General features: G+C 63.3%; 75 protein-coding genes, 3 other RNA genes, 24 pseudogenes and 1 riboswitch (2 of these 103 only partly in view). Of the genes and pseudogenes, 33 read left to right on the forward strand and 69 right to left on the reverse strand.

All coding sequences use genetic code 11. From position 1 onward, the window contains the following. From PD885_RS17075 to PD885_RS17100, 6 genes are all read right to left on the reverse strand, one after another. Positions 1–454: the start of a glycoside hydrolase family 28 protein gene (locus tag PD885_RS17075; RefSeq protein WP_002804733.1), read on the reverse strand. It extends 944 nt beyond the left edge of the window; 454 of the gene's 1398 nt are visible here — the first part of the coding sequence; it begins with the start codon at positions 452–454; its stop codon lies beyond the left edge, outside the window. A gap of 320 nt (positions 455–774) precedes the next feature. Continuing rightward, complete coding sequence (gene rodA / locus PD885_RS17080) at positions 775–1893, reverse strand: rod shape-determining protein RodA (RefSeq protein ID WP_002804731.1); 1119 nt, start codon at positions 1891–1893, stop codon at positions 775–777. Further along, the gene (gene mrdA, locus PD885_RS17085) at positions 1890–3950 is read right to left on the reverse strand and encodes a penicillin-binding protein 2 (RefSeq protein ID WP_002804730.1); all 2061 of its coding nucleotides are present in this window, start codon (positions 3948–3950) and stop codon (positions 1890–1892) included. The genes rodA and mrdA overlap by 4 nt, the downstream gene beginning before the upstream one ends. 3 nt (positions 3951–3953) lie before the next feature. After that, entirely contained in the window at positions 3954–4439 is a 486-nt protein-coding gene (gene mreD, locus PD885_RS17090) for a rod shape-determining protein MreD (RefSeq protein ID WP_088057011.1), read from the reverse strand. After that, positions 4436–5671, reverse strand: a complete 1236-nt coding sequence (gene mreC / locus PD885_RS17095) for a rod shape-determining protein MreC (protein ID WP_088057012.1) — start codon at positions 5669–5671, stop codon at positions 4436–4438. The genes mreD and mreC overlap by 4 nt, the downstream gene beginning before the upstream one ends. 160 nt (positions 5672–5831) lie before the next feature. Further along, positions 5832–6878, reverse strand: coding sequence for a rod shape-determining protein (locus tag PD885_RS17100; protein WP_002804722.1), 1047 nt, complete (start codon positions 6876–6878; stop codon positions 5832–5834). 283 nt (positions 6879–7161) lie between these two features. On the opposite strand from PD885_RS17100, the gene PD885_RS17105 reads away from it, so the two are divergent. Continuing rightward, positions 7162–8094: a carbohydrate kinase family protein gene (locus PD885_RS17105; protein WP_088057013.1), complete on the forward strand. Its 933-nt coding sequence runs from the start codon at positions 7162–7164 to the stop codon at positions 8092–8094. A gap of 181 nt (positions 8095–8275) precedes the next feature. Here PD885_RS17105 and PD885_RS17110 read toward each other — a convergent pair whose 3' ends face one another. The 5 genes from PD885_RS17110 to ubiE form a co-directional block, all read right to left on the reverse strand. Then, entirely contained in the window at positions 8276–8887 is a 612-nt protein-coding gene (locus PD885_RS17110) for an HAD family hydrolase (RefSeq protein ID WP_231892710.1), read from the reverse strand. A 14-nt stretch (positions 8888–8901) separates the two neighbouring features. Further along, positions 8902–9621, reverse strand: a complete 720-nt coding sequence (locus PD885_RS17115) for a hypothetical protein (protein ID WP_088057014.1) — start codon at positions 9619–9621, stop codon at positions 8902–8904. A gap of 285 nt (positions 9622–9906) precedes the next feature. Then, positions 9907–11841, reverse strand: a complete 1935-nt coding sequence (locus tag PD885_RS17120; protein WP_040762402.1) for a M1 family metallopeptidase — start codon at positions 11839–11841, stop codon at positions 9907–9909. A gap of 74 nt (positions 11842–11915) precedes the next feature. After that, positions 11916–12806: a GGDEF domain-containing protein gene (locus PD885_RS17125; RefSeq protein ID WP_002804716.1), complete on the reverse strand. Its 891-nt coding sequence runs from the start codon at positions 12804–12806 to the stop codon at positions 11916–11918. Between the two features lie 193 nt (positions 12807–12999). Continuing rightward, positions 13000–13761, reverse strand: a complete 762-nt coding sequence (ubiE, locus tag PD885_RS17130) for a bifunctional demethylmenaquinone methyltransferase/2-methoxy-6-polyprenyl-1,4-benzoquinol methylase UbiE (protein ID WP_002804713.1) — start codon at positions 13759–13761, stop codon at positions 13000–13002. Positions 13762–13848: 87 nt separating this feature from the next. On the opposite strand from ubiE, the pseudogene PD885_RS17135 reads away from it, so the two are divergent. The 5 genes and pseudogenes from PD885_RS17135 to PD885_RS22210 all read left to right on the forward strand — a co-directional run bounded on the left by PD885_RS17135 (position 13849) and on the right by PD885_RS22210 (position 17829). Continuing rightward, a pseudogene (locus tag PD885_RS17135) lies at positions 13849–15501 on the forward strand (MFS transporter). Beyond that, positions 15498–16577 (forward strand): annotated as a pseudogene (locus PD885_RS17140) (HlyD family secretion protein). Before PD885_RS17135 ends, PD885_RS17140 begins: the two co-directional pseudogenes overlap by 4 nt. Before the next feature lie 50 nt (positions 16578–16627). Then, positions 16628–16906 (forward strand): annotated as a pseudogene (locus tag PD885_RS17145) (GNAT family protein). Further along, on the forward strand, positions 16903–17358 hold the full coding sequence (locus PD885_RS17150; protein ID WP_002804709.1) for a nucleoside deaminase: 456 nt from the start codon (positions 16903–16905) through the stop codon (positions 17356–17358). Before PD885_RS17145 ends, PD885_RS17150 begins: the two are co-directional and overlap by 4 nt. A gap of 156 nt (positions 17359–17514) precedes the next feature. Further along, positions 17515–17829 carry a hypothetical protein gene (locus tag PD885_RS22210; protein ID WP_002804708.1) on the forward strand — a complete coding sequence of 105 codons (315 nt, stop codon included), beginning with the start codon at positions 17515–17517 and terminating at the stop codon, positions 17827–17829. An 82-nt stretch (positions 17830–17911) separates the two neighbouring features. On the opposite strand, the gene hslU is transcribed toward PD885_RS22210, so the two are convergent. The 8 genes and pseudogenes from hslU to PD885_RS17190 form a co-directional block, all read right to left on the reverse strand. Continuing rightward, positions 17912–19279: an ATP-dependent protease ATPase subunit HslU gene (gene hslU / locus PD885_RS17160; protein ID WP_002804707.1), complete on the reverse strand. Its 1368-nt coding sequence runs from the start codon at positions 19277–19279 to the stop codon at positions 17912–17914. Positions 19280–19390: 111 nt separating this feature from the next. Next, positions 19391–19942, reverse strand: coding sequence for an ATP-dependent protease subunit HslV (gene hslV, locus PD885_RS17165; RefSeq protein ID WP_002804706.1), 552 nt, complete (start codon positions 19940–19942; stop codon positions 19391–19393). Positions 19943–20322: 380 nt separating this feature from the next. Continuing rightward, positions 20323–21240 (reverse strand): tyrosine recombinase XerC, encoded by a 918-nt coding sequence (xerC, locus tag PD885_RS17170; RefSeq protein ID WP_002804705.1) that lies wholly within the window; start codon positions 21238–21240, stop codon positions 20323–20325. 56 nt (positions 21241–21296) lie between these two features. Continuing rightward, positions 21297–21983: a DUF484 family protein gene (locus PD885_RS17175; RefSeq protein ID WP_040762437.1), complete on the reverse strand. Its 687-nt coding sequence runs from the start codon at positions 21981–21983 to the stop codon at positions 21297–21299. Continuing rightward, positions 21983–22834 carry a diaminopimelate epimerase gene (gene dapF / locus PD885_RS17180; protein ID WP_002804702.1) on the reverse strand — a complete coding sequence of 284 codons (852 nt, stop codon included), beginning with the start codon at positions 22832–22834 and terminating at the stop codon, positions 21983–21985. The genes PD885_RS17175 and dapF overlap by 1 nt, the downstream gene beginning before the upstream one ends. Next, positions 22824–23078 carry an LPS translocon maturation chaperone LptM gene (gene lptM / locus PD885_RS17185; RefSeq protein WP_002804699.1) on the reverse strand — a complete coding sequence of 85 codons (255 nt, stop codon included), beginning with the start codon at positions 23076–23078 and terminating at the stop codon, positions 22824–22826. Before lptM ends, dapF begins: the two co-directional genes overlap by 11 nt. 39 nt (positions 23079–23117) lie before the next feature. Further along, positions 23118–23216: pseudogene (locus tag PD885_RS21030) on the reverse strand (YbaN family protein); the annotation flags it as partial. 848 nt (positions 23217–24064) lie between these two features. Beyond that, on the reverse strand, positions 24065–26179 hold the full coding sequence (locus tag PD885_RS17190; protein ID WP_002804696.1) for a S9 family peptidase: 2115 nt from the start codon (positions 26177–26179) through the stop codon (positions 24065–24067). 109 nt (positions 26180–26288) lie between these two features. On the opposite strand from PD885_RS17190, the gene PD885_RS17195 reads away from it, so the two are divergent. Together PD885_RS17195 and PD885_RS22830 are read left to right on the forward strand one after the other, a co-directional pair. Continuing rightward, the gene (locus PD885_RS17195) at positions 26289–27473 is read left to right on the forward strand and encodes a pyridoxal phosphate-dependent aminotransferase (RefSeq protein WP_002804694.1); all 1185 of its coding nucleotides are present in this window, start codon (positions 26289–26291) and stop codon (positions 27471–27473) included. A gap of 81 nt (positions 27474–27554) precedes the next feature. Further along, a pseudogene (locus PD885_RS22830) lies at positions 27555–27826 on the forward strand (transposase); the annotation flags it as partial. A 13-nt stretch (positions 27827–27839) separates the two neighbouring features. On the opposite strand, the gene PD885_RS22215 reads toward PD885_RS22830, so the two are convergent. The 3 genes from PD885_RS22215 to PD885_RS17210 all read right to left on the reverse strand — a co-directional run bounded on the left by PD885_RS22215 (position 27840) and on the right by PD885_RS17210 (position 30886). Continuing rightward, entirely contained in the window at positions 27840–28370 is a 531-nt protein-coding gene (locus PD885_RS22215) for a hypothetical protein (protein ID WP_002804693.1), read from the reverse strand. 42 nt (positions 28371–28412) lie between these two features. Further along, positions 28413–30506: a prolyl oligopeptidase family serine peptidase gene (locus PD885_RS17205; protein WP_002804692.1), complete on the reverse strand. Its 2094-nt coding sequence runs from the start codon at positions 30504–30506 to the stop codon at positions 28413–28415. A 68-nt stretch (positions 30507–30574) separates the two neighbouring features. Beyond that, positions 30575–30886, reverse strand: a complete 312-nt coding sequence (locus PD885_RS17210; protein ID WP_002804691.1) for a hypothetical protein — start codon at positions 30884–30886, stop codon at positions 30575–30577. A gap of 223 nt (positions 30887–31109) precedes the next feature. On the opposite strand from PD885_RS17210, the gene PD885_RS17215 reads away from it, so the two are divergent. Further along, the gene (locus PD885_RS17215; protein WP_002804690.1) at positions 31110–31679 is read left to right on the forward strand and encodes a lipocalin family protein; all 570 of its coding nucleotides are present in this window, start codon (positions 31110–31112) and stop codon (positions 31677–31679) included. A 264-nt stretch (positions 31680–31943) separates the two neighbouring features. On the opposite strand, the gene PD885_RS17220 is transcribed toward PD885_RS17215, so the two are convergent. Continuing rightward, positions 31944–32909, reverse strand: a complete 966-nt coding sequence (locus PD885_RS17220; protein WP_002804689.1) for a helix-turn-helix transcriptional regulator — start codon at positions 32907–32909, stop codon at positions 31944–31946. Positions 32910–33199: 290 nt separating this feature from the next. Here PD885_RS17220 and PD885_RS17225 point away from each other — a divergent pair, with 290 nt between their 5' ends. Beyond that, on the forward strand, positions 33200–34000 hold the full coding sequence (locus PD885_RS17225; RefSeq protein ID WP_002804688.1) for a DUF481 domain-containing protein: 801 nt from the start codon (positions 33200–33202) through the stop codon (positions 33998–34000). 163 nt (positions 34001–34163) lie between these two features. Here PD885_RS17225 and hemC read toward each other — a convergent pair whose 3' ends face one another. The 3 genes and pseudogenes from hemC to PD885_RS17240 all read right to left on the reverse strand — a co-directional run. Then, entirely contained in the window at positions 34164–35078 is a 915-nt protein-coding gene (gene hemC / locus PD885_RS17230; RefSeq protein ID WP_002804686.1) for a hydroxymethylbilane synthase, read from the reverse strand. A 78-nt stretch (positions 35079–35156) separates the two neighbouring features. Further along, positions 35157–35888: a LytR/AlgR family response regulator transcription factor gene (locus PD885_RS17235; protein ID WP_172404516.1), complete on the reverse strand. Its 732-nt coding sequence runs from the start codon at positions 35886–35888 to the stop codon at positions 35157–35159. A gap of 29 nt (positions 35889–35917) precedes the next feature. After that, positions 35918–36115, reverse strand: a pseudogene (locus tag PD885_RS17240) (sensor histidine kinase); the annotation flags it as partial. Here PD885_RS17240 and PD885_RS21605 point away from each other — a divergent pair. Further along, complete coding sequence (locus PD885_RS21605; protein ID WP_040762399.1) at positions 36032–36265, forward strand: hypothetical protein; 234 nt, start codon at positions 36032–36034, stop codon at positions 36263–36265. The pseudogene PD885_RS17240 and the gene PD885_RS21605 overlap by 84 nt on opposite strands. Positions 36266–36310: 45 nt before the next feature. On the opposite strand, the gene PD885_RS17245 is transcribed toward PD885_RS21605, so the two are convergent. The 4 genes and pseudogenes from PD885_RS17245 to PD885_RS17265 all read right to left on the reverse strand — a co-directional run bounded on the left by PD885_RS17245 (position 36311) and on the right by PD885_RS17265 (position 41152). Continuing rightward, complete coding sequence (locus PD885_RS17245; RefSeq protein WP_040762398.1) at positions 36311–36979, reverse strand: alpha/beta hydrolase; 669 nt, start codon at positions 36977–36979, stop codon at positions 36311–36313. Between the two features lie 149 nt (positions 36980–37128). Beyond that, positions 37129–39066, reverse strand: a complete 1938-nt coding sequence (gene mdoH, locus PD885_RS17250) for a glucans biosynthesis glucosyltransferase MdoH (RefSeq protein ID WP_002804681.1) — start codon at positions 39064–39066, stop codon at positions 37129–37131. A 360-nt stretch (positions 39067–39426) separates the two neighbouring features. After that, positions 39427–39638, reverse strand: a pseudogene (locus PD885_RS17260) (hypothetical protein); the annotation flags it as partial. Positions 39639–39664: 26 nt separating this feature from the next. Next, entirely contained in the window at positions 39665–41152 is a 1488-nt protein-coding gene (locus PD885_RS17265; protein ID WP_002804680.1) for a SulP family inorganic anion transporter, read from the reverse strand. A gap of 208 nt (positions 41153–41360) precedes the next feature. On the opposite strand from PD885_RS17265, the gene PD885_RS17270 reads away from it, so the two are divergent. Further along, positions 41361–42767, forward strand: a complete 1407-nt coding sequence (locus PD885_RS17270; protein WP_002804679.1) for a cellulase family glycosylhydrolase — start codon at positions 41361–41363, stop codon at positions 42765–42767. Between the two features lie 361 nt (positions 42768–43128). Further along, a pseudogene (locus PD885_RS17275) lies at positions 43129–43925 on the forward strand (IS5 family transposase). Positions 43926–43943: 18 nt separating this feature from the next. Here the strand turns inward: PD885_RS17275 and PD885_RS17280 are convergent. Continuing rightward, positions 43944–44018: non-coding RNA, sX9 sRNA (locus tag PD885_RS17280), on the reverse strand. Between the two features lie 342 nt (positions 44019–44360). Continuing rightward, positions 44361–47066 carry a PAS domain S-box protein gene (locus PD885_RS17285; protein WP_002804675.1) on the reverse strand — a complete coding sequence of 902 codons (2706 nt, stop codon included), beginning with the start codon at positions 47064–47066 and terminating at the stop codon, positions 44361–44363. A gap of 357 nt (positions 47067–47423) precedes the next feature. On the opposite strand from PD885_RS17285, the gene PD885_RS17290 reads away from it, so the two are divergent. Next, on the forward strand, positions 47424–50315 hold the full coding sequence (locus PD885_RS17290; RefSeq protein WP_002804673.1) for a M16 family metallopeptidase: 2892 nt from the start codon (positions 47424–47426) through the stop codon (positions 50313–50315). Between the two features lie 26 nt (positions 50316–50341). On the opposite strand, the gene PD885_RS17295 is transcribed toward PD885_RS17290, so the two are convergent. Continuing rightward, positions 50342–51412, reverse strand: a complete 1071-nt coding sequence (locus PD885_RS17295) for a hypothetical protein (RefSeq protein ID WP_052032110.1) — start codon at positions 51410–51412, stop codon at positions 50342–50344. A 275-nt stretch (positions 51413–51687) separates the two neighbouring features. Beyond that, positions 51688–52442 (reverse strand): annotated as a pseudogene (locus tag PD885_RS17300) (DNA-formamidopyrimidine glycosylase family protein). 106 nt (positions 52443–52548) lie between these two features. Between PD885_RS17300 and PD885_RS17305 the strand changes: the two are divergent. The 3 genes and pseudogenes from PD885_RS17305 to PD885_RS17320 all read left to right on the forward strand — a co-directional run bounded on the left by PD885_RS17305 (position 52549) and on the right by PD885_RS17320 (position 56400). Beyond that, positions 52549–53298, forward strand: a pseudogene (locus tag PD885_RS17305) (DUF72 domain-containing protein). A 346-nt stretch (positions 53299–53644) separates the two neighbouring features. Then, positions 53645–55318, forward strand: a complete 1674-nt coding sequence (gene treA / locus PD885_RS17315) for an alpha,alpha-trehalase TreA (RefSeq protein WP_002804671.1) — start codon at positions 53645–53647, stop codon at positions 55316–55318. Between the two features lie 386 nt (positions 55319–55704). Continuing rightward, positions 55705–56400 carry an AIM24 family protein gene (locus tag PD885_RS17320; protein WP_088057016.1) on the forward strand — a complete coding sequence of 232 codons (696 nt, stop codon included), beginning with the start codon at positions 55705–55707 and terminating at the stop codon, positions 56398–56400. A 404-nt stretch (positions 56401–56804) separates the two neighbouring features. Here PD885_RS17320 and PD885_RS17330 read toward each other — a convergent pair. After that, positions 56805–56880: non-coding RNA, sX9 sRNA (locus PD885_RS17330), on the reverse strand. A gap of 67 nt (positions 56881–56947) precedes the next feature. Then, positions 56948–57859, reverse strand: coding sequence for a CorA family divalent cation transporter (locus tag PD885_RS17335; RefSeq protein ID WP_002804668.1), 912 nt, complete (start codon positions 57857–57859; stop codon positions 56948–56950). 245 nt (positions 57860–58104) lie between these two features. Here PD885_RS17335 and xopV point away from each other — a divergent pair, with 245 nt between their 5' ends. Beyond that, on the forward strand, positions 58105–59214 hold the full coding sequence (xopV, locus tag PD885_RS22220; protein ID WP_231892709.1) for a XopV/AopV family type III secretion system effector: 1110 nt from the start codon (positions 58105–58107) through the stop codon (positions 59212–59214). A 159-nt stretch (positions 59215–59373) separates the two neighbouring features. On the opposite strand, the gene cycA is transcribed toward xopV, so the two are convergent. Further along, on the reverse strand, positions 59374–60732 hold the full coding sequence (gene cycA, locus PD885_RS17345; protein ID WP_002804666.1) for a D-serine/D-alanine/glycine transporter: 1359 nt from the start codon (positions 60730–60732) through the stop codon (positions 59374–59376). A 619-nt stretch (positions 60733–61351) separates the two neighbouring features. Continuing rightward, on the reverse strand, positions 61352–61567 hold the full coding sequence (locus tag PD885_RS17350; protein WP_040762395.1) for a hypothetical protein: 216 nt from the start codon (positions 61565–61567) through the stop codon (positions 61352–61354). 142 nt (positions 61568–61709) lie between these two features. Here PD885_RS17350 and PD885_RS17355 point away from each other — a divergent pair. After that, positions 61710–61953, forward strand: a pseudogene (locus tag PD885_RS17355) (transporter substrate-binding domain-containing protein); the annotation flags it as partial. 32 nt (positions 61954–61985) lie between these two features. On the opposite strand, the pseudogene PD885_RS17360 reads toward PD885_RS17355, so the two are convergent. After that, positions 61986–62859 (reverse strand): annotated as a pseudogene (locus PD885_RS17360) (DMT family transporter). A 175-nt stretch (positions 62860–63034) separates the two neighbouring features. On the opposite strand from PD885_RS17360, the gene PD885_RS17365 reads away from it, so the two are divergent. From PD885_RS17365 to PD885_RS17375, 3 genes are all read left to right on the forward strand, one after another. Beyond that, positions 63035–63964, forward strand: a complete 930-nt coding sequence (locus PD885_RS17365) for a class I SAM-dependent methyltransferase (protein ID WP_231892708.1) — start codon at positions 63035–63037, stop codon at positions 63962–63964. A 208-nt stretch (positions 63965–64172) separates the two neighbouring features. Further along, entirely contained in the window at positions 64173–65264 is a 1092-nt protein-coding gene (locus tag PD885_RS17370; RefSeq protein WP_002804659.1) for a DUF1615 domain-containing protein, read from the forward strand. A 282-nt stretch (positions 65265–65546) separates the two neighbouring features. After that, positions 65547–67871, forward strand: a complete 2325-nt coding sequence (locus tag PD885_RS17375) for a S9 family peptidase (RefSeq protein WP_002804657.1) — start codon at positions 65547–65549, stop codon at positions 67869–67871. A 19-nt stretch (positions 67872–67890) separates the two neighbouring features. Here the strand turns inward: PD885_RS17375 and PD885_RS21040 are convergent. Both PD885_RS21040 and PD885_RS17380 read right to left on the reverse strand, forming a co-directional pair. After that, positions 67891–68114 (reverse strand): annotated as a pseudogene (locus tag PD885_RS21040) (IS30 family transposase); the annotation flags it as partial. A 41-nt stretch (positions 68115–68155) separates the two neighbouring features. Next, positions 68156–68400, reverse strand: a pseudogene (locus tag PD885_RS17380) (SPFH domain-containing protein); the annotation flags it as partial. A gap of 360 nt (positions 68401–68760) precedes the next feature. On the opposite strand from PD885_RS17380, the gene PD885_RS17385 reads away from it, so the two are divergent. From PD885_RS17385 to PD885_RS17400, 3 genes and pseudogenes are all read left to right on the forward strand, one after another. Then, positions 68761–70347: an SDR family NAD(P)-dependent oxidoreductase gene (locus PD885_RS17385; protein ID WP_002804654.1), complete on the forward strand. Its 1587-nt coding sequence runs from the start codon at positions 68761–68763 to the stop codon at positions 70345–70347. Between the two features lie 521 nt (positions 70348–70868). Beyond that, positions 70869–71140: pseudogene (locus PD885_RS17395) on the forward strand (transposase); the annotation flags it as partial. A gap of 123 nt (positions 71141–71263) precedes the next feature. Next, a protein-coding gene (locus PD885_RS17400; protein ID WP_386270985.1) for an IS5 family transposase occupies positions 71264–72045 on the forward strand; the annotation gives its coding sequence in 2 pieces (ribosomal slippage) (positions 71264–71576 and positions 71576–72045; 783 coding nt in all). Positions 72046–72278: 233 nt separating this feature from the next. On the opposite strand, the gene xopAD is transcribed toward PD885_RS17400, so the two are convergent. The 6 genes from xopAD to PD885_RS17430 form a co-directional block, all read right to left on the reverse strand. Then, positions 72279–78470 carry a XopAD/skwp family type III secretion system effector gene (gene xopAD, locus PD885_RS17405; RefSeq protein WP_386270488.1) on the reverse strand — a complete coding sequence of 2064 codons (6192 nt, stop codon included), beginning with the start codon at positions 78468–78470 and terminating at the stop codon, positions 72279–72281. Positions 78471–79043: 573 nt separating this feature from the next. Then, positions 79044–80084, reverse strand: coding sequence for a zinc-dependent alcohol dehydrogenase family protein (locus PD885_RS17410; RefSeq protein WP_002805026.1), 1041 nt, complete (start codon positions 80082–80084; stop codon positions 79044–79046). 159 nt (positions 80085–80243) lie between these two features. Beyond that, the gene (locus PD885_RS17415) at positions 80244–80981 is read right to left on the reverse strand and encodes an endonuclease/exonuclease/phosphatase family protein (protein WP_002805027.1); all 738 of its coding nucleotides are present in this window, start codon (positions 80979–80981) and stop codon (positions 80244–80246) included. A 49-nt stretch (positions 80982–81030) separates the two neighbouring features. Then, the gene (locus PD885_RS17420; RefSeq protein WP_065975057.1) at positions 81031–81840 is read right to left on the reverse strand and encodes a thiol:disulfide interchange protein DsbA/DsbL; all 810 of its coding nucleotides are present in this window, start codon (positions 81838–81840) and stop codon (positions 81031–81033) included. 90 nt (positions 81841–81930) lie between these two features. Further along, entirely contained in the window at positions 81931–82581 is a 651-nt protein-coding gene (locus PD885_RS17425; protein WP_002805029.1) for a thiol:disulfide interchange protein DsbA/DsbL, read from the reverse strand. A gap of 95 nt (positions 82582–82676) precedes the next feature. After that, a complete protein-coding gene (locus PD885_RS17430) occupies positions 82677–83474 on the reverse strand; it encodes a c-type cytochrome (protein ID WP_002805030.1) in 798 nt (265 codons plus the stop codon). Positions 83475–83617: 143 nt separating this feature from the next. Between PD885_RS17430 and yihA the strand changes: the two genes are divergently transcribed. Together yihA and PD885_RS17440 are read left to right on the forward strand one after the other, a co-directional pair. Beyond that, entirely contained in the window at positions 83618–84241 is a 624-nt protein-coding gene (gene yihA / locus PD885_RS17435; RefSeq protein WP_002805031.1) for a ribosome biogenesis GTP-binding protein YihA/YsxC, read from the forward strand. A gap of 329 nt (positions 84242–84570) precedes the next feature. Next, complete coding sequence (locus PD885_RS17440; protein WP_002805033.1) at positions 84571–85935, forward strand: glutamate--cysteine ligase; 1365 nt, start codon at positions 84571–84573, stop codon at positions 85933–85935. Between the two features lie 319 nt (positions 85936–86254). Here PD885_RS17440 and PD885_RS17445 read toward each other — a convergent pair. Beyond that, positions 86255–87703, reverse strand: a pseudogene (locus tag PD885_RS17445) (ATP-binding protein). Further along, a pseudogene (locus PD885_RS17450) lies at positions 87700–88419 on the reverse strand (response regulator). The pseudogenes PD885_RS17445 and PD885_RS17450 overlap by 4 nt, the downstream one beginning before the upstream one ends. A gap of 137 nt (positions 88420–88556) precedes the next feature. Here PD885_RS17450 and PD885_RS17455 point away from each other — a divergent pair. Beyond that, the gene (locus PD885_RS17455; protein ID WP_002805036.1) at positions 88557–89657 is read left to right on the forward strand and encodes a glycosyltransferase; all 1101 of its coding nucleotides are present in this window, start codon (positions 88557–88559) and stop codon (positions 89655–89657) included. Positions 89658–90037: 380 nt separating this feature from the next. After that, positions 90038–90410: pseudogene (locus tag PD885_RS17460) on the forward strand (hypothetical protein). A 37-nt stretch (positions 90411–90447) separates the two neighbouring features. Here PD885_RS17460 and PD885_RS17465 read toward each other — a convergent pair. The 8 genes and pseudogenes from PD885_RS17465 to PD885_RS17505 all read right to left on the reverse strand — a co-directional run. Continuing rightward, positions 90448–91119, reverse strand: a pseudogene (locus PD885_RS17465) (potassium-transporting ATPase subunit KdpA); the annotation flags it as partial. Between the two features lie 277 nt (positions 91120–91396). After that, complete coding sequence (locus tag PD885_RS17470; protein ID WP_082244225.1) at positions 91397–91489, reverse strand: potassium-transporting ATPase subunit F; 93 nt, start codon at positions 91487–91489, stop codon at positions 91397–91399. A gap of 567 nt (positions 91490–92056) precedes the next feature. Next, positions 92057–93624: pseudogene (locus PD885_RS17475) on the reverse strand (CocE/NonD family hydrolase). 377 nt (positions 93625–94001) lie between these two features. Further along, a complete protein-coding gene (gene thiL / locus PD885_RS17485; RefSeq protein ID WP_002805038.1) occupies positions 94002–94976 on the reverse strand; it encodes a thiamine-phosphate kinase in 975 nt (324 codons plus the stop codon). A gap of 100 nt (positions 94977–95076) precedes the next feature. Further along, positions 95077–95556: a transcription antitermination factor NusB gene (gene nusB, locus PD885_RS17490; protein WP_002805039.1), complete on the reverse strand. Its 480-nt coding sequence runs from the start codon at positions 95554–95556 to the stop codon at positions 95077–95079. After that, complete coding sequence (gene ribH / locus PD885_RS17495; protein ID WP_002805040.1) at positions 95553–96017, reverse strand: 6,7-dimethyl-8-ribityllumazine synthase; 465 nt, start codon at positions 96015–96017, stop codon at positions 95553–95555. Before ribH ends, nusB begins: the two co-directional genes overlap by 4 nt. Before the next feature lie 263 nt (positions 96018–96280). Continuing rightward, on the reverse strand, positions 96281–97420 hold the full coding sequence (ribB, locus tag PD885_RS17500; protein WP_002805042.1) for a 3,4-dihydroxy-2-butanone-4-phosphate synthase: 1140 nt from the start codon (positions 97418–97420) through the stop codon (positions 96281–96283). Next, a complete protein-coding gene (locus PD885_RS17505) occupies positions 97417–98019 on the reverse strand; it encodes a riboflavin synthase (RefSeq protein WP_002805044.1) in 603 nt (200 codons plus the stop codon). Before PD885_RS17505 ends, ribB begins: the two co-directional genes overlap by 4 nt. 160 nt (positions 98020–98179) lie before the next feature. Further along, a riboswitch (FMN riboswitch) is annotated at positions 98180–98361 on the reverse strand. A gap of 208 nt (positions 98362–98569) precedes the next feature. On the opposite strand from PD885_RS17505, the pseudogene PD885_RS17510 reads away from it, so the two are divergent. Further along, positions 98570–99057 (forward strand): annotated as a pseudogene (locus PD885_RS17510) (hypothetical protein); the annotation flags it as partial. 33 nt (positions 99058–99090) lie between these two features. Here the strand turns inward: PD885_RS17510 and PD885_RS17515 are convergent. The 6 genes and pseudogenes from PD885_RS17515 to PD885_RS17540 all read right to left on the reverse strand — a co-directional run bounded on the left by PD885_RS17515 (position 99091) and on the right by PD885_RS17540 (position 104250). After that, positions 99091–100181, reverse strand: a pseudogene (locus tag PD885_RS17515) (IS3 family transposase). Between the two features lie 235 nt (positions 100182–100416). Further along, on the reverse strand, positions 100417–101751 hold the full coding sequence (locus PD885_RS17520; protein ID WP_002804928.1) for a sensor histidine kinase: 1335 nt from the start codon (positions 101749–101751) through the stop codon (positions 100417–100419). Beyond that, on the reverse strand, positions 101744–102421 hold the full coding sequence (locus PD885_RS17525; RefSeq protein ID WP_002804927.1) for a response regulator transcription factor: 678 nt from the start codon (positions 102419–102421) through the stop codon (positions 101744–101746). Before PD885_RS17525 ends, PD885_RS17520 begins: the two co-directional genes overlap by 8 nt. Positions 102422–102446: 25 nt before the next feature. Next, positions 102447–102936 (reverse strand): annotated as a pseudogene (locus PD885_RS17530) (hypothetical protein). A gap of 178 nt (positions 102937–103114) precedes the next feature. Beyond that, positions 103115–104002: a 30S ribosomal protein S6--L-glutamate ligase gene (gene rimK, locus PD885_RS17535; protein ID WP_002804924.1), complete on the reverse strand. Its 888-nt coding sequence runs from the start codon at positions 104000–104002 to the stop codon at positions 103115–103117. 171 nt (positions 104003–104173) lie between these two features. Next, positions 104174–104250, reverse strand: a non-coding RNA gene (locus PD885_RS17540) — sX9 sRNA. A 401-nt stretch (positions 104251–104651) separates the two neighbouring features. On the opposite strand from PD885_RS17540, the gene glgX reads away from it, so the two are divergent. Beyond that, complete coding sequence (gene glgX, locus PD885_RS17545; protein ID WP_002814619.1) at positions 104652–106784, forward strand: glycogen debranching protein GlgX; 2133 nt, start codon at positions 104652–104654, stop codon at positions 106782–106784. A gap of 567 nt (positions 106785–107351) precedes the next feature. On the opposite strand, the gene PD885_RS17550 is transcribed toward glgX, so the two are convergent. The 4 genes and pseudogenes from PD885_RS17550 to PD885_RS21610 all read right to left on the reverse strand — a co-directional run bounded on the left by PD885_RS17550 (position 107352) and on the right by PD885_RS21610 (position 109409). Beyond that, complete coding sequence (locus PD885_RS17550) at positions 107352–107741, reverse strand: H-NS histone family protein (RefSeq protein WP_065975054.1); 390 nt, start codon at positions 107739–107741, stop codon at positions 107352–107354. 89 nt (positions 107742–107830) lie between these two features. Further along, positions 107831–108063 (reverse strand): annotated as a pseudogene (locus PD885_RS17555) (hypothetical protein); the annotation flags it as partial. Positions 108064–108199: 136 nt separating this feature from the next. Further along, positions 108200–109006, reverse strand: coding sequence for an IS5 family transposase (locus tag PD885_RS17560; protein ID WP_002801519.1), 807 nt, complete (start codon positions 109004–109006; stop codon positions 108200–108202). Between the two features lie 232 nt (positions 109007–109238). After that, complete coding sequence (locus PD885_RS21610; protein ID WP_156785382.1) at positions 109239–109409, reverse strand: hypothetical protein; 171 nt, start codon at positions 109407–109409, stop codon at positions 109239–109241. A gap of 302 nt (positions 109410–109711) precedes the next feature. Between PD885_RS21610 and PD885_RS21045 the strand changes: the two genes are divergently transcribed. Then, on the forward strand, positions 109712–109933 hold the full coding sequence (locus PD885_RS21045; protein WP_145954039.1) for a hypothetical protein: 222 nt from the start codon (positions 109712–109714) through the stop codon (positions 109931–109933). An 86-nt stretch (positions 109934–110019) separates the two neighbouring features. Here PD885_RS21045 and PD885_RS17565 read toward each other — a convergent pair whose 3' ends face one another. Together PD885_RS17565 and PD885_RS17570 are read right to left on the reverse strand one after the other, a co-directional pair. Next, positions 110020–110664: a histidine phosphatase family protein gene (locus tag PD885_RS17565; RefSeq protein ID WP_002814614.1), complete on the reverse strand. Its 645-nt coding sequence runs from the start codon at positions 110662–110664 to the stop codon at positions 110020–110022. A 214-nt stretch (positions 110665–110878) separates the two neighbouring features. Next, positions 110879–112960 carry a phosphocholine-specific phospholipase C gene (locus PD885_RS17570; protein WP_002814611.1) on the reverse strand — a complete coding sequence of 694 codons (2082 nt, stop codon included), beginning with the start codon at positions 112958–112960 and terminating at the stop codon, positions 110879–110881. Between the two features lie 193 nt (positions 112961–113153). Here PD885_RS17570 and PD885_RS17575 point away from each other — a divergent pair, with 193 nt between their 5' ends. Then, on the forward strand, positions 113154–115343 hold the 5' portion of the coding sequence (locus PD885_RS17575) for a TonB-dependent receptor (RefSeq protein ID WP_088057019.1). It continues 156 nt past the right edge of the window; only the first 2190 of its 2346 coding nucleotides appear in the window; it begins with the start codon at positions 113154–113156; the stop codon falls past the right edge of the window.

Below are 115343 nucleotides of genomic sequence, written 5' to 3' on the forward strand. Positions count from 1 at the left end.
TCACGCCCGATCTGGCGCCTTTGATGCTGATCAGTGGCAGACATCCACCGCTCTTGGAGCCGGCAGTACCGCAACCGCTGCCGTAATCGGCCGGCTTGCGCGAGCCGTACAAGGTGACACCTTTATCGATGACCAAGGTGACGCCCGTGGGAATCGACAACGGGCCCGTGAGAAAAGCGTTGCCGGAGCCGGCTTTCAGCAGCACGCTGCCGTTCTTTCCCGTGCAGGCGGTGAGCGCGGCCTGGATGGTCTTCGTATCGGGCGGTGCGCTTTCCGATGCAGCGTCGAACAGGCGCCCGCTCGGCGTGTGGCTGGCGCTCACCGACTGGCAGATGGCAGGAATCGCCGGCTCGGAGACAGCGCGCATATCGCCCGACGCAAGCGTGATTGCGCCGGACTGTGCGGCAAATGTAAGACAGACACCGCCGATGGCGGCGGTGGTTAGCAATTTCATGGAAGAGGTCACCTGTAAAGAGAAATAGCCCGCGCCTGCTGAAGCGACGCGACCCGGCTGCGAAACACACTCCGGGGTGGCGGACTCTACCGATCGATACCCATGCGCGCAAAGGGCGAACGAACCGGACGCCGTACGAACGAAGGGCACTGCGCTGGTATGTCGGCATTGCAATGCAGCACGCAGAACGGTGCGTACTCAGCAGGTTGTCAGCCAAGCGACACCGGCGTGTCGCATACCGCATCCAGCGCGTTGTGCGCCTGTTGTTGCGCGCCACATAGCGCAGGTTTGATGCGCTGCCCTATGCGAGCAGCGCGCGCTCAGTACCCATGCACCGGGCGATGCGTCTTGACCGCCATCACCAGGCCCAATCCGGCCAGCAGCGAGACCGCCGAGGTGCCGCCATAACTCATCAGCGGCATCGGCACGCCGACCACCGGCAGCAGGCCGGAAATCATGCCGCCGTTGACCACTACGTAGACGAAGAACGCCAGCCCGGTGGCACCGGCGACCAGGCGCGAATAGGTGTCGCGCGCTTGCGACGCGATCCACAGGCAGCGACCGATCACGATCAGATACAAGGTCAGCACGGTCGCGACGCCGAGCCAGCCGAATTCTTCGCTGAGCACCGAAAATGCAAAATCGGTGGTTTGTTCGGGAATGAAGTTCAGGTGCGACTGCGAGCCCAACCCCCAGCCCTTGCCTTCCAGGCCGCCAGAGCCGATCGCGATCTTGGACTGGATGATGTTCCAACCTGCACCGAGGGCATCGTTCTCGGGGTTGAGGAACATCATGATGCGGTCCTTCTGGTACGGGCGCAGCAGCCAGAACCAGGCCACCGGCGCGGCCGCGGACACGCCGCCCACACCCACCGCCACCCACCACCACGGCAGGCCGGCCAGCAGCAACACGAACACGCCGCTGGCGGCGATCAGCACGCCGGTGCCGAAGTCCGGCTGCAACATGATCAAGGCGGTGGGCACCCCGATGATCGCCCCGACCACCAGCACGGTGGAGATGCGCGGCGGCAACGGCATACGGTGCAGATACCAGGCCGCCATCATCGGCAGGCTGATCTTGAGCAGCTCGGCCGGTTGCAGATAGAACACTTTCAGGTCCAGCCATTGCCGACCGTATTTACCGGTGCCCAGCGCGAACACCGCCAGCAGCGGCAGCATCGACAAGCCATACACCCACGGCGTCCAGGCGCGCAGGCGCAGCATCGACATGCGTGAAATGCCCCACATTGCGACGAAACCGACAATGAAGCGGATGCCCTGCGCCATCACCAAATGATTGCCGTTTGCAGCGCCGCTGGCGCTTTTGAGCACCAACAGGCCGATCACCATCAGCGCAGCCAACGCAAGGCACAGCACCCAGTCCAGGGTACGCGTGAAGCGCGCGGCCATGTCCACCAACCAGCGCAAGATGTCACTCAATGGTCGGTCTCCTGGACCACGTCCGGCACATCCGGCACCACCGGCTGCGCAGGCGTATTGGGGTCCAGCGCCACGGCGGTCTGGCCGATCACCACCTGCAGCTCGTCCAGCGGGGCGGCAGCCGCGTCGCCGGCTCGGCGCGCATCGGTGGCGCCGGCTTCGAACTGGTTGACGCCCACGGCGGTCATGCCGAGTTCGCTATCCAGCGGCTCCAGGCCGGCGGGCATCTTGCCGAGCAGCCAGGCGTCGAAAATCTTGCGCGCGATCGGCGCCGCCGAGCTGGTACCGAAGCCACCGCCCTCCACCGCCACTGCCACCGCGATGACCGGGTTGTCGGCCGGTGCAAAACCGACAAACAGGCCGCGGTGACGCAGATGCATGGGCAGGCTGCGCGGGTCCACCGCCGCCACTCCTTTACGGCTGACCACCTGCGCGGTGCCGGTCTTGCCGGCCATCTGATACGGTGCGCCGGGGGTGATGGCATAAGCGGTGCCGCCTGGGCGCATGGTGTCCATCATGCCTTCGCGCACCACCTGCAAATGCGCCGGATTCGGGCTGATCGGCTTGCCCGGCGGTTGGATCATCGGCTGCCACGGGTGATCGAAGCCGGTGCGCTCTTCCAGCACCAGATGCGGGCGCAGCAGCACGCCGCTGGCGATCCCCGAAATGCCGCGCACCAGCTGCAGTGGGGTGACCTTCCAGTCGCCCTGGCCAATGGCGATATTGACGGTGTCGCCGGGATACCAGTGCTCCTTGCGGGTTGTGTACTTGTAGGCCGGCGACGGCAGGATGCCGCCTATTTCGCCGAGCAAGTCCACCCCGGTGGGTTGACCGAAGCCGTACTCGCCCAGGTAACGGTCGAAGCGCTCGATGCCCATGTCCACCGCCAGGCGGTAGTAATAGGTATTGACCGACTGGGCGATCGACTTGCGCAGATCGGTCCAGCCATGCCCGCCGCGGTGCGAGTCGCCCCAGCCGCGACTGACGCCGGGCAGATAGAACATGCCGGTGGACAACACCCTGTCTTCCGGCCGGCGCAGGCCGCTATCCAGGCCGGCCAGCGCGATCAGCGGCTTGAGCGTGGAGCCCGGCGCCACGCCTCCCAGCACCAGCCGGTTGAACTGCGGCCGCGACGGGTTGTCGTTGAGCATGCGGAAATCGCTCTGCGAGATGCCGTTGACGAACAAATTGGGGTCGTAGCTGGGCAGGCTGACCATGCCCAGGATCTCGCCGGTGCGCGGGTCCATCGCGATCGCCGCACCTTCGTGTTCGCCGAATGCGGCCACCATCGCGCGCTGTAGGTCGGCGTCCACCGACAGGCGCAGGTCGGCACCCGACTGCGGCGCAACCCGGCCGACGGTGCGGATCGCGCGGCCCTGCACATTGGTTTCGACCTGTTCGTAGCCCACCCGCCCGCGCAGATCCTGTTCGTAATAGCGCTCCAGCCCGGATTTGCCCATGTGGGTGAGCGCGGCATTGCCCTCGCCCAGAACCGCCAGGTCTTTTTCGTCGATGCGACTGACGTAGCCGATGATGTGCGCGAACAACGGGCCATACGGGTAACGTCGGGTCAGATACGGTTCCAGCTCAACGCCCGGAAATCGCCAACGCTCCAGCGCGAAGCGCGCCATTTCCTCATCGCTCATGCGCAGCTTGAGCGTCACCGGCAGGAAGCTGCGGCGTGCGCGGCGCTCGCGATTGAAGCGCTCCAGATCCTCTGGCGAAATCGGGATCACCTTGCCCAGCGTGGCCAACATGGCATCCATGTCGGTGACCTTGTCGGGAGTCACATCCAGCCGAAATGCCGGCACGTTTTCGGCCAGCAGCCGGCCGGTGCGGTCATAGATCATGCCGCGCCCCGGCACCACCGGCTTGGGCTTGATGCGGTTGGCTTCCGAGCGCGTGGCATAGATCTGATGGTCGAGCACCTGCAGCTTGAAATACCAGCCAGCCAGGCCGACCAGGCACACCACCACCATCACAAAACCTAGCACCGCACGCCGACGGAACTGCTCGGCCTCCGCATGCGGGTTCTTGGGGTGACGGCGACCGTGCATGGCTTACGTCTTGCTCCGCTTGCCCAGCTGCACCGCGTCCAGCAAGACGAACAACGGCGGCCACAGCGCCATACTCAGCAGCGGCGCCCACCAGTAACTCCACGACAGGGTCGGCTCGCCGACGACCAGATGCACCGCCGAAGATACGATGCGGTCGTTGAGCAGCAGCCCGCCGATCGCCAACGCCTGTTGCGACACCGGGAAAAAGCGCATACGCGCGCGGAAGCGCTGCAGGATGAAGGTCATGATCACCAGCCGCAGCGCCTGCTCGCCGAGCAGCCCGCCGTACAGCAGATCGGCCAGCACGCCGGCCACGAAGGCCATGCCCAGCCCCACCCGATCCGGCTTCTCGATCACCCAATACGCCAGCACCAGGGCCAGCCAGTACGGACGCAGTGGCTGTACCACCATCGGCAACGGCAGCAGGCCCAGCACCAGCGCGATGAGGATGCTCGCCGGCAGGATCCAGGTGTTGCGCGTGCGGGTCATTGGTCCGTCTCCGGTGGGGACGGACGGGATTGGGAGTTGGGGATTTGGGATTCTGCAGGAGCGGTGCTTTGCGGCGGTGCAGTTGCTGCGCCCTGGTTGTTGCGGGGCCGGGAATCAGGAATCGGGAGTCGCGAATTGGCAGCAACAGCACCCTGCGACGATGCGGGTGCTGCGCCTTGTCCTGTCAATCTCGGTGCCGGTATCGACACAGCGCTGTTGCCGGTAACCATTACCGATTTCCCATTCCCGATTCCCGACAGCTTGGCAGGAGCAGCTCCCTGCGTCGGAACGGGGGCCACAGCTTGTCCGGTCGGCGTCGAAGACGGCATCGGTGCAGCGCCGTTACCGTTGCCCATTCCCGCCCCCGCATTCCCGATTCCCGGCACCACGCGCAGCGGTTTGCCGGCGCGCAGCAACAGGACATCGCGGCCGCGATCGAGCTTGGCGGCGGGGGTGAGTTCGCCGACCAAGAAGGCGTGGGTGTCGTCGGGATGCAGTTTGGAGACCTTGCCGACCGGGAAGCCGGCCGGGAAGCGGCCGCCCAGGCCGGAGGTGACGATGTCATCGCCTACCTGCACGCCGGCGCTCAACGGAATGTCGCGCAGTTCGAGCCGGTCGCCGCGGCCGTAGACGATCAAGCGCACGCCGTTGCGCGCCACGCTGACCGGCACGGCGTGGTCGGGGTCGGTCAGCAGCAGCACGGTGGAATGCAGCGGCGTCACTTCAATCACCTGGCCCATCAGGCCACCAGCATCGATCACAGCCTGGCCCAGCATTACGCCATCGCGGCTGCCGGCATTCAGCAGCAGACGTTGCCTGGTGGGATCCAGATCGATATCCAGAATCGGCGCCAGCTGCACGTCCAGGCCTCGGCGCTCGGCCACGTTGAGCAGTTCGCGCAGCTGCGCGTTGTCCAGCGCAGCGGTCTGCAGCCGGGTCAGCCGCGCATTGGCCACCAGCAATTGATTGCGCAGACTTCGGGTTTCTTCGACCAATTGCGCGTGTGTGGCGGCGTTGTCGCGCACCTGCGAACCGATCCGCCCCGGCAGCCCGACCACCGCCCAGATCGGCTGGATCAGCAGATTGGCCTGCATGCGCACCTGGCTCAACCAACCGCCGCGGCTATCCAGCGCGATCAACACGATCGCCAACACCAGATAGACCAGCAGCCGTAGCGTGGAGGTGACTTCGCCCGGACGGGAGGCGACAGGAGGACCGGCGTAGGAGGGCACTTTCAGGGCCGGGACGGGGGAGTGGGAATTGGGGAGTCGGAAAGCGGTTGGCTGCTCTCGGTAGGGCTAGGACTTGCACAAGCGGAACTGCACCGCAACCGGTCAGGGCCGGAGGCAGGGAACCGCCTTGCGAATCCCGCATGCCGATTCCCTAAGCGCCTCACTCTGGCGCGAAGAACTCATTGCCATGCATGTCCACCAGCTCCAGCGCACGTCCACCGCCGCGGGCGACGCAGGTGAGCGGGTCGTCGGCCACCTGCACGTGCAGGCCGGTTTCTTCGGAGATCAGGCGGTCCAGATCACGCAGTAGTGCGCCACCGCCGGTAAGCACGATGCCGCGCTCGGCGACGTCGGCGCACAATTCCGGCGGGGTCTGCTCCAGGGCCAGCTTGACCGCGGAAATGATCCCCGACAGCGGCTCGTGCAGCGCTTCGAGCACTTCGTTGGAGTTGATCTTGATCATCTTCGGCACGCCCTCGGCAAGGTTACGGCCCGAAATTTCCATCTCCTTTACCTCGTCCTGAGGATAGGCGCAACCGATCTGCAACTTGATGCGCTCAGCGGTGGCTTCGCCGATCAACATACCGTGGTTACGACGCACGTAATTGGTGATCGACTCATCGAAACGGTCGCCGCCCACGCGCACCGACTGCGAGTACACGATGCCATTGAGCGAAATGACTGCCACTTCGGTGGTACCGCCGCCGATGTCGATGACCATCGAGCCGCGCGCTTCGGTTACCGGCATTCCGGCACCGATCGCCGCAGCCATCGGTTCTTCGATCAGATACACGTCGCGCGCACCGGCCTCTTCCGCAGACTCCTTGATGGCGCGGCGCTCGACCTGGGTGGAACCGGCCGGCACGCACACCAGTACGCGCGGGCTTGGGCGCAGGAAGCGCGACTTGTGTACCTTCTTGATGAAGTGCTTAAGCATCGCTTCGGTATAGGTGAAGTCGGCGATGACGCCGTCCTTCATCGGGCGGATCGTGGTGATGTGTCCGGGGGTGCGGCCGAGCATCTGCTTGGCCTCCGCACCAACTGCCGCCACCGATCGCGTGCCGCCGATCGCGCGGTCCTGGCGCACCGCAACCACCGATGGCTCGTTCAGCACGATGCCCTGCCCGCGAACGTAGATCAGCGTATTGGCAGTGCCCAAGTCGATGGACAGGTCGTTGGAAAACATGCCGCGGAGTTTCTTGAACATCGAGGGAGCCGTTCCTGAAAGAGTCGCTCGCCCTGTCGCCAATGCAGAAACAACTGGTCGAATAGTGGGCACAAAACGAAGTCCGCTAGCCTAGCAATCCCCCCCGATACGGGCAAGGAAAAATCGGTTATCCCGGCACCGTTTTTACGTGCTGGTCACGCCGGGCATCACACGCGGTTGTGGCCCTGATCGTTCGCAGCCGTTACCCTTTGGCCGCGGCGTTGGCCGTCCCGCCGCCATGCTGGCAACTGGCGGGTATTTCCTTACGCAAGGGCCTGACTCGATGTCCGCACTGATCTGTGGTTCCCTCGCCTACGACACCATCATGGTGTTCCCCGACCAGTTCAAGAATCACATCCTGCCGGACAAGGTGCACATTTTGAATGTGTCGTTCCTGGTACCGCGCATGCGCCGCGAATTTGGCGGCTGCGCCGGCAACATCGCCTATAACCTGCATTTGCTCGGCGGCGCGCCGATCCCGATGGGCACAGTGGGCCAGGATTTCGGCCCATATCGCGAGCACTTCGAGACACTGGGCATCGACCTGTCGCGAGTGAAGATCATCGATGACCTGTTCACCCCACAGGCCTTCATCACCACCGATCACGACAACAACCAGATTACCGCGTTCCATCCAGGCGCGATGATGCGCAGTTACGAAAACCACGTGAAAGATGTGCCGGGCGTGACCCTGGGCCTGATCCGCCCGGACGGGCGCGAAGGCATGATCCAGAACGCGGAAGAGTTCGCTGCTGGCGGGATCCCCTTCATCTTCGATCCCGGCCAGGCGATGCCGTTGTTCAATGGCCCGGAGCTGCGCGAATTCATCGAGCAGGCCGACTACGTGGTGGTCAACGACTACGAGTCCAACCTGTTGCAGGAACGCACCGGCTGGAACGAAAAGGACATCGTCGCGCGCGTGCAGGCCTACATCACCACGCAAGGGCCAAAGGGCGCGCTGCTGCATACGCCGGAGAAGACCTACGACATCCCGCCGGCGCACGAGCGCCGCGTGGTCGACCCCACCGGCTGCGGCGACGCTTTTCGCGCCGGCCTGATCTACGGCATCCAGGGCGGCTACGACTGGCTGACGATCGGGCGCATGGGCAATCTGATGGGCGCCTTGAAGGTGGAGCATCCTGGCACCCAGAATCAACGGTTTGATTTCACCGAGTTCAACGACCAGTTCAAGCAGCAGTTTGGGTATGCGCTTTGAGCACAGCACCAAGAGGCACAGCCGCAGAGACAACGCTGTAATGCGCGTCGCTGCGAGTTTAGAGGCGGGTTGAGACGGCACGGTCCAAGTTCAATTCGCCTCTGCTTAACGTCGATTGTCAGCCTTCCCCCTGTGTTTGATCCCAGGTTTTGAACGCGCTCATCAATGCCGGGGCTGACGCCTAGCCTTTCCACTGCACAAGCAACTGCATGCAATCGTGCAGGCGCCAATCGGCAAAACCAGGCCAGGGGTCGCCTGGGGTGTTGACCAGCACTGTGCAGGCGCCGACGGCGCGGCCGCAGGAAAGGTCGTTGTAGTGGTTGCCGACCATCACCAATGCCGCGCCATCCACCGACCAACGTCGTTCGAAATATTGCAGGCCGTCAGGTGCAGGTTTGGGTGCAGCTTCGTCGCGACCGACGATATTGTCCCAGGCGAACGCATCGTCCAGGCCAATCGCCTGTAACGTGACCTTCGCCAGTTCGCGTGCGTTGCGGGTGAGCATGCCAAGCCGACATCCGGCCGCTTGCAGTGCACGCACCAGCTCCAGCGCGCCTGGCGCAGCACGTGCTGCCTGCGCAAGTGCACGCTCGTGGTCGAGTAACCACGCGTATTTGGGTGCGGCTTGGTCGGCTGGCAGCGATGCCAGGTGATGCAGGATGTCGGCGTCGGGCGGGATCTCCAACGCGTAGCGGATCAATGCAAAGTCGTGCACGGATTCGGTCAGCGTGCCGTCCATGTCGAAGACCCAGTGGCGGTAGTCGGACAACGCCGGACGTAGTGAACTGGCCATTGCGCCATCCATGCCTACTTCCAGCCTGGCATGTACGTGGCATCCAAGCCGCCCACTTCGAACTCTGCCGTGCGCGTGCCGCCTGCTTTCACCGGGAAAGCGATGCTGATGCGCTTGGCGTTACGCACCAACTTCCACAGTGCCTTGTCGTCGTCGATAAACATGGCGATCGCTTCGTCGGTATCTGGGCGATGTGCGGCCATCGCGCGTGGCGCGCCACCATCGGCCGAAACCTGCACCTTGCAGCCGCCATAGCAATTGAAATCGCCAGCCTTGAGCACGAGATAGCTATGGCGCTTCCACTGCGGGTGATCGCGGAATACCAGGCTCATCGGCTTCGGGCCGCTGCCATCCACATCCACACGCTGCTTGGCATCGATCATCGCCGAGCGTTGGGAGCCGCCCTTGGCAGGCACCTGCGAGTACTGCCACAACGCCTGCATGCGACGCAGTTCACGCGCTTGCTCACCCTTGGCCTTGATAGCGGCGTAGCCTGGCTCGACACGCGCGGCCGCAGCGGTGCCTGCGTAGCCCTCCAGCAGTGCGGCACCATGCGCACGTGCCATGTCCCATTGCTCGGCCTTGACTGCTTCGTCGTATTGCTTGGCGAGCGCATCGGCTTGGAGTTCTTTGGTCTGCGCCTGGGCGGTTACCTGCGCCTGAAGTTGCGCGTCGCGATCGGTGCAGGCAGTCAGGGCAACGACGCATAAGGCCGTGCTCAGCAGATACTTCATCGTCGACTCCGGAAGGCATGGAAAACAGGGGCAACGATAACAGCCTGACATTGCAGGCCGCCTGCATGACTGCAGGCGTTCGGAGTGCGGTGCGACGGAGCGTGCGCGAGGATGTCGCTGACGGGGCGTGTCGCGCACAGGGCGCGACCTGAGCCAAGCCCGCGGCGGATACGCGCAATGACGCGGCGCATATCGCAATGCAGCCGTCAAACAAAAAGGGAGCACGCGGCGCCCTTTTTGTTTGAACTCATAGTTTGAATTTACTGCTCAACTTTCCGCAGCAGTTCATTGCTGTGCCGGTGCAGGTGCCGGTGCCTTGGCCTTCGCCAACATTCTGGCCACCGATGCGGTGGTGATCGGGTGGTAGCTGGGCTTGGCCTTTTCGAACGCCTGTTCGGCAAAGGCGATGCCGTCCGGCGTCTTCAACAGTTCGGCATAGATCGGCAGCACCAACTTGCGGCGGCCGACGCGTTCGATGAACTGGCCTGCTGCCGCGCGCGCGGCGGTATAGCCACTACGAATCGCCAGCGGATACCAACGCATCGCGATTTCGCCATTCGGCGTGCCGGTGAAGTGATACGCGTCATCCAGCTGCTTGAGCTGTTCCGGCTTCAAGGTCGCCCCCATACCGTTGATGAACTGCACCCATTCCTGCGTACCCCATGCGCTGGTGACCTGCTTGCTGGGCAGCGTGCCGCTGCCGCTCCAAGCGATGCGGGCGGTGTCAGCGATCGAGAAGTTGCGCGAACGTGCCTTGCTGGCGAATGCCGGGATGCCCGGCTGCGTCAACCATGCATCCACTTCGGCCATTCTCACCATATTGGGATGCTTGGCCAGCAGGTTCTTCTGCAGATAATCGACGAACTGGTCGGTAGTCGCGCTCTGGAAGGCATGATCGTCGAACCAGCCGCGCAGGAACGGGTCGAACACCTCGCGCCCGACGCGCTGCTCCAGGAACTGCAGAAACCAAGCACCCTTGACGTAGGCGACGTGATTCAAGGCTTCTTCGGGGTCGCGCTCGGCCAGTGACTGCAGTGCTAATACCTGGTCGGCCGGCGGCATGTCCTTCACCTCGGCCAGCAAATCGCCCTGGTCGATCTCCCGCTCCATCTCGGCCATCTCCACGCCGTACAGCGCCTCGGTGATGCGGCTCTGCACGTAGGTGGTGAAGCCTTCGTTAAGCCAGATGTCCTTCCAGCTGGCATTGGTCACCAGGTTGCCGGACCAGCTATGCGCCAATTCGTGCGCGACCAATGAAACCAGCGACTTGTCGCCGACGATCACGGTCGGCGTGGCGAAGGTCAGCCGCGGATTTTCCATGCCGCCGAACGGGAACGACGGTGGCAACACCAGCATATCGTAGCGGCCCCAGCGATACGGGCCGTAGAGTTTTTCGGCGGCACCGATCATCTTCTCGGTGTCTTCAAATTCCTTGGCGGCCTTTGCGGCCATGGCCGGCTCGGCCCACACGCCCGAGCGCGCGGAGATCGGCTTGAACACCACATCGCCTGCTGCAATCGCCAGCAGATACGAGGGAATCGGCTCGGGCATCTTGAAGCTGTAATCGCCATCGCGCGCGGCCTTGGGGTCGTTGTCGGCGCTCATCAGCACCATCACATCCGGGCGCGAGGTCACATGCGCGCTATAGGTGAAACGCACGCCAGGGGTGTCCTGCAGCGGCACCCAGCTGCGCGCGTGAATGGCCTGCGACTGGCTGAACATGAAAGGCAGCTGCCTGCCTTCGGTCATCGATGGCTCCAGCCACTGCAGGCCCGAGGCGGTCGGTGCGGCGTGATAGGTGATCACCACCTTGGTCGGCTGGTTGGGCGCCTCGATGGTGAGCTTGCTGCCGAAGGTCTTGTGGGCCGGCGCCAATGCGAACTGCAGCGGCGACAGTGCGCCCTTGCCGTCATCGGCCTGCACCTGCGCAATGCTCAGCTCGCGCGTGTCCAGCACCAGTTGCTTGGCGGCCTTGTCCTTCCACTCCAGCGTGTAAGTCGCGGTGCCGCCGATCTGCTTGGCGTCGAAATCCAACTTCAGATCCAGCGCCAGATCCTTGATGACAACCAACCGCGGCTGCGCGTACGAACTCTCGTCTTGATTGCGGGCGTCTGCATTCACGGGAGCGGTGGCGGTGGACGCCGGCGGCGGGGACTCGTTGGAACAGCTGGCCAGCGCGATGGACATGGCCAGAGACAGCGACAGGAACGACAAGCGCATCGACGGCACCACAGAGGAGGAATTGAGCACTTTAGCGCCCTGCGCCACTGCCTGCCCGTGCCATCGCTGGTTGCTCAGGCTACCGGATGACTGCGCGGCGTATCATGTCCATCGCGCACCAGACGCCGGCCGCCGGAGAACTTGGCGCGATACATCGCCGCATCGGCGCGCCGATACAGCTCGGTCGCATCCAGACCCTGCTCGCAGACCGCGCTGCCGGCGCTCACATGCAACGGCGCTTCATCGGCATCTTCGCGTTCGAGTGTTGACAGCCATTGGTTGAACTTGAGCGTAGCTTCGTCTTCGCTGGCATGGATGCCGATCAAGAATTCGTCCCCGCCCCAGCGTCCGATCCAGTCCTGTGCGCCCAGCCAGCCGTACGCCGATTCCACCAGCCGCACCAGCACACGATCGCCGGCCAGATGCCCGAAGCGGTCGTTGATCGGTTTGAGGTTGTCCATGTCAAGCACGAACAACACGAACGGCCAGCCTTCGCGTTGCGAGGCGGTCATCGATTCGCGCATCGCCTGTTCGCAGCCGCGACGGTTCAAGGCTTCGGTCAGCGGGTCGAACAAAGCATGCTTTTTAAGATCGCGCATGCTCGCATCGATGCCGCGCAAACTGCGATTGATTCTACGCAGCAGACGCCCTAGCTCATCGTCACCATGCTCGGGTAAGGTAGGCAAGCGTTGATCGGCGTAATACGTGTCCAGCGCATCGGCGGCGATGCGCAGCGGCGCCAACAAGCGATATAGCGCTGAAAGCGTCAACGCAGTGCCGACCAAGGTGGCCAGCAACGCAACGATCACCACCAACCACAGCGGGCGCTCGCCCAACTCGCTTTGCAATGCCACCCACGCGATCAACAACAACAGCGGCAGATGGATGCCGGCAAAGGTCACCACCAGTAGCTTAGCGCTGAAGGAGCGAGGAAACACGCGCAAGAGCCCAGCGTACAAGCGCATCCAACTCTCCGGCAAAAGGGCGCCTAGTGTCGCCGACAGTGCGTGGAGCCAAGGCGACAGAAGTCTCAGAAATTCGTTGGTGCGCGCCTGTGCGCATACAGCAACGGCACTGCAAGCGAACACATGCGCAATATGCGCACGAAGTTCGGCGCGCGTTAAACGTACCGAACTCGATCGGGGGCCGCGTATCGGGTCAAATCTTGTAGCCGGAGTGGATCGCCACGATGCCGCCGGTCAGATTCTTGTAATGGCAACGCGCAAATCCGGCATCGCCCATCATGCCCTTGAGCGATTCCTGCGGCGGATGCTTGCGGATGCTTTCGGCCAGGTATTGATAGCTGTCGGCATCGCGCGCGAAAAGCTGGCCCAGCTTCGGCAGGATCTTGAACGAGTGGAAGTCGTAGATCGGCTTGAACCAGTCGGCGGTGACTTCGGAAAATTCCAGCACGCGCGCCTGCCCGCCCACCTTCAACACGCGATACATCTCGCGCAGCGCGGCGTCTTTGTCGGTGACATTGCGCAGGCCGAAGGAAATGGTCACCAGATCGAAGCTCTGATCCGGGAACGGCAGCGACTCGGCGTTGCATTGCACATAATCGAACCCGGACACCAGCCCGCGGTTGGTCAGGCGGTCGCGGCCCACCGACAACATGCCGGCGTTGATATCGCCCAGCACCACCGCGCCCTCGTTGCCCACGCGCGCTCTGAGCAGCACGGCGATGTCGCCGGTGCCGCCGGCCAGGTCCAGCACGCGGTCGCCCGGCTTCACCTGTGCGGTCGCGACGAAATAGCGTTTCCACGCGCGGTGCACGCCCAGACTCATCAGATCGTTCATCAGGTCATAGTTGCGCGCGACCGAGGTGAACACTTCGCCGACCAGCTTCTGCTTGTCCTTGGCAGCGACATCGCGAAAGCCGAAATGGGTGGTACCGGAGGTATAGGGAGATTCGCTCATGGCCGGATTATCGCACTGCTGACGCCACCATGACCGCAACGGGATCACAATCGTTGTCTCAACTGAGACCAGCCCTGCGAGCATTCAGTGCGCGACAAGTACGTCCAGCGCGACTGGCAGGCCACGAGAAGCCAACCCTGCCCGGGTCGGCTTCCACGCCGCTGCACCCCACCCGGCGGCGCATCCAGTATGGGCTGGTGGGCGGGGTGGTGGCGCTGACCGGCGGGCTGAGCAACGCGCTGGTCACCGCCAACCTGACTTATCTGAAAGGCACGCTCGGCGCCTATGCCACCGAAATGGCCTGGCTGCCGGCCGCCTACGTGATGACCAACATGTCGGCCAATCTGCTGCTGGTGAAGTTTCGCCAGTAGTTCGGGCTGCGCCTCTTTACCGAGATCTTTCTGGCGCTGTATGCGGCCATTGCCTTTGCGCATCTGTTCGTGCACAGCCTGAGTTCGGCCATTACGGTGCGTGCCGCGCATGGGCTGGTCGGGGCGGCGCTCGGTTCGCTGGGGCTGTATTACGTGATTCAGGCGTTTCCGACCAGGTACCGGCTCAAGGCGGTGGTCACCGGGCTAGGCCTGACTCAGCTGGCGCTGCCGTTGGCGCGGGTGTTCTCCACCGATTTGCTGGAATTCGGCGAGTGGCAAGGCCTGTATCTGTTCGAGTGTGGCTTGGCAGTGTTCGCGCTGGCCTGCGTGCTGGCGCTCAAGCTGCCGCCGAGTGATCGCTATCGCGTGTTCGAGCCGCTGGATTTTTTCACCTTCAGCCTGTTTGCGGCCGGTTCGGCCGGCTTGGCCGCAGTGCTCTCACTCGGGCGATTGCTGTGGTGGACCAGCGCACCGTGGCTGGGCGTGGTGCTGGCGGCCTCCATCGTGCTGCTGTGCGCAGCGACGTGGATCGAACACAACCGCCGCAACCTGATGATCAACACGCGTTGGCTGGCAAGTGCGGACCTGTTGCGGTTGGGCCTGGCGATCCTGCTGATCCGGCTGGTGCTGTCGGAGCAAAGCACCGGCGCGATTGGCTTCTTCCAGACCTTGGGGCTGGCCAACACGCAACTGCAGACCTTGTTTGCGCTGATGCTGTTGGGCGCGGTGGTCGGCGTGGCCGCCAGTGCCTGGCTGATTAATCCGGCGCGGGTTGCCGAGCATCTGATCATCGCGGTGGCCGCCATCTGCATCGGCTGCTTGATGGACGCCAGTGCCACCAGCCTCACGCGTCCGGAGCAGATGTATGTCAGCCAGTTCCTGCTGGCGTTCGGCAGTACGTTTTTCATCGGCCCGGCGATGGTTGCCGGCATCGGCCGGGTGATTGCGCAGCCGGGCAATCTGATCAGTTTCATCGTGCTGTTCGGCATGGCGCAGAACATGGGCGGCCTGCTCGGCAGCGCCCTGCTCGGTATCGTGCAGGTGGTGCGCGAGAAATACCATTCCAGCCAGTTAGTCGAGCATCTGGTGTTGACCGACCCGCAAGTGGCCGCGCGCGTGCAGGCCTACGCAAGCCTGTATGGCCGCAGCATCGACGACCCCGCACAGCGCCAGGCCCAAGGCATGCGTGCATTGAGCAGCGTGGCCACGCGCGAAGCAAATGTGCTTGCCTACAACGATGTCTTTCTGCTGATCGGCTGCATTTCCATTGCCACCGGGCTATGGATCCTGTCCGTGCTGGTGTGGCAACGCTATCTGCGCCCACCCCTGTCGGTTGCTCCCTCCTCCTGCTTCCACTGCGCGCCCATGAATACACCTGCCGACACCACAGCCATCGCCGAGCAACAACGCCGCCGCATCGGTGGCGTGATCGGCTTCGGCGGGCTTGCCCTGCTCGGCGTGGCACTAGTGTTGTATGCGTGGCGGCTGCCACCGTTCGTTAGTGCCATCGAGCACACCGAGAACGCGATGGTAAACGGCCAGATCACGGTGATCGCACCGCAGGTCAGCGGCTATGTCACGCAGGTGCCGGTGCAGGATTTTGCGCACGTGAAGCCCGGCCAGTTGCTGGCCAAGATCGACGACCGCATCTATGCCCAGCAACTCGAACAGGCCAAGGCGCAAGTACAGACTGCGCAAGCCAATCTCGCCAACTGGGAGCAGCAACGGCACAGCGCCGATGCGACGATTGCCGAACAGCGCGCAGCGCTGAGCAGCAACCAGGCGCAACGCGACCGCACCCGTTCGGCGTATGCGCGCACCCAGCAACTGGCCAGCCAGCAGCTGGTCTCGGAGCAGGATCGCGACACCGCATTCGCTGCGCATGCGCAGGCCGATGCCAGCGTCGCGCAAGCGCGTGCCGCGGTGCAGGCCGCCGAAGAAAACGCACGTAGCGTCACCGTCAATCGCGCCGCGCTGCAAGCGGCCGTCGCCAACGCGCAGGCCGCCGTGCGGCTAGCCCAGATCAACCTCGACAACACGCGCATTTTTGCCCCGCGCGATGGGCAGCTCGGTCAACTCGGCGTGCGTCAGGGCGCCTATGTCACCAACGGCACGCAGCTGATGTCGCTGGTGCCGGACACGCTGTGGATCGTCGCCAACTTCAAGGAAACACAGATGCCCAGGATCCGTGTCGGGCAGCGCGCCAGCTTCAGCGTGGATGCGCTGGACAACGCACGCCTGCATGGCCGTGTGCAGTAGATTTCCCCGGCGGCCGGCTCGGAATTCAGCGTGTTACCGGCCGACAACGCCACCGGCAATTTCGTCAAGATCGCTCAGCGCATTCCGCTGCGCATTAGCGTCGATCCCGACCAACCGCTGGCGCCACGCCTGCGCCCAGGCATGTCGGTGGTGGTGGCGATCGACACTAATAGCGCGGTCGACTGAGCCGACGCAGTCGCTATCATGCGGCGATGTCTTCTTCGCCCTCACCATAACTGCGCTGGCAGTATCTGCGCGTCGACGAACCAAGCACCACGCAACTGTATGCGCTGCTGCGGCTGCGCTCGGATGTGTTCGTGGTGGAACAGCAGTGCGCATCTCCGGAGCTGGACGGGTTGGCCTCATAGCGCCCTACAACTCGGCGCGCAAGCGCATCTACAAGCGTTCTATGCTGCACACGGTTTACGCCGTCTTCCGCAGCGTATCTGGCAGACGGCATCCCCCACATCGACATGCTGCGTCGTGCCGACGCCACCACCCAGGAGCTTGCATGATCACCACTCCCGACTACCGCGCCCTGCTCGACACCGCCATTGCCGAAGCCCGCCTGGGTCTGGCCGAAGGCGGCATCCCGATTGGTGCGGCGCTTTATCACAACGATGGCCGCTTGCTCGGTTGCGGTCACAACCGCCGCGTGCAGGAAAACGACCCGTCCGTACATGGCGAGACCGACGCCTTCCGCAAGGCCGGCCGTCAGCGCCGCTATAAGGACACCATCATGGTCACCACGCTGGCACCGTGCTGGTACTGCAGCGGGCTGGTGCGCCAGTTCAATATCGGCACGGTGGTGGTCGGCGAATCGGTTACGTTCCAGGGGGGCATCGCCTGGTTGCGCGAGCATGGCGTCAACGTGATCGACCTGCAGAGCCAGGAATGCATCGAGTTGCTCGATGGCTATATTTCAGCCAATCCGGATGTGTGGAACGAAGATATCGGCGAGGACTGAGCAACCGGTGCAAGGCGGCCTGGCGACCGGTGTTTGCCTATGGCGACAAGACCAAGCATGGCCGCTGTTTTTTTGCAGGTCAGCCGGTCCCTGTTGCCACACGCTGTCACGGTCATTCGAGCAACCATCAACACCAGCGGTCATGGAAGTAAAAATGTGGGGGACCATGCTGCGGCGCGGCCGGTGGTGGTTGATACGGCAGCTGTTGCAGAGCGATTGGGCCAAGCCGCCTCGGACGATGCAGTGACCTCGCACATGCAGTTATTCGACATCGTGGCGCACTCGGATGCGCCGCCTGCGAGCGCAGCACTGGCATTGCCCGTGACCTCCATGCACGCAAGCAACTCGGGCAGACATCCGACCAACACGCAGTGGCCGGCACTCATCGCTCCCTTCGCTCACGCCTACGCACAATCAGGCGCCATACAAATCCAGCGCTACAGCGCCAATCTGCGACAGGACCTACGCTGATCACAATGCCCGGTGATACACGAAAGACCCATCATCTGGCGGGTCTTTGCCTATCCGATACACACGCTGCCGTGCAGCAACATCAGAGGATGTAACGGCTCAGGTCCGGATCCTGCACCAGTTCGCCAAGCTGCGCGTCCACATAGGCCGCATCCACGGTGACACTTTGCCCATCGCGATCCGGCGCCTCATAGCTCAGTACATCGAGCAAACGCTCCAGCACCGTGTGCAGGCGACGCGCACCGATGTTCTCTTGCCGCTCGTTGACCTGCGCGGCGATCTCGGCCAACCGCTCCACCGCATCCGCGCCAAAGGTCAGCGTCACGCCTTCGGTCTGCAACAAGGCTTCGTACTGCTTGATCAACGCCGCCTTTGGCTCGGTGAGAATGCGTACGAAATCGGCCTTGGTCAGCGCAGTCAATTCAACACGGATCGGGAAGCGGCCCTGCAATTCGGGAATCAGATCGCTGGGTTTGGCCAAGTGAAATGCGCCTGATGCTATGAACAAGATGTGGTCGGTTTTGACCGTACCGTATTTGGTCGACACGTTGGAGCCTTCCACCAACGGCAACAGATCGCGCTGCACGCCTTCGCGGCTGACATCGCCGCCGTTAGAGCCAGCTTCGCCACGCTTGGCAACTTTGTCGATCTCGTCGATGAACACGATGCCATGCTGCTCGCAGGCTTCGATCGCCGCCGCACGCACGTCGTCTTCGTTGACCAGCTTGCCGGCCTCTTCTTCGATCAGCAGCGGACGCGCAGCCTTGATGGTCAGCTTGCGCTTCTGCGATTTTCCGCTCCCCAGGCTGGAAAACATCTGACGCAATTGCTGGCCCATTTCTTCCATGCCCGGCGGGGTCATAATGTCCATGCCTGCGTTGACCGCGACGTCCAGTTCGATCTCGCGCTCGTCCAGCTCGCCATTGCGCAGCATGCGGCGAAACTTGATGCGGGTTTCGTTTTCTTGCGACGACGGCTCGTTGCGCGCCGCTTCCGGGTCGAAACCAATCCCGGCCGCACGCCGCGGCAGCAACGCATTCAGGATGCGGTCTTCGGCGCGCTCTTCGGCCTGATTGCGCACGCGCACCTTGGCCTGCTCGCGATACAACTTGACCGAGGTGTCGGCCAGATCGCGGATGATCTGCTCCACGTCCTTGCCGACATAGCCCACTTCGGTAAAGCGCGTGGCTTCGACTTTGACGAACGGCGCGTTGGCCAGCGTTGCCAGACGTCGCGCGATCTCGGTCTTGCCGACGCCGGTGGGACCGATCATCAGGATGTTCTTGGGCATCACTTCGTTGCGCAGGTCTTCGGGCAACTGCATCCGGCGCCAGCGATTACGCAGCGCAATGGCGACCGCACGCTTGGCATCGTGCTGGCCAACGATATGACGGTCGAGCTCCTGCACGATTTCGCGCGGAGTCATGGTGGCGGTATCGATGTTGGGCATTGGGGATTCGAGATTGTTAAAAGCGGAGTAGGAAGGATCCAGGTGTCCGGGCGGCGATCAGAAATCAGGATTGCATTGGCAAATCCCCAATCCCGACTGCCGAATCCCGATTCACAGCTCCTCAACCACCACATTGCGATTGGTATAAATACAAATATCGCCGGCGATGTTGATCGCTTCAGTTGCGATGGTCTTGGCATCGAGTTCGGTGTGCGCCAGCAGCGCGCGTGCGGCGGACAAGGCGTACGAGCCACCCGAACCGATCGCGATGATGCCGTCTTCCGGCTCGATCACATCGCCGGTCCCGCCGATGATCAGCGAGGTCTCTTTGTCGGCAACGGCAAGCAATGCTTCAAGCTTGCCCAGGCGGCGCTCGGTGCGCCAATCCTTGGCCAGCTCCACCGCTGCTCGGGTCAACTGACCGTGTTTGTCGAGCTTGGCTTCGAACAACTCGAACAGCGTGAACGCGTCGGCGGCAGCGCCTGCAAAACCGGCCAACACCTGGCCCTCGCGACCGAGCCTGCGCACCTTGCGCGCATTGCCCTTCATGACGGTGTGGCCGAGGGTGACTTGGCCATCGCCGGCAACGGCGACACGCCCACCATGCCGAACCGAAATGATGGTGGTGGCGTGAACGATATTGGGATTCTGGCTGGGGTCCATGAGTCCTCCGAGGGTTTCCAATGAGGTGGGGACGCCCCTGCCGGGTTCAAGCGCGCTGCGGCGATGCGACGCAGCCGGCCGGCTCACGCATGCCTGAAACACATCCCGCGACATCAGGTTTGCGCTCTTGGCGATGACGAGATGCCTTGATCACCGCCGACGCAGGTTGATGCAGCGCGCTCAGGCGCAAGACAGCAGGCGCTGATGCTCGCAGCCGGCAACGTTGGCAACGAATCAGTGCAGGCCGGCGGTTTTGAGCAGGTTGACATCACGCGTCATTTGCTTAAAGCCCCTGTCTCCTCGCAAGAGCGCTTCAAGAGCACTGATCCGCGCCTAGCAATATCTGCGCAAGATGGTTGCCCGCCCGTCACACCCACCACTCACTCAGCAGCTTTCTTACGCTTCGCACGCGGATGCGCGGCGTCGTACACCTTGGCCAGATGCTGGAAATCCAGATGCGTATAAATCTGCGTGGTGGCGATATCCGAGTGACCTAGCAGTTCCTGCACGCCACGCAGATCGCCAGACGATTCGAGCAGATGACTGGCAAAACTATGTCGCAGCATGTGCGGATGCACGTCCTTGAACATACCTTGACGCACTGCAAGTTGCTTGATGCGGATCTGCACCGCACGTTGCGAAATCGCGCCGCCGGCACGACCGGGAAACACGTGCGTTTCGGCACGTCCGCCACTGTCGCGTTGCCACTCACGCAAGGCGGTGAGCGCATGCGAGCCAACCGGTACCAGGCGCTGTTTTTCGCCCTTGCCCAGCACCATGACCAGGCCACTGTCCATATCCAGATCGCGCCAACGCAGCGCGCACAGCTCGCTCAGGCGCAAGCCGGACGAATAAAATAATTCCAACAAAGCGCGATCACGCAAGCCCAGCAGCGCATCGGTCGGCACTTCCACCAGGCGCACGGCCTCGTCCGCGTCCAGCACCTGCGGCAATTTGCGCGGCGCTTTGGGCGCACGCATCGCCGCTGCCGGGCTGGCCGCAATGTGGCCGTGCTTGAGCAACCAGGCGTAATAACTGCGGCATGCCGACAGCCGACGCTGCAGACTCTTGGGCGACAAGCCGCGGCGATGCTCGGCGGCGACGAACTGCCGCAATTGCTCACTATTGAGCTGCGCACTGTCCAGTTGTGCGACATCCCACTGCGCGCCATCTCCACTCTTCTGGTCAGCCACCCAACCCGCCAAGGCAGCAAGATCGCGTCGATAGGCGTCCAGCGTATGCGCCGACACCTGGCGTTCGACCTGCAAATAGGACAGAAAGTTTTCGACCGACGACACGTTAGAGCCCCTGACAACGCGCCATCAGCGCAGCCACCCACTGCTGACCACACGCATCAACCCGCCCCGCAGCCGGCATCGAAGCGCTGCAATGCCACGTTCAGCGATTCGCCTATCATGCGCAGGAACAGCGTGCCCATACCGGGATAGAACCGGTTGGCATCGCTGCTGCCGACCGCAATCAGGCCGACGCCGGACAGCGGCAACAATGCAGTGGATTGCACCTGTGTTGCTTGCTCGGCGTACAGCAGTGCGTGTTTTTCAGCTTGCAACCGGCCGCAGATCGGTTCGCCACCGCTTAGGCAGTCGCGAAACGGCGCGAGGCGCGCGTCATCGGCGGCGATGATCTGCAGCCACTCTGCCTCCAGGCCGGCGACCGGCGTCAGCAACACCAGGCGCACCAGTTCGCCGTTGAAATCTTCCGCCAGCGAGGCCGCCATCGCCTTAAACGTGTCGGCCGCGCTGGTCTGGCGCATCAGCGCCAGGGTGAGCTGATGCGTGCGCACCGCCAGTCGCTCGTTGTCTTGCGCATTGCTGCCTAACTCATGCAAACGCCGCGACAGCTCGCGATTCTTGTCGCGCAACACTTCGAGTTGATAGGTTGCCAACGAAGCAGTGGGGCCGTCGTCGCGCGGCACCAGCAAGCTGACCGCCAGATCCGGGAACTGCTTGAGGAAGGTCGGGTGGCGTCGCAGCCACGTGGCGACCTCGTGCGCGCCGAATTTGTCCGTGTTCTCGCTCATCAGTTCCATTCTCCATCGAAAACGAACACGGCCGGGCCGGACATCACCACCTCATGCTCATCCCCAGGCCAGCCGATAAGCAGCTCGCCGCCCGGCAACGACACCCGCACGTCGCGCTCGACGCGGCCGCGCTGCATCAGCACCACGGCGGCCGCACACGCACCGCTGCCGCAGGCCAGCGTCTCGCCGACACCACGCTCGAACACGCGCAGGCGAACATGCGTCGGGTCCACCACCTGGACGAAGCCAACATTGACCGAATTGGGGAACGCCGCATTCTGCTGCAGCAGCGTGCCCACGCGCTCTACCGGCGCCGCATCCACGCGACCGACTTCGACCACCGCGTGCGGGTTGCCCATCGATACCGCGCCAAAGCGCAACGTCTCGCCGTGCACCGGCAGCGCGTATTCCTCGCGCGCATGTGCAAACCCTGCCAGCGGAATCTGCGGGGGCGCGAATTGCGGCACACCCATCGCAACCGAATAGATGCCCTCATCCAGACGCTCCACTGCGTGCGCAGTGAACGGGCTTTCGATGATGAACCGATCGCCTTGTGCGGTGCCGTCACGCACCAACCATGCCGCGACACAGCGCGCGCCGTTGCCGCATTGGCGCGCGGCCGAGCCGTCGGAATTCCAGATGCCGTAGGCCGCTACTGCCCCGCTGCTACGCGGGGCTTCGATGGTCAGGATCTGATCGCAGCCCACCCCAAAGTGGCGATCGGCCAAGTGCGCGACCAGCGCCGCATCCGGCGGCGGCGTGCCGTGACGCAAGTCCAGCACCACGAAATCGTTGCCGGCGCCATGCATTTTGGTGAAGCGCAGACGCCCGCTGCTAGCCTCAGCGCTCATTGCCGCTGCTAGCGGGATGGTTGGTGGTGGGCGCGGATTTGGTGTCGTTGTCGACCGGCGCAGCCGCTGGTGTGGACTCATCCAGCGATTGCGGCGCACCCGGCGGCGGCGGTGCGGGCTGGGCCTCCACCGGAACCGGCTTCTGCGGCATCACCAGCGGGCCCTTGTTGCCGCAGGCGACAAGCAGGACAAAGGTCGCACCAACCAGTGCGAGGCGAACAGACTGTCGGGACATGATAATCATGGGCCGAAGTATAGCCAGAACACCCTGACTGCCGTGCGCTCAGTGCTGCGCAGGCAGCGCACGTGGTGGCGGCTCAGGGCGCAGCCATAGCCAGATCGCCACCACGGCCATACTGCCGATCGACAGGCACTTGAACCACTTCATGAACTGCGGTGTCTTCAAAAGCAGGGGGCTGCTCTATTGTCTCAGCCGCATCAGCGCGCCAAAGCTGAGGATCATGAACATGACTGTTGAGGGGCAGGTTGTCGTACGCCAGCGCAGAGGATGAAAACGGCATCGATGTGCCGTTCCGAGCCGGATGCGCGCCCGATCCCTGCGCCAAACTCACAGCAGATGCATCGGTACGACGGCGCTTAGTCGGTCGAGCAGCCAGTTCACTGAGGACGCCAGAGGGCAACGACGTTCCGGACGCAACGGCGCCTCGGCTCCCTGCCCGGCCAGCGGTCTGTTCTGGCATGCTTTGGTGAGCGCTTTACGCATGCGTCCGCCGATTGCTTCTCTTTGGCCTCAGCATTTTTTTCGCTCCGCTCCATGATGGAAAAGACGGCTCGTTTCTGGATCTCGTCAAGCTGATGCAGCTCAGGGATATCTGCTGAACTCCGCCAGCTCTCGCGCATTGAAGCAAGTGATGACCTTGCTTCCAGCCTGGTCGAAGCGCTGTTGATCCAGCCCTCAAACATCGAGCATCGTGACCGATCCATCGCAAACCCGGTGCGCAGATGGCGAAGGAGTAGCGGGTTTGCCGCACATCAACGTGAGCGTCTAAAGGACGTGCGCTGGCTCCGTTTGTCGCGTGACGGCTTGGGCCTTGATGTCATCGGTTTCACCACGATGCGCAATGCAGAGCATCAGAACCTCCAGACGCGATCAAAAGCATCGCATCTTGACGTCTGTTTTGGTGGGGCAGATTCAAGCTGACCGATAAAATCCAAGGTCACATACTATTGCGATTCCCAAATCCCCATCCTCCAATCCCAGCTCAAGAACTACCTCGCACCCAACTGATCCAACACAAACGCATATGACTCGGCCAATTCGCGATAGCGACGGAAACGGCCGGATTTGCCGCCGTGGCCGGCTTCCATGTTGATGCGCAAGACAATCGGCTGCGTGCCGGTATTGTCGTCACGCAGTTTGGCGACCCACTTGGCCGGCTCCCAGTACTGCACCTGCGAATCCCATAAACCAGTACCGACGAACAGGGCCGGATAGGCCTGCTTGCGTACGTTGTCGTACGGGGAATACGACAGCATGTAGTCGTAGTAATCTCTCTTTTCAGGGTTGCCCCACTCATCGTATTCGTTGGTGGTAAGCGGAATGCTGGCGTCGAGCATTGTGGTGACCACATCAACGAACGGCACCTGCGCCAGCATCACGCGGTAATCCTGTGGGGCCATATTGGCCACCGCCCCCATCAACAGACCGCCAGCGCTGCCGCCGGATGCGGCGACGCGATCCTTGGCGGCGTAGCCCTGAGCTACCAAGCCACGGGTGGCATCGATAAAGTCGTTGAAGGTGTTCTTCTTGTGCAGCATATTGCCGTCGTCGTACCACTGCCGGCCCATTTCCTGGCCGCCGCGGATATGTGCGATGGCGTACACCACGCCACGGTCCAGCAGGCTGATCGCCGGCAGATTGAAGGCCGGGTCCGTCGATGCACCATAACTGCCGTATGCGTACTGGAACAACGCTGCAGTGCCGTCCTTTTTGAAGCCTTTCTTATAGACCAGCGACACCGGCACCTCGACGCCATCGCGCGCAGTGATCCACACGCGCTCAGTCACGTAATTGCCGGCATCGTAACCAATCACCGGTTGCTGCTTGAGCAGCTTGCGCTCGCCGGTCTGTGTGTTGAGCTCGTACATGGTTGCCGGCGTGGTCAACGAGGTGTAGCTATAACGCAGCCACGCGGTGTGAGGCTCGGAGTTGACCGCCAGGCCCATCGAATATGCGGGTTCATCTGCCTTGACATATCCATGACTGCCATCGCGCTTGAGCAGGCGCACACGTTCCAGACCGCCGGAGCGCTCTTCGATTGCAGTAAACCCATCGAATAGCTCGAAATTTTCGATATAGACGTTGTCGTCGTGCGCTACCCAGTCGGTCCACTGCTTGCGCGTGGTCGCATTGGTGGGCGCGGTCACCAGCTTGAAGTTCTTGGCGCCATCGGCATTGGTGCGGATCACCCAACGGCCGTCGAAGTGCTCTGGGTGATATTCGACATCGCGTTGACGCTTGGCCAGCATCGTGAAACGTTCGGGCTTATCGGCCGGCGCGTAGCGCGATTCGGAAGAGACCGTGCTTTCCACACCGATGACGATGTACTTATCGTCGCGAGTGCGGCCGATGCCGATGTAGAAGCTGTCGTCCTTTTCCTCGTACACGAGCACATCGTCTTTGGACGGGGTGCCGAGCACATGCTTTTTCACGCGCACGGTAAGCAATGTTTTCGGGTCGTTCTCGACGTAGAACAGCGTCTTGTTGTCGTCGGCCCAGACCACGTTCGGCGACACGCCTTCGACGGTGTCCGGGTAGATTTCGCCAGTCTCCAGATTCTTGAAACGAATCGTGTATTGCCGGCGCCCGACGGCGTCATCGGCCCAGGCGAGGATGCGATTGTCCTGACTGACTTCGGCATCGCCGACGCTGAAATAGCCCTTGCTCTGCGCCATCTGGTTGACGTCGAGCAGAATTTCTTCCGGCGCCTCCATGCTGTCCTTGCGCCGCGCCTGGATCGGATAGTCCTTGCCGGTTTCAAAACGCATGTAGTACCAATAGCCACGTTCGCAATACGGTACGCTGGCATCGTCCTGCTTGATGCGCCCGACGATCTCGGTATACAGCGTTTCTTCAAGCGGCTTGAGCGGCGCCATCAGCGCGTCTGTGTAGGCATTTTCGGCATTGAGGTAGGCCAGCATTGCCTTGTCCTCGCGCTTGTCGTCGCGCAGCCAGTAGTAATCGTCGTTACGGGTTGCGCCGAACGGGGCCTTGACCACATGCGGATACTTGGCCACATCCGGCGGCGACGGGAGGGCTGCGAGGGCGGAAGAAACAGATGTGGTCATCAGGGTGGCGATCAGAAGAGTGAGAACATGCTTCATCAGATTGGGTTCCGTTGGATGAACGCAATGCCATCCCAGCGCCCGAGTGTGGAATAGCTTATCGCGGGGCGTCATGTGTCCTAGGTCATGCTGGTCTATGATCGAATCGATGGACTTCCCACTTCCGCACGCCTCCGGCTACAGCCGCCGCAGCCAGGACATCGCCCCGTTCCATGTGATGTCGCTGCTGGCCCGCGCCAACGCGCTCGAACAGGCCGGCCACGACGTGATTCACCTGGAAATTGGCGAACCAGATTTCACTACCGCCGCGCCGATCGTCGCCGCCGGACAGGCCGCATTGGCAGCCGGCCACACCCGCTACACCGCCTCACGCGGTCTTCCCGCGTTACGCGGTGCCATCGCCGGCTTCTATGCGCAGCGCTATGGCTGCGACATCGATCCGGAACGGATCCTGGTCACGCCAGGTGGGTCCGGTGCGCTGTTGCTGGCCAGCAGTTTATTGGTCGACCCGGACAAACATTGGCTGCTCGCCGACCCCGGCTATCCATGCAACCGACACTTCCTGCGCCTGGTCGAAGGCGCCGCGCAACTGGTAGCGGTCGACGCAGACACCGACTACCAGTTGACCCCGGCGCTGGTGGACGCGTGTTGGAATGCTGCTAGCGTCGGCGCGCTGGTCGCCTCGCCGGCAAACCCCACCGGCAGCGTGCTTTCGCGCGATCAATTGGGCGCGTTGTCGCAGGCATTGCAAGCGCGCGGTGGCCACTTTGTGGTGGACGAGATCTACCACGGCCTGACCTACGGCCTGGATGCGCATAGCGCACTGGAAGTGGACGACAGCGCTTTCGTGTTGAACAGTTTTTCCAAATACTTCGGCATGACCGGCTGGCGCCTGGGCTGGCTGATCGCCCCGCCCAACGCAGTGCCAGAGTTGGAAAAGCTTGCGCAGAATCTCTACATCAGCGCCTCCACGATCGCCCAGCACGCTGCATTAGCATGTTTTACGCCACAAAGCATCGCCATCTTCGAAGCGCGCCGCGCCGAGTTCCAGCAACGCCGTGATTACCTGTTGCCGGCCTTGCGCGCATTAGGCTTCAAAATCGCCGTCGAACCGCAGGGCGCGTTCTATCTCTACGCCGACATCAGCGCATTTTCCGATGATGCCCAGGCCTTCTGCGCGCACTTCCTGGAAACCGAACATGTCGCCTTCACCCCCGGCATCGACTTCGGCCACCACCGCGCCAACCAACACGTCCGCATCGCGTATACGCAACGTCTGCCGCGTCTTGAACAAGCAGTGGAGCGCATTGCGCGTGGGTTGAAACGTTTGTGATTGCCTGCTGAGCGACGTGCGTTGTTCGCATCTGAAGTTGAGCTTCGACTGCCCAGCGCTTAACCCAGATGGAGTGGTCAGCTTGAGCAGTCGCTGGCATGCCAAGCCCAACGCGATCTGCTGAGCGAGGTCAACGGCGTCGGCGAGGTGACCGTGCCGACCCTGCTTGCCAGTCTTCCGGAGCTGGCCAGCTGGACCGCAAACGCATTGCGGCGTTGGTCGGCGTAACACCGCTCACCCGCGACAGCGGCACCCTGAGCGTCTGTCGCGACAACGACAACGACAACGACAACAAGGTGGCGCTGGTGGCGTGCATGCGCAAGCTGCTGACGATCCTCAACACCATGGTGCGCACGCGCGACGGGCTCACTTCTTCGCGGTGCAGCGATCCAAATCGAAAAACTGCCGTGCGACATCCAGCCGCTGATCTGACTTGGCCCGATACCACAATGCCTCGCGCAGGTCGGGCAACAGAAAATGCGCCGGTGCCGGTGCACCCGCGCGTGGCGCCTCGCTCAACACGCGATAGTCCGCATCCGTGCCGACGTAGCTGATATCGCCCAACAGACGCGGCCCGCCATCGGGATCGGGCGCATGCCATCCCGGCACAGTGACGTCGGTAATGGAGGCTATGTGCTGGCTGCCGTCGCTGCCGCCATTCCAGGGTAGAAACCACGCACCCTGAGCGCCGCGCGCGGGATGCACCCGCAACGCCACGTGCGCGGGCCACTGCGTGCCGCTGGCGACGTTACGGAATTCCACCTCCACACTTGGAACATCGCGCAGCACGTAATGCCCGTTTTCGGTTGCGCAACTGCTCACCGCCAAGGCGACCATCAACGCGAACATCGACCACGATCCGAACGCACTAACCACCCCCACAATCGCAACCGACATGGGCACGCTGATTGCTGCATGCGTGCCCGTGCAACCAACGCCTCAATCCGCCAACCGCTCCCACAGGAAGCTATACGCAAGCGCTGCCATATGCGCCGCCTGCGCGTTGTTGGCCGCACCGCCGTGGCCGCCTTCGATGTTCTCGTAGTAAGTTACGTCCTTGCCGGCTTCGATCATCTTGGCAGCCATCTTGCGAGCATGACCGGGATGCACGCGGTCATCGCGCGTAGAGGTCAGGAAGATCACAGGTGGGTAGGCCTTCTTCGGATCGAATAGGTGATAAGGCGAGAAGGTCTGGATGAATTTCCAATCGTCGGTATCCGGATTGCCGTATTCGGCCATCCAGGAGGCGCCGGCCAACAGATGGTTGTAGCGCTTCATGTCCAGCAACGGCACCTGCACCACCACCGCGCCGAACAGCTCCGGGTACTGGGTGAGCATGTTGCCGGTCATCAGACCGCCGTTGCTGCCACCCTGCACGCCCAGATGCTTGGTCGAGGTGATCTTGCGTGCAACCAGGTCCCGGGCCACCGCAGCCATGTCTTCGTAGGCCTTGTGGCGGTTCTGCTTGAGTGCGGCCTGGTGCCAGCGCGGGCCGTATTCGCCACCGCCACGGATGTTGGCCACCACATAGACGCCGCCCTTTTCCAGCCAGGCGCGGCCCAATCCGCCGGAGTAGTTCGGGGTCATCGAGATTTCGAAACCGCCGTAGCCATACAGCAGGGTCGGCGCACTGCCATCGAGTTTCAGATTCTTGGGGCGCACCAGGAAATACGGCACGTGGGTGCCGTCCTTGCTGGTGGCAAAGTGCTGCTCGATGATGTCCTTGCCGGCATCGAAAAACGCCGGCATGGTCTTGAGCGGTTGCGGCGCAGTCCCTACGTCCACCCACGACAAGGTGGTCGGGGTCAGATAGTCGGTGACGGTCAACCACAGCGCGTCGCTGTCGTCGCTGTCTACCGCGCTGACATCGACGGTGCCGAACGCCGGCGCACCGACGAAGGCGCTTTTTTTCCAGCCGTCCTGCGATGGCGTGATCACGCTCAGGCGGTTCTTGACGTCTTCCAGCACATTCAACACCAGGTGCGAACGCGTCCACGCTACGCTCGCCAGCGAGGTGCTGTCGGTGGGCTCGAACAGCACCTCGAAGCTGCGCTTGCCGGCTATGAAGTCGTCGAACCGCGTGGCCAGCAGCGAGCCGGCTTCATAGGTTTTGCCGCCCACCGTCCATGGCTCGCGCAGTTCCAGGGTCAGCCATTGCCGCTTGACCGACTTGCTGGCCGAATTGGGCACATCCACTTTGACCAACTTGCCGTCGGCGCCCTTGAGATACAGCTCGTCGTTGTAGAAGGCCAGCGTGCGGCTGACGAAATCGCGCTCGAATCCGGGCGTGTCATCGTGCATCGCGGCGACGTACATGTCGGTCGGCTTGCCTTCGTAGACCACGCTGGCGGCACTCAGCGGCGTACCGCGCTTCCACTGCTTGGCGATGCGCGGATAGCCGGAGCTGGTCATCGTGCCGGCACCAAAATCGGTGGACACGTAGACGGTGTCCTGGTCGATCCAGCCAAGCCCGCCCTTGGACTCGGGGCGGAAGAAGCCGTCCTTGACCCATTGTTTGCCGGCCAGATCGAACTCACGCGTGACATCGGCATCGGCACCGCCGCGCGACAGCGCAATCAGACAGCGCTGATAGTCGGGCCGCAGACAATCGGCACCGTGCCAGACCCAGTTTTCGCCTTCGGCCTTGTTGAGCGCATCCAGGTCCAGCACCGTTTCCCACTTGGGCGAGGGCTTGCGGTATTCGTCCAGCGTGGTGCGTCGCCACAGGCCGCGCTCGTGCTGTTTGTCCTTCCAGAAGTTGTAGTAGTACTCGCCGATCTTCTGTACGCCGGGAATCTTTGCGTCCGAATCCAGCACCTGGCGAATGCTGGTTTCGATTTGCTTGAACGCCGGCGTGGTGGCCAGCCGCGCTTCGGTCTTGGCGTTCTGGGCCTTGACCCAGTCCAGCGGCTTGGCGCCGGTGACATCTTCCAGCCAGGCGTAGGGATCATTGGACACGGCGGTTTCCTCTGCAGAGACGGCGCCAGCGGTGATCAGGCCGGTAAGCAGGCAGATCGAGGCGAACTTGGGCATGAATGTTTCCGGGAAAACGAATGCCCGAAACGTAGCACAGCGCTTTGCTCGCTCAACCCTGCCGAAGGTCAGGCCACCTGCGCCTGTGCCGCCGTGCGCGAGGTGCTGCGCCGGCGTTGCGCCTGCGGTCCGCGTCGGCGTGGCGCACCGCGGCGCACACTTGGCCCCACCGAGGCCGGCAACGCGAAGCGGTGCAGGCTCCACCATGCCAGCATCGGCATGCCGACCAGCCACAGCGGCAGCCAGCCGATCCACTCGCTGTGCCCGCGCGCGCCTGGCCACGCCAACACCAGGGCCAGGCCGGCCAAGGCGATCTGTCGGACTGGGCGCAGCAGGCGCGGGTCGGGACGTTCGGAACGACGGGAAGGACGATGCGACATGGCGGCACTCCGTGACAGGAAAAGGATCACAACAGGCCGGCACAATTGCCTGTGTCCATCTCACCGGCTGCGACCTGGGCGTGGTCGATAGGCTCCCGACCCGTGCACGCGGCGCCGCTGGTTGTGCATGACGCCACTACCGACGGCATACCCGACCGTTGACGCGAACTTGCCCCCTGCATGCGGTAGTGTGCTGCTCCAACTGCCCATTTGTGATGTTGCGATGCGCCTGACCGTTACGATCGCCCTCGCTTTCCTGCTCGTGCTCGGCCTACCCGTGGCACACGCCAAAGACACGCCCAACAATGAGCCGGCGGTCGACCTGTCCAAGATCATGGGCACTTGGTACGTGATTGCGCGCATGCCCAACCCGGTCGAGCGCGGCCACGTCACCAGCCGTGACGAATACACCCTGGTCGAAGGCGGCAAGGTGGCAGTGTGCTATCTGTATCGCGACGGTTTCGACGAGCCGGAAAAGGAAGTCAAAGCGCGCGCCTCGGTAGATGCCGACAGCGGCAATCGCGATTGGCGGGTGTGGTTCTACAAAGTGATCCCGGCCAAGCAGCGCATCCTGGAAATCGCGCCAGATGGCTCCTGGATGCTGATCTCCTACCCAGGCCGCGATCTGGCCTGGATCTTTTCGCGCAAGCCGGACATGAGCCGGGACCAGTACCGCCTGCTGGTCAACAAGATGCGCGATGACTATTCCATCTACACCGATAAGCTCAAGCGCGTGCCGCAGCTGCGCGAGCAGGTGGGCCGTCTGGGCTTTGAAGTGCCAAATAAGCGCTGAGGTTGGTGGGACGGGTGGCTGGCCAGAATCGGCGCTTTATCCGTCAATAGATCAGGGGCGCCAGTCGAAGAAGATCAGGCGCAATGCTTGGTCGTTAACGTCGTGATTCCTGGAGCAGCCGCACTCGGCACGATCGCACCGCGCAGCCTTTCGGCGACATACGCTTTTTTCCACATCGCCATCTGCTGCGCTGGGTGAGCACCTGCTTCACACGCGAGCACTTGTCACATGAGCACTCCCCACGCTACCCGTTAGCCGCCACGCTCAGTCGTAATTGCTCAATGCAAGCGACAACAGCGCCTTGGCCTGCTCGCGCAACGAAACCGGTTCGACAATCTCCGCATCAGAACCGTAATGCAGCACGTCCATCAGCAATTCGCGTGAGTTGCTGTAAGGCAATTTGAGTTCATAACGGCCATCGGGCAGAAAGCGCCCCTGTTGCTTGGAATGCCAGTGCTCGTCGGCGACCCAGCGCGCGGCCTTGGCGCTGAACACGATGGTTGCCCAGCCCTTCGGTACGCCTGAAAAAATGCCGTAACTGGCAGCCAGTTGCTCGTCCAATTCGCTGTCGGGCACGTCGCGCGGGACCGCATCGAGCAGGCGCGCGTGATTGATGCGGTCCACCGCAAAGCTGCGCACGCCGTCGCGACCGTGATCCCACGCGTCCAGATACCAGTTGTCGCGGTAGTGGGTGATGCGCTGCGGAGACACGGTGCGCTTGGTCGATTCGTCGGTGGAGCGCGCGCGGTAGTCGAAGCGCAATTGCTTGCGCTCCAGCACCCCGGAAGCCACGGTGCGGAAGCTGGCTTCGTCCAGCTTGCGGCCGCGGTGCGGAATCACCCGTACCCGGTCCACCGGCCATTGCGATACGCCGGCCTGGGCGGCCAGCAACCCTTCGATACGTTGCTGCAATGGCGCCAGCATCGAAGACAGCACTCCGCCGCCGGTGCGCGCGAGCAGTTGCTGCGAAGCCAACAGCGCGTGCAATTCTTCCGAGCTCAGCCACAGGCCGGGCAGTTCGAAGCGGTCGCTTTCGCCGGACAGATAACGGAAGCCCGATTCGCCGTCGCCTTCTACCGGCGCCATCAGCGCATCGCGCAGAAACGCCAGATCACGATAAACGGTTGCGCGAGAACAGCTCAGCTCATCCCGCAGCCGCGCCACCGTGACTGGGTAGCGAGCTGACTTGAGCAGACGATGCAAGGAGTTGATGCGTTCGTAGCGGTCCATGTGTCGATTATGTCCGAAGTCCTTGCGCGGTGGGGTGAGCGCGGCTGTGCGCCAGTCGCAGGAGCGTGCCAACCGGTGTCGGGGCTGCGCCTGCTTTACAGCTCGCTCGCATTCACCACGCGTCCGCTGCCGCTCGCACCTGGACACGTCATTCGGCTGCGATCTGCGCCCATCGCCCAAACCCTCAATGAAGCGCGACATTCACTTGATCATGACGCGGTCGCACAGTCCGTTATCATGAAATCGCTTCCACCCTCTCTAACCACCCTGCCCTCCAAAGCGAGCCGCCCATGTTCCGCCGTACCCTGTCGTCTGCCCTGCTGCCACTGTTGTTGATCACGCCCACCGTCTGGGCCCAGGCAGTGGCATCGGCGCCGGTGGATCCGGCCGCAGCGCTAATGCCCTCGCCCTGGGGCGGCAGCAGCGGGGAATTCGGCTACGCCGCGGCGCACGGCAATAGCACCACCGACAGCCTTAACGGCCGCGTCCGTCTGCGCTATACCGACGGCGACTGGATCCACAGCCTGGACGCCACTGCACTGCGTTCGAGTTCCGAATACACCAACACCGACGACGACGGCAGCACCGAACGCAAGCGCCAGACCACCGCCGAGCGTTACACCGGCAGCGCTGGCAGCGCATTGCAGTTGGGCGAACACCGCCAGCTCACCGCCACCGGCCGCTACGAAATGGATGATTTCGCCACCTATGACCATCTGGCCACCTTCGGTATCGGTTACGGCACGCGCCTGATCAACGCCGATCGTTTTTATCTGGATGCACAGGTGGGCCCTGGTGTCCGTCGCGCGCACAACCGCAACGAAGACCGCAACGAAACCGGCCTGATCGCACGCGGCCTGTTCGACCTCAAGTACACCGTCACCGACAACACCGATCTGATCAACACGCTGCTGGTGGAGTCGGGCGGATACAACACCTATGCGCAGAACGATTTCGGCGTGCAAGTCAACATGAACTCGCACTTCGCGCTGAAGGCTGCATGGCAGATGCGCCACAACAGTGAGGTCAGCGATGGCGACAACAAGACCGATACGCTGACCACGGTCAACCTGGTTTACAAGTTCAAGTAAAAATTAGCGGTTGTATGAGCGGCCATGGCCGCGAGAGGTTTTACTGGTGAGGCCTATCGCGGCCAGGGCCGCTTCTACGAGGATTCGGCACGACGCGTTTGCAACCTCGAGCCGGTAAGGCTAAGCCGCTTACGCATCGGTTGAGGTGTCGGTGTCGGTGTCGTTACAGCTCTGCCAGCAACTGTGCGGCGCCTTTGTCGAACAAGCCTCGCGCGACGCGGCGGCCCAGTTCTTCGGTGTCGTCGGCGCTGCCGTATGCGTCTGCGTGAATCAGCCGCCCGTCGCTGGCGTCGCCGACCATGCCCTGCAGGAACAGGCCCTTGCCTTCCCAGCGCGCGAACGCAGCCACCGGCACGTGACAGCTTCCATGCAGCGCGCGATTCATGGCCCGCTCGGCTTCCACGCAGACGCGGGTGCGGCCTGCGTCCAGCACCGCCAACAGACCATGGATACGCGCATCGTCACCGCGGCATTCCACCGCCACCGCGCCCTGTGCGGGTGCCGGCAACCACTCTGGCGCGTCCAGTCGCGCGGAAATGCGCGCATCCAGACCCAGCCGCTGCAAGCCGGCACAGGCCAGCACGATCGCGTCGTAACCCCCGTTGTCGAGTTTGGCCAGGCGGGTGTTGACGTTGCCGCGCAGGTCGATCAATTCCAGGTCCGGGCGCGCGGCGCGCAACTGCGCCTGGCGACGCAATGAGGAGGTGCCCACGCGTGCGCCCAGCGGCAGTGCCTGCAAGCTGGCGTAGAGATTGGACACCAGCGCGTCGGCCGCGTCGCCGCGGCCCAGGATGGCCGGCAGCACGAACGGCTTATCAATTTCCATTGGCACATCCTTGAGCGAATGCACCGCGCAGTCGGCTTCGCCACGCAGCATCGCCAGCTCCAGTTCCTTCAGGAATAGGCCCTTGCCGCCTATCGCAGCCAGCGAACGGTCCAGCACATCATCGCCACGGGTGCTCATCGGCACCAGCACGACCTCCAGGTCGGGATGATGCTGGCGCAAGGCGGCGGCGACGTGTTCGCTCTGCCAGAGGGCGAGCGGGCTCTTACGGGTGGCGATGCGGAGCGCGGTCATCCCGCCATTATCGCGGAGCAGACCCGTAACTCATACCTAGAGCGTGTTGTGCGTTTTGGGATGAGCGCATGACACCCTTTAGCGCAATTGCTCGCGCAGGCTGGCCACACAGCGACGGCTCACTTCCAAGGTCTGCGGCACGTTGCGCAGCACCGCGTGCACCTGGCCGTCGCCGCTGCGGCGCAGTTCCACCAGTTCGTCGCGGGCGACCAGGCAATTGCGGTGGATGCGCACTAGGCGGTCGGCGAACTCGTCTTCCAAGGATTTGAGCGACTCTTCGATCAGGTCCTCGCCACGGGCGTGGTGGACGATGACGTACTTCTCTTCGGCCTGCAGGTAGCGGATGTCCTGGATGGCGATCAGCCGCAGGCTGCCGCGCAGGCGTGCGCACAGATGCGTGCGTAACGGCGGAGGCGCGGCGCTGGGCGCGCGTCCGGCCAGGAAGGTTGCTACCTTTTCCAGTGCGGCGGCCAGGCGTTCCGGGCGCATCGGTTTCATCAGGTAATCCAGCGCGGCGGCGTCGAACGCCGACAGCGCGTGCTGGTCGTAGGCGGTGCAGAACACCACCGCCGGCTGTGGCTGGCTTTGCCGCAGCAAGCGCGCGGTTTCCAGGCCGTCGACGCCAGGCATGGCGATGTCCAGCAGCACCAGATCCGGGTGCAGGTGTTCGCACTGCTGCAGCACTTGTTGGCCGTTTTCGGCCTGACCGATCACTTCGACGTGCGGATGCTCGGCCAGCAGCATGCGCAGGCGCTCGCGCGCCAGTGGCTCGTCATCGGCGATCAGCACCCGCACTTGCGTGGCCGTCATGGACATCCCCTCGCTGCAGCGACTCTCCCTCACGGCAGCGGCAATGTTATCTCACGGACATAGTAGCCTTCGGCCCAGCTGGCCGCCATCCGTGGCCCGGCACCGAACTGGAGTGCCAGCCGGTGCGAGATGCTGGCCTGGGCATGTCCGGCTCCGACCAGCAACGGGAGCCGGGCACCGGGCTGCAGAGCCGGATTGACGATGCGGATCTGCAACTGGTTACCGCGCTAGCGCAGCGACAGGTGAAGCGCGACAGCGTGATGCTGCGCGCCGCGCCGACGTCGGGAACCAGGGTCACCACCAGCACCAGCACCAGCACCACCACACCACCAACTCAGCCGATCCAGCAGCGCGCCCAATCGCGGCAGCCGGCATAGGTCCGGCATCCAGACGATTTTTGTGGCGCGCGGTGGCCCATGGCCTCAGACGGCGGTGAAGCGCGCCTGCATCCAGTTGCGCAGGGCCTCGATTTCTTCCAGACAGATCTGATGGCCCATCGGGTAGGTATGCCAGTCCAGTTCGAAACCGAGCGTACGCAAGGTCTGCATGCTCGCCTGACTGGCAGCGAACGGCACCACCGGGTCGGCGGTGCCGTGGGCCATGAACAACGGTTGGCGGGTGGCGGCCGGCTGCAACTGGCTGGAGGCAGCGGCCGGTTCCGGCAGATAGGTCGACAGGGCGATCAGCCCAGCCAGCGGCTCGCCGCGCTGCAGTCCCACCGCCAAGGTCACCGCGCCACCTTGCGAAAACCCGGCAAGCAGAATGCGCTCGGGCGCGATGCCGAGGGTTTGCTCGTGGACGATCAACGTTTCGACCTGCGCCACCGATTCGGCGATGCCGACCTTATCGGCGCGCTGGGCGAAATCCAGGCTGACGATGTCGTACCAGCCGCGCATGCGCACGCCGTTGTTGATGGTGATCGGGCGGATCGGCGCATGCGGAAACACGAAGCGCAGTGCCGGCCACTGCGGTCGCACCAGTTCCGGCACCATTGGGGCAAAGTCGCTGCCGTCGGCGCCCAGGCCGTGCAACCACAACACGGTCCATTGCGGGTTTGGTCCGGTCTCGCGTTCGATCACTTCCAACATCATCCAGCTCCACTTGGGGGCTGGGCATTATGCCTTGCATGGTGAGCCGGCCCGATCACGGCGCCGATGAGGGAAGCGCACATATTTTGCCGCTCGCCAAGCTACTGACCGGACCTCTGCCGATCAGGGGCGGTGAACGTGAGCTGCCGTACTCAAATCAGCGACGGCTCCAGCGCGGCGGCGCGGCGCAGCGCGGCCGCCCGCACCAGAACCTTGGGCGGGTCGAGCTCTTCGGGAATGCAGAAGATGCCCGCGCGGCGCAGGCCCAGGCCGGTGCGACGCAGCGAGGTCAGTGCCACCACCGGGATCGACAAGGCCATACCTACGATCACCGGCGCCATCCAGGCCGCCAGCGATGGCGACACCGTATAGGCCACCGCACCCATGAACAGGCCGAACACAGTCAGCCCGCCATAGCTGCGCAACAGGTCCGGCCACGACAGCTTGCCATCGTCGCGCACCTGCGCATCCCAGCCAGAATCCTTGCCGGCCAGCACTTCGAACACGCCACGCGACTGCAGGTACATCACCACCGGCGCCATCAGGGCGGCCAGTACGGTTTCCAGCAGGATGCTCAGCAGCGCGCGGATGGCGCCGCCACAGGCGCGCAGTTCACGCGGGTTGAGCAGCAGCGCGATATAGCCGAGCAACTTGGGCGCGAGCAGCACGAACATGGTGCAGATAAAGATCCAGATCGCATTGCCCTGGCTGCTGCCATGCCAGTAGCGCGCGGGCGAGAACGGCAGATTGCCGGCCAGATCGATGCCCCCACCGGCCAGCGGTATGGCGATGCCGATCAACATCAGCAAGCCCCACATCGGCGCGGTGAAGTAATGCCCGATGCCGATCAGCATGTGCATGCGGCTGATCCAGTGTAGGCCCTTGGCACCGACGACTTTTGCGTGCTGCAGGTTGCCCTGGCACCAGCGGCGGTCGCGGATCAGCATATCGGTCAACGTGGGCGGGCCTTCTTCGTAGCTGCCCTGAAGGTAGGGCACCATGTGCATGGCCCAGCCGCCGCGCCGCATCAGCGCCGCCTCGACAAAATCGTGGCTGAGCACATGCCCGCCGAACGGCTTGCGCCCGCGCAGCGATGGCAGGCCGGCGTGATCGGCAAACGCCTGGGTGCGGATGATGGCGTTGTGGCCCCAATAATTGCTCTCGGCGCCATGCCACCAAGCCACGCCAAAGGCGATGATCGGCCCGTACACACGGCCGCCGAACTGCTGCATGCGAGCAAACAAGGTCTGCCCGTTGACCACCGCCGGCAGGGTCTGGATCAGGCCCACATCCGGGTTGTTTTCCATGCCGGCGACCAGCCGCACGACGGTGTCGCCGGTCATCAGGCTGTCGGCGTCCAGGATCAGCATCTGCGCATAGCTGCCACCGAAGCGGCGCACCCAGTCGGCCACATTGCCGGACTTGCGCGCAGCATTGTCGGCGCGGCGGCGGTAGAAGATGCGCCCGTGTCCATCGACGCGATCGCACAACTGATTGTAGACCACCTCTTCGGCACGACCGATATGCTCGCGGGTAGTGTCGCTGAGCACGAAGAAATCGAAGTGTTCCAGCTGCCCGGTTTCGGCCACCGATTCGTAGATCGCCTGCAGGCCGGCCAACAGCCGGCGCGGGTCTTCGTTGTAGGTGGGCATCAGCAACGCGGTGCGCGTCTGCAGCGTCGGCAGCGGTTGTTCGGGGTCGATGCCGAGCTTGCGCCCGGCGCGCGCCACTACGGTGATGAAGCCGGCCACCGCGCTGGCGAAGGACATCGCGATCCAGGCGAACAGCAGCACGAACAGGCCGAGCAGGCAGCCTTCCAGCACGCTGATGCCGTCCGGCCACAGCACGCTGAGCATCACCCACACCGCCACCGCGGTGGTGGCGAAGGTGCCGCCGATCAGATAGAAGCGCCGAACGCCAATGCCGGCCGGCGCGGTGCGCTGATGGCCGACCTGAAGGCTGCCTTCCTGCAAGCTTTGTTCGGGCATCGCCAACGGCGCTTCAGGCGGCAGCGTGGGCTGGCCAGCGTCGAGTGGGGAAATGGGGGGCAATGCGGTTGGTGCGGGGGGAAGGGTCACGGTGCCATCCATCAAGGCTGCCCGTCGCACGATCGCGACAGTGCGGGCTGAAACGGGAGGTCCATCCCGGCTATGCATAGCGATGTTGCTTGATGCGTCGCAGCGTGGGCGAACCCAACGGCGTGCGACAAAGACGATCTAAAACCAATCCGATGCACAAGCTCTCCTGGCTGCAACCTCACGTCGCAGCGCATTCTAAAGAATCGACCGTTAAAGGAAACGAAGGCCGCTGCGCAGGCCTCAGCCCCTCTTCCGACGCTGGAAGCGCGGCAGACTACGCCGCAGCGACCGAACACAACCCCAATAGATTGCAGCTTGGCACGCGGGCTGTCACGGGCGGCGAACCACGTTGTCATGCGTACCAACTGCCTTAATCGGACAGACCAGCAGCGCGCGGCCGTCTTCTTGCAGTTGCACCACATCGCACGCGGCCCGCGCACCTGGGCAAGTTGCGTACACATCTGCGCATCGTGGATCTCGGCTACCGTCAGCGACAGCCGGCCGTCATCACGCGGCCGGGTTTCGGCCATGGTGCGGCCATCCGGGGCGATGCGCAGCAGCGAGAGTTCTTCGGCCGCACAGACCACGCACCCGCTTTGCCGGCAACATCTCAGGGCAGCGCGGATTCCAGCGCGTCTTCGCCCAGCGCGTGCGCCTGTATCAGACGACGACTGCCGGCGTTCAAGCCCTTCACCTGCACGTCCAGATCGTGATGCCGCAGCCGCTGCACCACCTTGTCCAACGCCGCCACGGCGGTGATGTCCCAAAAATGCGCGCGGCTCACGTCGATCAGCACCGCACGACCGGGCACCTCACGTGCGTCGAAGGCATCGATAAACACATCGGCCGAGGCGAAGAACACCTGCCCGCGCACGCTGTAGGTACGCACGCCGTCGTCGCCATCGCTAGGTGCGATCTGTAGCAGCCCGGCCACCTTGAAAGTGAAGAACACTCCGCTCAGCACTACACCCACCGCTACGCCAGCAGCTAGATTGTGGGTGACCAAGGTCACCGCCACGGTGGCCAGCATCACCACGCTGGAGGTGCGTGGATGGGTGACCAGGGTGCGCCACGAGCGCCAGTCGAAGGTCTCGGCTGAGACCATCACCATGATCGTCACCAACGCCACCAACGGCACCTGCGACACCCACGGCTTGAGCAGTACCATCAGGATCAGCAGGAACACGCCAGCAAATAGCGTGGACAGCCGGCCACGACCGCCGTACTTCACGTTGCCCACGGTCTGACCGATCATGCCGCAGCCGGCAATTCCGCCGAACAGGCTGGCCGCCGCATTGGCGATGCCCAGCCCGGCGCATTCGCGGTTCTTGTTGCTTGGGGTATCGGTGAGTTCATCGACCACGCGCGCGGTCATCAGCGATTCGAGCAAGCCCACCATTGCGATAGCCAGCGCCGGCAAAGCGATGATGCTCAGAGTCTCCAACGTCAACGGCACCGAAGGCCATTGCAGGAATGGCAACGCATTGGGCAGCTTGCCCAGATCGGAAACGGTCTTCAGCGGCAATTGCAATGCCGTGCCGGCGATGGTCAGCAGCAGGATGCATAGCAGCGGCGAGGGAATCGCCGACAGGCCGGGTACGCGCAGACGCGGCAGGCCGTAGATGATCGCCAGGCCCACGCCCAACATGGCCCAGGTAGTCAGGTTGGCGCCGAGCAGATGCGGCAACTGCGCGGAGAAGATCAGCACTGCCAGCGCGTTGACGAAGCCAGTGCGCACCGAGCTGCTGACAAACCGCATCAGCACGCCCAGGCGCAATAGTCCGAACAGGATCTGCACCGCACCGGCAAGCAACCCGGCCGCCAGCAGATAGCGCAAACCGTGCGCGGCCACCAGCGGTGCGGCGACCAAGGCCACCGAGCCGGCTGCAGCAGAAATCATCGCCGGGCGTCCGCCACAAAACGCAATCACGATGCCAATCACAAAGGATGCGAACAGGCCCACTTGCGGGTCCACACCTGCCACGAAAGCGAACGCGATCACTTCGGGAATCAGGGCAAACGTTGCGACCGCACCGGCCATCAGTTCGCGCGCAGGTGAGGCGCGCCATTGCGCCAGTTCGGCACGCAAAAAGGACATCGGGAGACACTCCGGGGGCAGAAAAGACAGCCTGCGGACATTGCGCAGCGCCAATAGTGTGCAGGAAAGCGACACCGCCCGCAGCCTGTGTGTCATCGATGCGGCAATACGCTTTTCTGTGACTTGCATCACTCTAAGGAGCGCAGCCGTACACCAAGATGCCCCCACCGCGCTCGACTGTCGAGCTCGGTTCTCCAAGGAAACCACCATGTCCATTTTCAGGACTGCAAGTACGCTCGCGCTGGCCACGGCGCTGGCGCTGACCGCCGCACCGGCTTTCAGCTATTCCATCAGCAACAAGAAGATCGTCGACGACAGAGGCAAGGTGGTTCAGCTCAAGGGCGTCAACGTGTTCGGCTTCGAGAGCGGCAACCATGTCATGCATGGTCTGTGGGCGCGCAATTGGAAAGAGATGATCAACCAGATGCAGGGCCTGGGCTTCAACGCCGTGCGCCTGCCGTTCTGCCCGGCCACGCTGCGCGCGTCCACCACCCCGACCAGCATCGACTACGGCCGCAATCCCGATCTGCAAGGTCTGACCTCACTGCAGATTTTCGACAAGGTGATCAACGAATTCAATGCGCGCGGCATGTACGTGTTGCTGGATCACCACAGCCCCGATTGCGGCAGCATTTCCGAGCTCTGGTACACCGGCTCGTATTCCGAAGCGCGGTGGCTGGAAGATCTACGCTTTGTCGCCAACCGCTACAAAAGCGTGCCGAGCGTGATCGGCCTGGATCTGAAGAACGAACCGCACGGTGCGGCCACCTGGGCCAGCGGCAACGCATCAACGGACTGGAACAAGGCCGCCGAGCGCGGTTCGGCGGCAGTGCTGGCGGTGGCGCCGAAGTGGATCATCGCGGTGGAAGGCATCACCGACAACCCGGTATGCTCAACCAATGGCGGCATCTTCTGGGGCGGCAATCTGCAGCCGCTGGCCTGCACCCCGCTCAACATTCCGGCCAACCATTTGCTGCTGGCACCGCATGTATACGGGCCGGATGTGTACGTGCAGTCGTATTTCAACGATGGCAACTTCCCCAACAACATGACTGTGATCTGGGACCGCTACTTCGGTCAATTTGCCGGCACGCATGCGCTGCTGCTGGGCGAGTTCGGCGGCAAGTACGGCGAAGGCGATGCCCGCGACAAGGTGTGGCAGGACGCGTTGGTGAAATACCTGCGCAACAAGGACATCAACGCGGGCTTCTACTGGGCGTGGAACGCCAACAGCGGCGATACCGGCGGCATCCTGCGCGACGACTGGACCAGCGTGCGCGAAGACAAGATGGCGCTGTTGTGGACGCTGTGGGGCACGGTGAGCAGTACCGCGCCGGCTCCCACCCCGGCTCCGACGTCCACCGGCAGTTTCAGCACCAAGGTGATCGTGGACAGCAAGTGGAATGGCGGCTACTGCAACCGCATGCAGGTCACCAACACCGGCACCGTCAGTGGCACCTGGTCGATCTCGCTGCCAGTCACCGGCACCGTCAACAACGGTTGGAACGCCACCTGGTTGCAAAGCGGCACCACGCTCAAGGCTAGCGGCGTGGATTTCAATCGCACCCTGGCAGCGGGTGCGACTGCCGAGTTCGGCTTTTGCGCGGCAGGCTGAATGCCTGAAGGGGCCCGCGCTGCGTGCCCGCAGCCAATATGTCGTCAGAAGGTGGTCCCACTGTATGACGCCGCGTAACGCAACGGGCTGATCAACGCGGTTCGCATGCTGGCGTCCGGCATGTAGCAACGCTGCAGGGACTCCCTTTGGCGCGGTGAAGCGTGATCGACAACGCCCATCGCCCAAAGGCGCTCCTATATTGCATTGGCGCATTGCACGACTCAGCCTTGATGACTCCAAACAGGCCGACGCTGCCGCTAATAACGTTCAACCGACCTGTGAATCAGCCGTTATCCGTGCGCTAGCGCCTCAGCTCTTAGAACCTGTTCACGATCTTTCCTGATTGGTGCAGACTCTGCGGATGCGCCAAAAAACCTATCCGAGCGACATGAGCCGGGAGCGTTTCGAACACATCCTCCCGATCCTGGAACAAGCGCGCAAGCGCACCAAGCCACGCCGAGTGGATATGTATGAGGTGTGGTGCGCAGTGTTGTACGTGCTGCGAACCGGTTGCCAATGGCGAGCGCTACCCAGCGACTTTCCGAAGTGGCGGACCGTGCACGCGTACTTTGCCAAGTGGAGCGAGTGCGACGATGAAGGAGTGAGCCTGCTGGAGCGGGCGCTCAAAAAATCAGGTTGGCGTGGCCCGCCAGAAACAGGAGCGCAACATCTTCAGCAGGTTCTTGATCGTGGACGCGCAGAGCGTCAAGAACACAGACACAGCCGGGCAAAAGGGATATGACGCGGGCAAAAAGGTGTCGGGCATCAAGCGGCATATCGCTGTTGATACCCAGGGTGCCCTATGCCATCGCGGTGACGACGGCGGAGGTGACCGACCGCAAAGGTGCGCTGCGGGCGCTGGAGCGCTGTCAGTCAAACTTGACGCATGTACAAAGCCTGCTGTGCGACAGTGGTTACACCGGAGTACCGTTTGCCGAAGGCGTACGAGAGATTCTAGGCGAGCAGCTCACGGTGCAGATTGCCAAGCGCAGCGAACTGCACACCTTCAAGGTCATGCCCAAGCGCTGGATCGTCGAGCGCAGTTTTGCCTGGCTGGAGAAAAACCGAAGGCTGTGGAAGAACTGCGAGCGCAAACTCAACACCAGCTTGCAGTTCATCCATCTGGCCTTCTTGGCGCTTCTACTCAAAAGATCGTGAACAGGCTCTTAGAGCAATTAATAAAAAACGTAGCGAGCAGTCGTCACGTGGGTGCGGACGGCGCGGGCGAACCGCAGTTTACGAATGGTACCTGCGGATTCCGAGCACCGGCCGCGCCCGCCTGGCGGGCGCGCAGTAGTTTTGTTAGCCACTCTTAGTTGGATGTCCTTGCCAAGCCCATTGGCTCCCCGTTGCGTCGCGACGTTGCCAACTTCCCGCTCACCAGTAAGTTCGTCCTGTTGTGCGCGCTCCTGACAGTGTGGGTGATCCTGCTGGCGGTGGCCGCTGCGCGTCTGCAATATCTGGAACTGGTGGAGGCGCGCAAGCTCAGCGTCAAGACTGACGCATCTAGACGGATAGACCGTAAGCTCATCCGCTTTAGGGCATCTTCCCCCCATAAAGGGACCGAGGTCCCGCAGGGAAAAGAAACAGTGCTTACCGCGCGGAATCGCGTCCAGTGGTGGCTGTGTCGCTGCCGCAGCGCGCGCGTTTGGCGGCGTACATCGCTTCGTCTGCTGCGTGCATCAAACTGGCGGCGTCGACGTGCGTGCCGTGCTGCCAGGCGACGCCGATGCTGGGCTGGATCGGTAGGTGCTGGTCGCCGAACACTGCGCCTTCCGCTGCAGCGATGCGGATGCGCTCTGCGACCGCGGCACATGCGGTCTGCGGGTCTTGCAAGTCGTCCAACAGCACCACGAATTCGTCGCCGGCCAGACGTGCCACTAAATAGCGGTCGCCTGCCGCACGCTGCAGGCAGCGGCCGAAGGCGACCAATACGGCGTCGCCGGCGCGGTGGCTGTAGACGTCGTTGATACGCTTGAAGCCGTCCAGATCCAGGAACATCACTGCCACGGCGCATTGTTGTTGCTGCGCCTGCGTCACGGCGATCTGCAGCGCTTCCGACCAGGCGTGCCGATTCGGCAAGCCGGTCAAGGCGTCGCGGGTGGCGCGCTCGTGCATCAGCCGATGCAGCGTTTTATGCGCGGTGACGTCGTGCGCCATCAGGAAGAATCCCTGAGCCTGCGTCTGCGTCGATGCGCTCTGCGTCTCCGGCACCAAGGTGATTTCCACATCGCGTGGGGACGTGCCGCCGCGCAATACATGTTCGAAGCTGGCGCGTTGCCCGGCGACGACCTGCGCCAAGGCAGCGCGCGCGGCATCACTGAGGTCGCCGCCCAACACTTGCGTGATATGGCAGCCGACCAGGCTGGCCGGCTCGACACCGAGCCAGTCGCGATGGGCTTCATTGGCGAACAAGCAACGCTGCCCAGCATCGAATTGACCCACCAATGTAGGCGTGGCGTCGCTGATTGCACGCAGGCGCGCTTCGCTGGCGGCCAGCCGTTCGGCGGCAACATGGCGCTCGGTGACGTCCTGGATCTGCGAGACAAAATGCACCGGCGCACCGCTGCTGTCACGTACCAGCGACACCGACAATTGCGCCCTGATCACCGTGCCCTGCTGGCTGATATAGCGCTTGCTCAAGCTATAGCTGTCGCGCTCGCCCTCGATCAGCTCCTGCACCAGCCGCAGGTCCACATTCAGATCGTCGGGATGGGTGATGGTCTGAAACGTCGTGTGCAACAACTGCTCGCGCGGATAGCCCAGGATGCTGCACAGCGACGGGTTGACGTCGCGCCAGGCACCGTCCAGAGAGACGATCGCCATGCCTTGCGGCGCGGTTTCGAAAGCGCCGGTGAAATGCTGGGCGGCCAGCTGCGCGGCGGCTTGCGCCTGCAATTCGGCGGTGACGTCGATGGCCATCGCCAGATAACCGGCCAATCCCTGCTGCGCATCGTGGATGATGTTGAAGCACAGGCGCACGCGACGCAGTTCGCCGTCCTTACGCACCAAGGTCCAGATTTCTTCGGCAAGCACATCGCCGGCTGCGGCCGCAGCCAACTTCACATAGGACGGCGGCGACAAGGCCAACGTGGACATGTGCCGCTCCAGCTCGGCGGGCAGATGGAACTGCACTGGGCAGCTTCCCAATACTTCGTCCGCGGCATAGCCAAGCAGCCGCTCGGCGCCAGGATTGAACAACTCGATCTGGCCGTGCGGATCGAAGGCGATGATCGCCACATCCCGCGAGGCGTCCACCAGGGCCTGCAGGCGCGCGCGTTCGGCAGCCAGCGCGGCCGAGGCCTCCTTGAGCTGGGTGATGTCGTGCATCACGCAGACCGCACCCAACGGCGTACCCTGGTCGCTGACCACCGGGTCGGCATTGCACAGCACGCTGCGCGCCGGCTGGCCGGCGGTGGCACGGATCACCATTTCGGCGTTGCGTACGTGCTCGCCGCGCCAAGCGCGCACCAGGGGGATCGCATCGGTGGGCAGCACGGTACTGCCGTCGGCGTTGTAAAGGTCGAAGTACTGCGCCCATTGCGAAGGCGGCAGCGCACGCGGATCGGTGCCGTGCCATTGCCGCGCGGCGTGGTTGAATTCATGCAGCAAACCGTCGTTGCCGCACGCCACCACGCCGTCAGCCATGGCTTCCAGCAACAGGCTCAGGGTCTGTTGTTGCGCCTGTGCGGCCAGCCGGTCGCGGCGCACTTCCAGTTGACTGGCGGCCTGCCGCGCGAGGCGGATCAAGGCCTGTTTCTGGTGGTCATCGAGCACGCGTGATTCGGTGCTGAGCGTGCACAAAGTGCCGTATGTGTAACCACCACTACCGATCAGCGGCACGCCCACATACGAGCGCACACCGGGCGCAGCAGTCACCAGTGGGTTGTTGACGAAACGCGGGTCGGCTTCTGCATCGGGCACTTCCATCAGCTCGGTGCCCATCACCGCGTAGGAGCAGAACGAGGCGCTGCGCGGGGTTCCTTCCAGATCGGTGCCGCAGCGCGCCTTGAACCACTGGCGGTCGGCATCCAGCAGCGACACCAGCGCCATCGGCGCGTCGGTGACATGCGCGGCCAGCCAGGCGATGTCGTCGAATTCGGCCTCAGCCTCGGTGTCCAGTACTCCCAGCCGGCGCACTGCCTCCACGCGCAAGGCGTCGTCGGCTGGGATCGGCACGGGCGGCATCAGGGCAGTCATGGCTTGGTCGGCAGGCGTTTGGTCAACGTGGGTCGCACCATGTAACGGCGAAGCGAGGGTCGACTTGAGCAGATCTGGCTGGGCTCGCTTGCCGGCCATTAAGAACGGCGCTCAGCGTACCAGTGGAGCCGGCCTTGACAAGGTGATTGATCCGGGCATGGCAAGAACCGAATCCAGTGTACGGCCTACCCGCAGCCGTCGACAGCACGAGCTAGCCGCTGCTTGCAACCGCCGCCTCGCCCTTGCAGGTTGAACAATGCCAAGTCTGGTGCCAGGACGCAGCCAGCACCATGCCAGTCGCCACGTGTCCGGCGCTACGCCTCTAGGACGCGGCGCGCGGTTCTGTCGCCTTTACAGCAGCGCAACAGCTCCTGGACAGCGCCTGTGCCGAACAGCATTTGCGGCGCCGCCAAGCAGCCACTACCCTCGCCCGATTGCCATGCTCTGGAGTGTTACATGCTGCGTCCGCTGTCCCTGTTGATCGCCGGTGTGCTTGGTGTCGCCGCCAGTACCGTTGTTGCTCCCGCCGTCGCCGCCGCCCCGGCCAGCCTGTCCAAGAGCGCGGCCGGCAGCGCCGTCCCCGAGATCGCCTACACCCGCTTCACCCTACCCAACGGCCTGACCGTGGTCGTGCACGAAGACCACAAGGCGCCGGTGGTGGCAGTCAGCATCTGGTACCACATCGGTTCCGGCGACGAGCCGGCCGGCAAGACCGGCTTTGCGCACTTGTTCGAGCATCTGATGTTCTCTGGCTCGGAGAACAACAAGGGCAGCTTCTTCGCGCCCCTGGAAAAGGTCGGCACCACCGACATGAACGGTACGACCTGGTTAGACCGCACCAACTATTTCGAAACCGTGCCGACTACCGCGCTGGATACTGCGCTGTGGCTGGAATCGGACCGCATGGGCCACCTGCTTGGTGCCATCGGCCAGGAAGAACTGGATACCCAGCGCGGCGTGGTGCAGAACGAAAAGCGCCAGGGCGAGAACCGCCCGTATGGCCGGGTGGACCAGAACATCCTGTCCAACCTGTTCCCAGCCAATCATCCGTATCAGCACGAAACTGTGGGTTCGATGGAAGACCTGGACGCGGCCTCGCTGGCCGACGTCAAACAGTGGTTCAACGATAACTACGGCGCCGCCAACACCACCCTGGTGCTGGCTGGCGACATCACCGTGGCGCAGGCACGTGCCAAGGCCGAGCAGTATTTCTGCGACATCCCGGCCGGCAAGCCGGTGCCGCGCCAGCAGCCGTGGGTGACCCCGCTGGCCGCACAGAAGCGTGGGGTGCAGCACGACCATGTCTCGCAGCCGCGCATTTATCGCACATGGGCCGCGCCGCAATTGGGCAGCGATGCAGCGATCCAGCTGGATCTGGCGACCACCCTGCTCGGCGGCGGCAAGACGTCGCGGCTGTATCAACGCCTGGTCTACCAGGACAACCTGGTCGATGACGTGTCGGCGGCGATCCAGCCGTTCGCGCTGGCCAGCCAGGTGCAGATCCAGGCCGACGTGAAAGACGGCGTGGACCCGGCCAAGGTCGAGGCGATCATCGACGAAGAACTCAAGAAGTTCATCGCCCAAGGCCCCACCGCCGACGAATTGCAGCGCGCGCAGGTGGCCTACCGCGCCGGCTTCGTGCGCGGCTTGGAAAAGGTTGGCGGCTTCGGTGGCAAGGCGGTGATCCTGGCCGAGGGCCAGGTCTATCGCGGCGACCCGGGCGCCTACAAAAAGGATCTGCAGCGCGGCCTGGACGCCACCGTCGACAGCGTCAAGCAAACCGCCGCCACTTGGTTCGGCAAGGGCGACTATCTGCTCACCGTGCTGCCGGCCGGCAAAGACTTCGACCCCGTTGCCGAAGACAAGGCAGTAGTCGCACGCGCCGCCGAACCCGGCAAGCCGGTGCCCAAGCTGCCGGCCGCAGGCAAATACAAGGATTTCAAGGTCACCGCCTCCACGCTGGACCGCAGCAAGGGCGTGCCGGAGACCAACCAGTTCCCGGATCTGAGCTTCCCGCAGTTGCAGCGCGGTAAATTGAAGAACGGCATCGAGGTAATCCTGGCCGAGCGCCACACCATCCCGGTTACCCAAGTGGAGCTGCTGTTCGACGCCGGCTATGCGGCCGACCAGGGCCACAAGCTCGGCACCGCCAGCGTCAGCGCCGCGCTGATGAACGAGAGCACCGCCTCGCTGGATTCGGTGGAAGTGGCCCAGCGTCGCCAGCGCCTGGGCGCAATCACGGCGGTCGGTTGTGATCTGGACAGCTGCAGCGCCTCGCTGGACGCGCTCAACGACCAGCTGCAGCCGTCGCTGCAGTTGTTCTCCGACATCGTGCGCAACCCTGCCTTCAAGGCAGCGGACATCGAGCGTATCCGTGGCCAGTGGCTGGCCGGCATCGCGCAGGAAAAGACCCAGCCCGACAGCCTGGCGCTGCGTGCGCTGCCGCCGTTGTTGTTCGGCCAAAACCACCCCTACGGCATCCCGCTCACCGGCAGTGGGATCGAGGCGGCAATCAAGAGCCTGGACGCAAAGGATCTGCAGAATTTCCATAGCCAGTGGCTACGTCCGGACAACCTGCGCATCCTAGTGGCCGGCGACACCACGCTGGCGCAGATCATTCCGCAGCTCGATGCCGTCTTCGGTGACTGGAAGGCACCCGCCACACCATTGCCGAAGAAGAACCTGTTCAACGTCGCCGCGCAGCCCAAGCCTCGCGTGTATCTGATCAATCGCCCGGACGCGCCGCAGTCGGTGATCCTGGCCGGCCTGCTCGCACCGTCCGCCAAGGCGCCGGACAACCTGGCGATCGGCGTGGCCAACGGCGCGTTCGGCGGTACCTTCACCTCGCGTTTGAACATGAACCTGCGCGAAAACAAGCGTTGGGCCTACGGCGCCGGCACCCGCATGCTGGATGCGCAGGGCCAGCGGCCGTATTTGTTCTCGGCGCCGGTGCAGACCGACAAGACCGCCGAATCGGCCAACGAGATCCTCAAGGAAGCCACCGCGATCGTCGGCGACAAGCCGCTGACCACCGACGAGATCGAGAAGATCAAGAACCAGCGAATCCGCGCCCTGCCGGGCAGCTTCGAAACCACCGGCGCGGTGCTGGGTGCGATCGAAGACATCGTGCAGTTCGACCGCCCCGACGACGACGTGCAGACGCTCAAGCCGCGCCTGGAAGCGATCGATCAACCGGCCGCACAGAAAGCCATCAAGCAGATCATTGCGCCCAACGCGCTAACCTGGGTGATCGTCGGCGACCTGAAGAAGATCGAAGCCCCGGTGCGTGCGCTCAAGCTGGGCGAGGTACAGGTGCTCGATGTGGATGGCAAGCCGGTCAAGCGCTGAGTGCGATTGACCCATCGACTGCGCTGCTACCAAGCGGCGCGTTCGATGCTGGGAGCGACATGATCAGCTGCACACTGACCCACTCGTCCAATCGCGCACTGCTTCAACTGGCGGTCGGCGTACCACAGCGCGCGACGGGCGAGATCGTAGGCACTGTCGGCCTGACGCGGCAGCATTTGCGCGGCCATAACCGGGTCGGCACCGTTGTTCAAGGCATGCTCGGCGCGCTCCAGATCGCTCAGATGCAAGCGCACCGGCGACAATAGGGTTTTACGCGTGGACGCATCGCAATGCGCGCTGCGTTGTTCCAGCGCCGCCAACGCCTCGCGGATGCGGCGGCTGGCTTCGCCCGTGAGATCGGGCAGTGTTTCATGCGCGATCGGTGCGGCCTTGTAGCCATCGCCGGTCGCTTCACTCCCCATGTCGGCCTGATTGCCGGCCAATGCAGGATTGAAGCGCACGTCCGGCGGCGCTCGCGCCTTGGCTACCTGCGTCTGCGGCCCGTTGAGCATGTCGTTGAACTTCTTCATGCCGCGATTCATTTCCTGCACTGCCACATCGCCCAACGTGCCATCGCTCTTCCAGTCCTTGGCAAAGCGCGTTTCCTGGTACTGCACCGGGTTGACCCGCTCCATCAAATTGCGTGCCTTGGCCTGCGCGCGCGCGTCGGTCATACCCGGCGGCACCGCGCTGCCGCTCTGCGCCATCGGCTCCACCTGCGCATCGCGTGGCATGCGCAAACGTCCTTCGCGGGTGTACAGCTGGGCGGCCATGGATTGGTTTGCCGGCGCATTGGCGGCCGCTACCTGCCGTTGCGGCGACGGCGTACGCGTTGGTGGCGGCGCGCTTCGGGCGACCGATGCGGACGCAGATGCAGCGCGCGGCTGACGCTCGCGTTCCTGCGGTGGTACAGCCGGCGCCGGCTGGGTCAACTGCGGACGCGGCACGAAATACATCTGCAAACTGTCATCGTGTCGCAGGGTGTCGCGCGGTACTGGCATGTACAGCAACAGACAGGCAAGAAAGAACAAGATGGCGCCCGTGCATGCGACAGCGGCGACATGCGGGACAAGCGCTTCGTTCCTGCGGGTAGTCACAATGCGCGAGACCAATAAGATGAGAATGCGACCGACGCATCGTGAACCCCGATGCGGGGCGTGCAAATCTAGCCGGCGCGGCGCTTGCGCGCGTTTGAAATTCGTTGTATGGACGGAAAGGGCTAGCCGCCATTCACATTGAGCGCAAGGAGCGGAGACCCAAACGGCGGCGCTTGCCGCCAGACGCATGCGGCCCATGCTCGGCGCCCTTTGCGCTTGGTCGGCACTCCCGTTGCTGCGCCGTGCGCTGCGCTGATGCAGCTCGCCACGTTTTGTTATTCAGCCTCCTCCGGCCGGTACAGCCGCTGGCACACCTCGCAGAAAAAGGCGCGACGCCCGGTCTTGCCCAAATGCTTTCGGTACTGCAGCGGCGCACCGTCGCGCGGGCAACTGGTTTTGGTGTGCACCTGATAATTCTTCTTCAGCACGAAGGCCTTCTTCCAGGTGTAGAAATCGAAACTGTAATTGCGCGCCTGAGTGACCAGTTCACCGAGCTTGCGCGCCGGCAATGCGCCGACCTCACTCTCCGGATGCACGCGGACACGGTGCAGCACCTCGTTCTTGATGATGTTGCCTACGCCGGCAAAGATGGTCTGATCGAGCAAGGCATCGGCGGCGAGCATGCCGGGTGCAGCGCGCAGTTTGCGACGTGCCTGCGCTGCATCCCAGAGCGGATTCATCACGTCTGCCGTCCAGTCGTAGACCTCGTCCAGTGGGCGATCGATAAACTGCACCGAGCACGCGTAAAAATTCAATCGCTGGCCCTTGGAAAATTCCAGGCGCAAGCGCGGCACCGCATTGGGTTTGTCTTCGTTGATGCGATAACTGCCGAACAACAAAAAATGGATGCGCACGCTGCACTGCGCGCATTCGATCAAAAATGTTTTCCCCAGCTGCGCAGTGCCAGCACCTTTTGTTGATGCAGCCGTACGATTTCCTGCTTACTGTTGCCGGAGACATGCAGAATCTTGCGGCCGGCAAATGCGTCGGCTTGTTCGCGCAGGATGACAAGTGAGGGACCTTCTGGCATGCGCCTAGTATCGAAGCCGCACGTGAGTCGGTCGTGATCGCACTGCACACAAAACACTGACGGGCACGCATGCATAGAAGTGCTGCCCGTTCTCACTGCGCCCGCCATGCCAGCTCGTTCGTCCATCGCTGTTGCACGTGTGCGTTGTGGCTGCGCAGGCTGGTCGATTCCGGCCGCCGACCGCGCAACTTTTGGCGAGGGCGCCAGCGTGTTGCAGCGCTACGCCACGCGCTTGGATGCGGTGGAAATCAACTCCTCGTTTTATCGTACCCATCGCGCCAGCACCTACGCGCGTTGGGCAGACAGCGTGCCGGAGGATTTTCGTTTCTCGGTGAAGTTGCCGCGCAGCATCAGCCACGATGCGCGGCTGCAAGGGACCGGGCCATTGCTGGATTCCTTCCTTGCCCAGGCCGGCACGCTGGGCGCACGCTTGGGCTGCCTGCTGTTGCAACTGCCGCCCAGCGCGGCCTTCGATGCAAGGGTAGCCGCCACGTTCTTCGCAATGCTGCGGCGGCGCTGGAATGGCGGTGTGGTGTGCGAACCACGCCACGCCAGCTGGTTCCTGCCGCAAGCGCAGGCAGTGTTGTCGCGCCACCACATCGCACGCTGCGCCGCTGCGCCGAGCCCAACCGCCGGGCCACTGTACTAGCGCTGGCATGGCGCACCGCGCATCTACTACAGCAGCTACGACGACGGCGCACTGCAGGCACTGGCCGACGCGGTGAGTGGTGCCCCGGACAATACCGCTCAGCCACCGGCCGAACGTTGGGTGATCTTCGACAACACCGCTGCGGGGCTGGCAGTCCCCAACGCGCTGCAGTTACAGCGGCTGCTGGGAATCGATCGCGGGCGCTAGAGCGTGCGCGCACGTTGAGGTGAGTGCTAAATCGCGATCCCATGCACACGCAAGTTTCTAGGCCTGGCCGGCGGGCTCGCATACGCTGGCGACATTCCGTCACATGCCCAGTGGCGCGACTCTTGCAACGACGTCAACGACCCGACGCAGGCGCGCCATCATTCAAGCTGCATCGATCAATGCCGATAGGCCTGGATTGGTGAGCGATGTTGCATCGCGCCAGATCGCGTTGCTGAATCTAATTGCCTGCGTGCGAAGCCTGTCGGCGTTCCGGCGCCTCACTCGCTCCCGCCCGCCACTTCGGTCGTTTACCATGTCCTACGCTAATGCTCGTTCTGGAGATGCCATGAGTTCTGCCGCGCCCCCGTGCTGCACGTCGCTGCTTGGCCTGTCGATGAGCATGTTCGTTGCGCCGTGTACGTTGACTGCCGCGCAGCTGGACACACCGGTCGTCAACGCACCGGCCTCCACACCGCCCACGCCGGACTTGGCCTATCCGGAACTGTTCCGGGCAGTGCAGAGCGGCGAGCTATTCGATGACCAAAAGCACTTCGTCGATTTCCTGCCGCTGCGCGACCCGGCACTGATCAACGCCGACTATCTGGCCCAACACGATCATCCCGGCTTCGACCTGCGCCGCTTCGTGGACGCTAATTTCGAAGCGTCGCCGCTGGTGCAGACCCATGCGATCCGCCAGGACACCGCGCTGCGCGAACACATCGACGATCTATGGCCCAAGCTGGTGCGCAGCCAGACCCATGTGCCGCCGTATAGCAGCCTGCTGGCATTGCCGCATCCGTACGTGGTGCCGGGCGGGCGCTTCCGCGAGGTGTATTACTGGGACTCCTACTTCACCATGCTCGGCCTGGTGAAGAGCGGGGAGACCACGCTCAGCCGCCAGATGCTGGACAACTTCGCCTATCTGATCGACACCTATGGGCACATTCCCAACGGCAACCGCAGCTATTACCTGAGCCGCTCGCAGCCACCGTTCTTCTCGTACATGGTCGAGCTGCAGGCCGGCGTGGAAGGCGAAGCGGTCTACCAGCGCTACCTGCCGCAGCTGCAGAAGGAATACGCCTACTGGATGCAGGGTAGCGACAATCTGCAGCCCGGCCAGGCCGCGCGCCACGTGGTGCGCCTGGCCGATGGCAGCCTGCTCAACCGTTATTGGGACGAGCGCGACACCCCTCGTCCGGAAGCCTGGCTGCACGACACACGTACCGCCGCCGAGGCCAGCGACCGCCCGGCCGCCGAGGTCTACCGCGACCTGCGCGCCGGTGCAGAGAGTGGCTGGGACTACACCAGCCGCTGGCTGGCCGATGGGCAGAACCTACGCACCATCCGCACCACTGCCATCATCCCGATCGATCTGAACAGCCTGCTGTATCACCTGGAGCGCACGTTGGCCCAGGCTTGCGCGCAACCCGGCGCCGACTGCAAACAGGACTACGCCGTGCTCGCGCAGCAGCGCAAGCACGCCATCGAGGCGCATCTATGGAATGCGGCCGGCTACTACGCAGACTACGATTGGCAGGCGCGCAAGCTGAGCGATCAAGTCACCGCCGCCGCGCTGTATCCGCTATTTGCCGGCCTGTCGTCGGACGAACATGCCAAGCGTACCGCCAGCAACGTACGTGCACGCCTGCTCCGCCCCGGCGGCCTGGCCACCACCGCAGTGAAGACCGGCCAACAATGGGACGAGCCCAACGGCTGGGCGCCGCTGCAGTGGGTGGCAGTGGACGGCCTGCGCCGTTATGGCGAAGACGCACTGGCCCGTACCATCGGCGAACGGTTTCTGGCTCAGGTGCAATCGCTGTTCGCACGCGAGCACAAGCTGGTTGAAAAATACGGCCTGCAAGCCGATGCGGCTGGCGGCGGCGGCGGCGAATACGCACTGCAGGACGGCTTCGGTTGGACCAATGGCGTCACCTTGATGCTGTTGAATCTGTATCCCTCGCCTGACACAGCCAAACCGCCGGCCAAGGAGGCACGCAAGGCGGCACCGGCCGCGCCTTGAGCGTGACGCCGGTTCATTGAGGGATGCAGGTCGCCGCAAGCGGTTGGCGGTAGATGTAGAAATCGCTGACGCCAAGCATCCCACGCGCTGACTGCGCAGCGCGTGGGATGCGCGCAGTCGGTCGTGCGATGTGCCAGCGGGCTACTCCACCAAAACGCGTAGATCGCGATGGCTCGTCGCCACATTTGGTAGGGGGGGGAGAATCGCACTTCAAACGTCTTTTCGCATTTTGCTGCAACTGAAGCGGCCTGTGGTGCATCGAGGCATGGCGTGCACTGCGGCATCGACTTTCGGCCAGCTCAGGCAGCACGCTTCGGCTTGCATGGGCTACTGGCGCACAGGCCGCCGCGTATCATGCGCACTCTTTCAAGCCTCAGGACGGAACCATGGCCGTACGCACGCTCAACGAATTTCTCGCCCATTCCAAGGAAAAGGACGTCGGCCCCGATCCGTTCGAACTGGAAAACCCGCATCTGCTGGAAGTGCGCCTCAGCGGCATGGTGTGGTCCAAGGCCGGCGCCATGGTCGCGCGCACCGGCAACGTCAAGTTCACTCGTGAGGGATTGTTGGAGCAGGGCCTGGGCAATCTGCTGAAAAAAGCCGTCAGCGGTGAAGGCATGCAGCTGATGAAAGCCCAAGGACAAGGCCGTGTATATCTGGCCGATCTCGGCAAGCTGGTCACGCTGCTGCGCTTGAATGGCGAGGCGATCTTCGTCAACGGCAACGATGTGCTGGCATTCGAATCCGGTGTCGAGCACAAAATCACGATGATGCGCAAAGTGGCCGGCATGCTGTCGGGCGGCCTGTTCAACGTGCGCCTGAGAGGCCACGGCATCGTGGCGATTACCTCGCACTACGAACCACTGACGCTGCCGGTCACCGCCGCCAGCGGCCCGGTATTCACCGACCCCAACGCCACCGTGGCCTGGTCGGGCACGCTGACCCCGGAGCTGGTCGCCGACGTATCGATCGGCACACTGTTCGGACGCGGCTCAGGCGAAAGCCTGCAAATGCGCTTCGCCGGCGAAGGCTGGGTGGTGGTGCAGCCTTACGAAGAAGCCAGCTTCCAGGCCAAGAGTTGATGTACGTGTGGCCAGCTGCGCGGTTGTGTGGTTAGGCGACATACCGATCTCCAGAGCCTGTCAGGCACGAGAAGAAGACTGCCCGGTCAGTCCTGATACCAAGCCTGATTTGGTCTGTATGGTCGTTACGCTTGCTGTACTGATGGAATCGCAAGACCCGCAGTGGACTTGCAGTTGCGAAGACTCCGATCACTGGCATTACGTAAGTTCAGATGAAATCGAAGAGAGCGAGTCGCATCTGCAGGCCACCGGCCACACCCCGTCTTGCAAGCGAACAGATCGTATCGCGAAGATCATGGAGCAGGTGTACGGCATTATCTTCCCGGATCAGAAATTCGAGTTAGTCAGTCCAGTCGAACCTTGTTGAGAATCTGCCTGACGTCTACGAAAAATCGCTTTAGATTGGCTAATAAAACGTAGCGAGCAGTCCCCAAGCAGGTGCGCACGGCGCTGGGGAACCGCAGTGTACAAGTGGTACATGCCGATTCCAGGCGCCGTCCGCACCCACCTGGACCTGGCGACTGCGCAGTAGTTTTGTTAGCCACTCTTATACCCAACCGCGTCGGCGGAACCACGCCAGCGGAATCACCACGCTCAGCGCGATCACGCCCAGTGCCCAGAAGTAGGCGTCGTGCCCCTTTAGCTCGGGCATGTAGGCAAAGTTCATGCCCCAGATGCCGACCAGCACCGTGGGCGGAATGCCGACCACCGATGCCACCGCCATCACCTTCATCACGTTGTTCTGGTCCATGTTGATCATGCCCAGTACGCTGTCGAGCAGGAACTCGATGCGGTCGTCCATGTGCTGCTCGAATTCGCTCAAGGTGGTCAGGTCCTTGTGCAGCAATCCGATGCGTTTGGCCGCATCGGTGCCGAACCACTCCGGCGTGGCGCCATCTAGATAGGTGACCAGGCGCAGCATGCCTTGCCCAGCGTTGTGCAGCCCGCCCAGGCGGCGGCCCATGCCACCGACCTGATGCAGCATGCGCTCCAGATCTTTGGTCTTGTGCGGGTTGTCGAACACTTGCCGGGTAGTTTCGGTGACTTCGGCTTCGAGCGCTTCCAGCCGGTCTGCCAGACGCCCCACCAGTTGATCGAACATGCACAGCAGTAGGTCTTCCGAGCTGTGGCAGGGCTCGTGCTCCAGGCGCGCGGTCAATGCCTCCAGCGAGCAGATGCGCTGCTCGCGCTGGGTCACCAGCATGGTCGGCGACAGCGCAAAGCCCAGCGGCGCAGTGGGGCCGTCGTCGTCCTGAAAACGCGGCACGTTGAGAAACAGCACCTCGCCCTGGCGGCGCACCCGGCTGCTGAATTCGATCTCGCCGATGGCCGCGCGATCCTGCAGCGCAAACCCGACCCGCTCGGCCGCTTCGGCCAACTCCTGCGTGCTCGGCTGGCACAAGTCGACCCAGCAATCTTGCGTGTGATGCGTTCCGGCAATCGGGTGGATCGTGATCATGCGTAAGGATTTGATGACGAATAGATAGCGAGCATCCTCCGCGTCCAATCCGCCGTCAACGCCGGAGCAGGTGAGACAGCGATTGGCGCTGCAGCCGGTGTTGCGCGTAAACCCACCGATCCCCAGTACCGATCGCCTTTTCTTACTGCGCCACTTTCGCCGACTGCCGCATCAGTTCGGCATTGTGCCAGCGCAGCTGCAGAGATCTGCTCGACAGTGCACTCTCGCACCCCTGGAGCATTCACATGAAAACCCCGGCTATCGCTTCTCCGGCAACACACGCAGCAGCGGTTCCCCCGACGACACACGCAGCAACCGATGGCGTCGATCCGTCGCACAATCCCTTGGTCCACCAACGTGGCGCAACGCGTCCCGACGGGATGCTGGACAGCTTGCCACGCCTGCGCCGCACCAAGTCAGCATCGGCGATAGCACCGGAGTTCTCACTGGACAGTTTGCCACGCCTGCGCCGCACCAAGTCAGCCCGGGCGACAGCACCGGAGTTCTCAATAGACACAACACGCTTTGATACGCTATTTGGCAGCTCCCAGCCGGCACGCGGAAAGCTGCTCGAGACTGAAGACGGTATCGTGCACAGAACCCCGATCCAGAAGCAGGAAATAGAGGGTCTCGGCAACGGCAAGGCACGGGTGAAGATCAATTCGACCCGCCTGTTCGTCTCCACGGCCCAGGCGCTGAGAGACGCGCATTCCAGCGATAATGCTGCTCTGGCTGCGAAATTCAATATGAGCCAGGAGGAGATCGAGCGCATCATGCGCACGCCGACCTTCCATTCACAGACAGAGATAGAGACAGACCCTGCAACGTCGCAAGTGCCGCTCGCGCAGCGCCTGCGGCTGGGCGATCTACGCAAGAAACGCGTAGAATACAAATGGAACATCACCAACAATTACAGTCTGGTCATCGGCGAGGTGCATCCGGGCGTACCATTGGATGAGCCGATGACAACCAAACCAGCACGCAAAAAGAAACAGCCATTCGCACAAGGCCATGTCACCCTGGTCGGTGGTCAAACATGGCAAGAGCCTTGGCAAAGCAATCGCCAGATACCCGAATCCCGCATCTGCGGCACACTGTATTACAACAAAGACGGCAAGCTGTGCATCAATAACGATTCCGGCCGTTTTAGTGAGTATGAGGACCGCACACTTGAACACCTTGAGATGGTCGCCTCCATCTTCAAAAAGTACGGTGTGGAGGTGGAAGTGGAATGGATAGAAAAAGACCCTGTCGCGCTGCAAAATCAACCCGATCGATCACAAAAGGCCGCACCGGCGACAAGCGCAACCAGGCAGGGTGCCAAGGACGTTGGAGTCGATCCATCCACGAACTGATTCAATGGCACCCACCTGCGCCTGAGCAGTAGCGATTGCGCAAAGAGCGCAGCTACCTCCCGCGCTCGCACCGGATCGCTGCAGCGACGCCGACATGGGGTGCGCCATACCGCATCGAATGCTCGTTTGGCACGCAAGAAATCCGCGCATCGGGTCGGGCTACGACTTGACCCGGTAGCCGATCGCCAGAATCAAAAACCACACCGGGCTGGCCAGCAAGGCCTGGCGCGTATCCGGCTGCAAGGTCAGCAGCACGATGACGAAGGCAAAGAACGCCAGGCACACGTAGCACATCAGCACGCCACCGGGCATCTTGAACGCCGAGGCTACGTGCTGCTCAGGACGCTTGCGCCGATACGCGATGTAGGCGCACAGGATCAGCGACCACACGAACATGAAGAGCACTGCCGACAAGGTGGTGACCAGCGTAAAGGCGGTGACCAGATTGGGGATCAGGTACATCAGCATCGCGCCCAGCAACAGGCACACGCAGGAGAACAGCAGCCCGCGCGCCGGCACCGCCGCACGCGAGAGCTTGGCGAAACCCTTGGGCGCATGTTGCTCTTCGGCCAGACCGTAGAGCATGCGGCTGGTGGAAAAGATGCCGCTGTTGGCCGACGAGGTGGCCGAGGTCAGCACCACGAAATTGATCAAGCTCGCCGCCGCCGGCACGCCGGCCAGCACGAACAAATCCACGAACGGGCTCTTGTCGGCCACCACCTGCCGCCACGGCGTCACCACCATGATCGCGATCAGCGCCAGCACGTAGAAGATCAAGATGCGCACCGGGATCGAATTGATCGCCTTGGGCAGATTGCGGCGCGGGTCTGCGGTTTCCGCAGCGGTGGTGCCGACCAGCTCGATCCCGACGAAGGCGAACACCGCGATCTGGAAACCGGCGAAGAACCCGCCGATGCCCATCGGGAACATGCCGCCGTCGTTCCACAGATTCGACAGCGAGGCCTCGTTGCCCGACGGCGAGCGGAAGCCCCACACCACCAGGCCGGCGCCGGTGATGATCAATGCCGCGATGGCGATGATCTTGATCAGCGCAAACCAGAATTCCATCTCGCCGAACAGCTTTACCGTCACTAGGTTCAAGCTCAGCAGCAACAGCACGCACAGGATCGCGGGAATCCACGGCGCCAATCCCGGAAACCAGAACTGCGCATAGGCCGCAATGGCGATGACATCGGCGATGGCGGTGATGATCCAGCAGAACCAGTACGTCCACCCGCAGAAGAACCCGGCCCACGGCCCGAGCAGATCGGTGGAAAAGTCGATGAACGATTTGTACTCCAGGTTGGACAGCAGCAGCTCGCCCATGGCGCGCATCACGAAGAACAGCATCGCGCCGATGATCAGATAGACGAACAGGATCGACGGCCCGGCCAGACTGATCGTCTTGCCCGAGCCCATGAACAGGCCGGTGCCGATCGCACCACCGATGGCGATCAACTGCAGGTGGCGATTGGAGAGACTGCGTTGCAGATGATCGGGCGCGAACGGGTCAGACATGGGCACGGCACCGGCAAGTAAATAAGCCGTCAAAAATACGAGATCGCGGCAGCCTGTACCAGGGGTTTGCGCTGCCGCGCCGGGTAGGCCGGCGGATGCGCCTGCGCATGGTGGGCCGCTCGCCCCACCGTGATGCGTCCGTGCCGGTGCGATTGGCATCCGCTTCGACGCGAGGTGCGGTGTCAGGGCGCTGGGTCCCGTCAAGATCGATTGGCCATTCGCGAGCCACTGCCCGGCAACTGAACAGCGGTCGCCGGCTCGTGGTCGTCGTGGTCGTTGGCAAGGACGCGTACGCTGGCTTGCACCTCGTCCAAGCACGGAACACACAATCTGCGACCGCGATCCGCACAGCGTTATCGATGCGCCGCCGATCCGGCAAGATATGGGAGAAAACTGCTGCGCGTGCACCAGGCACGCCTTGCTTGATCGCCAGGTGGCTGATGCGTGACCGTAGTTGATCGATCACAGCAGCGAGCAGTCGCACTCCGACCATTGACCACCAGGCCACAGCATACCTTCGCGCAAATAACGGGACGTTAGTCCTGGAGGGAAATGCCGAGACGCAAAGCGAGTGCCGGCAAGCCACCGACGCAACACGACAAATGCCACCGGCATCCACTCAACCGCCAGCAAGCCCACCACCAACACGACCGGGCAATGCCTGATCATCGTCCTGTTCAAGATCACCAACTTCCTCGCTGAGGCCACCTTGCTGCGGCTCCTGCTCTTCCAACGGAATCTCTTCTTCGTTGGTGTCAGGATCGGGCGTGCCATGTGCCGACACACCTGCACTAGACATTGTCATCGGGCGAGCGGTGCGTGGATTGAGATGCATGAAAGACTCCGGTGCGTTCAACTGGTGCGCTAACGCTAGGTCGCGCAGCGCTATCGCACCGTGAGCCTGCGTGCGTTTGCCATGACATTTTGTTGACGAGCATGTACCGAAGCGCACCAAAACCGACTGGCTATACAACGCGCAGATAAATCGACCTGAAATCCGTGTGATCGAGCCACCCGGCGACACCAACGAAGCGTTCGCAAAGCGCCAATTGCCGCACGCGACTCTGCGCCTGTTCGCCGACAACACGACGATAGTTCCGGGAGCTGCTGGAAAAGCGCGCAGACGTCATGATCACCGATGCCTACGAGGCGCTATACCAGCAGGCCCGGCTGCCCGGCCTATGCGCGTTGGCACCCGAGCAGCCGCTGCAATACAGCAAATAGGTTTTTCCCGCGGTGCATCGTGCCGCAACTCAAACGATCTTGGTCCGCCGCCACCAACGCGACACTTGCTCTTCGCGCACCAGCGTGAACAAGCCTGCGCCCAAGATCAGCGCGATACCTACTGCCATCGGCCAATCCAGATCGTCGTGAAACAGCAGATAGCCGAACGCGATCGCCCACAACATCTGGCTGTATTGCGTCGGTGCGACCACGCTGACAGGCGCTCTGCGCGTGGCATACATCAGGCAGATCGCGGCCAGGCCAGCGAGCAAACCGTAGCATGCCAACAAGCCCCACTGGTACAGCGTGGGCCAGACAAAGGTCGGCAACATCATGCCCCCCCATCACCAGCGGGCCGACCACGCCGGCGCCATATAGCGTCAAGCGCTTTTCGCTGTGGCCGGCCATGCGCAGGGTGATGACCGAGATCGCACCGACCAGGCCGCACACGATCGCCGCCACATGGCCCTGGGTGAGATGGCGAAAGCCAGGCCGCAACACGATCAGCACGCCGATAAAGCCGACGATCACCGCCAACCAACGCCGCCATTGCACTTCTTACTTGAGAAACACCACCGACAGCACGGTGACGAAAATCGGCATCAAAAAGATCAACGCGAATGCCTCGGCCATCGGCAAGGTGGTGAAGGCAATCACCGAGGTCAGATTGCCGATGGCGCCGGTGAGCGCACGCAACAGCCACAGACTGGGTTGTTTGGCGATCACCAGTTCGCGCAGCTGGTCGTCCGGCTTCTTCAAAAATGGCACCGCCACCAGCATCAACAACGCGCCGAGAAACAGCACTTCGTAGACCGGCAGCGTGCCTTCAAGCAGCTTCACGAACGCATCGCTGATCGAATAAGCCGCATAACAGGCGAACCCTAACAACACCCCCTTCAGCATTGCCGACACTCCACGGTTGACGCCGATCGGACGAGGCCTCGATACGGACAGCGCCAAGTATGCGGTCCGGTGCGGTGCGTGTCAGCGGAACGCCGCGGCGTTGATCCAGATTTGGCTGCCGAGCGCGCTGACGGCCCGAACGCCACACCCGATGACCACCAGATGCCCAGGCGCAATGGGTCGGTTACGATGCTGGTCCCATCCTTGCATCGACGTTGCGCCCTCCGCGCGCCCGCACACAGACCTGCCAGCCGTGCCTCACTACTCCGGTCCCCTGCTCATACTCTCCGATGCCCAAACGCTGCTTGCCGCGCGCGGCAGTGGCCTTGCCCAATGGACCGGTTCGCTGGACCTGGGCCGCAGCACCGGCACCGCGCAACTCGACGCGCAGACCTGGCAATGGCGTGGCATGGGTTACCCGTATCCGGGCAAGCTCAAAGACCGCACGCTGTACTTCTGGGACGGTGATGATTTCGCGCCGATCTCGCGCTTCGGCGGTGCGCTGATCAAGCTGGTGCCCACCAAGTGGGGCGCGCCGACCTTCGAGATCGATGGCATCAAGATGCTGCCGTCGGCGCAACTGTCGCCGTTCGAAGATGCGCGCCGCAAAGTGGCGCTGGTGGATCCGCTTGGCAAGAGCGTGCTGGATACCTGCAGCGGCCTGGGCTACTTCGCGGCCTGCTGCTTGGAGGCAGGCGTCGCGCAAGTATACGCATTCGAAAAAAACGCAGATGTGCTGTGGCTGCGCACGCTCAACCCATGGTCGCCAGATCCGGAGGACGCCGCTGCTGGCGGGCGCCTGCAGCTGAACCATGCCGATATCTCGCAGCACATCGCCACACTTGCCGACGATTCGGTCGATGCCATCCTGCATGATCCACCGCGCTTCGGCATTGCTGGCGAACTGTATTCGCAGGTCTTCTACAATCAACTGGCGCGGGTGCTGCGCCGTGGCGGGCGACTGTTCCACTACACCGGCGCGCCCAACAAACTCACCAGCGGACGCGATGTGCCCAACGAGGTGAGCAAGCGTCTCGGCAAAGCAGGTTTCGCCACGCAACTGGCGCTGGATGGCGTGCTTGCGACGCTGCCTGTGCGGCGGTGATCGCTTGATAGACCGAACTTAGCCGCAGCAGACGGAGCTGCGATACTGCCCCGCTTTCGACATGGACGTTACTTGAGCATCCGCCTTACCGCTTCATTGCTGGGCTCGCTGTTAATGCTGCCCGGCGCGCCAGTCCACGCAAGGCACTCCAGGCAAGCCACGTAACCTGCCGCACGGCCGCTGCCGCCCCTGGATCGTTGGAGACGCTGTGACCTCATCCCTGCCCCGCCTGCTCACGCTGTTCACCGTCGCCCTGCTGTCAGCTTGCGCCACCCAGGCACCGCGTCCGCCGCAGCGCTCTCCGGACGCGGTCAAGGCCGACATCGCGCGGCGCCTGCCGGCCACGCTCACCGACCGCGCTGGCTGGGCCAACGATGTGTACCTGGCGCTATCCTCGCAATTGCTCGATGCCAGCCCAGAGCACATCTGCGCGGTGCTCGCGGTGGCCGAGCAGGAGTCGACCTACCAAGCCAACCCCGTGGTACCCAACCTGGGCAAGATTTCGCGCGCAGAGATCGACCGCCGCGCCAACGCACACCACATTCCCGGTTTCATGGTCGATGCCGCCTTGCGTATCGACTCGCCGGATGGCCGCAGCTATGCCACGCGAATCGCCGCCGCACGCACCGAGCAGGAGCTGAGCCGCATTTTCGAAGACGTCACCGGCAGCGTGCCGCTGGGCGCGCGTTTGTTAGACGGGCTCAATCCCGTGCACACCGCAGGGCCGATGCAGGTGAGCATCGCGTTTGCCGAGAAGCACGCCGAGGGTTATCCGTATCCGCCCGGCGACTCGATTCGCCATGCGGTATTCAGCCGTCGTGGCGGGCTGTGGTTCGGCACAAAACATCTGCTTGGCTACCCGGCCAACTACGACGCACTGCTGTATCGCTTTGCCGATTTCAATGCTGGTTGGTACGCCAGCCGCAACGCCGCCTTCCAAGCCGCGCTGAGCAAGGCCAGCGGCATCGCGCTTCCCCTGGACGGCGACCTGCTCACGCCGGGCGCCAGGCTGGATGCACCCGGCGGCACCGAACGCGCCGCACGCACATTGGGCGGCCAGCTGGCGATGGGCGAGCGCCAAATACGCCGTGCGCTGGAGGCCGGCAATACGAACGAATTCGAACAGACAGATCTGTATCGCCAAGTGTTCGCGCTGGCCGAGCGCAACGCCGGCAAACCGCTACCGCGCGCGGTGCTGCCCGGCATCACGCTGGAAAGCCCCAAGATCACCCGCACGCTCACCACTGCCTGGTTTGCGCAGCGGGTGAACGAGCGTTGGAAACGCTGCATGGGAAAGTGAGTAACGGCACACGTGCGCGTGCTCGTCCGTGGACGTTCGACACGCCTGCCATGAACACGCACCGATGACACACGCCCTACTTCGGCCTGGCGCCCCCGCGCGATTGCGCTGCCACGTTCTCGGCCACAGGCCGCACGTACGGGCCGACGCGTCTGCAAGCACGGCGTAGAAGACTGCAAACAACACGACTTCTGACAGAGGCACGCCCCCAACTCACCGGATAGCATCAGGGCGGTCGCGCAGACCGCAGTTGTGCGCGCCTTTCGCCACGGAGAGTTCTACATGCCCACCCTGTCGCCGATGCGGCACCTGTTCGCCGCCATCGTCCTGGCCACCCTGCCGGCCATCGCCAGCGCGCAAGCCCCCCGCGTCACCGAAGCCGACTACGCGCGTGCCGAACGCCTGACCAGCTACGCCGCGCAACCGCTGGTCGATCATGACGCTACGCGTATCGACTGGCTGGACGCCATGCACGTGATTTACGTCGATCACGATGCCAAGGGCGACCGCCTGCTGCAGTTGGACATCACCACCGGCAACACCGCGCCGCTGTTCAAGCAGTCCGCACTTGTGGCCTCGCTCAACACGTTGCTGAAGACCGGCGACAAACCGCTCAAGGCCGACACGTTCGTTCCCGCCATCGCACTCACCGCCGATGGCCGCTACCGCCTCACTCTCCGCCGCACCGCGGTGGTCTGCGATGCGCGTGCGCACTGCAGCAAGCTCTATGCGAAGGACAAGCCAGAACCGGGCGTGCTGTCGCCGGACAAGCGCAGCGAAGCCTTTATCCGTAACTGGAACCTGTGGGTGCGCGACCTGGCCAGCGGCCAGGAAACCCAGCTCACTCGCGATGGCGTGGAGAACTTCGGCTACGCCACCGACAACGCTGGCTGGCAGCACAGCGACAACGCCATCGTGGCGTGGTCGCCGGATTCGCGCAAAATCGCCACCTTCCAGCAGGACCAACGCAAGACTGGCGACATGTATCTGGTCAGCACCAAGCTCGGGCATCCGGAACTGCAGTCCTGGAAATACCCGCTGGCCGGCGACAAGGACGTGACCATGATCGAGCGCGTCATCATCGACGTGCCCACGCGCAGCGTGCTGCGCCTGAAATTGCCGCCCGACCAGCACCGCTCCACGTTGTGCGACAACGTGAGTTGCTCGTCGGGCCTGTGGGACGATGTGAAGTGGGCCCCGGACGGCAGAACGCTGGCGTTCGTGTCTACTTCGCGCTTCCACAAACAGGTCTGGTTGCGCATCGCCGATGTCGCTACCGGCGAGGTACGCACCGCCTTCGACGAAACCGCAAGAACTTATTACGAAAGCGGCCAGGTCGCCGCCAACTGGGCGTATCTACCCGGTAGCAACGAGGCGGTGTGGTTTTCCGACCGCAGCGACTGGGGCCAGTTGTATCTTTACGATTTAGCGACCGGCAAACCCAAGCGCGCGATCACCACCGGCAGGGGCAACGTCACCGAGTTGTTGCGCGTAGACCCGGTGACACGCACTGCATGGTTCGTCGGCGTCGGCCGCAGCCCGGGCGTGGACCCGTACTACCAGCAGCTGTGGAAAGTGAGCCTGGACGGCGGTGCGCCGGTCTTGCTCACGCCCGAACTGGCAAATCACACCATCGCGCTGTCGCCCGACGGCGCACGCTTTGTCGATACCCACTCCACCACGGTCAGCCCGCCGATCACGCTGCTGCGCGATGCCGCCGACGGACACAGCGTCAGCACCATTGCCACTGCCGATATCACCCGCCTCAAGGCCGCCGGCTGGGTGCCGCCGGAGCCGATCACGGTCAAGGCACGCGATGGCAAGACCACGCTGTACGGGTTGATGTTCAAGCCAAAGCAATTCGACCCGACGCAGCAATACCCGGTCATCGATTACGTCTACCCCGGCCCGCAGACCGGCTCGGTGCGCGGACGCAGTTTCTTCGCCGGCCACGGCGATAATCAATCGCTGGCCGAACTCGGCTTCATCGTGATCGCCATCGACGGCATGGGCACGCCGTGGCGTAGCAAAAGCTTCCACGACACCTGGTACGGCGACATGGGCGACAACACCCTGCCCGACCAGGTCGCCGGGTTGAAGGACCTTGGTCAGCGTTACCCATGGATCGACCTGAGCCGGGTCGGCATCTGGGGCCATTCCGGCGGCGGCAATGCCTCCACCGCCGCCATGCTGCGTTACCCGGACTTCTTCAAGGTCGCCTGGTCGGAGAGCGGCAATCACGACAACCGTGGCTACGAAGACGATTGGGCCGAGAAGTATCATGGCGCACATATCGTCAACAAAGACGGTACCTCCAACTACGATGACCAGGCCAATGCCACGCATGCCGGCAAACTCAAAGGCAAGCTGATGCTGGTGCACGGCACCCTGGACGACAACGTGCCGCCGTATCTGACCTTGCTGGTGGCCGATGCATTGATCAAGGCCAACAAGAACTTCGACATGCTGATGCTGCCCAATGCCAAGCACGGCTACGACGACCTCACCCCCTACGTCACACGCCGCCGCTGGGATTACTTCGTGCAATACCTGCTTGGAGCCACGCCGCCGGCGGCATATCAGATGAAGCCGATGCCGGAGAACTGAGCCGGTCTTCGGAGCGGATTCAACTCTGATTCGTAACGCTGTTGATGAGCTCCTCGGAGAAGACGTCGAGGTGCGTTTCGAACCCGAGTCTCTCGTGCGGGCGGTTGTAGAGTCGTTGCTCGATCCATCGTCAATGCGGGTCGCAAGTCGGTGTAGCGTGGCAAGTGCTTCCGGGTCAATCCGTTGGCATTTTCGTTGCTGCCGCGCTGAGGACGGATCGGCGAAGTAGAAGTCACCCTGCAAGACAACATGCTTGCCGCCTTGCAGTTGGCCGTAACTGCACGCTACTCGGCAATTACCGATGGGCCGGACCGCCTCCATGTAGCATGCCTGCGCTTTCTTGCAGGCATCAGCATTGAGTTCGGCGATCTGACTGCTCACGAATCGGACCCATGCGGTTGCGGTATGCGTTGTCGGCGTCCGTCTTGGCCACCTGTTCCTGCTCGCGCTGCCGCTCTGCAGTCGTCGCCTCTACCAGGGTCTTGACCCGCTGTTGCTGCACAGCGGTGAGATTTATCTGCTGCAACAATCCTTGGGGTGCTCGCATCCAGGCTGCGCGCAATCCAGGCGCATCCCGCTGGTAGCAGGTTCAGAGGCATGGAAAACTCGCTCAGAAGCCTTCGCTCCGCGCGCAGAGAGTTGGACCTGGCGCGCCCACACGTCCCGAGCAGACGCACCGGCTGCATCGGAGTCGTCATGGCTGCGACGTGCCTTGACATGCCATTGGCGTCATCCACCAAGGATCGGCCAAAATGACCGCAGTGCGGTGCTCCGGCATGCGGCAGCAGGGTCCAGAGCATTGAGGTCGTTGGCTTGGCTTTACATCGCGGCCTGCCATCCGCCGCACGCTGCGTTCGCCTCGCTTTCTGTCGCCTTTTTCGGATTTATCTTGAACACCAATGTCCCGCCCCCGACCGCCGACGACCTGCCCCTGACTGACCGCCTGCGCACCGCGCTGGACCTGCTGGAGGCGATCAACGCCGACCACAGCCTGCTCGACGCGCTGCCCGAGGCCGACCGCGTGCGCCTGCACCAGGTGGTCGCCAAGGTTTATCACCCCGAGCCGAAGGCGCGGCGGCAGCTGCTTAAGCAGCGCGAGCGCGAGCGGCATCAGGAAAAAGTACGTAAGGCCGAAGCGTTGCTTGAACAGACCGGCATTCGCACACTGCGACGCAAACCGGTATTCAGCACGCCGAACTTCTTCCCGCCGCATGCCGCTGGCCTGCACGACGCGCGTAACGGCGAGGACCCTGCTGCCGCACCTGAGCCGACGCATTCACCGGAGCTGCGCCACTGCTATGTGTGCAAGCAGAAGTTCACCCAACTGCATCACTTCTACGACCAACTGTGCCCTGCCTGCGCGCAGCTGAACTACTTCAAGCGCACTGAAACCGCAGACCTGCGTGGACGTACGGCGCTGCTGACCGGAGGCCGGGTCAAGATCGGTTATCAGGCCGGTCTGAAGTTGCTGCGTGCCGGCGCCGAATTGATCGTCACCACCCGTTTCCCACGTGATTCGGCTGCGCGTTACGCGCAGGAGCCGGATTTCGCCGATTGGGGCCATCGTCTGCAGGTGTTCGGCCTGGACCTTCGCCACACGCCGAGCGTGGAAGCGTTCTGCAAGCAGCTGCTGGCCACGCGCGAGCGCCTGGACTTCATCATCAATAACGCTTGCCAGACCGTGCGCCGCCCGCCGCAGTTCTACGCGCACATGATGGCCGGCGAGAGCGCCGCGCTGCATGAATTGCCGGAGACGGTGCGCAACTTGGTGGGCCACTATGAAGGCCTGCGCACTCCCGAACTGCTGCGTGATGCCTCGGCGACTGCGTTGCTGGCCGCACATGGTCGCGGCTTCGGCGGCGCCGACGGCCTGACCCGCGCTGCCGAGCTATCGCAGGTGGCACTGCTCGACGACGAACTGGTGGGTCAGCAGCATCTGTTCCCGGAAGGTCGGCTGGATCAGGACCTGCAACAAGTCGATCTGCGCGGCCGCAATTCATGGCGCCTGCTGCTGGATGAAGTGCCTTCGGTGGAACTGCTGGAGACCCAACTGGTCAACGCCATCGCGCCGTTCATCATTAACGCGCGCCTCAAGCCGCTGATGCTGCGCACGCCCGAGCGCGACAAACACATCGTCAACGTCTCGGCGATGGAAGGGCAGTTTTACCGCAACTTCAAGACAACCCGCCACCCGCACACCAACATGGCCAAGGCCGCGTTGAACATGATGACGCGCACCTCGGCAGCAGATTATCAAAACGACGGCATCCACATGAACAGCGTCGACACCGGCTGGGTCACCGACGAAGACCCGGCGGACATTGCGGCGCTCAAGGTCCAGCAGGAACGCTTCCACCCACCGCTGGACATCGTCGACGGCGCCGCTCGCATCGTCGATCCGATCATCCACGGCGCCAACACCGGCAAGCATGTGTGGGGTCAGTTTTTAAAAGACTATGCACCGACGGATTGGTGAGCGGTATCCGTAGCCAAACGCTTCGGCAGAAGTGCACCAATGGTGCGAAGCGCGCGCTGCTGAAATCGTGCAACAACCGGTTCTTCTGTAGGTGTAAGCCACGAGGAATTGCGCATTAGCAGCGACCAGCGCCTCTCCATTCCGATCAAAACGCAGTTTGAGCCGATAGCGACCTGGCTGGAGAGCATTGCCATAGCCGAACGCCAGCTCCCTGGATGCTGTCTGTTCACAAGACAAGCCAGCGCCATGCATCGTCGTGTGGTCCGCATCAAATGCGCTCCAGGTGGACTTCGACCGAAATACCAGCGCTTATCAGCTTGTCAGCACGTTCAGAGACTGCAGTTGGATCAGCCCCGGTCAGCCGAACACCGACGAAAACAGGCGCTGTCGCGTCGTCGGGCAGTGCTGGCATTCGAGCTCCAGCTCAGTAGGCCCACGATCATGTGAGGTCAAACTCCGTACCAACGGGACTACCGTTCTCATCTCTATCTGCCCCTTTGCAATAGCAAACCCGACGGGAGATCTTTCTGGCCGAGATGGAACAGGCGGTGCCATGGAAGCAACTTCTCGCAATGATCGAACCACATTATCCGATGTCGGGCCGGCTTGGTCGGCAGCCGAACGCATTGGCGAAGATATTGCGGATTCATCTGTTGCAGCAGTGTGGTATGCACTGAGCGATCAGGCGATGGAAGAGGCGTTGCACGAGATCCCGACCTTGCGCCGTTTTGCCCAGCTTGGCGGCGTGGACAACGTTCCCGACGCGACCAAGATTCTCAACGGTCACCGGCTACCACCGGTACCTGCATGTTAGTAGCAGAGGTTGCGGGCAAATAAGAGCGTCTAACAAAACCCCTTGAATCTTGTCTCGCCGGTGGCAAAATTGCGGACATGACACGTCGCAAAGAAATCCCCCATTGCGCTGTGGAAGCGCATCGAGCCGCTGATTCCGCAAGTGAAGCGTTCGCCCAAAGGTGGACGGCCGCGTATCAGTGATCAGCAAGCCCTCAACGGCATCGTCTATGTCCTGCGCACGGGCGTGCCGTGGGAAGACCTGCCTATGGAGCTGGGCTACGGCAGCGGCATGACCTGCTGGCGCCGGTTGCGTGATTGGCAGGCCGCCGGTGTGTGGCATCGTCTGCATCAGGTGTTGCTGGCCGAGCGACGTCGCGCTCAGACGCTGGACCTGAGCCGAGCTGGTCTGGACGCCGCTAGCGTAGCCTCCCCCCGGGGGGCCCATATACCGGGCCGAACCCGACCGATCGCGGCAAACTCGGCAGCAAACGGCATCTGATCGTCGATCGCAACGGCATCCCCTTGGCGGTGTGCGTCACCGGCGCCAATCGGCACGACTCGGTCGTGTTCGAGGAGTTGATCGACGCCTTGCCGCCAATTGGTGGCAAACCAGGGCGCCTGCGACGTTGGCCAGACAAATTGCACGCCGACAAGGCTTACGACATCGACCGCTGTCGCGCCTTCCTCAAGCAGCGCGGCATCATTGCGCGGATCGCACGCAAGGGGATCGCGCGCAACGACCGGTTGGGCCGCCATCGCTGGGTCGTCGAGCGCACCCATGCCTGGTTCGCAGGCATGGGCAAACTGCGCATCCGCTTTGAACGCCGCATCGATCTCCACTTGGCGTTGCTCTCGCTTGCTTGCTCCATCGTCTGCTTACGGCTTCTTCCTGGGTTTTGTTAGCCACTCTAAGTCACGCGGGGTAATGCGGGATAATGCAGAATTATCCCGCGTCAGCCCATCCTGAGGCGATGGATTGCCTGAGAAATGGCTGGTTTTTGCATAAATCCCTGGCGACCCTGCAGCTGACCCCACGACGATCAGCGCCCTTGGTTGGTACTGGGCTTATACCGGTTTGCCGTTCCACTGCGCCTCACACCGCTCCTACTGCGGCGTGCGCCGCGCCAAAGGCAGGGCTATTTCCAATCGTCGATCTCCTCGCAGCCCGGCGGCGCATTCACGCCGCTGAAGGCCGCCTGCGCAGACGCCTGCAGTTGGTGCTGATCGACCTGTGAGGCGCTCTCAAGCTGCAGCGCAAAGCTTTCCTTGTACAGGTCGTGGAATTCCTCCTTGAGCTTGAAGGTGTCCGGCGTGTGGAACTGGATCTCCCACAGCGCGCCTTCCGGGCTGCGCAGCGTGACGTTGACTGCCTTGAATGCCTGCCTATGCCGCGTGAACAGGTTGAGCAGCTTGACGCGCACATGGCCTTGATTGTCCAGTGAGGCCAGCACGCCGCGCAGGCCGACGGTGAAGTGCTGCGGCTCCAATACCACGCTGTAGCGCAGCGCGTCGTTGATGCAAGCGGCCGCTTCTTCCAGGGTCTTGTGTTTCAAAGCAATCTGCTGTCTGAATTTTTCCGCCAGCGAGCCGGGCGATTTGAATTTATGGCCCATTCCCTCCAGGTGCCCACCATGGAGCTTGGCGGCGCCGATCAGCATTTTGGTGATTACGGGCTCCATCTCGCCGGCGCGTGTCCGCAGGGCCTCGGCCGCACGCACGATGTCCTCGTGCTGCACGGCGCGCAGGCGCTCGGCCGGCGGGGGCGGCGGGTCGATCAGGCCTGCCTGCTGCAGCGAGTGCAGCGCGTCTTGCATGACGCCCGCCGCCATCGTCGGCATGTTCTGCAGCAGCACCTTGGTCTGCTCGGCGTCGAAGCGGCCCTCGTGCATGGCCCGGGCAGTCGTCTTGCCGTAGGGCACGCTGCGTACCCGCTCGGCGAACGCTCGCTCGGAGCGTTCGCAAGACTCCACGATCTTGGCGAACAGCGCTGTGCCGGTGTCGGATTTCAGCGCATCGGTGCCCACCTTGATGGCGATGGTGAAGAGGTTGCGCATGCTCAGTTCCGGCTCGTTGGGGATGAACCCCGGTTGCCCCTCCGGGAACTGTGCGTGCGATAACAGGCACACCGGGTAGTTGTCGAGGATGGCGCGCAGACGTGCGTCGGCATCAGGCGCAGCCATGTAGGCCCGGGCGAGCGTTGGGAACGCCTCAGCCAGCGCGTCGGGCAGGCGCGGCGTCTCGGCTGAAGCCGGCGCGTCGGGCAGGCCTGGCGCCTCGGCTGAAGCCAGTGCGTCGGGCAAGCCTGGCGCCTCGGCTGAGCGAGCCGTTGCCAGTTCGAGCTCAAGCAGCTGCGCGTGCAGCAGTTCGGCCACTTCACGCGCCTCGGGCATGTGGGCGCGGCTGATCGCTTCGTGCGCCTGGGCGCGCAGTTGCGCCAACAACACCTCGCGATCTGTGGTCTCGCCGTCGAGTACCTGGCGCAAGCCGTTGCGCAGGTCGCGCTCGATGCCGTCGTACGTACCGAACATCATCTTGCGCGCCATCGCCTTGCGCAGCTGGTCGGGCTGCGCCATGAAGCGCGCCGCCAGGGTGCTGGCCGCGCCCATGATCTGGCCGCCACGCTGCAGCGACATGATCTCGGACAGCCGCCCGGCCTGGTAGTGGCCGCTGTCTGGGTCGATGGCCGGCGTGGCCGTCTTCGGCGGCTTGAAAGAGCGTGGCTGGCCGCGCCGCGCCGCACGATCGTCCATCTCGCGCGCGATCAGCTCCGCCAGCCTGGGGTAGCCCGCGTACACGAACGCATCGTCACCGTCGGTGTCCATGTTGCGCTTGCGCAGCTCCGGGATCGGCAGTGCGCCCATACGCCCGGGTTCCACGATGTCCTTGAGCCGCAGGCTGCCGGTGCTGAGCATGTCCTGCGGCACGGCACTGCGGTCGCGTCCGGCGGTCCAGCGCGACAGGGTTTTGAGATCTTCCTTGGAGCAGGCCAGGTCCACGTCCGCGAACTGCGCCGGCCAGTTCTGCGCCGGCACTACGATGAGCATGCCCTTGCTGTGCAGCATCGCCGGGTCGCTGCCAGCAGCGTCGCCCGCGCTGTCGTCGAAGCCGGTGTAGCTGTACTGGATGCCGAAGCACTGCGAGAGGAATTCGGCCGTGGCATCGCCTTGCGCCGCGGTAGCGACATACTCCTGCGGCACCGGCAGCAGGTTCTCCTTGTCGTAAGGCGGCTTGCCGATCAGCAAGGCGCCGCCGGCGGCGTCGAAGGCCTGGCTGCGCTCGCGCGGCAGGTGCACCTGGTTGTCGGCGGAGGGCACCGCCCGGACTCTCTGGCCCTCGTAGCCGCCGCTGGTGGCCAGCTCGTACAGCACCAGTTGGCTCAGCTCGGGCGGCAGCGCCTGCAGCCGGCGCTGCATCGCTTCGTGCGCCTCCTGCAGCGCCGCCTGGTCGCGTGGGAAGTGCTGCAGCGCCTGTGGTGCCAGCCGCGTGGGTCCCTTGTCCTTGGCCAGAAGGTCGCGCTGGGCTTGGCTAGCCCGGCCGGCCTGCACCGCTTCCCAGGCGGAGAAGTACGCACGGAAGGCAGGGATGCGCTGGGCCACCTCCAGCTTCAGAAAGCCGCAGCCATCGTTGGGGCACAGCGCCAGGGGGCGCCCGTCGGGTGCTGTGGGCTTGAATGGGTGCGCAGGGCCGCTGACGTCGTCGAAAAAGCCCAGGCGCAGCGTGCCCTCCACGACGTGGTCGCTTGGCACCATCTCCAGCAGCGAGCGCTGCATGCGCGACCAGTCCTCGCGCTGCGGGGCGAGCTTGGTGATGAGCTTCATCAGGCTGCTGCCCGGGACGGTGTCGGCATAGCGGATCGCCGGCAGCAGCGACGGCGATGCAGATGCGCCGGACAGCAGGTCGGAGGGGCGGCTCAGGTGGCCGCGCGTGGCGCGGCTGCCGCCGAACATGTCGAAGCGCCAGGGCTGGCCCTGGTAGGTGAGCGTGCGCGCGAGCATGAACGTTGAAATCGATCCCGGCAGCTGAACCTCCACCAGCGGCAGGCCCGTCAGCCGCGTGAACAGCGAGTAAGGCTTGTCCGTCTCGGTCGCGTTGGTCGACACTTGCTTGCCACGCAGATCGACCACGATGTGGGTCGTGCTGCCGGTGCCGGGTGCCGGCGCGACGGGCTGGCCGGGTGCCGAACGCATGCCCAGGCGCCCAGCGCCCAGGTCGAAGCGGCTCGGTGGATGGGCCTGCGCGATCCTTGGCGCCTCCTTGGCCATGCGCCGGTCCAGGGCGTCGAACACCTGGTCGCCCGCCTCGATCTGCGCGATCAGGTTCCAGCTCATCTCGCCGAGGTCCGCCTCGATGGCCTCGCGCGTGCGCTCGAGCGTCTGGTCGACCCATTGCGCCAGCTGCTCGCGGCGCTGGTGCAGTTCCTGGCGCGCGCCTTGGACGTGGCGCGGCTTCCATTGCCGACTCACCACCGCATAGGCCTTGAGCACCTGGAAGAACGTCAACGCCGGGCAACGTGTGGCGTGCTGTTCGGTCTGAGCCGATGCAGGTGAGCCACCGACCGTGAGGTACAAGGCGATCTTGCGCTCTACGATCGGCTGCAACGTGTTGAATACGCTCAGGGCGTGACTGCGATGGCGAGGGGTCAGCTCCGGACTGCGGATCAGCGGCAGCAGGCCCATGCACAGGCTGCCTAGCCCCTCGAGGTTCGTTGCGCGTAATCCATCGTCGTGCATGAGCGCGGCAACCCGCTCCAGCGCCGGTCGTGCCAGCGGCCGCATCTGGCAATGAAGCTGGGCCGATGAAAGGGCCTTGAAGATCAGCCCGATCTCCGAGACCGAGGCGGACTCAAAACGCGCGCGGTGCAGCTCCAGGTGCCCGGCCAGTGCCTTCAGTTTGTCGCTGCCCAAGGTTTGAAACTCTTCCTCGTCTACCCGTAGCAGGCGGGACAGCGCGTTGCCCAACTGGGCGAGCCCGAGCATGTCGAACTGCTGCCACGGCAACTCGGCCGAGCCTGGGCGCTCGGCGAGCAGCAACGCTGCCTGACGACAGGCAGCCCCTCCAAGCGATTTGCTTAGCGCATTGAGCGACAAGGCCACGTCCTGCACTTCCAGGGCGTGTCGCAAATCGTGGTCCGTAGCCAGCCGCCCGGCCAAGGCGTCGATGGCCTTTTCGCAGCTCGCGCGTCCGGGCCATTTGCTCAGGGCGTTGAGCGCGTTGGCCACGCCTAGCGGGTTGAGAGCGTTGCGCAAACCGGCATCGTCGACCAGCCGCGAGGCCAGCGCGCTGGCGGCGGTCTCGCAGTCCGGTGTGTCGGGCCATTTGCTCACGGCGTTGAGCGCGTTGGCCACGTGTTGCGGGTTGAGGGCGTTGCACAAAGCGGAATCGTCGTCGACCAGCCGCGAGGCCAGCGCGGTGGCGGCGGTCTCGCAGTCCGGCGTGTCGGGCCATTTGCTCACGGCGTTCAACGCGTTGGCCACATGTTGCGGGTCGAGGGCGTTACGCAAACCGGCATCGTCGGCGAGCCGCGAAGCCAGCGCGGTGGCGGCGGCCTTGCAGTCCGGCGCGCCGGGCCATTTGCTCAGTGCGTTGAGCGCGTTGGTCACGTTTTGCGGTTTGAGGGCGTTGCGCAAATCGTGGTCTGCAGCCAGCCGCCCAGCCAAGGCGTCGATGGCCTTCGTGCATGCAGGCGTGTCGGGCCATTTGCTCAGTGCGTTGAGCGCGTTGGCCACTTCTTGCGGGTTGAGGGCGTTGCGCAAACCGCGCTCGTTGGCCAGCCGCAGGGCCAGCGCGCGGGCGGCGGCCTCACAGTCCGGCGTGTCGGGCCATTTGCTCAGTGCATTGAGCGCGTTGGCCACGCCTTGCGGGTCGAACGCGTTGCGCAAACGGGGATTGTCGTCGGCCAGCTGCCAGGCCAGCGCGTTGGCGGCGGCCTTGCAGACCGGCGTGTCGGGCCATTTGCTCAGGGCGTTGAGCGCGCTGGCCACGTGTTGCGGGTCGAGCGCGTTGCGCAAACGGGGATCGTCGTCGACCAGCCGCCAGGCCAACGCGCGGGCGGCCGCCTCGCAGTCCGGCGTGTCGGGCCATTTGCTCAGGGCGTTCAACGCGTTGGCCACTTCTTGCGGGTTGAGAGCGTTGCGCAAACGGGGATCGTTGTCGACCAGCCGCCGGGCCAGCGCGTTGGCGGCGGCCTGGCAGGCCGGCGTGTCGGGCCATTTGCTCAGGGCGTTCAACGCGTTGGCCACGCCTTGCGGGTCGAGGGCGTTGCGCAATTTGGGCTCCTTGGCCAGCCGCGAAGCCAGTACGTTGGCGGCGGTCTTGCAGTCCTGCGCGTCGGGCCATTTGCTCAGTGCGTTTAACGCGTTGCCCACTTCTTGCGGGTTGAGTTCGTTGCGCAAACGGCGATCGTCGGCCAGCTGCGCGGCGAGCGAGTGCGCCATGGACCGGCAGTCCGGGTGATCGAACCACTTGCTGAAGGCATTGAGTGCCAGGCTGAAGCCCTGCGCGTTCAAAGACTGCCGGATGCGCTGTTCACGCTGCAGGTAACGTGCCAGGCGAGCCGCCGCGAGCTCGCACCCACCGCTGTTGGTGTTCTTGGCGAAGGCGTTCAGTAACAGGGCCAATTCGCGGCCATTCAGACCCAACCGACCATCGGCCTGCTCCACCTGTGCGGCGATCCAAGCAATTGCCTGCATGCACGCCGGCTGTTTCGGGTGCTTGCTCAGCTTGTTGCCCACATGGGCCAGCTTTTTCAGCGGTGCACCGTCGAACCACCCGGTCTCGGAGAGATACTTCGCCGCGAGGTCGGTGCAATGATCAAGATCGCGTTGCGTTACGCCTGCGGCCGGCCTTGCATTGGCAAGCATCTGAAGATATTTGTCGAGCCACTGCGCATTGGCTTCCGGGCTTTCGCTCCCATCCAGGAAGGGCAAGGCCAGCTTGCAGCCGACGATACGACGCACCAGCTCGTTGTCCCGTGCCATGGCGACGCACAGGCGAGCGTTGTGCGTCTGATCTATCAGGCTGTCTGTTTCCAACGGTCGCCGATACCGCTCTCGCTCTTCCCACAGCCGCTCTTTTGCCGTCGGGTCGAGCTTTTGTTCGGCCAGGCAGAGATCCTTTGTCATCAGCTCCAAGCCATGACTTGGCCGCTGTGTCCGCAGATGCGACGACGCAGCGCCGGCGTCAGCGGGCATTTTGTCCGGGCGCCGCCCGGGCGCGGTATCGCGCCAGTGGGTGGGATCATTGCGTCGATGCGAGTGGGTTGCCGGTTGCTGCTGGGCGCGCCCGTCCCATGCGCCGCCACGTGCTTCGGGTCGCGGTCGCGCATGCACGGGCACGGGCGCCCTGCGTTGCAGCGGCGTCCCAGGTTCCTCCCGCCCTACCCCTCGCCGATTGGGCGGCAATCGTGGAAGCAGCGGCTTACTGTCGCTGGTACTGGTGCTGGCCTCAACCTGCTCCCGAACCTGTCTGGGTGGATGCTCCTCCCGAGGGAGAGACCAGTTTGTGCCGGATGAGCCCGGCTTGAAGGTGACGGGTGCCATGCCGCGGATTTTGACCGGTCCACCTACGAAGCGGGCCGTACAACGCGAAGCCTTCCAATCGTTGGCGAATGCGCTCGCTGCAGGTGGGCAGTCGGCACACCCCCCGTAGCTTTTCGCATGCGGCGAATGATGTAGCGGTGGTTATTGGTAGCAGGCCGTTGAACTACCTATTGATACAGGCGTTGCTCGCCGACCATGACGCATCGTCGGACCAGGATCGATGGCTGCATGTGGGAGCAGACGGCTATATCGGCCCACGCCCGTGCGCGCCGTCGCGCACTAGCAGCGATCCCTCGGTCCTTCGGATCGACCGACGATGCGTATCGAGCGAGCGCAGGCATGGCATGGCGTGGCGGCGGCCGGTCAGAACTCGGTGACGACAGTCACGCCAGTCGTCTCGTACCGGTCCATGTTGATCAGCGCATCGATGGACTGGTGGAGAGAGATGGTTTTGCCGATCAGCTTTTCGGGCGCCAGCTTGCCTGCGCCGATCATCTCCAGCAGCGCGTCATAGCGGTGCGCCTGCATGCCATGGCTGCCGTAGATCTCGAGTTCGTGGGAAATGACCTTGCTCATCGGTATCGCAGGCTGGCTGTAATCGGACAACATGAGCCCAACCTGGACATGCTTGCCGCGGCGTCGCAAGTTATCGATGGAATTGAAGCAGGTGGTCGGATGGCCGAGCGCATCCAGCGACACGTGCGCGCCGCCCTTTGTCGTTTCTCGCACAGCTTCGGCGACATCGGCGACGCGGTTCGCGTTGACGGTCGCCACAGCACCGAGCGAGCGGGCCAGTTCCAGCGCCTCGTCCGAGATGTCGATGGCGACGACGTTCGCTCCGATGGCGGTCGCGATCATGACCGCGGACAGCCCCACGCCACCGCAGCCATGAACCGCCACCCATTGTCCGGCCGTTGCCTTGCCTTGATCGACGACGGCACGGAAGGCGGTGACGAAACGACAGCCCAGACTCGCCGCCGTGGCGAAGTCCATGCTGTCGGGCAGCGCGACAAGATTCACATCCGCCTTGTGTATCCCGGCATAGGCGGCGAACGAACCCCAATGAGTGAAGCCCGGCTGGAATTGGCGATGGCATACCTGTTGATTGCCGCTGTCGCATTCCGCGCAGGCGCCGCAGCCGCCGACGAAAGGAACGGTAACGCGATCGCCGACCTTCCACTTTGTGACGTCCTTGCCTACCTCGGCAACGATGCCCGCCAATTCGTGACCGGGCACATGCGGCAGCCGGATATCCGGGTCATGGCCTTTCCAGCCATGCCAATCGCTGCGGCAGACGCCCGTAGCGCGGACCTGAACCACCACGCCGTGACGCTCGGGCGTTGGATCTTCGACCGTCAGCAGATGGGGAGGCTGGGAAAAGGCTGTGTAGACGACGGCTTTCATGTGACTCCTGGATAGTGCAACAGTGCGACGACATGCGGACGGCCAGGCGGTCCGCGCTCGCCTGGCGACTGCGCAGTAGTTTTGATAGCGACTCTTATGCAGACATTCGATTTATCCAAATGTTGCACCTGATTCTTGAGAGCAACACTTTCGCGTCGTCTAACGCAGCAGCTGCGATGGCACGCGGATATTCATGCCCACCGCCAGATGATCGGAAAACGCGGCCGGAATCGCCTCGGTGTGTTCGATCACCAGACTGTCGCTGACCAGGATGTGGTCGATCGCCCGATCCGGTCGCCAGCTGGGAAACGTGTGCAGGACACAGCTCGGCGGTTGCAGACGCGTGTGGCGATACAAGGCCTGCATTTCCGGTCGATCGGCCATGCAGTTGAAGTCGCCCATCAACATCGCGTTGGGATGATCGGACAACAACTCGGCGATAAAGGCCAATTGCGCCATGCGTGAATTTGCGCCCAGCGACAAGTGCGCCACGGCCACGGCAAGACCGTCGCGGCCTTGGCCGAATTTGGCCAGCAGGATGCCGCGCCCGCCGATGCGGCCTGGCAGGGCGTGATCCTGCACCTCCACCGGTTCCAACTTGCTCAGCAACCCATTCGCGCTGGAGGCCACCCCGCCCATGCGACGGTTGGGTTGGTGGCTCCAGTAATCGAAACCGGCGCGCTCAGCCAGGTAGTGGGTCTGGTTGGTGAAGCCCGAGCGCAGACTTCCCGGATCGGCTTCCTGCAGGCCTACGATGTCGCGTTGACCGGCCAGCTTGGCGATGCTGTCCAGGCTGGTGCGCTTGCTGCCCAGCGGCAGCGCGTGCGACCAACTGCGTGTGACATAGTCGCTATAACGGCGGGTGCTGGAACCGGCCTGGATATTGGCGGTCAGCACCCGCAGGGTACGCGAGTCCGAAGCGTTCACGACGTTGCGATCGCTCGGCTCACTTGGCCAGCGTGGCGCGTTCGCGCGCGATCAGGTGATCGGCGATGCGCAGCATGTCCGGAAAGTTCTGCCCCTTGACCAGGTACTTGCCGTTGACGATCAGCGTCGGGGTGCCGGTGATCTTGCTGCGCTTGGCGAACTGCTTGGCGCGGTTGGTCTTGGCCGACACGCCGAAGCTGCTCATGGTGTTGATGAAGGTGTTCTGGTCCACGCCGTACTTGGCGTAGAACGCAGCGATGTCCTGCACCGAATCCTTGCCGCGCTCGCCCTTGAGGGTCTGCTCGACGTGGATGGCCTTGTACAGCGCTTCGTGGGTCTTTTCCTGCACGCCCAGCGTTTCGGCGGCATAGAAGGCGCGGCCGTAGTCATCCCACGGGCCACCGAACATCGCCGGCACGTAGACGAAATGCACGTCCGAGGGCAGACCGGCCTTCCACGGCCCGATCAGCGGCTGGAACGCGTTGCAGGCGGGGCAGACATAGCCGAACACCTCGGCCACTTCGATCTTGCCGGCGGCCTGCTGATACGGCTGGCCACCTTCGATATCCAGATAGTCGGTGCCGGCGACCGGATCGGGGCCGTTCGGTGCGCGCGGCGCGGCGCTGGGCGCGGCGGCCGGCGGCGTGGCGGCGCTCTGGCCAACCGCAGGCGCTGCGGCGGGGGCGGCAGCCGCAGCAGCGGCCGGCGCAGGCGCCGTCTCGGCAGCCGGGGTGGCGGCAGGCGCGGTGTCGGACGAGCCGTCCTGGGCCTTGCAGGCGACCAGGATCGGCAGCAGCGCCATCAGCGTCAGGGCGAAGCGGGTCTTCATCGGATTGGATCTCCAGCGTGGGACGAGGAAAAGGCCGGGCGGCCGCGGGGCGCATGATGCCACGGGCGGCCGTCGGTGGCGGCTTGCGGTTCAGCGCTTGGCCGGCGCGGCGTGCTCGCGGGCGATCAGGTAGTCGGCCACGCGCAGCATGTCGGGGTAATTGCGCGCGCCAATCAGATAGCGCCCGTTGACGATGATGGCCGGGGTGCCGGGGATCTTGCTGCGCAGCGCGAACTCGCGTGCGGCCTTGAGTCTGGCGTCCACCGCCTCGCTCTTGAAAGTCTCGATGAAGCGCTGCGGCGCAATACCGTAATCGGCATAAAACGCGGCCAGTTCTTCCGGGGCCACGTTCTGGGAGGGCACGCTTTGCTTTTCGTGGATCGCATCGAACATGGCGCGATGGCTGCGCTTGGCCACGCCCAGAATGTCGGCGGCGAAGTAGGCGCGCGCGAACGCATCCCAGGAGCCGCCAAATGCCGCCGGCACCGGAGTGAAGCGCACATACGACGGCTGCTTGGCCACCCAGGCGTCCAGCACCGGCTCGAAATGCGCGCAGTGCGGGCAGGTGTAGCCGAACACTTCGGCTACTTCGATCTTGCCGGCCAGCGGGGCGTACGGCTGGCCGCCGTCGATCAGGACGTAGTCCTCACCTTCGACCGGCGGCGCCTTCTTGTCGACGGCACAGGCCACCAGCGGCACCAGGCTCAATAACAGCAGGGACAGGCGGGAAAGCAGATTCATGCGGGCTCCGTGGGGATGCGAGGGGGAAGCGTGAAACGACGACGCCGGTCGCGGGACCGGCGTCGTGAAACGGTGTGGCAGCTGCGGCAGTCAACTCATGAGGGTGGTGGTGTCCCGGCAGGTGCCCGTGCGGCGGCTGCATCGTCGGCGCGGTCGTGCAGACCCTGCAGATAACTGGCCAGCGCCTGGATCTCCTGCTCGGTCAGCGGGCGCGCCACCTGCGCCATGATATTGAACAGCGCCGGATTGCGCTCCTGGGTGGTGCCTGCCTGATATTCCTTCAGCCGCCGCGCCACGTAGTCGGCATGCTGGCCGCCCAGGCGCGGATACGCCGGCCCCGGATTGCCGGCGCCAGACGGGCCATGGCAGGCCATGCAGGCCGGCACTCCGCGCGCGATGTCGCCACCGCGGTAGAGCTTTTCGCCGACCTCGTAGAACTTCAGGCCCTGATACGGCCCCTCGCTGACCACCGCATCGTCGGCGACCCCGGCGGACGACTTCTGGGTGGCGAAGTAGGCACCCAGGTCGCGCATGTCCTGCGCAGTGAGGTACTTGACGAACGGCACCATGACCGCCGACATGCCGGTGGTGCGCTCGCCGCTGGCGATCAGCGCAACCTGATGCGCCACGTAGCGCTCGGTTTGCCCGGCGATGCGTGGGTACATGGCCACTGCCGGATTGCCATCCTGGCCGTGGCAGGCCGCGCAGGCGACGGCCTTGGTCTGGCCAGCCTTGGCGTCGCCCCAGGTGGTTTTGGATAGGTCCACCTCCAGCGGCGCAACGCGCACGGGCGGCGGATCGGGGACCGGCGTGACCGCCGATTGCGCAAACGCCAAGGCCGCGATGACCGACACGGCGAGAGCGGCGAGGACAAGCACACGAGCATGGCGCATCAGCTAAAGCTCCGTATGGACCCGGCCCGCGCGCGTTTGGTGCTGGCTGTGGCAGGCGTGCTTCGATTATCGACACGCCTTTGCGCCAGGGTCAACGAACAGTGCAGCAAAACCGCCAAGCCCGAACGTGCGATCCTAGGGGGATGTCGCTCCTTATCGAACAAGCCCGCTACCACCTGTCCGCCCACAACGCCCGGCAATTGCCCGACGATGACGGCTACGAGGTTGCCTTCGCCGGCCGCTCAAACGCCGGAAAATCCAGCGCCCTCAATGCGCTGACCCGCCAGAATGCGCTGGCCCGCGTCTCCAAGATGCCTGGCCGCACCCAGCAGCTGGTGTTCTTCCAGATCCAGCCCGAGCGCTATCTGGTGGACTTGCCCGGTTATGGCTACGCCAAGGTGCCGCAGGACCTGCAGGCGCACTGGCAGGCCTTTATCGACCGCTATTTCCGCACCCGCGAGGCCTTGCGCGGGCTGGTGGTGGTCATGGATATCCGCCACCCGCTCAAGGATTACGACCTGCAGATGCTGGGCTATGCGGCCGAACGCGGCCTGCCTGCGCACGGCCTGCTGACCAAGGCCGACAAGCTCGGCCGTGGTCAGCAGATGCAGACCCTGCAGAAGGTCCAGAAAGAGGTTTCCGCCCGCTTCGGCGACAGCGTGACCGTACAGACCTACTCCGGCGAATCGCGCCAGGGCGTGGACGAACTGCGCAGCATCGTGGCTGGCTGGCTGGGCCTGGACTTGGAAGCGCCCGCGGCCGAGTGATGCCGTGCAGCAGGTGGTGGGGCTCGGGCCGATGCCTGGACCGTCAGCGGCGACGGACTTCGTTTCGCTGTCTGCGTTTGCGCGCGCCGATGGGTACGTTGCATGCCGAATTTAAGGGCTCAGTTTGGCGATATTGCCTTGCACGCATCCTGGCGAAGTGGGCGCAGATCACGCCGACGCTGCGATCGACTGCCGGCTCTAGTTGGTGGAAATCTCATGCCCCGGCCGTGTGGCCAATCCTTTCCCGCCGGGCGGTTATAGTGCGGGCCTTGCGGTGTCAGGGGAGCCTCCCCACATCGCTCCACCCCTTCACATTTGCGAGCCTGCCCTTGTCGAGTCCCAGCTACGTCGTCGAAACGCCGATCACCGAACGCGCGGAACTGGTCCAGGTGCTGGCCTCCGGCGAGAAGCCCAGCGCGGATTGGCGGATCGGGACCGAGCACGAAAAGTTCGGCTTCCAGCTCGATGATCTACGCGCGCCCACCTTCGAAGGCGCGCGCGGCATCGAGGCATTGCTGACCGGGCTGACCCGTTTCGGTTGGGAGCCGCTGCAGGAAAACGGCCACACCATCGCACTGCTACGCGACGGCGCGTCAGTAACGTTGGAGCCGGCCGGGCAGCTGGAACTCTCTGGCGCAGCAGTCGAAACTCTGCATCAGACCTGCGTGGAAACCGGCACCCATCTGGATGAAGTGGCGCAGGTGGCCAGCGAGTTGCTGCTGGGCTTTCTCGGCATGGGTTTCCAGCCGAAATGGCGTCGCGACCAGATGCCGTGGATGCCGAAGGGCCGCTACCAGATCATGAAGAACTACATGCCCAAGGTCGGCTCGCTCGGTCTGGACATGATGACGCGCACCTGCACGGTGCAGGTCAATCTGGATTACGCCACCGAAGCGGACATGGTGAAGAAGTTCCGTGTGTCGCTGGCGCTGCAGCCGATCGCCACCGCGCTGTTCGCCGATTCGCCGTTCACCGAAGGCAAGCCGAACGGTTATCTGAGTTACCGCTCGCACATCTGGACCGATACCGACGCCGATCGCACCGGCATGCTGGATTTCGTGTTCGACGATGGTTTCAGCTACGAGCGCTACGTCGATTACCTGCTCGATGTGCCGATGTATTTTTCCTACCGCAACGGCGTCTACGTCGATGCCAGCGGGCAGAGCTTCCGCGATTTCATGCAGGGCAAGCTGCCGGCACTGCAGGGTGAATTGCCCACACTGCGCGATTGGTCGGACCACATGACCACCGCGTTCCCGGAAGTGCGCTTGAAGAAGTATCTGGAAATGCGCGGCGCCGATGCAGGCCCGTGGGATCGTCTGTGCGCGCTATCGGCGTTCTGGGTGGGGCTGTTGTATGACGACACCGCGCTGGATGCGGCCTGGGATCTGGTCAAGGACTTCAGCACGACCGAGCGCCATGCGCTGCGCGACGGCGTGCCCAGGCACGCACTCGGCCTGCCGTTCCGCAACGGCACCGCGCGCGATCTGGCGGTGGAGGCAGTCAACATCGCGCGCGAAGGTCTGCGTCGGCGTGCACGCTTGAATGGCGACGGTCAGGATGAAACCGGCTTTCTGGACGTGATTGCCGAAATCGCCGAGAGCGGCGTCACCGCCGCCGAGCGCAAGCTGGCGCTGTATCACGGTGCATGGAACGGCGATGTCGATCACGTGTTCCGCTCGTTCGCGTACTGAGCACGTATTGCCGGCAGCGGTCGTAGAGCGCTGCTGATCTCAGGCACGTTGCTGTCTCCAGGTGTGGATTCGGGCGGTGATCGCCAATCACGCTGCATCGTGCGCAGGCGGCGATTCGGCTTTCCGGCTCTTCGACCGACCGAAGAGACGACGAGCGGGGCCGGGCGGTCTGCATACATCTGATAACGGCGCGCCACGTCACTCTCACTCCTTCTGAACCTGCATCAGCGAGTGGAGCCAAGCGGTGGGCATCTTGAAGACGCGCCTTCGCACGTTGGCTCGGCATGCGCGGCGCGATAGAACGCACTCCAACTCCGCCTCAGCGCCGCCCCGGCATGCACGGCAAACGCACCGTCACCCGCAGCCCACCGCGCGCGCGATTGTCCAGGCGTAGATCGCCGCCATGCGCCAGCACGATGCTGTGCGCGACCGACAAGCCCAGGCCGATGCCGCCTGTGCCGCGGTTGCGCGAGGATTCGCCAAGTACGAACGGTAGCAGCAGTTGTTCGCGCTACGTAGGGTCGATGCCAGGGCCGTCGTCGTCGATCCACAGCACGCCGTCTTCGCCATCGCGCTGCAGCTGCAGCTACAAGCGTGCGCGTTTGCCGTATTTCAAGGCGTTTTCCAGTAGATTCATCACCGCGCGGCGCAATGCCAGCGGGTCGCCATCCAGGGTGATCGCCGGACCGGGCAGCAGTTCGGCGTCGGCTCCGATGTCGGTGGCGTTGTCGACCACGCTCTCCACTAACAGACGCAGATCCAACGGTGCGCGGACGCCGCGATGACGATCGTTCTGGATGAAGTCCAGTGCGGCGGGAATCATCGCCTTCATTTCGTCGATATCGGCCATCGCCTTCTCGCGCAGCGGCGGCTGCAGGCCATCCAGGCGGAACGACAACCGCGCCAGCGGTGTGCGCAGGTCGTGCGCGATCGCCGCGACCATGTGGGTGCGCTCGTTGATCAGGCGGTTCAGGCGCGCCTGCATCGCATTGAACGACTCGGCGGCGCGCACGATTTCCGGCGGGCCGCTGCGTTGCAGCGCGGCGGCATCCGGGTTGCGGCCCAGGCGATCGGCGGCTTCGGCAAAACGCTTGATCGGCGCCGACAGCGCACGCGAAAACCGCCACGCCAGCGGCACATTCGCCAGCAAGCCAGCCAGAAATAGCAGCGCCACCTGGGTTTTGAACTCGTCCGACAAGCGTCGATGTGGCAACGCCACCGTGCGCCAGCGGCCGTCGAGCTGCTGCAGCGCGGCGGTGAAGCCGTCCAGCAGCGGCACGCCGGGGGTCAGCCGCTCGCTTTCCCAGACGCCGGGCGCATCGTCCGGCCTTAGCCCGTTGCCGAATGGCGGCTCGCCGGACTGGCGTTCGCGCGGCCAGTTACCCGGGAATGGCGGCATTGGCTGCGGGCCCGGCATACCCAGCCGCGGGCCTTCGCGATCGTTGGCGCTGCGATAGAAACGCACGCGTTGCTCGGGGACATTCAGCCAATGGGCAAGCAACATTTCGGCGAACGGGTCGCGCACCTGGTCTGCCGCTGGCGCCGTGGGAGCTTGGGCGGATTCGTGCACCTGCAGGGTCTGGGTGCCGGCCGGCATGCGCCTGGACAGCAGCGCGACCACCTCCGGCGGATGCACCGGGGGCTCGTAGATAGGGGTTCGCATCACCAGCAGCGCGATACCCACCGCCTGGGCCGTGAGCAGCGCCACCGCCAGCAACACGAAGGTACGGGCAAAGATCGACAGCCCGCGACGTGCCGGTTTACTCACAAGCGCGAGACGCCAGGCAGCAGCATGTAGCCTTCGTTACGGACGGTGCGAATCAACTCGGTATGGACACGTTCGTTGATCTTGCGGCGCAGGCGGCTGATCTGGCTGTCGACGGCGCGATCGTAGACATCGGTGTCGCGACCGCGGGCGTAGTCCAGCAACTGGTCGCGGCTCAGAACCCGCTGCGGATGTTCGACGAAGGTACGCAGCAGCGCGAACTCCCCATCGGACAGATTGATGAAGATGCCGGTAGGGTCGCGCAGGTCGCGACGCACCACGTCCAGCCGCCAGCCGGCGAACTCGTAGACGTTGCCGCGGTGATCGGCCTACTCCCTGCCGGCCTGTCTGCGGCGCAGCAGGGCGCGCACCCGCGCCAGCAATTCGCGCGGATTGCAAGGCTTTGCCAGGCAATCGTCGGCACCCACTTCCAGACCGATGATGCGGTCGGTGTCGTTGCCTAGCGCTCTGAGCATGATGACCGCAGGCGAACCGCGCTCACTGGCCAGGGCACGCGCAGCGCTCAGTCCGTCTTCTCCAGGCATCATCACGTCGAGTACGATGAGGTCCGGGCGGCGCTGCGCAACGCTCTTGCGCATCTCCGCCGCGTTTCCGGCAACATCCACCTGATAGCCGTGGGCGCTGAGGAACTCGCCGATCAGCTTGCGCAGGTCCGGGTCGTCGTCGACCACAAGAACGCAGTGTTGTTGCATGTCCATTGAGGTCATCGTCGGTGGCGCGGAGATTAGCCCGCGCAGGGTGGCGGCTAGCGGATACATGGTGCTCGCAGTTACAAGGCTGGAGCACGCATCATAATGATCGAATTTGTCAACCATTGGCACACGTGTGACGCAACATGACAGAACGGGACATCGCGCAGGAAACCATTGTATTGACACTCCGCCGCTGCAATGGCGTGTGCACGCATGACAAGGCGTTTCCGATGATGCGGGTGATCAGCCGCGATAACGGCGTTGGGCTGACCCGTGACATGGTGCTAATGGCCGAAACGCTGCGCGCTGGCGGCGTGCCGGTGCAGGAAGTGGGATTCACCAGCCAGCGCTTGCAGGACACCGGGCGCGAAGCCCGCCTGTGGGCCAGCCGCGCGCTGTTCGGGCGTGTGCCGCTGCAGATCTTTTCCGAACGTGTGTATGCGCGCTGTCTGCCGCTGGGTCGGATCAATCTTCTGGTGCCCAATCCGGAATGGCTGCTGCCCAAGTGGCTGCCGCTGCTGCCGCGCTTTGATGCGGTGCTGTGCAAGACCCATCACGCCGAGCGGATCTTCCGCAGCCTGGGATGCACTACGCGCTTTATCGGCTTCAGCAGCCCGGATCGGTACGACCCGCAAGTGCCCCGTCGGCGGGCGTTCTTTCATCTGGCCGGGCGCAGCACCGCCAAGGGCACGCGTGTGCTGCTGGAGACCTGGCAGCGGCATCCGGAATGGCCGCTGCTGACGGTGGTGCAGAACCCGCGCACCGCCGGCAGGCCGGTGGTGGCGCAGAATATCGATCACCGCGTCCGCTATCTCGACGATGCCGAACTGCGTCGGCTGCAGAACGCGCATCGGTTCCATATCTGTCCGTCCGAGGCCGAGGGCTTCGGTCATTACCTGATGGAAGCGCTGAGCGTGGGAGCGGTGACGCTAGCCACTGACGGCGAGCCGATGAACGAATTGGTCAGGCCCGAGCACGGCGTGCTGATCCCGGTGGCCGAGGTGCGCCTGCGGCGTCTGGCGTCGTATTACTACGTGGACGCTGCGGGCATTGCCAGCGCAGTGGAAGCCGCGCTGGCGCTGCCGCAGGCGCAGCTGGACAAGTTGTCGGCCAATGCGCGCGCGTTCTACCAAGCCAACGACGCCGCGTTTGCCGCGCGGTTTCGCACTGCGGTGCTGGCGTCGCTGCCGGAGCACACGGTGGAAACCCCCGTGAGCGTGGCGCCTGCCGTCGTCGAGAACTGACAGCTTTACCGTCCGCTTCGCAGCAACTGCAACGTTGCAATCAGCGCATGCCAGCGATTGGCGTGCAGCGGCAAATGCGCGGCACATCCGCATGCAAGGCTTTCCCTAACACGCGGCCCAGCCCGCACCCGGCATGTGCATGCTTTGTACGCACGAGCGCCATCCATCCAGGGAGATCGACGATGGTCCAGACACGACCGACATTTGCTGTTACCACCGCATTGCTTGCAGCGCTGAGCCTGGGAGGCTGCGCCAGCCTGTGCGGCCCTCCTTACGATGCACCACCGCCACCACACGGACATCGCGGTCCGCCGCCAGCGTTGCCGCGTGCAAGCGCTTTGGCTACGTTGCGGGGCTGTGCGCAGGAACAAGGTGTTCCCTTGCCACCACCGCCCACTACCGGGTCGCACGCCGCCGCGCCCGATGGACGACTGGATCGGGCGGCCTTCGATGCTTGCCTGGCGAGCAAGGGCGTGGCGTTGCCTCCGCATTCGCCGGATGGTCCTGGAGCTGGTCGCCCCGGGACCAGGTGGCCCGGGACCTGAGGGTCTGGCGTTCGACAGACCGCACGGACCAGGCGAACCACATGGCCCGCCGCCGTACGATCCCGAGTTCGACGCTGCACTGCAGGCTTGCGCCACCGCGCAGCGCATCGCACTGGCGCTGCCGGATGAGCCACCCATGGGGCCGCCGCCGGAAGCGCTGGCGCAATGCCTGGACGCGGCGGGATTTACGCCGCCGCACTATGGCTGATGTCGCTGGATAGGGCAGGAAAGCACGTCGCCTGCTCGGTGCTCGCATGGGCGAGATGTTCAGCGATAGGGCACAGCACCAGTGCCGGCATGAACTGCAGCACGGTGAGCACGATCGCCATCAGGGTCAACGCAAAGGTGGGGGTTTCGACCTGCAGGCTGCCGGCCGCCTCGGGCGCACGCCGTTTCACCGCCATGCCCGCGGCCACCATCAGCGGCAGGATCAGCACTAGATAGCGGCCCAATGCCAGCACTACCGAACAGCTAAGATTCCACCAGTACGTGGCATCGCCCAGGCCTTCGAAACCCGAACCGTTGTCGGTAAATGCCGAGGTGTACTCGTAGAACACCTGACTGATGCCATGAAAGCCGGGGTTGGAATTAGCAGTCAATGCCGGCACTGCCAGCGCTACCGCGGTCAAGCCCAACACCACCAGCGGTTGCAACAGGATCAGCAGCGCCAGCATTTGCATCTCGCGCGACTCGATCTTGCGGCCGAACAAGTCCGGCGTGCGCCCGGTCATCGAACCGGCCAGAAACACGCTCAGCAACAGAGACATCATGAACTGCTGCAAGCCGCAGCCGATACCGCCCCAGATTGCGTTGATCAGCATGTCGACCAAGGTCACCAGGCCACTCAACGGCGCCAACGAATCGTGCATCGCATTGACCCAGCCGGTCTGCGTGCTCAACGCCGCCCACATTACTGACGTCGGCTTCGGGCAAGGCGTCCAGCCCGCCGGTTGCCAGGCCGACAGTTGCATGCTGCCCTCCCTCCTGCGGCGCCACCGTCTCCGGAACAACAGCCCCAACCATCCCTGCCCGTGTGTTCACCGTTGCGTCCGATGTAGATAGGGCATCGGCAGAGCGCGCAACAGCGCGTCCACCAAACAACGCGCGCAAGCTCGCTAACGCCAACGCCAACGCCAGACCCATCATCGGCGTCACTATCTCAAGTAAGGTTTCAATCGTTGGAGAGTACTCGCATCAAAAGTCTTCGGGCCGCAGCAACACGTACAACAGGTACGCAGCAGAAACGAGTACGGCCACGCCGCACAGCAGGGACAACCCGGCAGGCATGTCGGCTACTCCCCGGCACGCGCGCAGTGCGGCGCGATGGATGAGATATGCGACGGCGCATGCAACGTGTGCATGCCAGCAAGGCAAAGCGCTGCAGCACCGTGCGCGCAGCGCCGATGGAGCAGACAGGTCAAGGGATGCATCGGGATCGTCCAGGGCGGAACCGCTCCGCCAACCTGCGCAGTCTGTTCCTGGCCTGCGTAAAGTCGCTATGGACCTGCTAGAGCCGCCGCGTAAATTCCGCATAAATCACGCTGGACGGCAGTCTGCAACTGGCGCATCAACGCCATCCACCCAGCGCCAGATGAGCAAAGGTGCCGACTTTTTACCTCAGTTGGAATGCCAAAGCCCGGGTTGGTCGAGGGCGCGATGCCCTCACCGCTTCCGGGACACGCCGTGAATCCGCCCACGTAGGCTCCGTGGCGTCGTCCATACCGCCGCAGGGTCCCGCAAGCGGCGAGGACGCCGCACCAGTGCGTTGGTCGGTGGCTACGTGAAAAACTGCGCCTGACACGGTTCACGGCTGCACACCCCCGAACACTCAGCGCGTTTTCGGCCGGTCACACGTTAGTGCAGCGGCACGTTCAATACCAATGGCATTGCCACCGGCGAGGTAAACGTCACCGTACCGCCACCGTCGCTGGCATCGGTGTAACGCGCATCGCAGGTGTCGATCACCAGCACCAACCGTTGCCCGGCAGGTATCTCGGCAGCCGCGCCTGCAACGACCAATCCAGGGTCACTGCGCAGCCCGGTATAGCACCGCGTAGCGAGTAAGGCGCATGCGTGATCAGTTGCGCCGCACCCAAGCCATCCATCTGATACAGATACGCGAACAGGCTGACCTTCGATTGACTGGGCACTACGGTCACGCGCAGCGATGGACTGCCGGCCAAGCGCCGCATATCGCTCGATGGCGAACCCACCCACACCGCAGCACCGGCACGATTGACCAGCGGAATCGAAGCGGTCACCGGCACGCCGATGCCTTGCAGCAAACCGCTGACCAGCACCACGCCCGAATCGGCCAGCGTCGGCACATCGGTGGCGATACGCGACTGCCATCCGCTTGAAGTGCCGCCGATCAAGCCGCCGGTCGGGCTGAGTGATCCGGCTGGTGCCGACAGTCCCAAACGTGTAGTGCCCTGCTGCACCGCTGCCCAATCCGGATACTCCAGCCATTGCCCGGCACGCGGCGACAGCTGCACCGGCGCTTCGGCATCCACACCATTGCGCACTTGCTTGAGATGACGATCAAACCAGCGCGTGGTTGCCGTGTAGATCTCGTTGGGCAAACCCAGCGCGCCGGGCAGCTCTGCCTTGGCGTGATCGCCTGGACTCAACAGCAATTGCTTTGGCCCGTGCAGTTGATTGAAGAATGCGATGGTCTGATTGGGCGGGAACAAGCCGTCGTTGAAGGCATTGCCCAGCAGCACGGCGGTGCCGCGCGCGTTGAGTGCGGCCACATCGGTGGCCGGGCTGCGCAAGGCAGCCTGCGGCAGGAAGCCCTGCACAGCACCGTCGTAATCTCCGATGGCAACCCTTGCGCCGATCTGCGCCAGATCCGGGCCGGGACGCCCGGTCAACGCGCCGGCACCGACCAACAATCCGACCCCTTGTTGGCTGACGGTGCGATTGGAATACAGCGACGCCTCCAGATCGGCCCAGCCACTGAGCGCGGCCACCGCCTTGATGCGCGGGTCGCGCTCGGCGGCCAGCAGGCTGATGCCCGACCCGTACGAAATACCCGACGCGCCGATCGCGTTCAGGTTTGCCGGCGTATGCGCCAGCGCCCAGTCGATCACCGCGCTGACGTCTTGCACGGTGTCCGCGCCGGCGATGTCGATCTGCCCGGCCGAATCCCAGAAACCGCGCGTGGTGTAGCTGACCACCACGTAGCCGTCGCTGGCCAATTGGCTGGCGCGGCCCAGATATTCCAGGTTGGGTGACGACCAGCTGGCCGGCATCACAATCAGCGGAAACGCACTGCTGCCCAGCCCCTGAGGCACCAGCACCAGGGCGCCATCCCAGCAGGGGATGCGTTCGTAGGTCTTGCTGAAAGCGCCCGCCACCGCCGACGCAGATGCCACCAGCAACGCCATTGCGGCGATGCCCCCAGTCCAATGCTTATTCATGCTGCTCTCTCCCACGCGAGGCCGGGCCGGGATGGCCCAGCGGCAACTTCCATGCATCCGTGGTACGGGGGAGAACGCCGCAAACATACCAGACGGTACGGTATGGATCAAAGGCCAAGATTCGGGAGGCGGCGCAGATTAGCCTAGCTGGAGCGATACGGGCCGCACGCTCCATCACGTAACCGCCCCTGCTGACACACCCTTCTCCCGCCTGCGGGAGAAGGTGCCCGAAGGCGGGATGCGGGGGAGGAAACGGCATTCCACACCTTCAAAATCAGCCCCGAATCCAGTTCAAAGGACATCACCGACATACCTGCCGCGCCAACTGAGGCGCATGTCGTGATTATCAGTCGATGCAGCAGTGCCAAACGCAATCGTCAGCCTACGAAGTGCTGGTACCCACGCTGCGGCGACTGCCACGGGTTGCCGTCGGCGTCGCGCACCACCACGCCAGGCGCGGCGACAATGCGACCGATACGCGTGGCGGCAATTCCGGCAAATTCCATTGCCTGCCGCACCTCATCACGGTGTTGCGGCGCGGCGGTGAAGCACAGCTCGTAGTCGTCGCCACCGCCGAGTTGCCAGCCGATGTACTGCAGCGCAGTGATCTGGGCGCTGCGCTGCATCGTCGGCAGTGCCGCCAACGCAAGTTGCGCGCCTACACCGCTGCGCTCGCACAGATGCCCCAGATCGGCCAGCAACCCATCGGAGACATCCACGCACGCATGCGCAAGCCCACGCAACCGCAGTCCGGCCTGCACACGCGGCTGCGGACGCAGCAAGCGGCTGCGCCACTGCTCGTGCAATGGGTCGGCAGCCACACAAGTCACATCCAACTGAGCGGCCTGCCACAGTGCCAATGCCGCGGCGGCTTCGCCCAGCGCCCCGGTCACCCACACCTCGTCGCCCACACGCGCACCATCGCGACGCAACGCAGCGCCCGGCGGCAGACTGCCGATTGCGGTCACCGCACACGACAACGGCCCGCGCGTGGTATCGCCACCGACCAATGCAATGTCATGCGCATCGGCCAGCGCAAAAAATCCATCGGCAAACGCATCCACCCACGCTGCATCGTCATGGGGCAAGGACAGCGACAAGGTGCACCAGCGCGGTTGTGCGCCCATCGCAGCGAGATCGGAGAGGTTGACCGCCAACGTCTTCCAGCCCAGATCGTCCGCACGCGTTTCATGCGGAAAATGCACGCCCGCATTGAGCGTATCGGCAGTGATCGCCAGTTGCTCACCCGGCGGCGGCTGCAGCAAGGCCGCATCGTCGCCAATGCCCAACGGCACATCGGCACGCGCCGCTATGCGCGCGCGTAGCCGAGCAATCAGATCGAATTCGGGCATGGTGACGGGAATCGGGAGTGGGGAATCGGGAACCGCAAAAGCATCGGGCCATGTCGAGACGGGGCTCTTGCGATTCCCGACTCCTCCGTCCCGCACCGCCTCAGGCGCCGCTCGCGCCCGACTCAACCTTGCGCCACTCCACTGCGGCACGATCCAGCACGCCGTTGACGTAGGTGTGGCCATGTTCGGAGCCGAAGCGCTTGGAGGTTTCGATCGCTTCGTTGATCACCACGCGATACGGCACGTCTTGCCGATACAACAATTCGTAGGTGGCCAAGCGCAGCACTGCGCGTTCGATCGCATCGACCTCTTCCACGCTGCGATCCAGATACGGGGTCAACGCGGTATCCAGCTCGGCGCGATTGGTGAGCACGCCTTCGACAAGGCTCTCGAAATACGCCAGATCGGCAACCTCGTGCGCCTGCTCATGCGCAAACTGGCCGATCACCTGCTTAACGAAACCACCGGAAATCTGCCAGGCATATATCGCCTGCAAGGCACGCCGGCGTGCGCGCGAACGCAACACCGGGTCAATGCCGTCGCGACGACCATGGCGGGCGTGTCCACCAGGTTTGCTCATGGCAACAACTCCATCAAATTCACCAGTTCCAGCGCCGCAAGCGCGCATTCTTCGCCCTTGTTGCCATGGCTGCCGCCGGCACGTGCCTCGGCATCTTCCACGCGCTCCACCGCCAGTACGCCGTTGAGCACCGGCACGCCGGTCTGCAACTGCACGCTCATCAGGCCTTCGGCGCACAGGTCGGCGACGTGTTCGTAATGACGGGTGTCGCCACGGATCACACAGCCCAGGGCGATGATCGCGCCATGCTGGCCGGACTGCGCCACGCGGTTGACGGCGATCGGAATTTCCCAGGCGCCCGGCACGCGGATTACGTCGATGGCGTCCTCGCCGATGCCGTTGCCGGCCAGGCTCTGGCGCGTCCCGGTGACCAACGCGTCGGTGATACGGGCATTCCAGCGGCTGGCGATGATCGCAAAGCGCGCGGTGGTGGGGCGAAGATCGCCTTCGTAGTGGGTCATGCGGGTCGGCAACTCAAGTGGTCGTAAAGTTTAACAGTTGCCGGCCCCAGGCCCGGCCCAGGCGTGCAGGCCGGGGCCGCCGAAGCAGACCCGGCCAAGCGTGTCAGACGTGCTTTGAAGCGGCGATCAGCGGATTGCGCAGCCGCCAGACGGATCGGTTGATGCGTAGAAACGGTCGCCATCACGCGACCACTGCAGTTCCCACGCGTCCGCGTCGTGCGTAGACACCCAGACGACCGCTCGCTACGGGCCGTCAGCCGCTCTCAGGGCACGGCAGCCGGCGGCAACGAACGCAAGCCTTTGCCAGCGTGGCATTCCAGATACTCCACCACCTCCAGCCCGAACCCGGCCAACCCCACCTGACGCCGCGGCGTGCCCAGCACGCGCAGCTTGCCCAGGCCCAGTTCGGCCAGGATCTGCGCGCCAGCCCCATTGCGTCGCCATTGGCTGACGTCCTTGGCGTTAGCCGCGGCTTCGGGCTGCTGGCGCAGCCGTGTCAACAACGATTGGCTGTCGCGCGGTGCCGAAAGCACCACCATCACGCCCTGCCCCTCAGCGGCGATCGCACGCAACGCGTCGGTTGCCGCCACGCCGAAATCATCGCGCCGCCAATGCAGCAGATCGGCCAGCGGGTTTTCCACCTGCACGCGCACCAGTGTCGGCGTGTGCGGATCGGCGGTGCCACGCACCAGCGCAAAATGCAGATCGTGCGCAATGCGGTCGCGGTAAGTCACCAACCGGAATGGGCCGAATTCGGTAGTGATTTCGCGTTCGTCCACGCGCTCGACAGTGTGCTCGTTGGCCAGCCGGTACGCGATCAGATCGGCGATCGAGCCCATCTTCAGCCCATGCTCGCACGCGAACACTTCCAGCTGCGGGCGGCGCGCCATACTGCCGTCCGGATTGAGTACTTCCACCAGCACACCGGCCGGTTCCAGCCCGGCCAGCATCGGCAGATCGCTGGCTGCTTCGGTGTGACCGGCGCGGGTCAGCACGCCGCCCGGCTGCGAAATCAGCGGAAAGATATGCCCCGGCTGGCTCAGATCCTGCGGCTTGGCATCCGGGCGCACTGCGGTGCGCACGGTATGCGCGCGGTCGTAGGCGGAGATGCCGGTGGTCACCCCTTCGGCCGCCTCGATGCTGACGGTGAAGTTGGTGTGGAACTGCGCGGTGTTGTTGCGCACCATCGGTGCAAGGCCGAGCTGCGCGCAACGCTCGCGGGTCAGCGACAGACACACCAGGCCGCGCGCGTGGGTCACCATGAAATTGATGTCTGACGGCTTGACCAACTCGGCCGCCATGATCAGATCGCCTTCGTTTTCGCGGTCCTCGTCATCGACGATCACCACCATGCGCCCGGCGCGCAGTTCTTCGATCAGCTCGGGAACTGGCGCGAAGTTCATGCCTCACCCCGCGTGCCGAGCAGGCGTTCGACATAGCGCGCCACCAGATCGATTTCCAGATTCACTGCCGCGCCTACCGCGGTCTGCGCAAACGCGGTATTGGCCACCGTGTGCGGAATCAACGCGACCTCGAAGCCGTCTGCGTCCACTTCATTGACGGTGAGGCTGACCCCATCCACACAGATCGATCCCTTCTTAGCGACATAGCGCAGCACGGCCGGCGGCGCGGCAAAACGCCAGCGCTGCGCGCGCGCATCGCCATGCATCGATTGCACCTGGCCCAGGCCATCGACATGCCCGCTGACCAGGTGTCCGCCGAGGCGGTCTGTCGGACGCATCGCACGCTCCAGATTAAGCAACGCACCTTCAGGCAATGCGCTTAGCGTGGTCAGCGATAAAGTTTCGGTCGAGGCGTCGGCCTGAAAGCTCTCCGCATCGAACCCAATCACAGTAAGGCACACGCCGTTGACCGCGATGCTCTCGCCCAGTTGCACCGATTCAAAAGGCAGGTTGCCGGTCGCGAAGGTGAAACGCACATCGCCGGCTTGCGGCTGGCGCGCAGCCAGACGGCCGACGCCTTCAATGATTCCGGTAAACATCAGCACGCCTCCGCTTGCGGCAGCGACGGGACCGATGGAGTGCGATGTAACATTGCGACACAGCGCGACAGGTAACGCGTGGACATAGTCGTTTCTCGCAGGAGTTGAGCGAAAAACGCCACAAGGCATACAGGCGCACACAGCCGCAACGCTGTGCGTTGGCCGTCTTCTTTCATCCGGACTATACCGTCGGCCCCGGCATCGCACCGGATCTGCTGACCTTGCGCACTGAAGCGCCCGAATACTGAAAATCCGGGACTAGCATGCGAAAGCGCTCGCGGGCTCGCACGCTTGCGCATGCATACCGCCGGTGGGGAATCGCACCCCGCCCTGAAGACGTTCGTGAGTGCCGGCAAGCCGGCCCGCAAAGTCTAACAGGGCACATCGGCGCGATTGCTGAGCGTCAGATAAGGCTGGAAGGACACTGCGTCATGTCTGGAAATCCTCCATAGCCAGGATTGTGAATTATTTGTTAAATTGCGCCCCGCGACGGGAGACGTCGCTCGTTCCGCCCTGCAACGGGGGCGGAGACGCGGACATCAACCATCCAATGCATAACACCCTGATTCTGGCTGTCCTGCTGGCTGCCGCACCGTTTGCCGCGTCTGCTGAAGGCCTGAGTTACAGCTAGGTCGAAGGCGGCTGGAACCGTAGCGAAATCAACGTCAACGACGAGTCCGACGACATCGACGGCAGCTACCTCCGCGGCTCCCGGCAGATTGCCGAGCCGGTCTACGTGCTGCGCTTGCCACCAAGGACTACTACATCGGCAGCGGTTTCGTCATCGACGGCACGCTGCAGCAGGCCACCCTGGGTATCGGTTACCGCCAGGAAATGACCGAGCGCGTCGAGTTCACCGCCGACATCAGCGAGCTGCGCAGCAAGGTCGAATCCGACCTGCGCCTGAGCGGCCGCTCGATCGACGAAGCGTCGGACTCGACCAATCTGGGCTTTGCCAACCTGGGCCTGCGCGGCAAGCCCTCGCCGCGCACCGAAGCCTGGATCAAGGCCAGCTACATCGACGGTAGCGACGTGGACGCGACGTCCCCCCGCTCTGAGTAGCGGCCGGGTTTAGAGTCCGGGCCTGATGATATCGGTGTTTGCCAGATGTTGGGCATAAGCGGCCGGCGTCATGCCGCCGATTGCTTTCTTGGGTCGGTCCTCGTTGTATTCGCGTCGCCAGCGTTCGATCTCGGTGCGCGCGTGCAGCAGTGTTGGGAACCAGTGCTCGTTGAGGCATTCGTCGCCTAGTCGGCCGTTGAACGATTCGACGTAGGCGTTCTGGTTCGGTTTGCCCGGCTGGATGAGCCGTAGCTGCACACCACGGGCGTGCGCCCAGGCGACCATCGCCCTGCCGCAAAACTCCTTGCCGTTGTGCCTCGAGGGCAGGCTTCGCGCTCAGTGCGGATCACCTGCGGCAAACCGCGACTGTGTGCCAGTCGGTCCAGCACGCGCGCAACGCCGCGTCCCGAGATCGCGCGCTCCACGTCGATGGCGACCGCTTCGTGGGTTGCGTCGTCCACGATCACCAGACACTTGAGCACCCGACCTTCGGCAGTGCGGTCGAACACGAAGTCCATCGACCACACCTGGTTGGCCTGCGATGGCCGCAACAATGGTTGGCGCTCGCCCACCGGCACCTTCTTGCGCCTGCGGCGCCGGACCTGCAACTGCTGTTCGCGGTACAACCGCTCCACGCGCTTGTAGTTCACGACGCGTCCTTCCTGACGAAGTTTGAGATAGATCATCCCCACGCCATAGCGGCGATGGCGATGCGCCAGCGCAAGAATGCGCTCGCGTAGCTCAACGTTGCGGTCTTCGCACGGGCGATAGCGCAGCGCACTGGCGCTCATGCCGATCGCTGCCAAGGCGCGACGCTCGCTGGCACCGCACCCGATCCACTCGCGCACCAGCGCACGACGCGCCGGTGCGCTCACCACTTTTTTCGCAGCGCATCCTTGATCAGGTCGTTCTCGAACAGCTGCTCGGCCAACAACTTCTTCAGCCGCGCGTTTTCGGACTCAAGGTCCTTGAGTCGCTTGGCATCGGGCACGCTCATCCCGCCGAACTTGCTGCGCCACAGGTAGTACGAGGCCTCACTGAAGCCATGGCGCCGGCACAGGTCTTTGAATGATCTGCTCTTCGGTAAAACGCTTCTTCACGTCCAATCTCCTCGGGGTAGGGAATTGGACTCCAAACTGAGGCGCTACTCAAAATCGGGGGGACGTCGGTGATCTGGTCGGGAGAACGCGGTAGAGGAAGGGAGACGGTCGCGGACGGTGGCGGGCCTCATGATTCCAGAACTTCTACAAATCGCCGGATGAAGCATTGCCGGTAAGGCCCTCGCGCACGAGTGCGCTCCTACAGGAGTTTGCGTGGTTAAGTGCGCGTGGTTAGCTACCGCCGAAACGCCAACGTCGCAATCACGCCCCGCTCCTGCCCTGGCCGCACGCTCACGCGCCAACCGTACAGATCGCACAGCCGGCTGACGATCGACAGGCCGATGCCGCCACCTTGCGAGTGGCCGGCATGGGTGCCGCGGTAACCGCGCTGGAAGAGTTTGGCGGCGTCTTCTTCGCTCAGGCCCGGGCCGGAGTCGATCACCTCTACTGCGTCGCTGAGCACGCGCACGCGCACCCGGCCGTCCTGGGTGTATTTGACGGCGTTGCCGATCAGATTGCCGAGTGCGACCGATAGCGCGGATTCTGGGGCGTCGATGATCAGGTCGCGTTCGCCTTCCAGTAGCAGCTCCAGCGGCTTGCCGCCGAGTTGTGCGCGGTGCGCGTCGATCAGTTGTTCGGCCACCTTGGCGACGTTGCTGCTGCCTTGCCCACGCTCATTGCGCGAGAGCAGCAGCAGCGAACCGATGAGGTCGCTGCACTGCAGTTCGGCGCGCTGGATGCGCTGCAGGCGTTGCAGCACCTTCTCGTCCAGGTCGGGTTTGGTGAGCAGCAACTCGGTGGCGCCACGGATGACGGCCAGCGGGGTACGAAGTTCGTGGCTGACGTCGGCGTTGAATTCGCGGTCGCGTTGCACCACTTCGGTAAGGCGTGCCGAGTAATCGTCGAGTGCTTCGGCAAGCTGCCCGACTTCGTCGTCCGGGAAGTGGGCGGCCAGCGGCTTGGGCTCACTGGTGCCGCCGCGATAGGCGCGCAGGCGTGCAGCAAGATCTGACACCGGGCGCATGACTTTGGATGCGGACCACCAGCCGATAAGCAGCGAAAACCCGCTGAAAACAAGCACCGACAGCATCAACGTACGCTTGAGCTGGATCTCGCCCTTGAGCGTTTGGGTCATGTCGTAGGCGAGGAAAAACCACTCGCTCGGTGTCTTGCGCACCGCCAATTTGTAGGAATAGGCATTGCCGCTTTCGTCCAGCCCGGTGATGGTGTGAATGCCGTCGGGCAGGCGGTACCACTCTGGTTGCTCCAGGCGCAGGGCCTCGAATTTATCGCTTTTGACCACGCGCCCACGCATCTGCTGCAGCGGCAGGTCGGGGTTACGCAGCGGGTCGGAATAGAACCGCTGCGCGAAGGCGTCGATATTGCGGTTCATCACGTCTTCGACCAACTGGTTTTCCACGCGCGAGCGCGCCCAGTTGGTGGCAAAGGCGAACAATGTTGTCAGGCAGAAGCCCAGCAAAACGAACGACAGGATAATGCGGCTGCGCAGGCGCCGCCGGTAGCGGCCACGCCTGCGGGCGGGCCGCGCGCCGTTATTGCTTTCAGGCATCGGGAGAGGCGATGCGGTAGCCGATGCCATGACGGGTCTGGATCATCGGTACGTCGAACGGCTTATCGACCACCGCGCGCAGACCGTGGATATGTACGCGAAGCGAGTCCGAGTCCGGCAGCTCTTCGCCCCATACTCGGGTTTCCAGCTCCTGGCGCGTGACCACGGCCGGCGAGGCTTCCATCAGCGCCTGCAGGATCTTCAAGGCGGTCGGGTTGAGCTGCAGCAGCTTGCCGCGGCGGCGCACTTCCAGCGTGTCCAGGTTGTATTCCAGGTCGCCGGTTTCCAGCACGCGCGTGTGCGCACCCTTGCCGCGACGCGACAGTGCGTTGAGCCGCACTTCCACTTCCTGCAACGCGAACGGCTTTATCAGGTAGTCGTCGGCGCCCGAGTCGAAACCGGCCAGTTTGTTGTCCAGCGAGTCGCGCGCGGTCAGCATCAGTACCGGTGTCTGCTTGCGCGCTTCGTTGCGCAGCTTGCGACACACCTCGATGCCGTCCATGCCGGGCAGATTGAGATCGAGCACGATGGCGTCGAACTCGTGTACCACGGCTAGATGCAGACCGGTTACGCCGTCCGCGGCGAAATCCACGGTGTGGCCGCGGTCTTCCAGATAGTCGCCCAGATTGGCGGCGATATCGCTGTTGTCTTCGATGACTAGAATTCGCACTGGAACCTCATTCGTTAAGGTGTTTTTAGCGCTGGCGCCGAGAAATTTCGTCTTGCTTCACAGTCGTCTGACGGCGGCGCTGGGCGGCCGTCATGCACTGCTTCGTACTCATCTGCGAACCAAGTGCGCGCTCGTGCCAGCAAATCAGCTGGCTCTCTTCTGCTTGCCTTGGTCAAAATGCTGGTGGCGAGCTCCTGATCGTTGCGGACGGCTGCCAATTGGTCTGGCTGTAGCGCCTCTGGACGTCTGGCTGCGCCTCCAACACCGCTTCGATCCAATCGAGCGACGCAGTCACCTTAGCGCGCTCTTCCTGACTGATCCGGGAGCACTTCTCCCTGTGGGCTAGATCGGCTCGCACCTGCGCTACCTTCACTACCTGCGGTTTGTACGGCTTGTCGACATCAACCACCGTCGCCAGGACGGGGCCGTTAAACAACATTGCCGCCAGTATCAGCGACCTCATGCTCGACTGCCTTGCCATGCTGACGCCTTCTTGTGCCTGACCGATTTAACATTTAGCGAATGTAGACGCGAACCTTAAGAGCGGCAAGCCGTCAATAAAAAGGCCCAAGTGCGACATCGCACTTGGGCCAAAAGTTCATCCCGATCACCGTCACTGCCGAAAGCGGATCTACGGTCGGGAGAGGCTAGCGAGGCAAGGAGTAGAATTTCGTTAATTTTTTGATAGAACCGTTATTGGCCCGATCGACGGATCGACCGCTCCAGGTGCTGGATGATCGTCGCGGCCACATCCACGCCGCAGACGCCCTCCACACCTTCCAGGCCGGGGGTTGAATTGACCTCCAGCACCAACGGGCCACGCTTGGAACGGATCAGGTCCACGCCTGCCACAGCCAGCCCCAAGGCGCGCGCCGAGCGCACTGCGACCTCCTGTTCTTGCTCGGTAGCCTGGGCCACGGAGGCAGCGCCACCCAAGTGCAGGTTGGAACGGAAGTCGCCTTCTGCGGCCTGGCGACGCATCGCAGCAACCACCCGGTCGCCGACCACGAAGCAGCGCAGGTCCGCGCCCGCGGCCTCGCCGATAAACTCCTGGACAATAAAGTTGGCGTAGAGCCCGCGCAGTGCTTCGACTACCCCGCGCGAGGCGCTGGCCTTCTCGGTCAGGATCACGCCAGCACCCTGCGCGCCTTCATTCAACTTCACCACATGCGGCGGCGGGCCAAGCATCGACAACAGATCCTGGGTGTCGTCCGGGTTGTCGCCGAACACTGTCACCGGCATGTCGATGCCCTGGGCGGCCAGCAACTGATGCGCACGCAATTTATCGCGTGAACGCAGGATGGCATCGGACGGGTTCGGCGTGTAGGTGCCCATGAATTCGAGCTGGCGCAGCACCGCGGTGGCGTAACGCGTAACCGAAGTGCCGATGCGCGGGATCACCGCATCGAAGCCGGTGATGGGCTTGCTCTTGTAGTGCAGGCTGAATCCGTCGGCGGCGATGCGCATGTAGCAGCGCAGCGGGTCGAGAGTGCGCACGGTATGACCACGCTTGCGCCCGGCTTCGATGAGCCGGCGGGTCGAATACAGTTTGCTGTTGCGGGAAAGAATGGCGATTTTCATCGCTCCAGGTACACAGCGCGGCTTGGACATGGACGGAGTGTGATGACAGAGTGACTCAAGTCCGTGCGTCTGCAGGCCGAACGTATGCGTAGGCGGCATCCTGCTCTGCACGCTGCGATCGGACTGGCATGCAACGGTCCCGGGAATGGAAGAGCGATAGCGCCTTGGAATGCCTGACAAAATGTAGTGAGCAGTCGCCGGGTGGGTGCGGACGGCGCGTGAGGAACCGCAGTGTACGCGTAGTACATCCGATTCCGAGCACCGGCCGCGCCCGCCTGGCGGTGAGCGCAGTCGTTTTGTTAGCCACTATTGGCGGGTAGTGAAACGACGCCCTTGCTGCGCAGCCTCAACCCCACCGATGCTAGCAGGGCGCCGGCCTGACGCTCAAGCAGCGGATGCGTGCTTTGCGCAATGTGCTGCGTGCGTGATGGTGCTGGCATGCGCAACGAACCAAGCGCGACATCGCGCGCCCACGCCCTCATGCCAATGACAACGCACTTGATGTGGATAGCTCCAACGCATTGTGTATCAAAGATTCCCACCACCTTCCTCACACCGCGTCCCTGTGACCGTAACGCGTTTTGCACAGGCAAAAACGCAATGCTTGAGCCCCCTCAATGCCGGCGTGCCGGCGCACTCGAGACTCTACATGCGACGTCCAGCAAGCGCGGCTTATGCCAACCCCTCCCGCATCCGCCAGGGGCGCCCGTCCCCCCGCGGCGCCGTTTTCGACGGCAAAGGCACCAATTTCGCGCTATTTTCTGCGCATGCCACGCGTGTGGAGTTGTGCCTGTTCGACGAACAAGGCAACGAGACGCGCGTCGATCTTCCTGAATACACCAACGAAATCTGGCACGGTTATCTGCCCGATGCCAGACCCGGCCAGCGCTATGGCTACCGCGTGCACGGCCCGTACGAGCCGACCGAAGGCCACCGTTTTAACCACAACAAGTTGTTGTTGGATCCATATGCGCGCGCGCATGAGGGCGATCTGATCTGGTCCGACGCGCTCTACGGTTACACCGTGGGTCACCCGGATGGCGATCTCAGCTTCGACGAGCGCGATAGCGCGCCCTTCATGCCCAAGTGTGTGGTGGTCGAAGACAACTACGATTGGGAAGACGATGCGCGCCTGCTCAAGCCGTGGAACGAAACGGTGATTTACGAGACCCACGTGCGTGGCTACACCATGCGCAACCCGCAGGTACCCGACGCACTGCGCGGCACCTTCGCCGGTCTGGCGCAGCCGCAGGTGCTGCAATACATCAAGGATCTGGGCATCACTGCGGTCGAATTGTTGCCTGTACATGCATACCTGGATGACCAGCATCTGCTGGACAAGGGTCTGCGCAATTACTGGGGCTACAACACCATCGGCTTCTTTGCGTTGAAGTCTCGGTATCTTTCCAGTGGAAATCGCGACGAGTTCCGCGACATGGTCAAGGCCATGCACAAGCAGGGCCTGGAAGTCATTCTGGACGTGGTCTACAACCATACTGCCGAAGGTAGCGAACTGGGGCCGACGCTGTCGTTCAAGGGGATCGACAACGCCAGCTACTACCGCTTGGCCGAAGACAAGCGTTACTACATCAACGACACCGGCACCGGTAACACGCTGAATCTGAGCAATTCGCGGGTGATCCAATTCGTCAACGATTCGCTGCGCTACTGGGCGGGCGAAATGCATGTAGACGGGTTCCGCTTCGATCTGGCAACGATTCTTGGACGCGAGCCGAGCGGTTTCGATCAGCGCGGCGGCTTCCTGGACGCGTGCAATCAGGACCCGCTGTTGTCGGAGGTCAAGCTGATTGCCGAGCCATGGGACTGCGGCCCTGGCGGCTACCAAGTGGGCCATTTTCCGCCGGGTTGGTCGGAGTGGAACGACAAGTTCCGCGACAATGCGCGCGAATTCTGGAAAGGCGAAGACGGCAAGCTCGCCGAGTTTGCCACCCGCTTTACCGGCTCTGCCGATCTGTTCGATCGCCGCGGCCGTCGTCCGTGGGCGTCGGTCAACTTCATCACTGCGCACGATGGCTTCACCCTGCGCGATCTGGTGAGCTACAACGACAAACACAACATCGACAACGGCGAAGACAATCGCGACGGTTCGTCCAACGACGGTTCGTGCAACTACGGCGAAGAAGGCCAGACCGATAACGCAGACATCCTGCAAATCCGCGAGCGGCAGATGAAGAATCTGCTCGCCACGCTGCTGTTGTCGCAAGGCACGCCAATGATGCTCGCTGGCGACGAGCGCGCACAGTCGCAAGGCGGCAACAACAACACCTATTGCCAGGACAACGAAATCACCTGGTTGGATTGGGAAAACGACCCGACCGATGGCCGTCTGACCGAGTTCGTCAAGGCGCTGACCAAGTTGCGCAAGCGCTATCGGATCTTGTCGCGCGGGCGCTTTCTCAATGGGCAGTACAATGAAGAAGCCGGCCTGCGCGATCTCACGTGGCTCAATCCGGTTGGAACCGAGATGGACGAGGCGCACTGGACCGATGCCGGCGCGCGTTCGGTGGGTTTGCTGCTGGAAGGCAAGGCACAGACTTCCGGCGTTAAGGAACTGGCCAATGACGAGACCTTGCTGATCGTCATAAACGCCTACTACGAGGGTGTGACCTTCACCCTTCCCTCCTCGGAGGAGCCGCTGCACTGGAAGCTGGTGCTATCGACCGACGAAGCATTGGAAGTAGACATGATGCCGGCCGGCGCCAGCCAATTCCTGGCACCGCCGCGCAGCGTGTCGGTGTTCGAGTGCAAGAGCAATCAGTAACGCTTGAGCGGTGAAACAAGCTCGCTGCCTGCCGATGTTCGGCGGTGGGTAGCGAGCTTTTTCGTTTTTATCGCTCGGAAGCGAAGCGTTGTCTTAGCACTGCTTTGCGCGGGCCAATGCCGACAGCCGGGCGGGCGGCGCATTTAATCGAATCGACGGCACTTGTCCTGAATTCAATCCATGATATGGATCTATCCTCGGACCCAATACTGTCGGATCGATGGATTCAAGCCGCGGATTTTGGTCAAGATAGCGATTTATATGGCGTAAATGCTCAAACTTTCTGCATACAGTGCGACGCATGAAACCAGCAGTTTTTCGAAAACAATGCAGGTTGGCGATATGCAGTAATCAGCATTTATCGACGAGCAAAACACAAGCGGCCGGAGAAGCGGAATATTGCATGTAAAGAGCACGCCTATCGCGAGCAACCGCTACTGCCTGCTTCTTCAAAGCACAGAAATAACCATCATTCAAGCGCTGATGCGCTAAGAATTCGCTGCAGCGCGTTGTACGCAGTGCCCTATCGATCCAAGACTGCCAAAAACAGCTGTGAACCGGAAAAACTCAGCCCGGATACAGCGGGAAGGGCTTGTCAGGATGATTGGCCTTCCATTCTTTGTAAGAGCTGGTGCCTTCCCACGCCTTGAAGGCACGCGGTTTGCGGCCACGCCCGGACCAGGTCTCGCCGGAGTGCGGAATCCAGTACTTGGCCACGACTTCGCCAGTGGACGACAGCTTGCCCCTGGACTTGCCGGTCATCGCCAATGAAGCAATTTGGGATTTCTGCTTTGCGTTGAAACGGCTGCCGAACTGGGTCAGCACCTCAATGACCTGATCGAAAGCTTCCAGCGTCTGGGAATATTTCAGTTGGGCTTCTTCCTGCTCGAGCTTGCGCAGCTCTTCCAACAATTGGGATTTGGCGGCGGCGGATGAAGCGGACGTAACCTGGCGCATTGGCAAAACTTAAGGTTGGATGGGTCAGCGAGTATTGCCGCTACGCCGCTTAGCGTAAAGCGTTCGGGGCTGCGCGGGTCTGCTGGCGCTCAGCGATGGCGCAGCAATGCGTGCTCGCGGGCCATGGTCAGCACCGGACCGATCCGTCCAGCCCGGATCAGTTGACTGCAATGTTTGCCGAAGAATTCGACCCGTGGCGCAGAAAACCGCTGCACTCCCTGCTCCGGCTCGCCGCCATTGATCGACCAAGCATGGCAGACCGCCTCGCCCAGCTCTGTGCTCCCCCCACCAGCCCAAGCTCGCAAATTCGCTCGGGATCGAGCGTTCACCGCGATAGAGGGCCAGAAACGGAGCGGCCAGACCAACTTGTGCGTGGGGACGGGCCTTTACGGCCATCCCGCCAGTTCGGGCCAGCCGGGCTCAAGCAACGCACGGGCGGCGAAAGCCTTTAGAGCGTGTTATGAACTTTGAAAGAGGGTGGCTGCATTTCCAAGCATCAGGATCGTGAAGACGACGAAGTGCAAACCGGCCAAGGTTTCCGGCAATCGCTCGTAGTCGCGTGCCAGCCGTCTGAAACGATTGGCCCATCCGAAGCTGCGCTCGACAACCCAACGGCGCGGCAGCAAGACAAAGCCTTTTTTCGCTTCTTGCAGCTTGATCACGTGCAACTCAATGCCTTCTTCCGTGGCCGCCTGCGCCGGTTCTTGACCGGTGTAGCCCTGATCAACAAAGGCGATCTTGACCGTTTCACCGGTCACGTGTTGTACCTCTTGTGCCAACGATCGGACTTGCGCGCGCTCCTGCTCATTAGCCGGCGTCACCTGGACAGCGAGCAGATGTCCAAGCGTATCGACGGCCATGTGTACCTTGCTGCCTTTCTTGCGTTTATAGCCATCGTATCCAGCACGCGGCCCGCTTTCGCAGGTGGACTGCAGCGTGCGAGCATCGAAAATGACCGCGCTCGGCTGGCCTTTTTTCCCTTGCGCCACACGCAAGAGTGAGCGCAGATCACTGACCATGGCCTCAAAGCAGCCCGCTTGCAGCCAGCGCTGTGTTTGCTGATACACCGCTTCCCAGGGCGGAAAATCGTTGGGAAGCAATCGCCATGGTGCGCCGGCGCGCGCGATCCACCGCAGTGCGTTGAACATCGCGCGTAGCTCATACTTGCGCTGCGGTGCCTGCACGTCCATCAGCGTCAAATAGGGAGCCGCAAAGGCCCATTCTTCGTCGGAAATATCGGTGGAATAAGGCTTACGAGGCTTCATCCGTATACGTTAGCGTGACAAGGGCAAAGTTCATAACACGCTCTAATCCCATGGCCCGACTGGCGTCGAGCGGATGCGCACGTGCCGCTGGTGTCTGCCCGCAACACCAGCGGTAGCAACGCGTGGTGAGAGTAATCGGAGGCCAGCGCACCGCAGGCGACGGCGACCTCCAGAGAAAGGTAGGCGTAATCGCCAGCAGCGAAGCCGCTGACCTGCTGGTCTAGCGCAAGCCTTAGCGCCCATCCGCCCGGTCGATGTGGTCCTGCCGGGCGATTGGCATGCCTGTCGCTGCCAGCGCAACTGCCGCATCACCTGCGTTTTTGACCTGCGCAAAGCCTTTAGATGCATCAACCAAGTGCTGGAGATAAGTCCGGGTCTGCGCCTGAATCGCACGTGTCTGCACGTCCTGTTTGCTTTAGCGTGGACCTGCTCACATCGTCTTGTCGTAATTTCTTTCCATGAGCAATCGATCGGCAAATGGCTTTTCTCATGTCATCGAACAATCGACCGCGCCGACATTTTGCAGCAGCAGACGCGATGCTTGACTGGCATGCGCCGACCGGATTGGCGTCACTGCCAATGCACTGCCAGTCCATAAAAGCAGCACCGCAAGCAGCCATGCATGGAAAATCCTGTTCATCGCCAGACTCGTGAGTGTTGGCAGCGGCAAGCCAAGAGTGGGCGAACTAACACCCGCCGAGTTCGGTGATCAACATCAACCGCAGACCTGTCATTGTCTATGGCACTGAAATTGCGGGGAGTCGACAAATGCGCGTGTACCCCCACGGTCAGGTTCTTGCCAGCAACAGCCAGCACATAAAGCCAAATAGCAGTGGCATCGCCAAGATCGCCAAGAGCGTATCAAGCAAGCCCTTTGCCAGTGATTTTCTTCAGTCGCTCATGACGATATGCGCACCAAAACAGTAATGCCATCGGCACGCTCCCGACCAGCAACATCGGGGCTATGATTCTTACGCGCCACAGGTCGATCCTTCACTTTTTCGATCAAAGACTTACAGCGCCCGATGCTTGGCTTCACCAAAGAACGGCGTGTGATGCGCGCAGTCATTGAGACGCACCACTTCCAGGTGATCCACGTCATCGCCTTCGAGCAGGTTGAGCGTGGTCGGTGCCTGGCGGAAGGTCCATAACTTGGACAGTGGCAGGCCCAGAATCTTGCACAGGATCACGCGGTTGACCGCGTCGTGAGCGACCACCAGCAAGGTCTCGTCTGCGCCCAGGCCATCGGCTGCGCGCATCAGGCCGCGCCAGCTGCGGTCGAGTACCTGCCGCAACGATTCGCCGCCAGGCATCAACACAGTGTCGGGTTCTTTGTGCCATGCACGCAAACGTGCCGGGTCTTTGTCGTTGATCTCGCTGGCCAGCAGGCCTTCCCATTCCCCGTGCGCTATTTCCTGCAGGTCAGCATCGGTCTGCAACAGACTCGCGCGTGCGCTGCCGAGTGCGAGCTTGGCGGTAGCCTGCGCGCGCGACAGCGGCGATGCCACCGCGCGGTCGATCTGCAGCGATTGCAGGCGTGCGCCGAGCGCAGCGGCCTGGCCTTCGCCGACCGGCGACAGCGGGATATCGATCTGGCCCTGGTAACGGCCTTCGGCGTTCCACGACGTCTCGCCGTGACGAGCAAGCAGGATGCGCATGCGCGAGAGATTCCTTGGGAAGGGACCGACGTGCCTTGCGGCCAGACGGGAGCGGCATGATACAGCCCCGCGCCCTCCATGGTTTGCGCTGGATGGCTGTTATCGACACATGGCCGACACGGTGCGGGCTTTTCGCCCGCCTCCTTGCTTGCGGCCATCCGCGCCGCTTGCGCCAGCCAGATGCACGCGCAAGCGAAGGTGGCGGATCAGCAACTCAGGCGCGACCGAACGCCGGGTCGCTGCGGCTAGGCTTGCCGGTTTCCAGATGCCCGGCTAGTCGGCGGCGGAATGTCGCGCCCGGCTGATCGAGGACAACGTCATACCAGTGATCACTTGCGGCCAGTGCCAGACGGATGGTTTCGCGCTGACCTGCAGCCAGACGCAACGACCGCATGGTCGGAGCCGCGTAGTCCAGCGCGCGCAATTGCAGCGTGCACGGCTGGTGCCCAGCATTGCCGATCTCCAGCACCAGCAGTTCGCCATCCTGCCGCGCCTCTAACCACGGCGCTGCCGATTGCGTCGCAGCGGCAGCAAGTTCGCCAGCGAATTCGCGCAGGAATCCATTCGGCCCATGCACGCTCAACGCATAGCTGCCGTTTTGCGCAGCGCCGACCGGCACATCGTCCAGCTGCGTGCCGGGCAGCACGGTGTAGTACCAAGGGCCGCCATTTGCAGCGCTGCTGTGGACGTTGAATGCGGCCGCAGCAGCACCGCTGTTGACGAACTGCAACTGCACGTCGTTTTCGTTGTGCACGCGCGCATTCACCTGCAAGGCGTACGGCAGCGCGCGCGCCGGACGTTGGCCGGGTTCTTGCCGCGGCATGCTGGCCGCTGTCGGCGGCACCGGCAACGGCTTGTTGCGGATAGCCGCAGTGCGTGCACGATAGTCGTCGATCGCAGGAAATGCGCTCAGTGCCGAATCATCGGGATTGCAGAAATCGAACACGCTGGTGAGATCGCCACTCACGGCACGACGCCATGGGCTGATGTTCGGCTCGGCGACGCCGAAACGGCGCTCCAGCAAACGCAGCACCGAGGTGTGATCGAACACCTGCGAATTGACCCAGCCGCCGCGCGTCCACGGCGAGATCACCAGCATCGGCACGCGAATGCCCAGCCCGATCGGCAGGCCTTCGTAGACTTCGCCACGTGTATCGACATTGCTGCGGCCCATGCGTGCATCCAGCGCCGGTAATGGCGCAGGCACGTGATCGAAGAAGCCGTCGTTCTCGTCGTAGTTGATGATCAGCGCGGTCTTGGCCCATACGGCGGGATTGCTGGTGAGCGCATCGATCAAACGCGCGACCAGCGATTCGCCGTAGGCCGGCGGCGCTTCCGGATGTTCGCAATACGCCGTCGGCGGAATGATCCACGACACCTGCGGCAAGCGGTTGGCTTGTACATCAGCGGCAAGTGCGGCGACCAGATGATCGGCCTGCGTGGTGGCCGCATTCTCTGCAGTGGAACCGGGCACGCAGGCACGTGCGCGCCGATAGCGTTCGTCGCTGGGTTGCAGATCGCGATAGTGCGAAAAATACGCCAGCGAGTTGCAGCCGAAGTTGTCGTACTCCTGGTACACGCGCCAATCCACACCCGCGGCCTGCAGACGTTGCGCATACGTCGTCCAATCCATTGCGGCATAACCGGGCTTGTCGAGCTCCATGTCGGCAGTGAAGTTGCCGTCGTCGGCATTGGTCACCGCTTGCGCACCGACATTGCCCACGCTCGGGCCGCTGGTGCCGGTGAACAGATACATGCGATTGGGATTGGTCGGCCCATGCAACGAGCAGAAATAGCCATCGCAAATGGTGAAGGCATCGGCCAGTGCGTGGTAGTACGGGATGTCGTGACGCTGGAAATAGCCCATCGTCAATTCGCCCTTGTAAGGCACCCAGGCGTCGTATTCGGCCCAGCGCGCCGGGTCTTGCCCTTGACCGGCTTTCCAGGAGTGATCCAGGCTCTTGATCAACGGCGCGCAGGTGTTTTGCGAGTCGAACGCGAATGGCAGCAGGCGGCGACCATCGGCTGCCGGCTGACTCCACACCGGGTGACCATCGCGCAACTGTAGCGGGCGCGGGTCGCCGAAGCCACGCACGCCGCGCAGTGCGCCGAAGTAATGATCGAAGGAGCGGTTTTCCTGCATCAGGATCACCACATGCTCGATATCGCGCAGCGTGCCGGTACGCGAGTTGGCCGGCAGTGCGAGTGCACGGCCGATCGAAGACGGCAAGGCACCGGCAGCGGTCAGCGCGGCGACGCGCTTGAGGAAATTACGGCGCGAGGGGGAAGACATCATGGGTGCAGGGCCTACCAGAGTGCGTATGCGTCGCCGCGCAGCGCGGCTGGAGACAACACGTATAGCGGGCGAGTGCGACAGTTTTGCGACAGCGACCGTCATCAAATTTTCATTTTTCATTGACAACCTATGTCACGAAACGCCGGTTATGCACCGTGCGTCCGCCCTCAGCCGTGCCCCAACTGGACTCCCTATGACTTCCGCTCGTCGCTTTCATGTCACCCCGCTGGCGCTCGCCTTGGCGGCGCTGCTTCCGGTCATGGCGCAGGCCGCCACACCAGTTGCCGATCCGGTTGTCGTTGCAGACACACCGCTTGCCGATGCCCCGGCAACCGTCGCCGACGCCGATGCCAACGCAACCCAACTGGATGCGATCAACGTGGTGTCGCAAGGCAGCACCCGTCAGGTGCAGCGCATCAGCCGGCAGGACATCGAGCAGCTAACACCGGGCAGCAGCGCCTTCAAGGCAGTCGAAAAACTGCCAGGCGTGCAGTTCCAGTCAGCCGATCCGTTCGGCACCTACGAATGGTCCACGCAGGTGACGTTGCACGGCTTCGATCAGAGCCGGCTGGGTTACACGCTCGACGGCATTCCGCTCGGCAATATGAGCTACGGCGTGACCAATGGCCTGCACATCACCCGCGCCATCATTTCGGAGAACCTCGGCTCGGTGGAAATTGCGCAAGGTGCCGGCGCGCTCGGCAACGCGTCCAACACCAATCTCGGCGGCACCATGCAGTTTTATTCGGCCGATCCGCAGACCACACCCGGCCTGCGGCTGGTGCAGACGGTCGGCAGCGATGCGACACAACGCACTTTCGTGCGCGGCGACACCGGCGATCGCAATGGCTTGTCGGCATACCTGTCCTACGCCAACGCCAGCACCGACAAGTGGAAAGGCTTTGGCGACCAGCAGTCCGAGCAGGCCAACCTCAAGACCGTTTACCAATGGGGCGACGACAACCGTCTGAGCCTATTTCTGGACACATCGCGCCGTAAGGAATACGACTACATGGATCTGTCGTTGACCAGCCAGCGTGCGCTGGGCTGGGACCACGATTATCTACAGCCGGATTGGGCGAGCGCCGTGCAGATGGCACGCGCCTACCAGACCACCGGCGCGACCAGCGGCGTGGCCAACGGCTATCCGCAATCGCTGGCCGGCCTGCCCGCCGATTACAGCTGGCTCGATGCCAGTTACTATGCTGGCGGCGGTTTGCGTCGCGACAACCTGGCAGGGCTGTCAGGCACGTTCGTGTTCGGCGGCGCCACGCTCGATGCCACCGGTTATTACCACGGCAATCGTGGCGAAGGTCAGTGGGCGACACCGTATGTACCGACCTCTGCGCAGATCCCGGTATCGATGCGTACCACCGACTACGGCCTGGATCGTTTCGGCGGCACCAGCGCATTGAAGTGGTCGTTGGGCAATCACGATCTGGAAGCCGGCGTGTGGGCGGAAAACGCACGCACCACGCAGCAGCGCAATTATTTTGCACTCGGCAACGAGGGCTATATCTCGCTGTACAACGTGTACGAAGCGCAGACGCCGTTCCGTCGCGACTTCCTGCAACGCTACACCACGCAAATCCGCATGCTGTACCTGCAGGACACCGTGCGTCTGCTCGATGACCGCCTGACGCTGAATTATGGCGCAAAGGCGCTCAGCACCACCACGCGCGCGCAATCGCTGGTGCCGACCACCGCGCTGGCACAGGGCCGCATTCGCGCCGAAGATCATTTTCTGCCGCAGGTCGGCGCGAACTACAAGCTCGACGATCGCCAGGACATCTACGCGTCCTACAGCAAGAACATCGCCGCATTCGGCTTCACTCCATTCGCCACTTCGCAAGCGGCCTTCGACCGTAGCCGATCCACGCTGGAGCCGGAACAATCGCAGACCGTGCAGGTGGGCTACCGCGTGCAGGATGCGCAATTCCAGCTTTCGGCCGACGCTTATTTCACCAAGTTCTCCAACCGCCTGCTGACCACTTCACCGTGTACTGCAGTGCAGACCTGCGCCTCGATCCTGAGCAATGTCGGCGCCGTGCATAGCGCCGGTGCGGACCTGGCCTTGATGTGGCGCCCGGTCGAAGGCCTGAGCTGGTTGAACTCGCTGTCGTGGAACCACTCGCGCTATCAGGACGATTACCTCAACAACGGCGTGGTCGCCACCTCCGGTAAAGACGTGGTCGGCATCCCGGCGTTGATGTTCTCGTCCAGCGCCAGCTACCAGCTCGGCAACCTGCGCCTGGACCTGGACGGCAAGTATGTCGACAAACGCTACATCACCTTCCTCAACGACTCGCAGGTGCCCTCGTACTGGCTGTTCAATGCAGGCGCACGCTACGACTTCGGCCGTGTCGGCGGCGTAGCCGATGTG

It is taken from the genome of Xanthomonas fragariae (assembly GCF_900183975.1).
GTDB lineage: Bacteria > Pseudomonadota > Gammaproteobacteria > Xanthomonadales > Xanthomonadaceae > Xanthomonas > Xanthomonas fragariae.

Excerpts from the sequence above, each read along its gene's own strand:
- cycA (WP_002804666.1), bottom strand. The coding sequence starts at position 60,732 with ATGTCTGACCCGTTCGCGCCCGATCATCTGCAACGCAGTCTCTCCAAT.
- PD885_RS17455 (WP_002805036.1), top strand. The coding sequence starts at position 88,557 with ATGACAGAACGGGACATCGCGCAGGAAACCATTGTATTGACACTCCGC.
- thiL (WP_002805038.1), bottom strand. The coding sequence starts at position 94,976 with ATGCCCGAATTCGATCTGATTGCTCGGCTACGCGCGCGCATAGCGGCG.
- PD885_RS22215 (WP_002804693.1), bottom strand. The coding sequence starts at position 28,370 with ATGTCGGTTGCGATTGTGGGGGTGGTTAGTGCGTTCGGATCGTGGTCG.
- PD885_RS17120 (WP_040762402.1), bottom strand. The coding sequence starts at position 11,841 with ATGCGCTTGTCGTTCCTGTCGCTGTCTCTGGCCATGTCCATCGCGCTG.
- PD885_RS17265 (WP_002804680.1), bottom strand. The coding sequence starts at position 41,152 with ATGTCCTTTTTGCGTGCCGAACTGGCGCAATGGCGCGCCTCACCTGCG.
- rimK (WP_002804924.1), bottom strand. The coding sequence starts at position 104,002 with ATGAAAATCGCCATTCTTTCCCGCAACAGCAAACTGTATTCGACCCGC.
- PD885_RS17565 (WP_002814614.1), bottom strand. The coding sequence starts at position 110,664 with ATGCGCATCCTGCTTGCTCGTCACGGCGAGACGTCGTGGAACGCCGAA.
- mrdA (WP_002804730.1), bottom strand. The coding sequence starts at position 3,950 with ATGCACGGTCGCCGTCACCCCAAGAACCCGCATGCGGAGGCCGAGCAG.
- PD885_RS17175 (WP_040762437.1), bottom strand. The coding sequence starts at position 21,983 with ATGAGCGAGAACACGGACAAATTCGGCGCGCACGAGGTCGCCACGTGG.
- ribB (WP_002805042.1), bottom strand. The coding sequence starts at position 97,420 with ATGAACTTCGCGCCAGTTCCCGAGCTGATCGAAGAACTGCGCGCCGGG.
- PD885_RS17350 (WP_040762395.1), bottom strand. The coding sequence starts at position 61,567 with ATGCATCTCAATCCACGCACCGCTCGCCCGATGACAATGTCTAGTGCA.
- glgX (WP_002814619.1), top strand. The coding sequence starts at position 104,652 with ATGCGACGTCCAGCAAGCGCGGCTTATGCCAACCCCTCCCGCATCCGC.
- PD885_RS17105 (WP_088057013.1), top strand. The coding sequence starts at position 7,162 with ATGTCCGCACTGATCTGTGGTTCCCTCGCCTACGACACCATCATGGTG.
- PD885_RS17110 (WP_231892710.1), bottom strand. The coding sequence starts at position 8,887 with ATGGCCAGTTCACTACGTCCGGCGTTGTCCGACTACCGCCACTGGGTC.
- PD885_RS17520 (WP_002804928.1), bottom strand. The coding sequence starts at position 101,751 with ATGCCTGAAAGCAATAACGGCGCGCGGCCCGCCCGCAGGCGTGGCCGC.
- mdoH (WP_002804681.1), bottom strand. The coding sequence starts at position 39,066 with ATGGATGGCACCGTGACCCTTCCCCCCGCACCAACCGCATTGCCCCCC.
- PD885_RS17205 (WP_002804692.1), bottom strand. The coding sequence starts at position 30,506 with ATGCCCAAGTTCGCCTCGATCTGCCTGCTTACCGGCCTGATCACCGCT.
- PD885_RS17210 (WP_002804691.1), bottom strand. The coding sequence starts at position 30,886 with ATGTCGCATCGTCCTTCCCGTCGTTCCGAACGTCCCGACCCGCGCCTG.
- PD885_RS17550 (WP_065975054.1), bottom strand. The coding sequence starts at position 107,741 with ATGCGCCAGGTTACGTCCGCTTCATCCGCCGCCGCCAAATCCCAATTG.
- PD885_RS17560 (WP_002801519.1), bottom strand. The coding sequence starts at position 109,006 with ATGAAGCCTCGTAAGCCTTATTCCACCGATATTTCCGACGAAGAATGG.
- PD885_RS17430 (WP_002805030.1), bottom strand. The coding sequence starts at position 83,474 with ATGCGCCATGCTCGTGTGCTTGTCCTCGCCGCTCTCGCCGTGTCGGTC.
- PD885_RS17190 (WP_002804696.1), bottom strand. The coding sequence starts at position 26,179 with ATGAAGCATGTTCTCACTCTTCTGATCGCCACCCTGATGACCACATCT.
- nusB (WP_002805039.1), bottom strand. The coding sequence starts at position 95,556 with ATGAGCAAACCTGGTGGACACGCCCGCCATGGTCGTCGCGACGGCATT.
- PD885_RS21605 (WP_040762399.1), top strand. The coding sequence starts at position 36,032 with ATGTCCGGCTCCGACCAGCAACGGGAGCCGGGCACCGGGCTGCAGAGC.
- PD885_RS17410 (WP_002805026.1), bottom strand. The coding sequence starts at position 80,084 with ATGAAAGCCGTCGTCTACACAGCCTTTTCCCAGCCTCCCCATCTGCTG.
- PD885_RS17150 (WP_002804709.1), top strand. The coding sequence starts at position 16,903 with ATGATCACCACTCCCGACTACCGCGCCCTGCTCGACACCGCCATTGCC.
- PD885_RS17365 (WP_231892708.1), top strand. The coding sequence starts at position 63,035 with ATGGGTCGGTTACGATGCTGGTCCCATCCTTGCATCGACGTTGCGCCC.
- PD885_RS17245 (WP_040762398.1), bottom strand. The coding sequence starts at position 36,979 with ATGATGTTGGAAGTGATCGAACGCGAGACCGGACCAAACCCGCAATGG.
- ribH (WP_002805040.1), bottom strand. The coding sequence starts at position 96,017 with ATGACCCACTACGAAGGCGATCTTCGCCCCACCACCGCGCGCTTTGCG.
- PD885_RS17220 (WP_002804689.1), bottom strand. The coding sequence starts at position 32,909 with ATGGACCGCTACGAACGCATCAACTCCTTGCATCGTCTGCTCAAGTCA.
- PD885_RS17505 (WP_002805044.1), bottom strand. The coding sequence starts at position 98,019 with ATGTTTACCGGAATCATTGAAGGCGTCGGCCGTCTGGCTGCGCGCCAG.
- yihA (WP_002805031.1), top strand. The coding sequence starts at position 83,618 with ATGTCGCTCCTTATCGAACAAGCCCGCTACCACCTGTCCGCCCACAAC.
- PD885_RS17285 (WP_002804675.1), bottom strand. The coding sequence starts at position 47,066 with ATGGCCGGCAAGCGAGCCCAGCCAGATCTGCTCAAGTCGACCCTCGCT.
- PD885_RS17125 (WP_002804716.1), bottom strand. The coding sequence starts at position 12,806 with ATGCGCTTGTACGCTGGGCTCTTGCGCGTGTTTCCTCGCTCCTTCAGC.
- PD885_RS17100 (WP_002804722.1), bottom strand. The coding sequence starts at position 6,878 with ATGTTCAAGAAACTCCGCGGCATGTTTTCCAACGACCTGTCCATCGAC.
- hslU (WP_002804707.1), bottom strand. The coding sequence starts at position 19,279 with ATGCCCAACATCGATACCGCCACCATGACTCCGCGCGAAATCGTGCAG.
- hemC (WP_002804686.1), bottom strand. The coding sequence starts at position 35,078 with ATGACCGCGCTCCGCATCGCCACCCGTAAGAGCCCGCTCGCCCTCTGG.
- PD885_RS17215 (WP_002804690.1), top strand. The coding sequence starts at position 31,110 with ATGCGCCTGACCGTTACGATCGCCCTCGCTTTCCTGCTCGTGCTCGGC.
- lptM (WP_002804699.1), bottom strand. The coding sequence starts at position 23,078 with ATGATTATCATGTCCCGACAGTCTGTTCGCCTCGCACTGGTTGGTGCG.
- PD885_RS17570 (WP_002814611.1), bottom strand. The coding sequence starts at position 112,960 with ATGATGTCTTCCCCCTCGCGCCGTAATTTCCTCAAGCGCGTCGCCGCG.
- PD885_RS17320 (WP_088057016.1), top strand. The coding sequence starts at position 55,705 with ATGGCCGTACGCACGCTCAACGAATTTCTCGCCCATTCCAAGGAAAAG.
- PD885_RS17375 (WP_002804657.1), top strand. The coding sequence starts at position 65,547 with ATGCCCACCCTGTCGCCGATGCGGCACCTGTTCGCCGCCATCGTCCTG.
- PD885_RS17470 (WP_082244225.1), bottom strand. The coding sequence starts at position 91,489 with ATGCCTGCCGGGTTGTCCCTGCTGTGCGGCGTGGCCGTACTCGTTTCT.
- ubiE (WP_002804713.1), bottom strand. The coding sequence starts at position 13,761 with ATGAGCGAATCTCCCTATACCTCCGGTACCACCCATTTCGGCTTTCGC.
- PD885_RS17420 (WP_065975057.1), bottom strand. The coding sequence starts at position 81,840 with ATGAAGACCCGCTTCGCCCTGACGCTGATGGCGCTGCTGCCGATCCTG.
- mreD (WP_088057011.1), bottom strand. The coding sequence starts at position 4,439 with ATGACCCGCACGCGCAACACCTGGATCCTGCCGGCGAGCATCCTCATC.
- PD885_RS17270 (WP_002804679.1), top strand. The coding sequence starts at position 41,361 with ATGTCCATTTTCAGGACTGCAAGTACGCTCGCGCTGGCCACGGCGCTG.
- PD885_RS17115 (WP_088057014.1), bottom strand. The coding sequence starts at position 9,621 with ATGAAGTATCTGCTGAGCACGGCCTTATGCGTCGTTGCCCTGACTGCC.
- PD885_RS17235 (WP_172404516.1), bottom strand. The coding sequence starts at position 35,888 with ATGACGGCCACGCAAGTGCGGGTGCTGATCGCCGATGACGAGCCACTG.
- dapF (WP_002804702.1), bottom strand. The coding sequence starts at position 22,834 with ATGAGCGCTGAGGCTAGCAGCGGGCGTCTGCGCTTCACCAAAATGCAT.
- treA (WP_002804671.1), top strand. The coding sequence starts at position 53,645 with ATGAGTTCTGCCGCGCCCCCGTGCTGCACGTCGCTGCTTGGCCTGTCG.
- PD885_RS17425 (WP_002805029.1), bottom strand. The coding sequence starts at position 82,581 with ATGAATCTGCTTTCCCGCCTGTCCCTGCTGTTATTGAGCCTGGTGCCG.
- PD885_RS17290 (WP_002804673.1), top strand. The coding sequence starts at position 47,424 with ATGCTGCGTCCGCTGTCCCTGTTGATCGCCGGTGTGCTTGGTGTCGCC.
- hslV (WP_002804706.1), bottom strand. The coding sequence starts at position 19,942 with ATGGACCCCAGCCAGAATCCCAATATCGTTCACGCCACCACCATCATT.
- PD885_RS17335 (WP_002804668.1), bottom strand. The coding sequence starts at position 57,859 with ATGATCACGATCCACCCGATTGCCGGAACGCATCACACGCAAGATTGC.
- PD885_RS17225 (WP_002804688.1), top strand. The coding sequence starts at position 33,200 with ATGTTCCGCCGTACCCTGTCGTCTGCCCTGCTGCCACTGTTGTTGATC.
- PD885_RS17195 (WP_002804694.1), top strand. The coding sequence starts at position 26,289 with ATGGACTTCCCACTTCCGCACGCCTCCGGCTACAGCCGCCGCAGCCAG.
- xopV (WP_231892709.1), top strand. The coding sequence starts at position 58,105 with ATGAAAACCCCGGCTATCGCTTCTCCGGCAACACACGCAGCAGCGGTT.